The 110,208-nt window shown below is 69.6% G+C and carries 118 protein-coding genes, 1 tRNA gene and 1 riboswitch (2 of these 120 only partly in view); of the genes, 52 read left to right on the top strand and 67 right to left on the bottom strand.

From position 1 onward, the window contains the following. On the top strand, nucleotides 1-525 hold the 3' portion of the coding sequence (locus tag ACFWH5_RS13655; protein WP_378835429.1) for an aminopeptidase P family protein. The gene continues 897 nt to the left of window position 1, outside the view; only the last 525 of its 1,422 coding nucleotides appear in the window; its start codon lies off the left edge, out of view; its stop codon occupies nucleotides 523-525. Then, complete coding sequence (locus ACFWH5_RS13650) at nucleotides 525-1,412, top strand: aminoglycoside phosphotransferase family protein (protein WP_378835427.1); 888 nt, start codon at nucleotides 525-527, stop codon at nucleotides 1,410-1,412. The genes ACFWH5_RS13655 and ACFWH5_RS13650 overlap by 1 nt, the downstream gene beginning before the upstream one ends. Here ACFWH5_RS13650 and ACFWH5_RS13645 read toward each other — a convergent pair. Next, entirely contained in the window at nucleotides 1,394-1,996 is a 603-nt protein-coding gene (locus ACFWH5_RS13645) for an HAD family hydrolase (RefSeq protein WP_378835424.1), read from the bottom strand. The genes ACFWH5_RS13650 and ACFWH5_RS13645 overlap by 19 nt on opposite strands. Nucleotides 1,997-2,008: 12 nt before the next feature. Beyond that, complete coding sequence (locus ACFWH5_RS13640; protein WP_378835422.1) at nucleotides 2,009-2,239, bottom strand: hypothetical protein; 231 nt, start codon at nucleotides 2,237-2,239, stop codon at nucleotides 2,009-2,011. A 388-nt stretch (nucleotides 2,240-2,627) separates the two neighbouring features. Between ACFWH5_RS13640 and ACFWH5_RS13635 the strand changes: the two genes are divergently transcribed. Continuing rightward, nucleotides 2,628-4,118, top strand: a complete 1,491-nt coding sequence (locus ACFWH5_RS13635; RefSeq protein WP_378835420.1) for a DUF222 domain-containing protein — start codon at nucleotides 2,628-2,630, stop codon at nucleotides 4,116-4,118. A 32-nt stretch (nucleotides 4,119-4,150) separates the two neighbouring features. Here the strand turns inward: ACFWH5_RS13635 and ACFWH5_RS13630 are convergent, their stop codons facing one another. Both ACFWH5_RS13630 and ACFWH5_RS13625 read right to left on the bottom strand, forming a co-directional pair. Next, nucleotides 4,151-4,603, bottom strand: coding sequence for an AAA family ATPase (locus ACFWH5_RS13630; protein WP_378835417.1), 453 nt, complete (start codon nucleotides 4,601-4,603; stop codon nucleotides 4,151-4,153). After that, nucleotides 4,600-4,779: a hypothetical protein gene (locus ACFWH5_RS13625; protein WP_378835414.1), complete on the bottom strand. Its 180-nt coding sequence runs from the start codon at nucleotides 4,777-4,779 to the stop codon at nucleotides 4,600-4,602. The genes ACFWH5_RS13630 and ACFWH5_RS13625 overlap by 4 nt, the downstream gene beginning before the upstream one ends. A 160-nt stretch (nucleotides 4,780-4,939) precedes the next feature. Here ACFWH5_RS13625 and ACFWH5_RS13620 point away from each other — a divergent pair, with 160 nt between their 5' ends. Next, the gene (locus ACFWH5_RS13620) at nucleotides 4,940-5,827 is read left to right on the top strand and encodes an alpha/beta fold hydrolase (protein ID WP_378835412.1); all 888 of its coding nucleotides are present in this window, start codon (nucleotides 4,940-4,942) and stop codon (nucleotides 5,825-5,827) included. A 43-nt stretch (nucleotides 5,828-5,870) separates the two neighbouring features. On the opposite strand, the gene ACFWH5_RS13615 is transcribed toward ACFWH5_RS13620, so the two are convergent. The 3 genes from ACFWH5_RS13615 to ACFWH5_RS13605 are packed head-to-tail and all read right to left on the bottom strand — an operon-like array spanning nucleotide 5,871 to nucleotide 7,779. After that, complete coding sequence (locus ACFWH5_RS13615) at nucleotides 5,871-6,596, bottom strand: alpha/beta family hydrolase (RefSeq protein ID WP_378835801.1); 726 nt, start codon at nucleotides 6,594-6,596, stop codon at nucleotides 5,871-5,873. After that, nucleotides 6,596-7,006 carry a DUF4870 domain-containing protein gene (locus ACFWH5_RS13610; RefSeq protein ID WP_378835410.1) on the bottom strand — a complete coding sequence of 137 codons (411 nt, stop codon included), beginning with the start codon at nucleotides 7,004-7,006 and terminating at the stop codon, nucleotides 6,596-6,598. Before ACFWH5_RS13610 ends, ACFWH5_RS13615 begins: the two co-directional genes overlap by 1 nt. Beyond that, entirely contained in the window at nucleotides 7,003-7,779 is a 777-nt protein-coding gene (locus ACFWH5_RS13605; RefSeq protein WP_378835408.1) for a general stress protein, read from the bottom strand. Before ACFWH5_RS13605 ends, ACFWH5_RS13610 begins: the two co-directional genes overlap by 4 nt. Before the next feature lie 87 nt (nucleotides 7,780-7,866). On the opposite strand from ACFWH5_RS13605, the gene ACFWH5_RS13600 reads away from it, so the two are divergent. Genes ACFWH5_RS13600 through ACFWH5_RS13590 form a run of 3 tightly spaced genes read left to right on the top strand, consistent with a single transcriptional unit; the run spans nucleotide 7,867 to nucleotide 10,798 of the window. Next, nucleotides 7,867-9,129, top strand: a complete 1,263-nt coding sequence (locus ACFWH5_RS13600) for a magnesium transporter (protein WP_378835405.1) — start codon at nucleotides 7,867-7,869, stop codon at nucleotides 9,127-9,129. Next, nucleotides 9,129-9,662, top strand: coding sequence for a DUF1003 domain-containing protein (locus ACFWH5_RS13595; RefSeq protein WP_378835404.1), 534 nt, complete (start codon nucleotides 9,129-9,131; stop codon nucleotides 9,660-9,662). The genes ACFWH5_RS13600 and ACFWH5_RS13595 overlap by 1 nt, the downstream gene beginning before the upstream one ends. Continuing rightward, the gene (locus tag ACFWH5_RS13590; RefSeq protein ID WP_378835402.1) at nucleotides 9,659-10,798 is read left to right on the top strand and encodes an Mrp/NBP35 family ATP-binding protein; all 1,140 of its coding nucleotides are present in this window, start codon (nucleotides 9,659-9,661) and stop codon (nucleotides 10,796-10,798) included. Before ACFWH5_RS13595 ends, ACFWH5_RS13590 begins: the two co-directional genes overlap by 4 nt. A gap of 46 nt (nucleotides 10,799-10,844) precedes the next feature. Here ACFWH5_RS13590 and ACFWH5_RS13585 read toward each other — a convergent pair whose 3' ends face one another. Beyond that, nucleotides 10,845-11,249 (bottom strand): twin-arginine translocase TatA/TatE family subunit, encoded by a 405-nt coding sequence (locus tag ACFWH5_RS13585; protein ID WP_378835399.1) that lies wholly within the window; start codon nucleotides 11,247-11,249, stop codon nucleotides 10,845-10,847. Nucleotides 11,250-11,334: 85 nt separating this feature from the next. Here ACFWH5_RS13585 and ACFWH5_RS13580 point away from each other — a divergent pair, with 85 nt between their 5' ends. After that, the gene (locus tag ACFWH5_RS13580) at nucleotides 11,335-11,967 is read left to right on the top strand and encodes an O-methyltransferase (protein WP_378835397.1); all 633 of its coding nucleotides are present in this window, start codon (nucleotides 11,335-11,337) and stop codon (nucleotides 11,965-11,967) included. Nucleotides 11,968-12,042: 75 nt separating this feature from the next. On the opposite strand, the gene ACFWH5_RS13575 is transcribed toward ACFWH5_RS13580, so the two are convergent. From ACFWH5_RS13575 to dapE, 3 genes are all read right to left on the bottom strand, one after another. Further along, entirely contained in the window at nucleotides 12,043-12,213 is a 171-nt protein-coding gene (locus tag ACFWH5_RS13575; protein ID WP_071644972.1) for a DUF3117 domain-containing protein, read from the bottom strand. 70 nt (nucleotides 12,214-12,283) lie between these two features. Beyond that, nucleotides 12,284-13,495, bottom strand: coding sequence for a hypothetical protein (locus ACFWH5_RS13570; protein WP_378835394.1), 1,212 nt, complete (start codon nucleotides 13,493-13,495; stop codon nucleotides 12,284-12,286). Then, nucleotides 13,477-14,550, bottom strand: coding sequence for a succinyl-diaminopimelate desuccinylase (gene dapE, locus ACFWH5_RS13565; protein ID WP_378835392.1), 1,074 nt, complete (start codon nucleotides 14,548-14,550; stop codon nucleotides 13,477-13,479). Before dapE ends, ACFWH5_RS13570 begins: the two co-directional genes overlap by 19 nt. A 68-nt stretch (nucleotides 14,551-14,618) precedes the next feature. On the opposite strand from dapE, the gene dapD reads away from it, so the two are divergent. Together dapD and ACFWH5_RS13555 are read left to right on the top strand one after the other, a co-directional pair. Further along, the gene (gene dapD / locus ACFWH5_RS13560; protein WP_378835389.1) at nucleotides 14,619-15,572 is read left to right on the top strand and encodes a 2,3,4,5-tetrahydropyridine-2,6-dicarboxylate N-succinyltransferase; all 954 of its coding nucleotides are present in this window, start codon (nucleotides 14,619-14,621) and stop codon (nucleotides 15,570-15,572) included. Between the two features lie 455 nt (nucleotides 15,573-16,027). Beyond that, complete coding sequence (locus tag ACFWH5_RS13555) at nucleotides 16,028-17,557, top strand: DEAD/DEAH box helicase (protein ID WP_378835386.1); 1,530 nt, start codon at nucleotides 16,028-16,030, stop codon at nucleotides 17,555-17,557. 150 nt (nucleotides 17,558-17,707) lie between these two features. Here ACFWH5_RS13555 and ACFWH5_RS13550 read toward each other — a convergent pair whose 3' ends face one another. The 6 genes from ACFWH5_RS13550 to ACFWH5_RS13525 form a co-directional block, all read right to left on the bottom strand. Next, complete coding sequence (locus ACFWH5_RS13550; protein WP_378835384.1) at nucleotides 17,708-18,997, bottom strand: citrate synthase; 1,290 nt, start codon at nucleotides 18,995-18,997, stop codon at nucleotides 17,708-17,710. Between the two features lie 156 nt (nucleotides 18,998-19,153). After that, nucleotides 19,154-20,263: a succinyldiaminopimelate transaminase gene (gene dapC / locus ACFWH5_RS13545; RefSeq protein WP_378835381.1), complete on the bottom strand. Its 1,110-nt coding sequence runs from the start codon at nucleotides 20,261-20,263 to the stop codon at nucleotides 19,154-19,156. Continuing rightward, nucleotides 20,260-20,583: a ferredoxin gene (fdxA, locus tag ACFWH5_RS13540; protein WP_378835378.1), complete on the bottom strand. Its 324-nt coding sequence runs from the start codon at nucleotides 20,581-20,583 to the stop codon at nucleotides 20,260-20,262. The genes dapC and fdxA overlap by 4 nt, the downstream gene beginning before the upstream one ends. A gap of 19 nt (nucleotides 20,584-20,602) precedes the next feature. Beyond that, entirely contained in the window at nucleotides 20,603-20,998 is a 396-nt protein-coding gene (locus tag ACFWH5_RS13535) for a histidinol dehydrogenase (RefSeq protein ID WP_378835375.1), read from the bottom strand. Nucleotides 20,999-21,075: 77 nt separating this feature from the next. Beyond that, a complete protein-coding gene (locus ACFWH5_RS13530) occupies nucleotides 21,076-21,390 on the bottom strand; it encodes an AzlD domain-containing protein (RefSeq protein WP_378835373.1) in 315 nt (104 codons plus the stop codon). Continuing rightward, entirely contained in the window at nucleotides 21,387-22,124 is a 738-nt protein-coding gene (locus tag ACFWH5_RS13525; protein WP_378835370.1) for an AzlC family ABC transporter permease, read from the bottom strand. Before ACFWH5_RS13525 ends, ACFWH5_RS13530 begins: the two co-directional genes overlap by 4 nt. Before the next feature lie 66 nt (nucleotides 22,125-22,190). On the opposite strand from ACFWH5_RS13525, the gene ACFWH5_RS13520 reads away from it, so the two are divergent. Together ACFWH5_RS13520 and ACFWH5_RS13515 are read left to right on the top strand one after the other, a co-directional pair. Beyond that, nucleotides 22,191-22,739: a helix-turn-helix domain-containing protein gene (locus tag ACFWH5_RS13520; RefSeq protein ID WP_378835368.1), complete on the top strand. Its 549-nt coding sequence runs from the start codon at nucleotides 22,191-22,193 to the stop codon at nucleotides 22,737-22,739. Between the two features lie 104 nt (nucleotides 22,740-22,843). After that, nucleotides 22,844-23,323, top strand: coding sequence for an AAA family ATPase (locus tag ACFWH5_RS13515; protein ID WP_378835366.1), 480 nt, complete (start codon nucleotides 22,844-22,846; stop codon nucleotides 23,321-23,323). On the opposite strand, the gene ACFWH5_RS13510 is transcribed toward ACFWH5_RS13515, so the two are convergent. The 4 genes from ACFWH5_RS13510 to typA form a co-directional block, all read right to left on the bottom strand. After that, nucleotides 23,320-23,652 carry a transposase gene (locus tag ACFWH5_RS13510; protein ID WP_378835364.1) on the bottom strand — a complete coding sequence of 111 codons (333 nt, stop codon included), beginning with the start codon at nucleotides 23,650-23,652 and terminating at the stop codon, nucleotides 23,320-23,322. The two genes, ACFWH5_RS13515 and ACFWH5_RS13510, sit on opposite strands and share 4 nt — an antisense overlap. Next, complete coding sequence (locus ACFWH5_RS13505; protein WP_378835362.1) at nucleotides 23,637-23,771, bottom strand: transposase; 135 nt, start codon at nucleotides 23,769-23,771, stop codon at nucleotides 23,637-23,639. The genes ACFWH5_RS13510 and ACFWH5_RS13505 overlap by 16 nt, the downstream gene beginning before the upstream one ends. A 157-nt stretch (nucleotides 23,772-23,928) precedes the next feature. Beyond that, nucleotides 23,929-24,804, bottom strand: a complete 876-nt coding sequence (locus tag ACFWH5_RS13500; protein WP_378835360.1) for a phospholipase — start codon at nucleotides 24,802-24,804, stop codon at nucleotides 23,929-23,931. A 275-nt stretch (nucleotides 24,805-25,079) separates the two neighbouring features. Then, complete coding sequence (typA, locus tag ACFWH5_RS13495; RefSeq protein WP_378835357.1) at nucleotides 25,080-26,993, bottom strand: translational GTPase TypA; 1,914 nt, start codon at nucleotides 26,991-26,993, stop codon at nucleotides 25,080-25,082. Between the two features lie 106 nt (nucleotides 26,994-27,099). Here typA and ACFWH5_RS13490 point away from each other — a divergent pair, with 106 nt between their 5' ends. Next, entirely contained in the window at nucleotides 27,100-27,879 is a 780-nt protein-coding gene (locus ACFWH5_RS13490; RefSeq protein WP_378835355.1) for a CPBP family intramembrane glutamic endopeptidase, read from the top strand. A 21-nt stretch (nucleotides 27,880-27,900) separates the two neighbouring features. Here ACFWH5_RS13490 and ACFWH5_RS13485 read toward each other — a convergent pair whose 3' ends face one another. From ACFWH5_RS13485 to gcvT, 9 genes are all read right to left on the bottom strand, one after another. Then, complete coding sequence (locus ACFWH5_RS13485; RefSeq protein WP_378835799.1) at nucleotides 27,901-28,206, bottom strand: zf-TFIIB domain-containing protein; 306 nt, start codon at nucleotides 28,204-28,206, stop codon at nucleotides 27,901-27,903. 42 nt (nucleotides 28,207-28,248) lie between these two features. Further along, on the bottom strand, nucleotides 28,249-28,842 hold the full coding sequence (locus ACFWH5_RS13480) for a PH domain-containing protein (RefSeq protein WP_378835352.1): 594 nt from the start codon (nucleotides 28,840-28,842) through the stop codon (nucleotides 28,249-28,251). 17 nt (nucleotides 28,843-28,859) lie between these two features. Next, the gene (locus tag ACFWH5_RS13475; protein ID WP_378835351.1) at nucleotides 28,860-30,506 is read right to left on the bottom strand and encodes a dipeptide ABC transporter ATP-binding protein; all 1,647 of its coding nucleotides are present in this window, start codon (nucleotides 30,504-30,506) and stop codon (nucleotides 28,860-28,862) included. Further along, nucleotides 30,503-31,447 (bottom strand): ABC transporter permease, encoded by a 945-nt coding sequence (locus tag ACFWH5_RS13470; RefSeq protein WP_378835348.1) that lies wholly within the window; start codon nucleotides 31,445-31,447, stop codon nucleotides 30,503-30,505. The genes ACFWH5_RS13475 and ACFWH5_RS13470 overlap by 4 nt, the downstream gene beginning before the upstream one ends. Further along, the gene (locus ACFWH5_RS13465; RefSeq protein ID WP_378835345.1) at nucleotides 31,434-32,366 is read right to left on the bottom strand and encodes an ABC transporter permease; all 933 of its coding nucleotides are present in this window, start codon (nucleotides 32,364-32,366) and stop codon (nucleotides 31,434-31,436) included. Before ACFWH5_RS13465 ends, ACFWH5_RS13470 begins: the two co-directional genes overlap by 14 nt. Nucleotides 32,367-32,526: 160 nt before the next feature. Next, complete coding sequence (locus ACFWH5_RS13460; protein ID WP_378835342.1) at nucleotides 32,527-34,161, bottom strand: ABC transporter substrate-binding protein; 1,635 nt, start codon at nucleotides 34,159-34,161, stop codon at nucleotides 32,527-32,529. Nucleotides 34,162-34,331: 170 nt separating this feature from the next. Then, nucleotides 34,332-37,157: an aminomethyl-transferring glycine dehydrogenase gene (gene gcvP, locus ACFWH5_RS13455; RefSeq protein ID WP_378835797.1), complete on the bottom strand. Its 2,826-nt coding sequence runs from the start codon at nucleotides 37,155-37,157 to the stop codon at nucleotides 34,332-34,334. Between the two features lie 56 nt (nucleotides 37,158-37,213). Then, a complete protein-coding gene (gene gcvH, locus ACFWH5_RS13450) occupies nucleotides 37,214-37,591 on the bottom strand; it encodes a glycine cleavage system protein GcvH (protein ID WP_378835340.1) in 378 nt (125 codons plus the stop codon). Beyond that, complete coding sequence (gene gcvT / locus ACFWH5_RS13445) at nucleotides 37,588-38,736, bottom strand: glycine cleavage system aminomethyltransferase GcvT (protein WP_378835338.1); 1,149 nt, start codon at nucleotides 38,734-38,736, stop codon at nucleotides 37,588-37,590. The genes gcvH and gcvT overlap by 4 nt, the downstream gene beginning before the upstream one ends. A 159-nt stretch (nucleotides 38,737-38,895) precedes the next feature. Continuing rightward, nucleotides 38,896-38,989: riboswitch (glycine riboswitch) on the bottom strand. Between the two features lie 107 nt (nucleotides 38,990-39,096). Between gcvT and ACFWH5_RS13440 the strand changes: the two genes are divergently transcribed. From ACFWH5_RS13440 to ACFWH5_RS13420, 5 genes are all read left to right on the top strand, one after another. After that, nucleotides 39,097-39,762, top strand: a complete 666-nt coding sequence (locus ACFWH5_RS13440) for an NUDIX domain-containing protein (RefSeq protein ID WP_378835336.1) — start codon at nucleotides 39,097-39,099, stop codon at nucleotides 39,760-39,762. A gap of 153 nt (nucleotides 39,763-39,915) precedes the next feature. Then, complete coding sequence (gene nadA / locus ACFWH5_RS13435) at nucleotides 39,916-41,226, top strand: quinolinate synthase NadA (RefSeq protein WP_378835333.1); 1,311 nt, start codon at nucleotides 39,916-39,918, stop codon at nucleotides 41,224-41,226. Then, nucleotides 41,223-42,722, top strand: coding sequence for an L-aspartate oxidase (gene nadB, locus ACFWH5_RS13430; RefSeq protein ID WP_378835331.1), 1,500 nt, complete (start codon nucleotides 41,223-41,225; stop codon nucleotides 42,720-42,722). The genes nadA and nadB overlap by 4 nt, the downstream gene beginning before the upstream one ends. Then, a complete protein-coding gene (nadC, locus tag ACFWH5_RS13425; RefSeq protein ID WP_378835329.1) occupies nucleotides 42,719-43,570 on the top strand; it encodes a carboxylating nicotinate-nucleotide diphosphorylase in 852 nt (283 codons plus the stop codon). Before nadB ends, nadC begins: the two co-directional genes overlap by 4 nt. A gap of 5 nt (nucleotides 43,571-43,575) precedes the next feature. Beyond that, nucleotides 43,576-44,718: a cysteine desulfurase family protein gene (locus ACFWH5_RS13420; protein ID WP_378835326.1), complete on the top strand. Its 1,143-nt coding sequence runs from the start codon at nucleotides 43,576-43,578 to the stop codon at nucleotides 44,716-44,718. A gap of 70 nt (nucleotides 44,719-44,788) precedes the next feature. On the opposite strand, the gene ACFWH5_RS13415 is transcribed toward ACFWH5_RS13420, so the two are convergent. Then, complete coding sequence (locus tag ACFWH5_RS13415; RefSeq protein ID WP_378835324.1) at nucleotides 44,789-45,775, bottom strand: squalene cyclase; 987 nt, start codon at nucleotides 45,773-45,775, stop codon at nucleotides 44,789-44,791. 87 nt (nucleotides 45,776-45,862) lie between these two features. On the opposite strand from ACFWH5_RS13415, the gene ACFWH5_RS13410 reads away from it, so the two are divergent. Next, nucleotides 45,863-46,801: a glycosyltransferase family 2 protein gene (locus ACFWH5_RS13410; protein WP_378835322.1), complete on the top strand. Its 939-nt coding sequence runs from the start codon at nucleotides 45,863-45,865 to the stop codon at nucleotides 46,799-46,801. A gap of 4 nt (nucleotides 46,802-46,805) precedes the next feature. Further along, nucleotides 46,806-47,579 (top strand): SDR family NAD(P)-dependent oxidoreductase, encoded by a 774-nt coding sequence (locus ACFWH5_RS13405; RefSeq protein ID WP_378835319.1) that lies wholly within the window; start codon nucleotides 46,806-46,808, stop codon nucleotides 47,577-47,579. 77 nt (nucleotides 47,580-47,656) lie between these two features. Here ACFWH5_RS13405 and ACFWH5_RS13400 read toward each other — a convergent pair whose 3' ends face one another. After that, nucleotides 47,657-49,534: an ABC transporter ATP-binding protein gene (locus tag ACFWH5_RS13400; protein WP_378835795.1), complete on the bottom strand. Its 1,878-nt coding sequence runs from the start codon at nucleotides 49,532-49,534 to the stop codon at nucleotides 47,657-47,659. A gap of 141 nt (nucleotides 49,535-49,675) precedes the next feature. Between ACFWH5_RS13400 and ACFWH5_RS13395 the strand changes: the two genes are divergently transcribed. Further along, entirely contained in the window at nucleotides 49,676-51,151 is a 1,476-nt protein-coding gene (locus tag ACFWH5_RS13395) for an MDR family MFS transporter (RefSeq protein ID WP_378835317.1), read from the top strand. A gap of 53 nt (nucleotides 51,152-51,204) precedes the next feature. Here ACFWH5_RS13395 and ACFWH5_RS13390 read toward each other — a convergent pair whose 3' ends face one another. Further along, complete coding sequence (locus ACFWH5_RS13390) at nucleotides 51,205-51,357, bottom strand: hypothetical protein (protein WP_378835315.1); 153 nt, start codon at nucleotides 51,355-51,357, stop codon at nucleotides 51,205-51,207. Nucleotides 51,358-51,472: 115 nt separating this feature from the next. On the opposite strand from ACFWH5_RS13390, the gene ACFWH5_RS13385 reads away from it, so the two are divergent. After that, the gene (locus ACFWH5_RS13385; protein ID WP_378835312.1) at nucleotides 51,473-51,985 is read left to right on the top strand and encodes a DUF6328 family protein; all 513 of its coding nucleotides are present in this window, start codon (nucleotides 51,473-51,475) and stop codon (nucleotides 51,983-51,985) included. 126 nt (nucleotides 51,986-52,111) lie between these two features. Then, nucleotides 52,112-52,402: a Fe-S cluster assembly protein HesB gene (locus tag ACFWH5_RS13380; protein ID WP_378835310.1), complete on the top strand. Its 291-nt coding sequence runs from the start codon at nucleotides 52,112-52,114 to the stop codon at nucleotides 52,400-52,402. Between the two features lie 96 nt (nucleotides 52,403-52,498). Here ACFWH5_RS13380 and ACFWH5_RS13375 read toward each other — a convergent pair whose 3' ends face one another. From ACFWH5_RS13375 to ACFWH5_RS13365, 3 genes are all read right to left on the bottom strand, one after another. After that, the gene (locus ACFWH5_RS13375; protein ID WP_378835307.1) at nucleotides 52,499-53,041 is read right to left on the bottom strand and encodes a hypothetical protein; all 543 of its coding nucleotides are present in this window, start codon (nucleotides 53,039-53,041) and stop codon (nucleotides 52,499-52,501) included. An 83-nt stretch (nucleotides 53,042-53,124) separates the two neighbouring features. Continuing rightward, nucleotides 53,125-53,856: an anti-sigma factor family protein gene (locus ACFWH5_RS13370; protein WP_378835305.1), complete on the bottom strand. Its 732-nt coding sequence runs from the start codon at nucleotides 53,854-53,856 to the stop codon at nucleotides 53,125-53,127. Further along, the gene (locus ACFWH5_RS13365) at nucleotides 53,853-54,359 is read right to left on the bottom strand and encodes a sigma-70 family RNA polymerase sigma factor (RefSeq protein WP_378835302.1); all 507 of its coding nucleotides are present in this window, start codon (nucleotides 54,357-54,359) and stop codon (nucleotides 53,853-53,855) included. The genes ACFWH5_RS13370 and ACFWH5_RS13365 overlap by 4 nt, the downstream gene beginning before the upstream one ends. 82 nt (nucleotides 54,360-54,441) lie before the next feature. On the opposite strand from ACFWH5_RS13365, the gene ACFWH5_RS13360 reads away from it, so the two are divergent. Next, nucleotides 54,442-54,912: a DUF2231 domain-containing protein gene (locus ACFWH5_RS13360; RefSeq protein ID WP_378835300.1), complete on the top strand. Its 471-nt coding sequence runs from the start codon at nucleotides 54,442-54,444 to the stop codon at nucleotides 54,910-54,912. 138 nt (nucleotides 54,913-55,050) lie between these two features. Here the strand turns inward: ACFWH5_RS13360 and ACFWH5_RS13355 are convergent, their stop codons facing one another. Then, nucleotides 55,051-55,602, bottom strand: a complete 552-nt coding sequence (locus ACFWH5_RS13355) for a Dps family protein (RefSeq protein WP_378835297.1) — start codon at nucleotides 55,600-55,602, stop codon at nucleotides 55,051-55,053. 212 nt (nucleotides 55,603-55,814) lie between these two features. Between ACFWH5_RS13355 and ACFWH5_RS13350 the strand changes: the two genes are divergently transcribed. Together ACFWH5_RS13350 and ACFWH5_RS13345 are read left to right on the top strand one after the other, a co-directional pair. Then, nucleotides 55,815-57,179, top strand: a complete 1,365-nt coding sequence (locus ACFWH5_RS13350; protein ID WP_378835295.1) for a protein kinase — start codon at nucleotides 55,815-55,817, stop codon at nucleotides 57,177-57,179. 14 nt (nucleotides 57,180-57,193) lie between these two features. Then, nucleotides 57,194-57,673, top strand: coding sequence for a GNAT family N-acetyltransferase (locus tag ACFWH5_RS13345; RefSeq protein ID WP_378835293.1), 480 nt, complete (start codon nucleotides 57,194-57,196; stop codon nucleotides 57,671-57,673). Nucleotides 57,674-57,710: 37 nt separating this feature from the next. Here ACFWH5_RS13345 and ACFWH5_RS13340 read toward each other — a convergent pair whose 3' ends face one another. The 3 genes from ACFWH5_RS13340 to ACFWH5_RS13330 all read right to left on the bottom strand — a co-directional run bounded on the left by ACFWH5_RS13340 (nucleotide 57,711) and on the right by ACFWH5_RS13330 (nucleotide 59,781). Further along, a complete protein-coding gene (locus ACFWH5_RS13340) occupies nucleotides 57,711-58,274 on the bottom strand; it encodes an alpha/beta fold hydrolase (RefSeq protein WP_378835290.1) in 564 nt (187 codons plus the stop codon). Between the two features lie 136 nt (nucleotides 58,275-58,410). Next, nucleotides 58,411-59,277 carry a GyrI-like domain-containing protein gene (locus ACFWH5_RS13335; protein WP_378835288.1) on the bottom strand — a complete coding sequence of 289 codons (867 nt, stop codon included), beginning with the start codon at nucleotides 59,275-59,277 and terminating at the stop codon, nucleotides 58,411-58,413. Nucleotides 59,278-59,391: 114 nt separating this feature from the next. Beyond that, nucleotides 59,392-59,781, bottom strand: coding sequence for a DoxX family protein (locus ACFWH5_RS13330; protein ID WP_378835287.1), 390 nt, complete (start codon nucleotides 59,779-59,781; stop codon nucleotides 59,392-59,394). An 80-nt stretch (nucleotides 59,782-59,861) separates the two neighbouring features. Here ACFWH5_RS13330 and ACFWH5_RS13325 point away from each other — a divergent pair, with 80 nt between their 5' ends. Together ACFWH5_RS13325 and ACFWH5_RS13320 are read left to right on the top strand one after the other, a co-directional pair. After that, complete coding sequence (locus ACFWH5_RS13325; RefSeq protein ID WP_378835284.1) at nucleotides 59,862-60,731, top strand: sigma-70 family RNA polymerase sigma factor; 870 nt, start codon at nucleotides 59,862-59,864, stop codon at nucleotides 60,729-60,731. 252 nt (nucleotides 60,732-60,983) lie between these two features. Next, nucleotides 60,984-61,610: a class I SAM-dependent methyltransferase gene (locus tag ACFWH5_RS13320; RefSeq protein WP_378835281.1), complete on the top strand. Its 627-nt coding sequence runs from the start codon at nucleotides 60,984-60,986 to the stop codon at nucleotides 61,608-61,610. Between the two features lie 52 nt (nucleotides 61,611-61,662). On the opposite strand, the gene ACFWH5_RS13315 is transcribed toward ACFWH5_RS13320, so the two are convergent. From ACFWH5_RS13315 to ACFWH5_RS13300, 4 genes are all read right to left on the bottom strand, one after another. Beyond that, the gene (locus ACFWH5_RS13315; protein ID WP_378835279.1) at nucleotides 61,663-62,475 is read right to left on the bottom strand and encodes a hypothetical protein; all 813 of its coding nucleotides are present in this window, start codon (nucleotides 62,473-62,475) and stop codon (nucleotides 61,663-61,665) included. 129 nt (nucleotides 62,476-62,604) lie between these two features. Then, on the bottom strand, nucleotides 62,605-64,335 hold the full coding sequence (locus ACFWH5_RS13310) for a DUF262 domain-containing protein (protein ID WP_378835277.1): 1,731 nt from the start codon (nucleotides 64,333-64,335) through the stop codon (nucleotides 62,605-62,607). 251 nt (nucleotides 64,336-64,586) lie between these two features. Continuing rightward, the gene (ychF, locus tag ACFWH5_RS13305; protein ID WP_378835274.1) at nucleotides 64,587-65,657 is read right to left on the bottom strand and encodes a redox-regulated ATPase YchF; all 1,071 of its coding nucleotides are present in this window, start codon (nucleotides 65,655-65,657) and stop codon (nucleotides 64,587-64,589) included. A gap of 24 nt (nucleotides 65,658-65,681) precedes the next feature. Next, on the bottom strand, nucleotides 65,682-66,341 hold the full coding sequence (locus ACFWH5_RS13300; RefSeq protein ID WP_378835271.1) for a Type 1 glutamine amidotransferase-like domain-containing protein: 660 nt from the start codon (nucleotides 66,339-66,341) through the stop codon (nucleotides 65,682-65,684). Between the two features lie 104 nt (nucleotides 66,342-66,445). Between ACFWH5_RS13300 and ACFWH5_RS13295 the strand changes: the two genes are divergently transcribed. The 4 genes from ACFWH5_RS13295 (at nucleotide 66,446) to ACFWH5_RS13280 (ending at nucleotide 69,613) form a co-directional block, all read left to right on the top strand. Next, entirely contained in the window at nucleotides 66,446-66,982 is a 537-nt protein-coding gene (locus ACFWH5_RS13295; RefSeq protein ID WP_378835269.1) for a hypothetical protein, read from the top strand. 71 nt (nucleotides 66,983-67,053) lie between these two features. Further along, entirely contained in the window at nucleotides 67,054-67,281 is a 228-nt protein-coding gene (locus ACFWH5_RS13290; RefSeq protein WP_378835266.1) for a hypothetical protein, read from the top strand. Beyond that, on the top strand, nucleotides 67,278-69,062 hold the full coding sequence (locus ACFWH5_RS13285; protein WP_378835264.1) for an alpha/beta hydrolase: 1,785 nt from the start codon (nucleotides 67,278-67,280) through the stop codon (nucleotides 69,060-69,062). The genes ACFWH5_RS13290 and ACFWH5_RS13285 overlap by 4 nt, the downstream gene beginning before the upstream one ends. Nucleotides 69,063-69,088: 26 nt before the next feature. Then, complete coding sequence (locus ACFWH5_RS13280) at nucleotides 69,089-69,613, top strand: hypothetical protein (protein WP_378835261.1); 525 nt, start codon at nucleotides 69,089-69,091, stop codon at nucleotides 69,611-69,613. Nucleotides 69,614-69,618: 5 nt separating this feature from the next. On the opposite strand, the gene ACFWH5_RS13275 is transcribed toward ACFWH5_RS13280, so the two are convergent. Beyond that, nucleotides 69,619-70,362: a class I SAM-dependent methyltransferase gene (locus ACFWH5_RS13275; RefSeq protein ID WP_378835259.1), complete on the bottom strand. Its 744-nt coding sequence runs from the start codon at nucleotides 70,360-70,362 to the stop codon at nucleotides 69,619-69,621. 59 nt (nucleotides 70,363-70,421) lie between these two features. On the opposite strand from ACFWH5_RS13275, the gene ACFWH5_RS13270 reads away from it, so the two are divergent. Then, nucleotides 70,422-71,015 (top strand): 3'-5' exonuclease, encoded by a 594-nt coding sequence (locus tag ACFWH5_RS13270; protein WP_378835257.1) that lies wholly within the window; start codon nucleotides 70,422-70,424, stop codon nucleotides 71,013-71,015. A 41-nt stretch (nucleotides 71,016-71,056) separates the two neighbouring features. Here ACFWH5_RS13270 and ACFWH5_RS13265 read toward each other — a convergent pair whose 3' ends face one another. Beyond that, on the bottom strand, nucleotides 71,057-71,359 hold the full coding sequence (locus ACFWH5_RS13265) for a hypothetical protein (protein WP_378835254.1): 303 nt from the start codon (nucleotides 71,357-71,359) through the stop codon (nucleotides 71,057-71,059). A 138-nt stretch (nucleotides 71,360-71,497) separates the two neighbouring features. After that, on the bottom strand, nucleotides 71,498-72,484 hold the full coding sequence (glpX, locus tag ACFWH5_RS13260; protein ID WP_378835252.1) for a class II fructose-bisphosphatase: 987 nt from the start codon (nucleotides 72,482-72,484) through the stop codon (nucleotides 71,498-71,500). A gap of 184 nt (nucleotides 72,485-72,668) precedes the next feature. On the opposite strand from glpX, the gene fbaA reads away from it, so the two are divergent. Continuing rightward, entirely contained in the window at nucleotides 72,669-73,697 is a 1,029-nt protein-coding gene (gene fbaA / locus ACFWH5_RS13255) for a class II fructose-bisphosphate aldolase (protein ID WP_378835249.1), read from the top strand. 75 nt (nucleotides 73,698-73,772) lie between these two features. Here fbaA and ACFWH5_RS13250 read toward each other — a convergent pair whose 3' ends face one another. Beyond that, nucleotides 73,773-74,477: a GntR family transcriptional regulator gene (locus ACFWH5_RS13250; protein WP_378835247.1), complete on the bottom strand. Its 705-nt coding sequence runs from the start codon at nucleotides 74,475-74,477 to the stop codon at nucleotides 73,773-73,775. A 304-nt stretch (nucleotides 74,478-74,781) separates the two neighbouring features. Here ACFWH5_RS13250 and ACFWH5_RS13245 point away from each other — a divergent pair, with 304 nt between their 5' ends. Genes ACFWH5_RS13245 through ehuA form a run of 4 tightly spaced genes read left to right on the top strand, consistent with a single transcriptional unit; the run spans nucleotide 74,782 to nucleotide 77,875 of the window. Then, the gene (locus tag ACFWH5_RS13245) at nucleotides 74,782-75,678 is read left to right on the top strand and encodes a transporter substrate-binding domain-containing protein (protein ID WP_378835244.1); all 897 of its coding nucleotides are present in this window, start codon (nucleotides 74,782-74,784) and stop codon (nucleotides 75,676-75,678) included. A 13-nt stretch (nucleotides 75,679-75,691) separates the two neighbouring features. Beyond that, nucleotides 75,692-76,420 carry an ectoine/hydroxyectoine ABC transporter permease subunit EhuC gene (gene ehuC / locus ACFWH5_RS13240; protein WP_378835243.1) on the top strand — a complete coding sequence of 243 codons (729 nt, stop codon included), beginning with the start codon at nucleotides 75,692-75,694 and terminating at the stop codon, nucleotides 76,418-76,420. Then, on the top strand, nucleotides 76,417-77,076 hold the full coding sequence (ehuD, locus tag ACFWH5_RS13235; protein ID WP_378835240.1) for an ectoine/hydroxyectoine ABC transporter permease subunit EhuD: 660 nt from the start codon (nucleotides 76,417-76,419) through the stop codon (nucleotides 77,074-77,076). Before ehuC ends, ehuD begins: the two co-directional genes overlap by 4 nt. Then, nucleotides 77,060-77,875 (top strand): ectoine/hydroxyectoine ABC transporter ATP-binding protein EhuA, encoded by an 816-nt coding sequence (gene ehuA / locus ACFWH5_RS13230; RefSeq protein ID WP_378835238.1) that lies wholly within the window; start codon nucleotides 77,060-77,062, stop codon nucleotides 77,873-77,875. Before ehuD ends, ehuA begins: the two co-directional genes overlap by 17 nt. Before the next feature lie 24 nt (nucleotides 77,876-77,899). Here the strand turns inward: ehuA and ACFWH5_RS13225 are convergent, their stop codons facing one another. Both ACFWH5_RS13225 and ACFWH5_RS13220 read right to left on the bottom strand, forming a co-directional pair. Then, nucleotides 77,900-79,177, bottom strand: a complete 1,278-nt coding sequence (locus ACFWH5_RS13225; protein ID WP_378835235.1) for a hypothetical protein — start codon at nucleotides 79,175-79,177, stop codon at nucleotides 77,900-77,902. 9 nt (nucleotides 79,178-79,186) lie between these two features. Then, nucleotides 79,187-79,696, bottom strand: coding sequence for a DUF6264 family protein (locus ACFWH5_RS13220; protein ID WP_378835234.1), 510 nt, complete (start codon nucleotides 79,694-79,696; stop codon nucleotides 79,187-79,189). A 209-nt stretch (nucleotides 79,697-79,905) separates the two neighbouring features. Here ACFWH5_RS13220 and ACFWH5_RS13215 point away from each other — a divergent pair, with 209 nt between their 5' ends. Continuing rightward, nucleotides 79,906-80,382 (top strand): DUF6463 family protein, encoded by a 477-nt coding sequence (locus ACFWH5_RS13215; RefSeq protein ID WP_378835233.1) that lies wholly within the window; start codon nucleotides 79,906-79,908, stop codon nucleotides 80,380-80,382. Between the two features lie 58 nt (nucleotides 80,383-80,440). Here ACFWH5_RS13215 and ACFWH5_RS13210 read toward each other — a convergent pair whose 3' ends face one another. After that, nucleotides 80,441-81,481, bottom strand: coding sequence for a 4-hydroxy-3-methylbut-2-enyl diphosphate reductase (locus ACFWH5_RS13210; protein ID WP_378835792.1), 1,041 nt, complete (start codon nucleotides 81,479-81,481; stop codon nucleotides 80,441-80,443). Nucleotides 81,482-81,617: 136 nt separating this feature from the next. Between ACFWH5_RS13210 and xseA the strand changes: the two genes are divergently transcribed. The 6 genes from xseA (at nucleotide 81,618) to ACFWH5_RS13180 (ending at nucleotide 88,498) form a co-directional block, all read left to right on the top strand. Continuing rightward, nucleotides 81,618-82,895, top strand: coding sequence for an exodeoxyribonuclease VII large subunit (xseA, locus tag ACFWH5_RS13205; protein ID WP_378835232.1), 1,278 nt, complete (start codon nucleotides 81,618-81,620; stop codon nucleotides 82,893-82,895). A 105-nt stretch (nucleotides 82,896-83,000) separates the two neighbouring features. Further along, the gene (locus ACFWH5_RS13200) at nucleotides 83,001-83,231 is read left to right on the top strand and encodes an exodeoxyribonuclease VII small subunit (protein WP_378835230.1); all 231 of its coding nucleotides are present in this window, start codon (nucleotides 83,001-83,003) and stop codon (nucleotides 83,229-83,231) included. Next, entirely contained in the window at nucleotides 83,228-83,869 is a 642-nt protein-coding gene (locus ACFWH5_RS13195; RefSeq protein ID WP_378835229.1) for a DUF4245 family protein, read from the top strand. The genes ACFWH5_RS13200 and ACFWH5_RS13195 overlap by 4 nt, the downstream gene beginning before the upstream one ends. Then, nucleotides 83,866-84,543: a carbonic anhydrase gene (locus ACFWH5_RS13190; protein WP_378835228.1), complete on the top strand. Its 678-nt coding sequence runs from the start codon at nucleotides 83,866-83,868 to the stop codon at nucleotides 84,541-84,543. Before ACFWH5_RS13195 ends, ACFWH5_RS13190 begins: the two co-directional genes overlap by 4 nt. Next, on the top strand, nucleotides 84,540-85,961 hold the full coding sequence (locus ACFWH5_RS13185; RefSeq protein ID WP_378835225.1) for a class II fumarate hydratase: 1,422 nt from the start codon (nucleotides 84,540-84,542) through the stop codon (nucleotides 85,959-85,961). Before ACFWH5_RS13190 ends, ACFWH5_RS13185 begins: the two co-directional genes overlap by 4 nt. Before the next feature lie 230 nt (nucleotides 85,962-86,191). Continuing rightward, nucleotides 86,192-88,498, top strand: coding sequence for a PhoX family protein (locus ACFWH5_RS13180; RefSeq protein WP_378835790.1), 2,307 nt, complete (start codon nucleotides 86,192-86,194; stop codon nucleotides 88,496-88,498). Between the two features lie 58 nt (nucleotides 88,499-88,556). On the opposite strand, the gene ACFWH5_RS13175 is transcribed toward ACFWH5_RS13180, so the two are convergent. After that, complete coding sequence (locus tag ACFWH5_RS13175) at nucleotides 88,557-89,921, bottom strand: PhoH family protein (RefSeq protein WP_378835224.1); 1,365 nt, start codon at nucleotides 89,919-89,921, stop codon at nucleotides 88,557-88,559. A gap of 232 nt (nucleotides 89,922-90,153) precedes the next feature. Next, nucleotides 90,154-90,936, bottom strand: a complete 783-nt coding sequence (locus ACFWH5_RS13170; RefSeq protein WP_378835222.1) for an isoprenyl transferase — start codon at nucleotides 90,934-90,936, stop codon at nucleotides 90,154-90,156. A gap of 92 nt (nucleotides 90,937-91,028) precedes the next feature. Between ACFWH5_RS13170 and ACFWH5_RS13165 the strand changes: the two genes are divergently transcribed. Both ACFWH5_RS13165 and ACFWH5_RS13160 read left to right on the top strand, forming a co-directional pair. Next, nucleotides 91,029-91,763, top strand: coding sequence for a hemolysin III family protein (locus ACFWH5_RS13165; RefSeq protein ID WP_378835221.1), 735 nt, complete (start codon nucleotides 91,029-91,031; stop codon nucleotides 91,761-91,763). 121 nt (nucleotides 91,764-91,884) lie between these two features. Continuing rightward, the gene (locus tag ACFWH5_RS13160; RefSeq protein WP_378835219.1) at nucleotides 91,885-92,358 is read left to right on the top strand and encodes an S-ribosylhomocysteine lyase; all 474 of its coding nucleotides are present in this window, start codon (nucleotides 91,885-91,887) and stop codon (nucleotides 92,356-92,358) included. 35 nt (nucleotides 92,359-92,393) lie between these two features. On the opposite strand, the gene ACFWH5_RS13155 is transcribed toward ACFWH5_RS13160, so the two are convergent. Further along, on the bottom strand, nucleotides 92,394-92,645 hold the full coding sequence (locus ACFWH5_RS13155) for a hypothetical protein (protein WP_378835218.1): 252 nt from the start codon (nucleotides 92,643-92,645) through the stop codon (nucleotides 92,394-92,396). 74 nt (nucleotides 92,646-92,719) lie between these two features. Here ACFWH5_RS13155 and ACFWH5_RS13150 point away from each other — a divergent pair, with 74 nt between their 5' ends. Both ACFWH5_RS13150 and greA read left to right on the top strand, forming a co-directional pair. Then, nucleotides 92,720-93,106: a DUF4307 domain-containing protein gene (locus tag ACFWH5_RS13150; protein WP_378835217.1), complete on the top strand. Its 387-nt coding sequence runs from the start codon at nucleotides 92,720-92,722 to the stop codon at nucleotides 93,104-93,106. Between the two features lie 119 nt (nucleotides 93,107-93,225). Beyond that, on the top strand, nucleotides 93,226-93,714 hold the full coding sequence (gene greA / locus ACFWH5_RS13145; RefSeq protein ID WP_378835215.1) for a transcription elongation factor GreA: 489 nt from the start codon (nucleotides 93,226-93,228) through the stop codon (nucleotides 93,712-93,714). Between the two features lie 194 nt (nucleotides 93,715-93,908). On the opposite strand, the gene ilvA is transcribed toward greA, so the two are convergent. Beyond that, entirely contained in the window at nucleotides 93,909-95,138 is a 1,230-nt protein-coding gene (ilvA, locus tag ACFWH5_RS13140) for a threonine ammonia-lyase (RefSeq protein ID WP_378835214.1), read from the bottom strand. Next, entirely contained in the window at nucleotides 95,135-96,331 is a 1,197-nt protein-coding gene (locus ACFWH5_RS13135; RefSeq protein WP_378835212.1) for an AI-2E family transporter, read from the bottom strand. The genes ilvA and ACFWH5_RS13135 overlap by 4 nt, the downstream gene beginning before the upstream one ends. Nucleotides 96,332-96,399: 68 nt before the next feature. Between ACFWH5_RS13135 and ACFWH5_RS13130 the strand changes: the two genes are divergently transcribed. Beyond that, a complete protein-coding gene (locus tag ACFWH5_RS13130; RefSeq protein WP_378835211.1) occupies nucleotides 96,400-97,692 on the top strand; it encodes a winged helix-turn-helix domain-containing protein in 1,293 nt (430 codons plus the stop codon). Nucleotides 97,693-97,770: 78 nt separating this feature from the next. Here ACFWH5_RS13130 and ACFWH5_RS13125 read toward each other — a convergent pair whose 3' ends face one another. The 3 genes from ACFWH5_RS13125 to ACFWH5_RS13115 form a co-directional block, all read right to left on the bottom strand. After that, entirely contained in the window at nucleotides 97,771-98,337 is a 567-nt protein-coding gene (locus ACFWH5_RS13125) for a LemA family protein (RefSeq protein WP_378835210.1), read from the bottom strand. Between the two features lie 69 nt (nucleotides 98,338-98,406). Further along, nucleotides 98,407-99,720 (bottom strand): D-arabinono-1,4-lactone oxidase, encoded by a 1,314-nt coding sequence (locus ACFWH5_RS13120; protein ID WP_378835208.1) that lies wholly within the window; start codon nucleotides 99,718-99,720, stop codon nucleotides 98,407-98,409. After that, nucleotides 99,717-100,952 carry an amino acid deaminase/aldolase gene (locus tag ACFWH5_RS13115; RefSeq protein WP_378835206.1) on the bottom strand — a complete coding sequence of 412 codons (1,236 nt, stop codon included), beginning with the start codon at nucleotides 100,950-100,952 and terminating at the stop codon, nucleotides 99,717-99,719. Before ACFWH5_RS13115 ends, ACFWH5_RS13120 begins: the two co-directional genes overlap by 4 nt. A 96-nt stretch (nucleotides 100,953-101,048) precedes the next feature. Between ACFWH5_RS13115 and ACFWH5_RS13110 the strand changes: the two genes are divergently transcribed. Then, a tRNA-Leu gene (locus tag ACFWH5_RS13110) sits at nucleotides 101,049-101,124 on the top strand. 220 nt (nucleotides 101,125-101,344) lie between these two features. Here ACFWH5_RS13110 and ACFWH5_RS13105 read toward each other — a convergent pair. From ACFWH5_RS13105 to ACFWH5_RS13070, 8 genes are all read right to left on the bottom strand, one after another. After that, on the bottom strand, nucleotides 101,345-102,865 hold the full coding sequence (locus tag ACFWH5_RS13105; protein ID WP_378835205.1) for an NAD(P)/FAD-dependent oxidoreductase: 1,521 nt from the start codon (nucleotides 102,863-102,865) through the stop codon (nucleotides 101,345-101,347). Nucleotides 102,866-102,903: 38 nt separating this feature from the next. Further along, nucleotides 102,904-104,256, bottom strand: a complete 1,353-nt coding sequence (locus ACFWH5_RS13100) for a S8 family serine peptidase (RefSeq protein WP_378835203.1) — start codon at nucleotides 104,254-104,256, stop codon at nucleotides 102,904-102,906. Nucleotides 104,257-104,267: 11 nt separating this feature from the next. Continuing rightward, nucleotides 104,268-104,798 carry a DUF501 domain-containing protein gene (locus tag ACFWH5_RS13095; protein WP_378835202.1) on the bottom strand — a complete coding sequence of 177 codons (531 nt, stop codon included), beginning with the start codon at nucleotides 104,796-104,798 and terminating at the stop codon, nucleotides 104,268-104,270. 35 nt (nucleotides 104,799-104,833) lie between these two features. After that, a complete protein-coding gene (locus ACFWH5_RS13090) occupies nucleotides 104,834-105,388 on the bottom strand; it encodes a septum formation initiator family protein (RefSeq protein ID WP_378835201.1) in 555 nt (184 codons plus the stop codon). A 57-nt stretch (nucleotides 105,389-105,445) separates the two neighbouring features. After that, nucleotides 105,446-106,726, bottom strand: coding sequence for a phosphopyruvate hydratase (gene eno, locus ACFWH5_RS13085; RefSeq protein ID WP_378835199.1), 1,281 nt, complete (start codon nucleotides 106,724-106,726; stop codon nucleotides 105,446-105,448). A gap of 100 nt (nucleotides 106,727-106,826) precedes the next feature. Next, nucleotides 106,827-107,489, bottom strand: a complete 663-nt coding sequence (locus ACFWH5_RS13080) for an O-methyltransferase (RefSeq protein ID WP_378835198.1) — start codon at nucleotides 107,487-107,489, stop codon at nucleotides 106,827-106,829. 92 nt (nucleotides 107,490-107,581) lie between these two features. Then, a complete protein-coding gene (locus ACFWH5_RS13075; protein WP_378835197.1) occupies nucleotides 107,582-108,613 on the bottom strand; it encodes a DUF1648 domain-containing protein in 1,032 nt (343 codons plus the stop codon). Further along, entirely contained in the window at nucleotides 108,610-108,960 is a 351-nt protein-coding gene (locus ACFWH5_RS13070; protein WP_378835195.1) for a GntR family transcriptional regulator, read from the bottom strand. The genes ACFWH5_RS13075 and ACFWH5_RS13070 overlap by 4 nt, the downstream gene beginning before the upstream one ends. Nucleotides 108,961-109,100: 140 nt before the next feature. Between ACFWH5_RS13070 and ACFWH5_RS13065 the strand changes: the two genes are divergently transcribed. Next, nucleotides 109,101-110,208: the 5' portion of an APC family permease gene (locus tag ACFWH5_RS13065; protein ID WP_378835194.1), read on the top strand. Its footprint extends 125 nt past the window's final position; only the first 1,108 of its 1,233 coding nucleotides appear in the window; the start codon lies at nucleotides 109,101-109,103; its stop codon lies beyond the right edge, outside the window.

The following is a 110,208-nucleotide window of genomic DNA, read 5'->3' as shown; positions in this document are numbered from 1 at the left end:
ATCACCCGCACCCTTCCGGTGAACGGCACCTTCTCCGATGTGCAGCGCCGGGTGTACGAGACTGTCCTCGAGGCCGCGGATGCCGCCTTCGCCGCCGCGAAGCCCGGTGTGCGCTTCCGCACCGTCCACGAGGCCGCGATGGACGTGATCGCCCGTCGCACCGCCGAATGGGGGCTGCTGCCCGTCACCGCCGACGAGGCGCTCGACGCCGACCAGGGCGGTCAGCACCGCCGCTACATGGTGCACGGCACGAGCCACCACCTGGGCATGGACGTGCACGACTGCGCGCAGGCGCGGCGGGAGATGTACTACGACGGCATCCTCGAGGCCGGCATGGTGTTCACCATCGAGCCCGGGCTGTACTTCCAGATCGACGATCTCACCGTGCCCGAGGAGCTGCGCGGCATCGGCGTGCGCATCGAGGACGACATCCTGATGACGGAGGACGGCCCGGTGAACCTGTCGTCCGACATCCCGCGCACGGTCGCCGAGGTCGAGGCGTGGATGGCCCGGCTGAAGGGCTGATGCACGACGGGCAGCTGGACGTCGACGACGCGCACGCGCAGCGGCTGATCGCACGCGAGTTCCCGCATCTGGCGGATGCCGCGCTGTCGCGGGTCCGCGGAGCGGGCACCGTGAACGCGGTCTTCCGGGTCGGTGAAGAGGTGTCGGCGCGCTTTCCGCTCGATCGGACGGATGCCGCCGTGCTGGAGAACGAGGCGAGCGCGCTGAGCGCGTTCGCCGCGGCGTCCACGGTCGCGGCGCCGCGTCCGGTCGGCGTCGGAACGGGCGACGCGGCGTACCCGTGGGCCTGGTCCCTGCAGACCTGGATACCCGGAGAGGTCGCCGACCCGTTCCGCTTCGCAGCATCCGCCGAGCTCGCCGACGATCTGGCCGAGCTGATTCGCGCCCTTCGCCGTGCGCAGGTCGGCGAGCGCGTGTTCGACGGTCGCGGGCGCGGCGGCGAGCTGAGCGACCACGACGACTGGATGGCGCACTGCCTGTCGCAGAGCACCGGCATCGTCGACACCGACCGGGTGGCTACGCTGTGGGGCCGGCTGCGCGCTGTGCCCTCTGCCGGTCCGCACGTGATGAGCCATCGGGATCTCACCCCGGCGAACCTGCTGGTGTCGGACGGCAGGCTGGCCGGAGTTCTCGACGGCGGAGGGTTCGGCCCCGCCGACCGCGCGCTCGACCTCGTCGCCGCGTGGCACCTGTTCGACGCGCCCGCGCGCGCTCGGCTGCGTGAGGCTGTGGGTGCGTCGGATGCCGAGTGGCACCGCGGTGCGGCATGGGCGCTGCAGCAGGCGATGGGTCTGGTCTGGTACTACGAGACCTCGAACCCGACGATGGCGCAGCTGGGGCGCAGCACCGTCTCGCGGCTGCTGGGCGATCAGGAGATCACGGGCTGAGGAACGCCCGCGTCGCGCAGAGCGGTGCGCACCGCATCGATGCCGGTGAAATGGTGCGTGAACATCCCGAGCTCGATCGCGCCCGTGAGCTTGGCCGCGGAGTCGTCGGTGAAGAAGGCCTCACGAGGCTCCACGGCGAGCGCCTCGAGAACATGTCGGAAAGCGCGCGGATCGGGCTTGGCGTAGCCGATCTCCGCGGAGTTGAACACGGCGTCGACGCGGGTGTCGATGCCGAGGCCGCGGAGTTCGGCGGGGATCGTGTCCGTGCCGTTGGTGAGGATGGCGGTGCGGATGCCGCAGGAGCGCAGATCGTCGCTGAGGGCGAGCATCTCCTCGTCCGGCGTCGACGGATGCCGGCCCCAGGCGTCCGCCGCCTGCGGGCTCCCGAGCTGCTCCCCCACGCTGCGCACCCAGTCGGCGCGACTGATCCGGCCCGTCGTCACGGCTTCGAGCCGCGGTGCGGCGAAGGCGGCGCCGTGGATACTGCCGGCCGGCAGCCCGTGATCAGCCTCGATCCGAGCGACGTGTGTCGGATCGAAGTGCCGCAGCACCCCGTCCAGATCGAAGACGACCGCGCGAATCATGGATCCATCATGTCAGGGACCGTTGAGCTGTCCAGCGTGCGGGTCGCGCTGCGGCCGATTCACTGCCGTCCCATGCTCGGCAATCAGGAACGCCCCGGCGAGAATCGCTGTGCCGATGATCGCCGCCGCTCCGACCAAGCCGCCGAAGACGGACTGCCGCATCTGCGCACCCTCGCAGAGGACGGTGTCGACGACATCCCCGCTGCAGACCGCATTCGTCTGCACCAGGCCGATCAACGCCATGAAACCGAGTGCAACAACGAGAGCACCCAAGATGAGCAGGCTGAGAGTCTTTCCTCGTCGCACGTATAGGCTCCGTTCGGCTTGCAGGCGTTGAGCGTTTCGCTCGTCTTGTTCGGTTTCTTGACGTTGTTGCTGTGGTCCGTGATGTATCGGTGAGTTCGCACGACCTGATACGTCTTCTTCGACGCCTGAGCGTACAGGACGGCCGCGGTGCACGAGTTGAGCTTCTCGTTCCGGACCTCGTAGGTCGAGATGACGCCTATTCCGAGGAGTTACGCCGTCGTAGCTCACTCACGATACGTTTTCGTTATGTGGTCGTTATCAGTTCGGTCCCCCGAGACGATCGAACGGCCATTCGAATGTCGGAGGCCCTCACCATACTGGGTGCATGGCCCTCTTCACCGAGATCGAGCACCAGGTCGCCGTCCTGCGCGATCTGCTCGGTGCGGATACCGGGGCCAACGACCTGGTGTCGAGCATGTCCGCGCTCGACGGGGATGCACTGCTCCAGGGGCTGCAGGCCGCGGCGACTCTCGCCCGCTGCGCCGAGCGGATCAGCATCGCCGGCGCGGGCGTCGCCGCAGAGCGTTCCACCCGCGAAGCCGGGCAGGACGGTCTCGCGCAATCGCGCGGTCATCGCAGTTCCGCGGCGATGATTCAAGACATCGCGGGCGTCGGGCGCGCCGAAGCGCAGCGGCAGGTGCGTCTCGGCACCTCGCTCATGGAGGGCTCGCTGCCCGTGGACGGCGCATCGAGTGCAGCGCAGGACGAGTCGCCGACGGCCACCGATGAATCAGCGACTTCCGATGCGGCCGCAGCGCCTCCGTCGTGGCATGCGCCGCTCTCCGCTGCACTGCTGCAGGGTCGGATCTCCGCCGCACAGCACGATGCGCTCCTGCGCGGCCTCGGCGCACCGCCCGACGAATCGTCTGAGACGCGCGAGGCGTGGAGCGCGGCCGCCGAACAGCTGATCGCTGAGGCAGCGGAACGCACCGTCGATGAGTTGCGCACGACGGCGCGTACTGTTCGTGACGGTCTGGATCCGCAGGGCGCGGAGCGCCGGTTCGCCGAGCGGTATGAGCGTCGCTCGTTCCGGATGTGGACCGATCAGGATGGCGTCGAGCACGGGCACTTCACCTTCGATGACGAGGGCGCAGCATGGATGCGCACGATCCGCGACTCGGCGCTGCGTCCGCGACGCGGGGGACCCCGGTTCATCGACGAGGCGGAGCGTGAACGCGCCGAGGAGTTGACCGCCGACACCCGCACCAACGATCAGCTCGGCTACGACCTGTTCATCGATGTGCTGCGTGCCGGGGCATTGGCCGACGCCGACTCCGTCTTCGGCACCCGGCAGGCGGGCGTGCGCGTGATCCAGATCGTCGACCAGGCCACCGGGAACCCGGTGTCCGGATACACCGAGGACTATGGGCGATCGCTTCCGCCTCAGTCGGTCGCGCAGCGCATGTGCGACACCGGGGCCGTCTCGGTCACCGTCGATTCCTGCGGAAACCCGCTCGATGTCGGCCGAGAGCACCGACTGTTCACCCCGAAGCAGCGCATCGCCCTGGCAGGCCGCGACGGCGGATGCCTCTGGAAGGGCTGTGACCGACCCTCTTCCTACTGCGAAGCACATCACATCGACGAGTGGCAAGCCGACAAAGGCCGCACCGATATCGACCGCGGCGTCCTGCTGTGCCGACATCATCACATGCAGCTCCACCACGGGGGCTGGCGAATAACACGCGTCGGCAAAGGCGACTTCGTGCTGCACCCGCCCGGTGATGAGCCGTCGATCCCGCTGCGGCGACGATTGGGGCTGACGCTCGCCATCTCAGCGATCGATCCACCGTTAAGACGGTTCCGTCCCGTCGCCTGACGTGTGTGCCTCAACGCGCTGCCGCCTACCGGTCAGCCGTTCGGACGAAGCATCCGCTCCACAGCGTCGGCGAGCCATGCGACAGGCTCTGTGCCGCTGAGTTCGATCGACGCGCCTGCACGCAGCAATGGTTCCACCTCCACGACGTGTCGCCGGATCAGATCCCGCTGCTCCGGCGTGCTCCCGTAAGGGTTGTCGGTGCGCGCACGTACCCGCTCGAGAAGGACCTCGACCGGCGCGCTCAGCAGCACGACCGCCGCGAACCGGTCATAAAAGCGCCCTTGGTTCTCGGCCGTACCCGAGACAACGAGGTCTCCTTCTGCAGACAGCAGCCGCGTCATCCTCTGTTCATCCCAGCGCCCGGTCGCCTCATCTGTCCACCCGTCGACGTCAGTGTCCACAGTGAGGACCCCGCGTTGAGCCAGCTCTCGCAGCAGTGTCGACTTGCCGGCGCCCGACATGCCGGTGATGAGGATCCGGGTCATGCGACCGCCCCTTCGAACACGATGCCTTGGGACCGCCGTTCGGCGACACGCTTCGAGATCTCCGCGACCTGCGCCGCGTCCAGCGCGCGGGTTTCGCCGAACTCCTGAGCCCACACGCGAGAGGCGGCGGACTGATCGACGAGAGTCCCGTCGAGGTCGAAGAGAGCGAGGGACATGCGCATCACCCTAGCGGCGCCGCACGAGCCGACCCGTTCTCTGTGCCAGACGACTCGCCAGAGGAGTCCCCGCGCGCCGACCGGCCTGACGGACAGCAGCCGCACCCGAAGATGTACAAGGCGGCTTCTCGGCGTACGCGCTTGCCCATAGGATGCCGCCGTGGCATCCCTTCTCGAGATCGACGGCACCCGCGTCTTCGTGGATCAGCGCGGACCCGACGACGGGCATCCGCTCCTGTTCATCCACGGCGGCCCCGGGAACTCCTGCTGGGACTTCATGGCGGCCGTGGGCGACCGCCTCGCCGAGCAGGGCGTCCGCGTCATCGGCGTCGACCAGCGCGGCGTGCTGAGGTCAGACCCCCTCCCCGCGCACCCGCCGCTGACGGTCGACCTGCTCATCGACGACTTCGAGCAGACCCGCGAGCAGCTCGGCATCGACCGCTGGACGATCATCGGGCACTCCTCCGGCGGCGCGTGCGCGCTCGACTACGCCCTGCGGCATCCGGAGCACATCAGCGGACTCGTCCTGGACTGCCCCGCACTCGACACCGACGCCACCGACCGGTACCGGCTCCCGCGGGCCGCGGCACTGCTCGAAGAGGAAGGGCTCATCGACGCCGCTGCAGCGTGCCGGCGGTTCGCGGCGCTGGAACGCCGCCTCACCGGAGACGACCGCACCTGGGAGTCGATGCAGCCGCTCGGCAGCCGATATCTGGACCTGTTCCTCTACGACACCGAGACTCGCGCGCGGTACGAGCGGCTGATGGACACCGCGCCGACGGAGCTCGACTGGTCCAAGGCGCTGTCGCACCTTCCGCTGCTGACGGAGATGTACCACGACCGGCGGCCTTCGCTGAGGTCGCTGACGGTGCCGTCGATGCTGATCCTCGGTGAGGCGGACATGGTCGCGCCGCCGACCGTCCTCGACGCATACCGCACCGCGACGGGTGGAGAGATCGTCGCGATCCCGGATGCCGGGCACTTCGCGTTCGTCGAGCAGCCGGAGGCGTACGTCGAAGAGATCGTGAGATTCCTCCGCGCCGAGTGACTCGTCGGGGAACCCCGTGGCCGCGCGGCGGGACGTCTGTGGCCTACGGGGTGCGTGAGGGTGAGCTGTCGTCGTCGCGGACAGCCGGCTCGAGCATCGCGGAGTTGGTGGTGGCACCGACCGCCGTGATGAACTCCCCCACGAGCGGCGCCAGCGACGCCCCCACCTCATCGGCCGGACGTCGGCGCCCCTTCACCTCGAACGAATGACCCCCGCCCTCGATCCACTCGATGCGGGCGTCCTGACACGTCGCCACCGCGTCTTCGAGCTGCGAGAGCGGCTGCACGAACGGGTCGTTCGTGCCCTCGATGAACAGCTGCGGCGGGCGCACAGCCGGAAGATGCTCGACCCGAGGCTTCTCCGGCTTGCCCGGCGGATGCAGCGGGTACCCGAGGTACACGAGACCGTCCACCTCGAGCCCCTCGGCGACCGCCATCGACGCCATCCGGCCGCCGTACGACTTGCCGCACGCCCAGACGCGAGCATCCGGCGCCTGCGACCGGACCCACGCCACCACCGCGTTCCAGGTGAGGACCGCGTGCGCCGCGGGTCCCGGCATCCGCCTGCCCGCTTCGACGTAAGGGAACTGGAACCGCAGGGTCGCGAATCCCTGCTCGCGCAGCGCTTCGGCGAAACCGAGCAGAAACGGATGCCGCATGCCGGCGCCCGCACCGTGGGCGATCACCACGACGTCGCTCACCGGCCCGTCGGGCAGTTCCCAGTCCGCCGAGACCGACACCTCCCCGGTGGGGAGGGTGACGGGCACCATCATGACTCACTCCGCAGGAACGGCAGGCGCACCCGCTCGCCGCGGCGGGCGCGCACGGTCGCGACGATGACGACCACCAGATGCACCAGGCACACCACGGCGTAGATCGTGATCGGCAGACCCTGCGGGAAGAAGCCGGATGCCGCGGCCGAAGGCTGTGAGAGCCGGATCAGCCCGAGCACGAGCTGCAGCACGAGAAGCCCGGTCGTGACGATGAGGAAGACCACGCCCCAGCGCCGCGCGGCCGCCGCATTGGCCTTCGCCAGAGGCCCCTGGCGGGAGAGCGAACCGTACGCGGCGACCATGGCGCCGCCCGCGGCGAGCGGACCCAGCAGCGGAATCGGCAGCAGCACGAGCAGCCCGAGCGCCCATGCGGAGACGCCGGTCGCCTCACGGGCCGTGCCGGTCATCGCCCGGCGGACTGCTCGCCGTCGGGGCGCTCACCGGCCGCCGGCGCCGCGTCCGAGCCCGGCACGCCGTCAGCATCCGGCGCCGCGTCCGCATCCGGCCGCCCGTCGGCATCGGCACCCGCGTCAGAATCGGCACCAGCGTCAGAATCGGCTCCTCCGGCCGCATCGACTCCGCCGGCCGCATCCGGGGTCGACGGAGGAACGGGGGCGGCGACCGCGCCGCCGCCACCCTGAGCGGCACCGGGCGTGATCCGCTCGCCGTACCGCGGCGGCTCGCTGAGATCGACGGTGGGTCGCGGCGCCGCGGCGCGCTCGGTTCCGAGCACCTGGCGCGCCTTGGCGAGCGAGCCGGACTGCACGCGCACCTCGTAGTGGTCCGCGGCCATCTGCGTGATGCTCGCGAAATCGCGGCGTCGGCGCACGATCGCATAGGTCACCAGGCTCATGATCATGCCCAGCGCGACGCCGACGAACACGAAACCGAGAAACAGCGACAGCGGGGCGTCGGGGGTGCCGAAGAGCATGACGGCCGAGAGGAGCAGGCCGATGAGCACGCCGTTGATCGCGCCGGAACGCGCGGCGGCCGCGTAGCCGAGCCGGCCCGTGACCCGCTCGATCGTGCGCACACCCTGACCGACGATCACGATGTTCCGCGCGGGCACCTCACCGGCGATCAGCTTCGAGACCGTCCGCTGCGCGGCTTCGTACTCACGGGACGACGCCACCGTCTCGCCCAGGTCTGCGCCGTTCGCCGGCCGGTTCAGCATGCTCATCCGACCATTCTTCCACGCCCTCCCCCGCATCGACCTGGGTTCGACGCGCTCGGCTGTTCGCCGCACGCCGCGGACTACGCTGGACGGGTGAGCACACAACGGGTTTTCGTCGCGCGCCTGGCCGGGTGCGCCGTCTTCGACCCCGTGGGCGACCGGCTCGGCAAGGTCCGGGACGTCGTCATCGTGTACCGAAGTACCGCCGCTCCGCGCGTCATCGGCCTCGTGGTCGAGATCCCCGGTCGCCGGCACGTCTTCCTCTCGATCGGCCGCGTCACATCGATCCGCGCCGGTCAGGTGATCACCACGGGTCTCATCAACGTGCGCCGATTCCAGCCGCGTCCGGGCGAGGTGCGCGTACTCGCCGAGTTCCTCGGGCGCCGGGTGCGCCTCACCGACGGCAGCGGCACCGCGGTCATCGAGGACGTCGCGATCGAACAGGACCGCCACGGCGAGTGGGCGATCAACCAGCTGTTCCTCCGCAAGGCGAAGACCACCGCGTCGCCGTTCGCCAAGGGCCCTACGGCGTTCGCCCGCTGGCACGACGTGGCCGAGCTCCGCAAGCCCGGCGAGGCGCAGTCCGCCGAGCAGCTGGTCGCCACATACTCCGATCTGCACGCCGCCGACCTCGCCACGACCCTGCTGGATCTTCCCGAGAAGCGCCTGATCGAGGTCGCCGAGGAGCTGCCGGACGAGCGCCTCGCCGACGCGCTCGAGGAGATGCCCGAGGACGACCAGGTCGGCATCCTGGACCGTCTCGGCGATGAGCGCGCCGCCGACATCCTCGACGAGATGGAGCCCGACGACGCCGCCGACCTTCTCGCCCAGCTGCCCCCGGACCGGCTCGAACAGCTCCTCGCACTGATGGAGCCGGAAGAGGCCGCAGACGTCCGCCTGCTGCTCAGCTACGGGCCCGACACCGCGGGTGGCCTGATGACCACCGAGCCGATCGTCCTCTCGGCCGACGCCACCGTCGCCGAGGCGCTCGCTCTCATCCGCCGGCACGAGCTGCATCCTGCCCTGGCCGCGGCCGTCTTCGTCACACTGCCGCCGTTCGAGACGCCCACCGGGCGTCTGCTCGGGGTGGTGCACTTCCAGCGGATGCTGCGGTACCCGCCGCACGAGCGGCTCGGCGCCATCCTCGACGACAGCCTGGAGCCCCTGTCGGTCACCGCCTCCGCCGCGGAGGTCGCCCGCATGCTCGCCAGCTACGACCTGGTGTCGCTGCCCGTCATCGACGCGGCGCACCGTCTGGTCGGTGCGATCAGCGTCGACGACGTGCTCGACTACCTGCTGCCGGACGACTGGCGCACCCATGACGTCGACGAGGCCGGGCCGGGAGCGAAGCGATGATGGCCCGCGCTCCTCGCCTCGACACGCCCGGACGCGGCGCCTCGGCCCGCACGTCGGGCCCGTCGCGCGACCGGTTCGGCAGGTTCACGGAATGGGTGGCGAGGGCGATGGGAACGCCCGCGTTCCTCGTACTGCTGACGCTGTTCTGCGCGGCGTGGATCGCGTGGAACACACTCATGCCGCGACATCTGCGTTTCGACGACGCCACCCTGGGCTTCACGGCGCTGACCCTGATGCTCTCGTTGCAGGCGTCGTACGCGGCCCCTCTCATCCTGCTCGCGCAGAACCGTCAGGACGACCGCGACCGCGTGCAGATCGAGCAGGATCGCCAGCGCGCGGAGCGGAACCTCGCCGACACCGAGTATCTGGCGCGGGAGATCGTCGCGCTGCGCCTCGCGCTCGAGGAGCGCTCGTCGCAAACCGTGACCCGTGATGTGCTGCGCCAGGAGCTGAAGTCGCTCCTCGCCGACCTCGAGAACGAACCGAGCCACCCGGCGTCTGAGACGGAGACCGAGACCGGGCCAGGGCGATGACTCTCACTGATCGGGTGCGCGCCGCCGTCGCGGCCGTCACCGACCCCGAGCTTCGGCGCCCGATCGGCGACCTCGACATGGTGCGCGAGGTCTCGGTGGCCGACGGAACCGCTCAGGTGGGGATCGTGCTGACCATCGTCGGATGCCCAGCCGCGCAGCGCATCGAGCAGGACGTGCGCGACGCCGCGGCATCCGTCCCCGGCATCGCGGACGTGGTCGTCGACGTGGGCGTGATGACCCCCGACGAGCGGCGTGCGCTCACCGAGAAGCTGCGCGACGGACGCCCCGCCCGCCAGATGCCGTTCGGGCCGGACTCGCTCACCCGCGTCATCCTCGTCTCCAGCGGAAAGGGAGGCGTCGGCAAGTCCACCATCACCGCCAACCTCGCCGTCGCACTGGCGCAGCAGGGGCTGCGGGTGGGCCTGGTGGATGCCGACGTGCACGGCTTCTCGATCCCCGGCCTGCTCGGCATCGCCCCCGGCACCCAGCCCACGCGCATCGACGACCTGATGCTGCCGCCCGTCGCCCACGACGTGAAGACGGTGTCGATCGGCATGTTCCTGCGCGACGGGGAGGCGGTCGTCGCCTGGCGCGGCCCGATGCTGCACCGCACCGTGCAGCAGTTCCTCACCGACGTGTTCTTCGGAGACCTCGACGTGCTGCTCATCGACATGCCCCCGGGCACGGGCGACATCGCGATCTCGATCGGCCAGCTGCTGCCGCACGCCGAGGTGCTCGTGGTCACCACCCCGCAGCCCGCCGCCGCGGATGTGGCGATCCGCAGCGGTCTCGTCGCACGTCAGACCGGCCAGCGCGTGATCGGCGTCATCGAGAACATGGCCGCCTTCGCCCTTCCCGACGGCACCGTGCTCGATCTGTTCGGCTCGGGGGGCGGCGCGGAGGTTGCGCGCGCGCTCAGCGAGCCGGATGCGCACGGCGAAGGGGCCGGAAAGGTGCCGCTGCTGGCATCCGTTCCGCTCAGCCCTGCGCTGCGCCAGGGCGGCGACGCCGGGGCGCCCGTGGTTCTCGCACAGCCGGATGACGCCGCCGCGCGGGCCATCTCCGCCCTCGCCGACGCGATCGCCCACCGCGGCCGCGGCCTTGCGGGCCGATCGCTGCCGCTGCGCATGCCCTGAGGGCGGGAAGGGCTCAAGCCCGACCGCCGATCCGCCCAGCCTGCGGTCAGGTGGCCTCGACGTCGTACGGCGGAGGCGTGCTGCGCGAGAACGCGGTGCGGGTCCAGGCCGGACGGGAGGCGGCGCCGACGGGCTCCGTCGACACCGGAGCGACGACCTCGGCGGGCTTGGCGGCGACCGGTGCGTCGAAGGAGGGCTCTTCGAACAGCGCGTCCCGGATGATGCGGCGCGGGTCGTACTGGCGGGGATCGAGCTTGCGCCAGTCGACCTCGTCGATGTCGGGGCCGAGCTCTTCACGCATCTTGCTCTTCGTGTCGCGCAGGTATTCACCCGCGCGGCGCACGAACCGAGCGAACGCCTCCGCCGCCTTCGGCAGACGCTCGGGACCGACGATGAGCACCGCGACGATGCCGATCAACAGCAGCTTGTCGAAGGTCAGGCCCAGTTCCATGCTCTTAGGCTACCCGCCGCGCCTCCCCCGGCGATGCGTCTCGGCGACTTACTCTGTCAGTAACCCGGCTTTTCAGGAGACCTCCATGAGCGAACACGACGCGAACGCCCGATTCGTCCGCGAGACCATCGTGGAGCCGGCGCCCATCGCACGGGCCCGCGCACACGCGATCGAGCTCGGAGCATCGCCGCTGAGCGCCGCCCTCGGCGCCCAGTGCGCCGTTCTGGCGGCCGCATCGGGAGCCCGATCCATCGTCGAGATCGGCACCGGAGCCGGAGTGTCGGGTCTGTGGCTGCTGCGGGGCGCCCCGCAGGCCGTGCTCACCACCATCGACAACGAACCGGAGCATCTCGCCGCGGCCCGTCAGGCGTTCGTCGACGCGAAGATCCCCGCCGCGCGCTCGCGGTTCATCACCGGCCGCGCGGCCGACGTGCTGCCGCGCATGAACGAGGGCTCATACGACATCGTCCTCATCGATGCCGACCCCGAGAACGTCATCGAGTACGTCGAGCACGGCCTGCGCCTGGTGCGCACGGGCGGCCTGGTGCTCGTCCCCCGCGTGCTGGCCGGCGGCAGGGTGGCCGATCCCGTGCAGCGGGATGCGGTGACCTCCGCCTACCGCTCGCTGGTGCAGGAGACACAGGAGTCCGACGCGGTCATCGCCGCGCTCTCCAGCGTCGGCGAGGGCCTGCTGCAGCTCGCCCGCATCGCGGCCTGACACCGCCCCTGCGTCGGAGCGGATACACGAAGGGCGGCGGATGCCGAAGCATCCGCCGCCCTTCGTGTGCTGTTCTCAGGCGCTGACAACGGCTCCCAGCACGTCATGAAGCTCCTTCGCCTCGGCGTCGTTGACGGAGACGACCAGCCTGCCGCCGCCTTCGAGCGGAACCCGCACGATGATGAGTCGCCCCTCCTTCACGGCCTCCATCGGTCCGTCGCCGGTCCTCGGCTTCATCGCTGCCATCGTGGCTCCCTTTCCTCGGTGGTATGCCACAAGTTTATCGGTACCCCCGACAGCACCGGACGCCACGATGTCACGGCACCTGCCAGAACGTCTGGCTGAGCCCGTAGACCGAGTGGATCCAGAGCCATTGCGCGAGCAGGCACGCGCTCAGCATCGCCCACCGCCACCCCCGCGACCGGGGAACGGCGGCACCCCACAGCGGTGACAGCGGGATCAGCAGGCGCAGCGTGCTCGACTGCGGGAAGAACACCGCCAGCAGGTACAGCAGGTAGCTCGCGCTCCACAGCCGCAGGTCGGCGCCCAGCCGACGCACGGGCGCGGAGCGCAGCAGCAGCCAGGCGGCGCCGACGACGAGAAGTGCCAGCGCGACCACGCCCACCCTGCCGGGCATCCCCCAATGCCGGAACCAGAACTGCGCCCCGAGCACGAAGCCGTCGAACGGGACGAACACCGGGGACGCATCCTGGATCCAGTTGCGCCGCCAGGCGAGCTCGGTGCGCAGATACGCGGACGGGTCTGCGGTCACGACCGCCGCGATCAGCTGCCACGAGAAGCCCACGATGGCCGAAAGCAGCCCGAGCGCCACGATGTGCACCACATGCGCCGCCGGGAGCGGATCGTCGTGCCGCCGCACCCAGCGCGCGATGCCGTGCAGGGCGAGGAACAACGAGAAGGCGAGCACGCCCGGACGGGTGAAGCCCATCACCGGGATGAGCAGGTACAGCGCTGCGTACCGGTAACGCGAGGCCAGATCGAGGCTCACCAGCAGCAGCAGCATGAACAGCGCCTCGGCGTAGCCGACCTGGAACAGCGCCGCCAACGGCCCGGACGAGAAGAACGCGACCGCCCACATCGCCGCCGACGCGCCGATGCGGTCGCGCAGCAGACGGTGCAGCGCGAAGCAGGCCAGCAGTCCCGCGACCAGTGAGACAAGCAGCGCGCCGGTGCCCCAGTCGCCGAAGCCGACCGCCCTGGCCAGGAAGGCGTACACCGGCATGAACGCCCAGGCGTTCTCGGCGACGTCGCCCGAGTCGGTGCGCGGCAGCTCGACCGGATAGCCGTTCTCGGAGACCCACCAGTACCACTGTGCATCCCAGCCGAGCACGTAGTCGCGCACCGTCGCGTCGGCGCCGAACCGCGAGAGCGGCGACGACTGCGACGCGGCCAGCGCCAGGAAGGCCGTGGTGATCAGCCGGGAGACGAGATAGACGATCGCGATCCGCCCCGCCACCGGCGTCCGCAGCCACCGGCGCAGGGCGGGGGTCAGGAGGCGGTCAGCCACGCGCGCAGCCCGCGTTCCACGTCGTCGATCTGCGCGAGCGGCACGCGCTCTTCGTCGTGGTGCGCGAGGTGCGGGTCACCGGGGCCGTAGTTGACGGCCGGAACGCCGAGGGCCGAGAACCGCGCCACATCCGTCCAGCCGTACTTCGCATGCGCCTCGCCCCCGACCGCGGCGAGGAACTGCTGCGCGATGGGAGCGTCGAGCCCGGGGCGCGCGCCGGGTGCGACGTCGACGATCTCCACCTCGAAACCCTCGAAAGCAGCACGCACGTGCGCCTCGGCATCCTCGACGCTCTTGCTGGGCGCGAAACGATAGTTGACGTCGACCTCGCACAGGTCAGGGATCACGTTGCCCGCGACGCCGCCGCGGATGGCGACCGCGTTCAGGCCCTCGCGGTACGCCAGGCCCTCGACGACGATCTCACGGGCCCGGTACTCGGCGAGCCTGCTGAGGATGGGAGCGACCCGGTGGATGGCGTTCTCGCCCACCCACGATCGGGCGCTGTGCGCCCGCACGCCACGCGTGCGCACCACGGCCCGCAGGGTGCCGTTGCACCCGCCCTCGACGCGCCCGTCACTCGGCTCGCCGAGGATCGCGAAGTCGGCGTCGAACAGATCCGGCCTGGTCTCGGCGAGGAGCTTCAGTCCGTTGCGCGACGCCTCGACCTCCTCGTTGTCGTACCACATCCAGGTGATGTCGACCACGGGATCGGCGAGCTCGGCGGCGAGCTTCAGCTGCACCGCGACGCCCGCCTTCATGTCGACGGTGCCCCGCCCCCAGAGGAACGGAGTGCCGTCGATGTCGATGTCACGGGTCGGGACGTTGTCGTTGATCGGCACGGTGTCGATGTGCCCCGCAATCACCACACGCTGTGCACGCCCGAGATCGGTGCGGGCGACGACCGTGTTGCCGTGCCGGATCACCTCGAGGTGAGCGCAGGCGGAGACCGCGTTCTCGATCTCGTCGGCGAGCTGCTTCTCGTCGCCGGACACGCTGGGAAGGTCGCAGATCGCACGGGTGAGGGCAGCGGAGGACGCTGTGAGATCGAGCACCATGGCCACCAGCCTAATCCGGGGCGTCATACGATGAGCGACCGGATGACGCGGCGCGCTACCGTTGTGACATGAGCAGTGAGCGCACGGTATGGGGCATCGGCCTGAGCACGATCGCATCGGACGGCACAGTGCTGGACGCTTGGTTCCCGGAGCTGGGCTTCGGCGCGCAGGAGCCCGATGACACCGAGGCCGCGATCGCGACATGGGGCGCCTACGCCGATCGCGACGACCGGCGAGATGTGACCGTGCAGCTCGTGCAGCTCAGCGTCGACCTGGATGCCGCCGTCGCATCGACGCCGGACGCGTATCTGCGTCTGCACGCGCTCTCGCACCTGCTCGTGCGCCCGAACGAACTGAGCCTGGACGGCATCTTCGCCCATCTGCCGAACGTGGCGTGGACGAGCGCCGGGCCGATGCGCCCCGCGGACGCCGCACGCCTGCGTCCGCTGCTGCAGCGGCACGGCATCCAGGTGCAGAGCCTCGACAAGTTCCCCCGACTCACCGACTACGTGCAGCCCGAGGGCGTGCGCATCGCCGATGCGTCGCGGGTGCGCCTCGGCGCGCACCTCTCCCCCGGCACGACGGTCATGCACGAGGGCTTCGTGAACTTCAACGCCGGAACCCTCGGCGCCTCGATGGTCGAGGGCCGCATCTCGCAGGGTGTCGTGGTCGGTGACGGCAGCGACATCGGCGGCGGAGCATCCATCATGGGCACCCTCTCGGGCGGCGGGGCGCACCGGGTCTCGATCGGCGCGCGGACGCTGCTCGGCGCCAACGCCGGCATCGGCATCTCGCTGGGCGACGACTGCATCGTCGAGGCCGGCCTGTATGTCACGGCGGGCACCAAGGTGACGGTGGCGGATGCCGCTCCGGCACCCGAGGGCGGGCGCCCCACGGTGAAGGCCGCAGAGCTGTCGGGGCGCAGCGGACTGCTGTTCCGGCGCAACTCGCTCACCGGCGTCGTCGAGGTCGTGCAGCGCTCCGGCCACGGGGTGACGCTGAACGAGGCGCTGCACGCCTGATCCCCTGCAAGCCCCCGCCCGGACACCCCACCGCCGGTCGGCCACAACCGGGACACCCACCGCCGGTCGGCCCACACGCCGGACACCCCACCGCCGGTCGGCCGACACCCCGGACACCCGACCTCCGGTCGGCCCACGACCGGACACCTCACCGCCGGTCGGCCACAACCGGGACACTTTTCAGCGACTGTCACACATATCGACGTGACACTCGCAGAAAAGTGTGACAATCGGGCGGGTGCGGGCGAAGTGCCCCGCATCCAGGCAGAGCACGGATGCGACTGCTAGGCTGAACCCGGCGCCCCTCGCAACCGCGAGACGTCTGCGTCGTCGATACATGTTCCGCGCCGGTCCCCGGCTGCGATCCTCTCGAGCGGCGAAACGATGCGCGATCCCGCGCCGTCGCCCACTTTCCGCAGCATCCCCCGCTGCGCCTTCCTCCCGGAGCTTTCTCTATGCCTTCCTTCCTCGACCTCGGCGTGCCCGCCGCCTTCGCGTCCGTTCTGGCCGCCGACGGCAAGACCGAGGCGTTCGCCATCCAGCGCGACACCCTCCCCGACTCCCTTGCCGGCCGTGACCTGCTCGGTCGTGGCCGCACCGGCAGTGGCAAGACCATCGCGTTCGCCCTGCCGCTCGTGGCGCGTCTGTCGGCATCGTCGTCCAAGACCCGAGCGGGTCACCCACGGGGGCTGGTGCTCGCACCGACCCGCGAGCTCGCCACTCAGATCGCCGCGACCATCGCACCGCTGGCCGCCGCCGTGGGGCTGCGCGTCACGACGGTGTTCGGCGGCGTGAGCCAGCGCCCGCAGGAGCAGGCGCTGCGTTCCGGCGTCGACATCGTCGTCGCCTGCCCCGGTCGCCTCGAAGACCTCATGAAGCAGCGCATCGTGTCGCTGGATGCGGTCGAGATCGCCGTGCTCGACGAGGCCGACCACATGGCCGACCTCGGCTTCCTGCCTGGGGTCACCCGCATCCTCGCCGCGACTCCCGCGCGCGGACAGCGCCTGCTGTTCAGCGCCACCCTCGATCGCGGCATCGACGCCTTGGCGAAGCGCTTCCTGCACGACGCCGTCAGCCATGAGGTCGATGAGGCCAGCGTGCCCACCGGCGAGATGACGCACCGCGTGCTCGTCGCCGCCGACGCCGACGCGAAGAAGCAGCTCGTGCAGGATCTCGCGTCGGGTCTCGGACGCCGCATCCTGTTCACCCGCACCAAGCACCAGGCGAAGAAGCTCGCCAAGCAGCTCACCTCCGCCGGCATCCCCTCGGTCGATCTGCACGGCAACCTCGGTCAGAACGCCCGCGAGCGCAACCTCGCCGCCTTCGGCGCCGACCCGGCCAAGGGCGGCGTGCGCGTGCTCGTCGCCACCGACGTCGCCGCCCGCGGCGTGCACGTCGACGACGTCGAGCTCGTGGTGCACGTCGACCCGCCCGTCGAGCACAAGGCCTACCTGCACCGCTCCGGTCGCACCGCGCGCGCCGGCGCTGCCGGCACCGTGGTCACGTTGATGCTGCCGGAGCAGCGTCGCGACGTGCAGGATCTGCTGCGCAAAGCCGCGATCGCGGTCTCCCCTGAGCCGGCCACCGACGCCGCAATCGACGCGCTGGTCGGCGATCGTGCGGCCAAGGTGAAGCCGTCACCTGTGACTCCGCAGCCGCAGACCCAGCCGAAGGCCAATCGAGGCGGGCAGAGCCGTTCCGGTCAGTCGCGCCCCGCGGCATCCTCGAGTTCGTCCGGCTCTCGCCACTCGCGCGGGCGTGGTCGCGGCGCCGGCGTGCAGGGCCAGCAGGATCAGGCGCGCCAGCACGGGGCGCAGTCGCAGCCGCGCCGGGCGGCGCAGGCCCACGGCGCACACGGTCACGGCACGCAGAGCAACGGCGCGCAGGGTCACGGCGCGCCGGCCAGCGCTCACAACAGCACCCACGCGTCCGGCAAGGGTCGCCCTGCGGGCTCCCGCCGCGCCACCCGCCCGCAGGGTCGCTGACCCGCTCCGGGCACCGTCCACCGCCGACGGATGCCGTCCGGCATCCGTGCACGTCCTGACGGATGCCGCGCGGCATCCGTCAGGGATGCCGACGATCGACGCAGAACGCCCCGTCACGTGTGTGACGGGGCGTTCGTGTCAGGATGCGGCTCAGCGAACGGGGAAGGCCCGCTCCGGCGATCCGGTGTAGAGCTGCTGCGGGCGCCCGATCTTCGTCTGCGGGTCGAGCTGCAGCTCGCGCCACTGCGCCAGCCAGCCGGGCAGGCGACCGATCGCGAACAGCACGGTGAACATGCGGGTCGGGAAGCCCATCGCCTTGTAGATCACGCCGGTGTAGAAGTCGACGTTCGGGTAGAGGCGGCGCTCCTTGAAGTAGTCGTCGGCGAGCGCGATCTCCTCGAGTTCCTTCGCCAGGTCGAGAAGCGGATCGGTCACGCCGAGTTCGGCGAGCACCTCGTCGGCCGCCTCCTTGACGAGCTTGGCACGCGGGTCGTAGTTCTTGTAGACCCGGTGGCCGAAGCCCATGAGCTTGACGCCCTCTTCCTTGTTCTTCACGCGCTCGACGAAGCGCTGCACGCTCTGACCCGACTCGCGGATCTGCCCGAGCATGGTGAGCACGGCCTCGTTCGCCCCGCCGTGCAGCGGTCCGGACAGCGCCTGGATGCCGGCCGAGATCGACGCGAACTGGTTCGCCCCCGTGGAGCCGACCAGTCGCACGGTCGAGGTGGAGGCGTTCTGCTCGTGGTCCTCATGCAGGATCAGCAGCAGCTCGAGCGCCTTCGACATCACCGGGTTGACCTCGTACGGCTCGCTGAGCACGCCGAAATTGAGCTTGAGGAAGTTGTCGACGAAGCTCAGCGAGTTGTCGGGGTACAGGAACGCCTGTCCGACGCTCTTCTTGTGCGCGTACGCGGCGATCACCGGAAGCTTCGCGAGCATGCGCACCATGTTCAGCTCGACGTGCTCGGGGTTGTGCGGATCGGTCTGACCCTCGTAGTAGGTCGAGAGCGCCGCGACGGCCGACGACAGCACCGACATGGGGTGCGCGGTGTGCGGCAGTGCCGAGAAGAATCGCTTGAGATCCTCGTGCAGCAAGGTGTGCCGACGGATGCGCTCGTCGAAGTCGGCGAGCTCGTCGGCGGTGGGCAGCTCGCCGTAGATGAGCAGCCAGGCGACCTCGAGGTAGCTGCAGTTCTTCGCGACCTGCTCGATCGGATAGCCGCGGTAGCGCAGGATGCCCTTGTCGCCGTCGATGAACGTGATGTCGGACTTGGTGGATGCCGTGTTCACGAAGCCGTAGTCGAGGCCGGTGTAGCCGGTCTGGCGGGTCAGCGTGGAGAAGTCGATGCTCGGGTTCCCGCTGGTGGCGCTCAGCACGGGGAATTCTGCGGTCGTCCCGCCGATCGAGAGTGTCGCCTTCTCGGGCTGATCTGCGCTCACGCGAACCTCCTGTTGGGTGTGTGCGTCGTGGACGATGGGCGGCGCCGTGCGCCGGCTCGGATGCCGACCGCATCGCTCGTACAGCCTAGCCGGGTCATAGGCCTACTGTGACATCCGCCAAGACATGACGGAAACGAGAAGACGACTCCTACAAACTCAGGCGAGGGCCGTCAGCCGCGCCGCAGCCTGCTCGACCCGCTCCAGCGGCGCCGTGAGCGAAAGGCGCACGTGGTCGGTCGAGTGGTCGCCGTAGAAGTGCCCAGGGCCGGCGAGGATGCCGAGCCCGGCGAGGCGATCCATCGACTCCCAGGCGTCACGGCCCTCGGTCGCCCACAGGTACAGGCCGGCCTCGGAGCCGTCGATGCGGAACCCGGCTGTCTCGAGCGCGGGCTTGAGAAGATCGCGCCTGGCGCGATAGAGACTCTTCTGCACGGCGACGTGCTCGTCATCGCCGAGGGCCACGGCCATGGCATGCTGCACCGGCGCGGGCGGCATCAGGCCCAGGTGCTTGCGCGCGGTCAGCAGATCGCCCACGATCCGCGCGCATCCGGCCACGAGGGCCGCACGATAGCCGGCGAGATTGGACTGCTTGCTGAGCGAGTACACGCTGAGCAGACCGGATCGAGAGCCGCCGGTGACCCGCGGGTCGAGCACCGACGGGATTGGCTCGCTCGCCCACGGCCCTTCCCAGCCGAGTTCCGCGTAGCACTCGTCACCGGCGAGCACGGCTCCCAGTTCGCGGGCACGGCGCACCGCCGCCGCCAGCTCCTCGACCGTCCAGGTGCGGCCGTCGGGGTTTCCGGGGCTGTTGATCCAAATCAGCTTCGCGCCCTCGGGCCAGTCGGCGGGATCGTCTGCGGCGACCGGCGTCGCGCCCGCGACGATCGCACCCACCGCGTAGGTGGGGTACGCCACGGTTGGGTGCACGACGATGTCACCCTCGCGAAGACCCAGCAGGGTCGGCAGCAGCGCCACGAGCTCCTTGGAGCCGATCGTCGGAAGCACGTTCGCGACGGTCAGGTCGTCGACGCCGCGTCGCCGCGCGTACCAGGCGACGATCGCCTCACGCAGCCGCGGGGTGCCGACGGTCTGCGGGTATCCGTGCGCGTCGGTCGCCTCCGCGAGGGCCCGGCGGATGATCTCGGGGGTCGGGTCGACGGGCGAGCCGATGGAGAGGTCGACGAGACCGTCCGGATGCTCCGCCGCACGCGTGCGGTACGGCGCGACGGCGTCCCACGGATAGTCGGCGAGGTCGAGGACGCTCACTCATTCCCCTGCGGGGGAAGCGCGGCGATGATCGGGTGATCGTGATGGATCACGCCGACCTTGGCGGCGCCGCCGGGCGAGCCGACCTCGTCGAAGAACTCGACGTTGGCCTTGTAGTAGTCGGCCCATTCCTCGGGGAGGTCGTCTTCGTAGTAGATCGCCTCGACGGGGCACACCGGCTCGCAGGCACCGCAGTCCACGCACTCGTCGGGGTGGATGTACAGCGACCGTTCGCCCTCGTAGATGCAGTCGACGGGGCACTCGTCGATGCAGGCACGATCCTTCACATCGACGCAGGGAAGAGCGATCACGTACGTCACGCCTTCAGTCTACGGCCCCTCACGCACCGCGGCGGCGCGGATCGGATGCCGCCGGCGGGCGCAGCTTCGACATGTCGGGCCAGGCGACGACGAACAAGGTGATGCCGGCGGCGACGTACATCCAGATGTTGCCGAGCGGTGTGTCGGGGACGACGATCGAGCCGCCAGGGCCGCGCTGCGAGATCACCAGGATGAGCACGAGCATGCCGAGGCCTGCGGCCAGCGCCGCCCAGCGGTCTCCGGTCAGGGCGCGCAGCGCGAACAGCAGCGCTCCACAGGCGACCGCGCCGACGATCAGCCCGAGCGGGATCGGCCCCCATACGAAACTGTGGGCGATGGTCGCGGCCACCCCGTACACCGCGCCGACGACGGCGGCGGCGAGCCAGGACAGGCCTCGGGAGATCACGCTTCGCACCGGCTCAGCCTATCCCCGCTGGGCGGGGTCGCAGGACCCGTTGCGCACGGCAGTCGACCGTGCCGAGCGTCCGGATGTCACGTCGCCCAGCCGGCGAGCCGCAGCAGCGCCGCGACGACGGCCGCACCGATCACGACGACGAGGAACGACTGTCGCATCCACAGCAGGCATCCGGCGACCAGCACGGCCGGCACGCGCGCGTCGACGACGATCGCCTGGCCCGCGCCCAAGGTCTGTACGGCGACGAGCGCGGCGAGCAGCGCGACGGTGAGCAGATCGGAGATGCGCGCGGGCCGAGGGGCCTCCATGACCGACGCGGGAACCAGGTAACCGAACGCCTTCAGCGCCACGCAGACGCAGGCCGCGAGCAGCACGGCGTTCCAGACGGTCATGATGAGCTCCTCGTCGGCCGCTCTGGCCCGTCGAACCAGTTGAACCACCCGACGACGATCGCGACCACCGCCGCAACGAGCACCGGCAGTCCCGGCATCAGAACCGGCGTGAGAGTCGCCGCGACCACCGCGGCCGCGACGCCGACGACGATCGCCTGGCGCTTCTTCAACCGCGGCCAGAGCAGAGCGAGGAAGGCGGCTGCGGCCGCCGCATCCAATCCCCACGCGCGCGGTCCGCCGATCTGATCGAGGACGTCGCCGAGCAGCGCACCGGTGAGGGTGGTGAGGTTCCAGCCGAGGAAGATGCCGACACCGGTGACCCAGAAACCGAGACGTGCCAGGCGCGGGTCGTCCTGCGAGACGGCCACGGCGGTGGACTCGTCGATCGTGAAGTGCGCGGCGGCGGCCCGCCGGCGAAATCCGCGCCCGATGATCGGCGACATGCGCATGCCGTACGCGAGGTTCCGCACCCCGAGCAGTCCGGCCGACGCCACGGCGGAGGGCAGCGCCGCGACGCCACCGGCCGCGAACACGCCGACGAAGGCGAACTGCGATCCGCCCGTGAACATGAGCAGACTCAGCACGCAGGTCTGCCACACGTCGAGCCCCGAGGCGACGGCGAGCGCACCGAAGGAGATCCCGTAGGCGCTGGTCGCGATCGCGACGCCGAGCGCTTCGCGCCAAACCTCGCTGGCCGCCGCCTGCACGGCGGCCGTTTGATTCTCTGAACGCACGACTACTATTCTGAACAGACCCACCTCGGCCGTCAAGTCGAACGATCGTTTGGAATATTGAACAGCATGGATGACCTCCGCGAACGCATCGCCCGCTCGCTGCGCCGTGAGCGCGAGGCCAACGGCCTCTCGGTTTCGGAGCTCGCCCGAAGGGCGGGCGTCTCGAAGGCCACGGTCTCGCAGTTGGAGAGCGGCGGAGTCGGCCCCAGCGTCGAGACGCTCTGGGCGCTCGGCGATGCGCTCGGCATCCCGTTCGCGACCCTCGTCGAAGAGCACATGACGGCGCCGCGTCTCATCCGGGCCGACGCGCACGCCGGTGTCCCGTCGGCGGCGGCGCCGTATGTCGCGACGCTGCTGTCCGCCAGCCCTCCCGGTGCGCGGCGCGACATCTACCTCATCCAGGCGGAACCCGGCGAACCGCGCCGGTCACTGCCGCACCATCGCGGCACGACGGAGCATGTCGTGCTCGTGAGCGGCGAGGCACTGCTCGGACCGGCGGATGCCCCCGAGCGGATGCATCCGGGCGACTATCTCTCCTACCCGGGCGACGCTCCCCACGTCTTCGAGGCGCTGTCGACCGGCACGAGCGCGGTGCTGATCAGCGAATTGCGCTGAGCGACGGCGCTAGGGCGTGTTGATCAAGTCCGTTCTGATCCAGATCAGCGATGAGCGGAGCGTTGCAAGCCTCAACGTCAGTGGCGGAGCGTAATCTCGGCCCGGTGGCAGTGAACAGGACTCTAGGATCTCGCGTCGTGATGATGTGCGGGCCAGCTGGTGCAGGAAAGACCACCTGCGCCAAGCGGCTGGAGCGCGAGGGCTGGACGCGTTTGTCGTTCGAGGTGGAGTTCTGGGATCGCGGAATCACCACGATGCCCTCCGCCGAAGCGGTCGCCGAGGTGGCAGCAGACCTGAAGGCGCGCTTGCTGCGCCATGTCGCGGCGGGGAACGATGTCGTGCTCGACTTCGGATTCTGGTTTCGGCGACAACGCGATGAGTTCCGCGCACTGCTCGCACCTCAGGGCATCGTGCCGGAGACTGTCTACATCGCGACGAGTCTTGAGACCATCCTGAGCCGGGTCGGTGACCGACACGGCAGGTGGGCGGACGATTGGCCGCTCACCGAGCAGACGGCGGCTGAATACTTTGAGAGGTTCGAGCCGCCGACGCCCGAGGAGGGACCGCTCGAGGTGGTCCGCTAGGCCGCGTGAGTCAAGCTTGTTGGAGCACCGCTCGACGACGTTGAGTCCTTGTAGCGCTCCTTTTGGTCGTCACCGACCTCGATCGGTCTGCCCGGCTTCTTTCGGCGGTGCCCGATCTGGTCATTGCGTTCGGGGATCGTCGCGGCGATCTTCCGCTCCCGCGGCCAAGCCCGGTGCTTCCTCGACTGGTAGCCCTTGTCCGCGATCACACGATCGGGACGCTGACTCGGCCGGCCAACCGGACGCGGCACCCGGATCTGATCGAGCGTGGCAGCCATCATCGTCGTGTCGCTGATGTTCCGGCGAAGCGCCTTTAGATCGAATTCCACTTCCCGAACCGCTCCGGCACATCCCGCCAGGTCGCACCCGAGCGGTACTTCCAGGCCATTCGCTCGACCGCGAGACGATGATCCGTCCACGGTCGCGAACGCCCCACCGGCACCGGCATCAACGGCTCCAGAGCGGCCCAAACCTCATCTGAGATCTCCTGACGCGTCACACCATCGAGACTCGCCGACCACGAGCGCAGACTTCTTGATCAACACGCCCTAGGCGCTCAGCCCCCGCCGGCCGGAGCCGAGCGGGGGCCTGTGCGCGCGTGGAGATCAGTACCAGTTGACCGCCTGCGAGTGGCCCCAGGCGCTGCACGGCGAGCCGTACGCGCGGGCGATGTAGTCGAGGCCCCAGGAGATCTGGGTGGCGGCGTTCGTGCGCCAGTCGCTGCCGGCCGTCGCCATCTTGCTGCCCGGCAGCGCCTGCGGGATGCCGGTGGCGCCGCTGGAGGCGTTGTACGCCTGATAGTTCCAGCTGGACTCCTTCTGCCACAGCGACGACAGGCACGAGAACTCGCCGTCGCCCCAGCCGTAGCGGCTGGCAGCCATGTCGCGCGCGGTCGCCTTGGCGCCCTCGACGGTGTTCGCCGCGGCCAGCGCGGCTGCTGCGGCCTTCTTCTCGGCCTCGATCCGGGCCGCCTCCTCCGCCGCCTTGCGGGCCTTCTCGGCGGCGATGCGCGCCGCCTCGGCTTCGCGGGCGTCGGTCAGCGCGTTCTGCAGCGAGTCGGTGCCGGCGCGCACCTCGCGGATGCCGGTCGCGGCGCGGGTCGTCAGCGCGGCGAGCTCGTCGGCGGTGCGGTCGTCGACGTCGGCCAGCGCCTTGGCATCCGCCTTCAGCTCTGCGAAGTCGACGGAGGTCTCCTTCGCCTCGAGATCGAGATCGGATGCGGCGACCACGTTGTTCAGCGCCTGTGCGTTGGTGAGAGCGATGCCGGCATCATGCGCGACTTCGGCGCTCTCGCGGACCTCCGCGTCGGACGGCGCCGACCAGGCGGCGATCGCCGCGGGCGCCTGGAAAACGGCGGCGATCAGGGCCGCGGCGAGCACGACGGCGATCGCGGCGATGCCGGCCAGGCGGCGGGAGGGGGTCGGGATGGATGCCGCCGTGGCGGCACGTCTGGACGCACGGGTGAGAGGGGTATCGGGCATTCGGGGTTTCGACTTTCGGGTCGTCGTCGGCCCGGACCCTCGCGGGGGCAGCTCATCGGGAGCCGCTTCCCGGGCACGAGGATCGAGTCTGCCCTCTCGATCTGAACGGGACCCGTCCCCCACCTGGGTATTCCGTGGCCGCTTCCGGGGAATGGCCCGTTCGCGCTCTCGGGAAAGTATGTTATGGGTTCGTTATCTTCCGGTCCGTGGACGAAGGCGCGGAGAGACGACGAAGGCCCCGGCGTGAGCCAGGGCCTTCGTCGCGAAACGGCCGATCAGGCGTTCGCGTCCTGACGCTTGAGGCGCGAGGCCTCGCGTCCGCGGATCGTCTGGTCGAGGATGACCTTGCGGATGCGCACGGCCTCGGGCGTGACCTCGACGCACTCGTCCTCGCGGGCGAACTCGAGCGACTCCTCCAACGACAGGATCCGCGGCGGCGTCATCGACTCGAACGAGTCGGCGGTCGCGGAGCGCATGTTGGTGAGCTTCTTCTCCTTGGTGATGTTCACATCCATGTCGTCGGCGCGCGAGTTCTCTCCCACGACCATGCCCTCGTAGACCTCTTCGGTCGGCTTCACGAAGAACGACATGCGCTCCTGCAGGGCGATCATGGCGAACGGGGTCACGACACCGGCGCGGTCGGCGACGATCGAGCCGTTCTGGCGGGCGACGATGGAACCGGCCCAGGCGTCATAGCCGTGCGAGATCGCGTTGGCGATGCCGGTGCCGCGGGTGATCGAGAGGAACTCGGTGCGGAAGCCGATCAGGCCGCGCGACGGCACGATGAACTCCATGCGGATCCAGCCCGTGCCGTGGTTGATCATGTTGTCCATGCGTCCACGACGGTTGGCCATGAGCTGGGTCACGGCACCGAGGTGCTCCTCAGGGACATCGATCGTGAGGTGCTCGTAGGGCTCCTGCACCTTGCCGTCCTCGCCCTTGCGGGTGACGACCTGCGGCTTGCCGACGGTGAGCTCGAAGCCCTCACGCCGCATGTTCTCGACGAGGATCGCGAGCTGCAGCTCGCCGCGCCCCTGCACCTCCCAGGCGTCGGGGCGACCGATGTCGTTCACGCGGATCGACACGTTTCCGATCAGCTCGCGGTCGAGGCGATCCTTCACCATGCGGGCGGTGAGCTTGTGGCCCTTGACCTTGCCGACCAGCGGCGAGGTGTTGGTGCCGATCGTCATCGAGATCGACGGCTCGTCGACCGTGATCTGCGGCAGCGGACGCACGTCCACCGGATCGGCGATGGTCTCGCCGATCATGATGTCGGCGAAACCGGCGATCACGGCGATGTCACCGGGGCCGGCGGACTCGGCCGGGTAGCGGTCGAGCGCCTTCGTCATCAGCAGCTCGGTGATTCGCGCGTTCTGGGTGGTGCCGTCCTGGCGCACCCACGCGACGGTCTGACCCTTCTTCAGCGTGCCGTTGAAGACGCGCAGCAGGGCGAGACGGCCGAGGAACGACGAGGAGTCGAGGTTCGTCACCCATGCCTGCAGCGGCGCCTCGTCGTCGTACGACGGTGCCGGCACGTGCTCGAGGATGGCCTCGAACAGCGGCTCGAGGTCGTCGTTGTCGGGCAGTTTGCCGTTCGCGGGGCGGTGGGCGGATGCTGCGCCGGCGCGGCCGGAGGCGTAGACCACGGGTACGTCGAGCAGCGCGTCGACATCGAGGTCGGGCACGTCGTCGACCAGGTCGGACGCGAGGCCGAGCAGCAGGTCGTGCGCCTCCTCCTCGACCTCCGCGATGCGGGCGTCGGGGCGGTCGGTCTTGTTCACCAGCAGGATCACGGGCAGCTTCGCCTCGAGCGCCTTGCGCAGCACGAAGCGGGTCTGCGGCAGCGGACCCTCGCTCGCATCCACCAGCAGCACCACGCCGTCGACCATCGACAGGGCACGCTCCACCTCGCCGCCGAAGTCGGCGTGGCCGGGGGTGTCGACGACGTTGATCGTGATGGGCCGGTCGGTGTGCTCGCCGTTGTAGGTGATCGCCGTGTTCTTGGCGAGGATCGTGATGCCCTTCTCACGCTCCAGGTCGTTGGAGTCCATCGCACGCTCCTCGACATGAGCGTGTTCGCCGAACGAGCCGGTCTGACGGAGCATCGCGTCGACGAGGGTGGTCTTGCCGTGGTCGACGTGAGCGACGATCGCGACGTTACGGAGGTCAGAGCGGAGGGCGTGCGCCATTCAGATGTCCTAAGAGGATGTGTGGGATGCGCCGGGATGCCGACGTTTCAGGATAACGTATGCCCGCTGACCGGCCCCTGAGCGGCATCACCCGTACGATCGGGCTGTGTCCTCCCCCGCATCCGCGCCGACCCGCTCCCGCCTGTGGTGGGAGATCGCCATCGTGCTCGCCCTCGGCCTCGGCCAGTCGGCGGTGTACGCGATCGTGCAGCTCGCGTACCGGCTGACCGATTCCACTCCGCTGGCTCAGCAGACGACGACGCTGAACCCCTCGCGCAGCGACCGCGAGATCTTCGACCTCGTCTACCAGCTCCTCTCCATCGGCTTCTCGGTCGTGCCCGTGCTGCTGGTGTGCTTCCTGCTCTGGCAGCGCTCACGCCCGCACCTCGGCGCTCTCGGCCTGCGCGGTGACAAGCCCGTGCGGGATGTCGGCGCCGGCGTGCTGCTGGTGCTCGCGATCGGCGTGCCCGGACTCGCGCTGTACCTCGCCGGGCGGGCCCTCGGGCTGTTCGTGGCGGTGAACCCGGCGGGGCTCGATGCGCACTGGTGGACGGTGCCGATCCTGCTGCTGTCGGCCGCGCGCGCGTCGATCCAGGAGGAGTTCGTCGTGCTCGGCTACCTGTTCGCCCGGCTGCGGCAGCTGGGCTGGGGACCGTGGCCGATCATCCTCGCGACCAGCATCCTCAGGGCCTGCTACCACCTGTACCAGGGGCCGGGGGCCTTCATCGGCAACCTCGCCATGGGGCTGCTGTTCGGCTGGCTGTTCCTGCGCACAGGTCGGCTGCTGCCCTTCCTCGTGGCACACTTCCTGATCGACGCGGCCGCGTTCGTCGGCTATCCCTGGGCGGCTGCCCTGTGGCCGGCGCTGTTCGGCCTGCCCGGCTGAGCCGGATGGGTCGAATCCCGCTCAGTCGAAGAGCTCGCTCAGCCAGCTCTCACGCTTGCGGCGATGCGGGCGCTGACCGCGGTCGTCGTGCCGCGATCGGTCGTCGTAACGCGGCTGCGCGTCGTAGCGCGACTGCTCGTACGCGGGCGGAGCGAAGCGATCGGGCGCCGACGCCGCCTGCGGCTGCGGAGCCGACACCGAGCGCTCGATGATCTTGTCGAGCTCTCCGCGATCGAGCCACACGCCACGGCACTGCGGGCAGTAGTCGATCTCGATGCCGCTGCGCTCGCTCATGACCAGGGTGGAACCATCTGCAGGACACTTCATGGTCTCAGCCAATCAGCCGAGCCTATGAAGGTTCCGTGGACATCATCCATAGGCGACGATCACTGCGGCGGCAGCCCAGCCGGCCAGGGCCAGCAACGCCAGGATCGCAGCCAGATCCCAGGAGCGTCGTACCGGCGCATCTGCGCTCTCCGTCGCCCCCGCACGCCCCGACGCGCCCGCCTCGGCCTTCGCGCGGCGGATCGCGGCGACGATGTCATCCGCTGCGCCGCCTGCGTCCTCGCGCGTGCGGCCTGGGCCGAGTCGCTGCGGCCGGCGGCGCACCGGACCGCCGAGGCTGGTCAGGACGCTGCCGTCGTCGAGCCGGAACTCGACCTGCCACCGCATGTCGATCCGCACCACGTGATGCCAGGGCACGAACGTGCGCCGCAGCAGATTCTGCACCAGCACGCCGTCGGGACGCATCCGGATGCGCGTGGCCACCCCGAACACGTACACCGCCCACAGCACCAGCAGCAGCCAGGGGGCCAGCAGCAGCACCCTGCCGATGCCGGCGCGCGCGACGGCATCCACGAGCATCACCACCGCCAGCACGGCGCAGACGACCAGCAGCGCCACCCCGCCCCGGTTCGGGGATGCGGTGGTGGCCGTGCCGGTCGCAGGCGAATGCTCTGCCATGCCGGAAGCCTACGCGTTCACAGGCCGGCGCCGCCGATCGGCAGCGTCGCACCCGGGATCGCGTCCAGCAGTCGCCGGGTGTACTCCTCCTGCGGGTTCGCGAAGATGTCGTCCACGGTGCCCTGCTCGACGATGCGGCCCTTCTCCATGACGCAGACCATGTCGGCGGCCACGCGCACGACGGCGAGGTCGTGGGTGATGAAGAGGTACGTCAGACCGAGCTCGTCCTGCAGATCCGACAGCAGTTGCAGGATCTGGTCCTGCACCAGCACGTCGAGCGCCGAGACCGCCTCGTCGAGCACCACGATGTCGGGCTTGAGAGCGAGCGCGCGCGCGATGGCGACACGCTGACGCTGCCCACCGGACAGTTCGTTCGGATACCGCGACGCCAGCTCGCGCGGCAGCGCCACCTGATCGAGCAGCTCGAGCGACCGTTTGTGCTGTTCCTCACGGGTGCCGATGCCATGCACGTGCAGCGGCTCGGAGATGAGACTCCCGATGCTGCGCAGCGGGTCGAGCGATCCGTAGGGGTCCTGGAACACCGGCTGCATGCGGCGGCGCAGCCGGAACACGTCGGCCCGCGACATCGTGCTCGTCGCCGCGCCGTCGACGAGGATCTCACCATCCGTCGGCTTCTCCAGCTGCAGCAGCATCTTCGCCACGGTCGACTTGCCCGAACCGGACTCCCCGACCAGGGCGAGCGTCTTGCCGCGCGGGATCGAGAACGACACGCCGTCCACCGCGAGGAACCTCTCGTGACTCAGCCCGCCGGTGCGGATCGTGTACTCCTTGGTCAGATCACGCACCTCGACCACGGCCGGCGCGCCGCCGGCATCCGCACCACTGTGCGCGCCTGCGCCGATGCGCTTCGAGGCGAGGCTGGGTGCCGCGGCGACCAGTCGCTGCGTGTAGGGATGCCGAGGATTGGAGAGGATCTCGGCACTCGGACCGGCCTCCACGATCTCGCCCCGATTCATCACGATGATCCGGTCGGCGCGCTCGCCGGCGAGACCGAGGTCGTGGGTGATCAGCAGCACCGACGTGCCGCGCTCGCTGGTGAGCGATGCCAGATGATCGAGGATCACCCGCTGCACCGTCACGTCGAGCGCGCTGGTCGGCTCGTCGGCGATGAGCAGCTTCGGATCGGCGGCCAGCCCGATACCGATGAGAGCGCGCTGGCGCATGCCGCCGGAGAACTGGTGCGGGAACTGATGCATCCGGCGCGCGGCATCCTGCAGTCCGGCCTGCTGGAGCACCTCCACCGCGCGCTCATGCACCTCACGTCGTCCCTGCGCGAGCCCGTTCGCGCGGACGGCCTCCTTCACCTGGAAGCCGATCGACCACACCGGGTTGAGGTTCGACATCGGGTCCTGCGGAACGTAGCCGATCTCGCGACCACGGATGCGCTCCATATCGACGCGGCTCGCGGTCACCAGGTTCTTGCCGTCGAGGAGGATGCTGCCGTCGGTCACCGTCCCGGTGCCGGGCAGCAGATCGATGATCGCCGCGACCGTGGTCGACTTGCCCGAGCCGGACTCGCCGACGATGGCCACCGTCTCTCCCGCGTTCACGTCGAAGCTCACGCCGTGCAGAACTTCGCGGTTCTTCTTGTCGCTGCGGAATGCGACCCTCAGGTCGCGGACACTCAGGAGCGGCTCGCTCATCGCTGTGCTCTCGCCTTCGGATCGACGGCGTCGCGGAGCAGTTCACCGAGCGTGACGAACGCCAGCACGGTGACGGTGAGGGCCAGCGACGGCCAGAACAGCGCCATCGGCGCCGTGCGGATGTTGGTCTGAGCCTGACTGATGTCATTGCCCCACGACATGGTGCCGCTGCCCAGGCCGACGCCGAGGAACGACAGCGTCGCCTCGGCGACGATCGCTGCGGCGAGGGCGAGCGTCGCGACCACGATCACGGGAGCCATCGCGTTCGGCAGCACGTGTACGAGCAGGGTCTTGAAGCGTGACATGCCCACGGCCTCGGCGCCCATGACGAAGTCCGCCTGTTTCACCCGCAGCACCTCGGCGCGCATGATGCGCGCCGTCGACGCCCAGGCGAATCCGCCGATCGCGAAGGCGAGCACGAGCTCGTTGCGCTCCGGCAGCACCGACATGACCACGATGCCGGCGATGATGTAGGGGATCGTGAAGAAGATGTCGCCGACGCGCGACAGCACCGAGTCGAGCCAGCCGCCGTAGAACCCGGCCAGTGCGCCCATCACCACGCCGATGATCGTGCTGATCAGGGTGGCGAGAACGCCGACGATGAGTGACGTGCGGGTACCCCACACCACCCGCGAGTAAACGTCGCACCCCTGGCGGGTGAACCCGAGCGGATGGCCGGCCTTCGGACCGCCGTTGCTGTCCGCGAGCTGACACCCGTTGTTCGGCGGCACGTAGGCGAACAGCCAGGGAACAAGAGCCACGATGATCACGAGCAGAACGAAGGCCGCCGAGATCCAGAACATCGGGCGACGGCGCAGGTCGCGCCAGGCGTCCAGCCAGAGGTTGCTGCGTTTGGCATCGATGCGAACCACGTCCACGGGCACCGAGGTGGTGTCGGCCGGAGCGACGTAGTGCTCCGCGTTGAGATCAGGTCGAGACATAGCGGATCCTCGGATCGAGCAGGCCGTAGATCAGGTCCACGACGATGTTGATGAGCACGTACACGACGACGAACACCGTCACGAACGACACCACCGTCGGGTTCTCCCCACGGATGATCGCCTGGTAGAGGGTGTTGCCGACGCCCGGCACGTTGAAGATGCCCTCGGTGACCGTCGCGCCGACCATGAGGATGCCGAAGACGGTGCCGAGGTCGGTGACCATCGGGATGAGCGAGTTGCGCAGCACGTGCACCGGGATGACCCGACTGCGCGACAGTCCCTTGCTGTAGGCCGTGCGCACCCAGTCCTGCCCGAGGGTCTCGATCGTCGAGGCGCGGGTGAGGCGCATGCTCGTGGCGTACACGCTGAATCCGAGCACCCACGCCGGAAGCCACAGATCCCCCCAGTCGTTGCGCCCGCCGACCGTCGGCCGGAACCAGCCCAGCTGCACGGCGAGGAAGTACTGCGCGAGGAAGGCGAGCACGAAGATCGGAACGGCGATGAAGATCAACGCCACCACGAGCATCGAGTTGTCGAAGAGGCCGCCCTTTCCCAGCGCGGAGAAAAGGCCGATGATGATCGCGAGCACGAAGGCGATGCCCACCGCCATCACGGCCAGGCGCAGCGTGACCGGGAACGTCCGGGCGAGGATGTCGATCACGGGCTGACCGGAGAAGCTCGTGCCGAAGTCGAGCCGGAAGATGCCGGCGATGTAGTGGAAGTACTGCGCGATGAACGGCTCATCGAGGTGGTACTCCGCGCGGAGCCGCGCGAGCAGAGCAGGGTTCGGCTGACGATCGCCGAACAGCGCCGCAATGGGGTCTCCCGGCATCGCGAAGACCATGAAGTAGATCAGCAGGGTGGCGCCGAGGAACACCGGGATCGCCTGCAGGATCCGTCTGAGGATGTAAAAGGCCACCCTCGACCTCCCTTCGGGTGCGAGTGCGCGCAGAACGCGCCTCGAGGGCAGACAGAGAGCCGCAGCATTCCGTTTCGCCGAAGAGAACGGCGACGCACGGGTGCGGCGACGACGGACGACGAGGCGGTGGTGGAGACCACCACCGCCTCGTCTCGAAGGGTTACTCCGCCTTCTTCTCGATCTGCTCGAACAGCGGCACCGAGTTCCAGCCGAACTCGACGTTGTCGACCGTCTCGGCGTAGCCGCCGACGACGTTCGCGTACCACAGCGGGATGGCCGGCAGATCCTGCAGCAGGACCTCCTGCGCGTCCTGGAACAGCGCGTTGGCCGCCTCGGGGTCGGTCTCGGCGATGCCCTCCGCGAGCAGCCGGTCGAACTCCTCGCTCGAGTAGTCGCCGTCGTTGGATCCGGCGTTGGTCGCGTACAGCGGTCCCAGGAAGTTGTACAGACCCGGGTAGTCCGCCTGCCAGCCGGTGCGGAAGGCCGTCTGGATCGAGCGGTCGGTGACCTCGGCGCGGACCTCGGCGAACGTCGGGTACGGTGCGCCCGACGCCTCGATGCCCAGCGTGTTCTTGATGGAGTTCACCGCGGCGTCGACCCAGGCCTGGTGGCCGCCGTCGGCGTTGTACGCGATCTGGAACTCACCGCTCCACGGGCTGATCTCGTCGGCCTGAGCCCACAGCGCCTTGGCCTCCTCGGCGTTGTAGGCCAGCACCTCCGCGCCCTCGAGGCTGTCGCTCCAGCCGTCGATCACCGGCGAGGTGAAGTCGCTCGCGGGCGTGCGGGTGCCCTGGAAGATCACATCGGTGATCTCTTCGCGGTTGATCGCCATCGACAGCGCCTGACGGCGCAGCTTGCCCTCCTCGCCGCCGAAGTGCTCGAGGCGCTCCGGGATGGTGAACGACTGGAACACCGCCGCCGGCTGGTTGACCGCGCGGTCACCGAGGTCGGACTCGAAGTTGCCGAACGCGGAGTCCGGGATCGCATCGAGCACATCGAGCTCGCCGCCCAGCAGATCCGCGTACGCCGAGTCCTGAGATGCGTAGAACACGATGTTCAGGCCGCCGTTGGCGGGCGTGCGCGGGCCATCGTAGTCGGGGTTGGCGACGAGGTCGATGCTCACGTCGTGCTGCCATGCACCCTCACCGTCGAGCATGTACGGGCCGTTGCCGATCGGGTTCTCACCGAACGCCTCCATGTCCTCGAAGGCGACGTCGGGCAGCGGGTAGTACGCCGAGTAGCCGAGGCGCTGGGCGAAGTCCGAGGCCGGCTTGCTCAGTGCGATGGTGAAGGTGTGCTCGTCGACCTGCTCGAGTCCGGTGAGCTCGGAGTCCTCGTCGTAGCTGAAGCCCTCGATGTCTTCGAAGAAGTAGCTCGACAGCTGCTCGTTCGAGGCCAGCGCGCCGTAGTTCCACGCCTTGATGAAGTTGTCGGCGGTGACCTCTTCGCCGTTGGTGAACGTCAGGCCCTTGCGCAGCTTCACGGTGAGGTGCTGCGGGTCGTCGACCGTGATCTCCTCGGCGACGTCGTTGAACACCGACCCGTCGGCCGCGTAGCCGATGAGGCCGGCGAACATGGCGTCGAGGATCTTGCCGCCGCCCACCTCGTTGGTGTTCGTCGGGATCAGCGGATTCTGCGGCTCCGTGCCGTTCACCTTGATGATGGCGCTCGCATCCGCACCGGACGATCCCTCGCCCGAATCGGGGTTGTCGCCGCCTCCCGCGCATCCGGAGAGTGCCAGGGCACCCGCCGCGAGCAGCGCGAGGCCCGCGAGTGTGATCTTGTTGCGCTTCACTGTGTCCTCCTGTGGACCGGTACAAGCACGCGCTCGTCGTCGAGCACGCTCATGGTCCGATCCTAGATCGACCCGGGGCAACAACGTCGACAGTGACGCAACTGTTATTGACCCTTAACCGAAATACCCCCGTCGCCGGGTCGGCGACGGGGGTGCTTCGGGCACGGATGTCAGGCGAAAGCCTCCACCGGCGGGCAGGCGCAGACGAGGTTGCGATCGCCGTAGGCCTGATCGATGCGACGCACCGGCGGCCAGTACTTCGTCGCCACCAGCGCGGTCACCGGGTAGGCGGCCTCCTCGCGGGTGTACGCGTGGTTCCACTCCCCCGAGATCAGAGACGCCGCGGTGTGCGGGGCATGCACCAGCGGGTTGTCATCCGCCGGCCAGCGGCCGGCCGCCACGGCATCCGCCTCGGCCTTGATGCTGATCATCGCCTCGACGAAGCGATCGATCTCGCCCAGGTCCTCCGACTCCGTCGGCTCGACCATGAGCGTGCCCGCGACCGGGAACGACATGGTCGGCGCGTGGAAGCCGTAGTCGATGAGGCGCTTGGCGACGTCGTCGACGGTGATGCCGGTGGCCTCCCTGAGCGGGCGCAGGTCGAGGATGCACTCGTGCGCGACGCGACCCTGCTCGCCGGTGTACAGCACCGGGTAGTGATCGGCCAGGCGCGCGGCGATGTAGTTCGCCGAGAGCACCGCGGCGGCCGTGGCGTGGCGCAGCCCCTCGGCCCCCATCATCCGCACGTACGCCCACGAGATGGGCAGCACGCCCGCCGAGCCGTACGGCGCCCCCGAGACCGGACCGCCCTCGAACACGTGACCGCCGGCGTGCTCGCGCTTCTGCGCCTGCGGGTGACCGGGCAGGTGGGGCGCGAGGTGCGCCTTGGCCGCCACCGGTCCGATGCCGGGGCCGCCGCCGCCGTGCGGGATGGCGAAGGTCTTGTGCAGGTTGAGGTGCGAGACGTCTCCGCCCAGATCGCCGAAGCGCGCGTAGCCGAGCAGCGCGTTCAGGTTCGCCCCGTCGACGTACACCTGCCCGCCGGCATCGTGCACGGCGGCGGTGATCGCGGTCACCTGCTCCTCGTACACGCCGTGCGTGGACGGATACGTGATCATCAGGGCCGACAGCGCGTCCGCGTGCTGGGCGATCTTGGCATGCAGGTCGTCGAGGTCGACGTTGCCGAGATCGTCGGTCGCGACGACGACGACCTTCATCCCGGCCAGCACGGCGGATGCGGCATTGGTGCCGTGCGCCGAAGACGGGATGAGGCACACATCACGGTGGACGTCGCCGTTGGCGTGGTGGTAGCCACGAATGGCGAGCAGACCGGCCAGCTCGCCCTGCGAGCCCGCGTTCGGTTGCAGGGAGACCGCGTCGTACCCGGTGACCTCGGCGAGCCAAGCCTCCAGCTGGTCGATCATCGCGAGCGAGCCCTCGACATCGGATGCCGGAGCGAACGGATGCAGCTGCGCGAACTCCGGCCAGGTGATCGCCGCCATCTCGGTCGCGGCGTTGAGCTTCATCGTGCACGAGCCCAGCGGGATCATGCCGCGGTCGAGCGCGTAGTCGCGGTCGGCGAGCTGCTTGAGGTAGCGCATCATGGCGGTCTCGGAGCGGTGCACGTGGAAGACCGGATGCGTGAGGTACTCGTCGTCACGCAGCAGTGCCTCCGGCAGGGCACCGGTGGAACCCGCGCCGAAGAAGCCGAACACCCGCTCCTCCTTGCCGCCGAACAGCACGGCCACGCGGTGCAGGTCGGTGAAGGTGGTGGTCTCGTCCACGGCGATGCCCACGGTGTCGGCGTCGACCAGGCGCAGCAGGATGCCATCGGCGTGCGCCCTCGCGACGAGCGCCTCGGCACCCCCCGGGACCCGCACGTTCAGGGTGTCGAAGAAGGCGTCGTGCACGATCTCGGCACCGGCCTCGGCGAGCCAGTCGCGCAGCAGCGCGGCCCTGCCCGCCACCTCGGCGGCGATCGCGCGCAGTCCGTCCGGGCCGTGGTAGACCGCGTACATCGAGGCCATCACGGCCAGCAGCACCTGGGCGGTGCAGATGTTCGACGTCGCCTTCTCGCGGCGGATGTGCTGCTCGCGGGTCTGCAGCGAGAGCCGGTAGGCGGGGTAGCCGACCGCGTCGACCGAGACGCCGACGAGGCGGCCGGGCAGCTGACGCTCGAGACCGGCGCGCACGGCCATGTAGCCGGCGTGCGGACCGCCGAAGCCCATCGGCACGCCGAAACGCTGGGTGGTGCCCACCGCGACGTCGGCGCCGAGGGAGCCCGGGGAGCGCAGCAGGGTGAGCGCCAGCAGGTCCGCGGCGACGACGGCGATGCCGTTCGCCACGTGGGCGGCGTCGATCACTGCCGTCGGATCCCACACACGGCCGGATGCGGCCGGGTACTGCACGAACACGCCGAACAGCTCCTCCGGCAGCGTCTCACCGGCGGCGAGATCGCGCTCCACGAGCTCGATGCCGACGGCCTCGGCGCGAGTGCGCAGCAGCGCCTTGGTCTGCGGCAGCGCATCCGCGTCGACGACGAACACGGTTGACTTCGCCTTGGATGCGCGCCGCGCGAGCAGCATCCCCTCGGCGACGGCCGTCGACTCGTCGAGCATCGACGCGTTCGCGGTCGAGAGCCCGGTCAGATCGGAGACCATCGTCTGGAAGTTGATCAGCGCCTCGAGCCGGCCCTGCGAGATCTCCGGCTGGTACGGCGTGTACGCGGTGTACCAGGACGGGTTCTCGAGCACGTTGCGCTGGATGACCGACGGGGTGAACGTGCCGTAGTAGCCCAGCCCGATCATCGGGCGGTTCACCGTGTTGCGCGCCGCGAGGGCACGCAGTTCGGCGAGCGCCTCGGCCTCGCTGGCGGCACGCGGGATGCCGGACTCACCGGCATCCGTGAAGATGGACGCGGGCACGGCCTGGCGCATCAGCGCCTCGACCGGGCTCCAGTCCTCGAGGTCGGAGGCCACGCCGAGCGCGTCGAGCATGTGCCGCTGCGCCTCGGCGGTGGTTCCGATGTGACGATCGGCGAACGAGGCCACTCTCAGCCCTCCGTGAGTGCGAGGTACGCGTCGCGGTCGAGCAGGCCGTCGGTGGCGTCGTCGGCGACGGTGACCTTGATCAGCCAGGCGTCCTCGAACGGCGAGGAGTTCAGCAGCGACGGGTCGTCGACGACGGCCTGGTTGACCTCGGCGACGGTGCCGGCGACGGGAGCGTAGAGCTCGGAGACCGACTTGGTCGATTCGGCCTCGCCGAACACATCGCCGCGGCTGAGTTCGGTGCCGACGTCGGGCAGCTCCACGAACACGATGTCACCGAGGGCGTCAGCGGCGTAGTCGGTGATGCCGACCGTCGCGGTCGCGCCGTCGGCGGCGACCCACTCGTGCTCTTCGCTGTACTTCAGGGCGGTCAGATCGGTCATTTCTTCCTCCGGTAGAAAGGCAGGGCGGTCACGGTCGCGGGGATCTTCGTTCCGCGCACATCCAGGAATACGGCGGTGCCCTCCTCGGCAGAGGAGGGATCGACGAACGCCATCGCGATCGGATGGCCGAGCGTGGGGCTCAGCGCCCCGCTCGTGATCTCACCGAGGACGGCGCCGTCCTCGGTGACCACGGCGTAGCCGGCACGGCCCGCACGGCGCCCCTCGGCGGCGAGGCCGACGAGCACGCGTGCGTCGGATGCCGGGATCACCGCATCCTTGCCGACGAAGCGCTCCTTGTCGGTCACCACGACACGGCCGAGGCCCGCCTGCGCGGGCTTGGTCTCGCGGGAGAGCTCATGGCCGTACAGCGGCATTCCCGCCTCGAGCCGCAGGGTGTCTCGAGCGGCGAGACCCGCGGGCACGAGCCCCTCGCCCTCGCCGGCCGCCAGCACGGCGTCCCACAGCGTCTCGGCGTCCTCCGCGGCGACGAGCAGCTCGAAGCCGTCCTCGCCGGTGTACCCGGTGCGCGCCAGCAGCAGCGGCTTGCCGGCGAAGGTCGCGCTCGCCCAGGCGTAGTACTTCTGCTCGGACCAGGGGATGCTGATGTCGGCGATGCCGGCGACCCCGGTGAGGATCTGCTCGGCGGCGGGGCCCTGCACGGCGATCAGCGCGTACGCGTCCGAGACGTCGGAGACCCCGACCCCACGACGTTCTTCGGCGTCGTCGGCAGACTCCAGATCGCGCATGAACGGCCGGACCCGGTCGGAGAGCGCGCTGGACACGGCATCCCGGTTGCCGGCGTTCGAGATGATCAGGAACTCGTCGTCAGCCAGACGGTAGACGATGACGTCGTCGATGATTCCGCCGTCCTCGGCGAGCAGCAGCGAGTACTTGGCCTTGCCGACCGCCATCGCCGACAGGCGCCCGGCGAGGGCGTAGTCGAGGTATCCCGCGGCATCCGGGCCTTCGACCGTGAACTCCGCCATGTGCGAGATGTCGAACATGCCGGCGGCCTCGCGCACGGCGTGGTGCTCGGCGAGATCCGACGTGTAGCGCACCGGCATCTGCCAGCCGCCGAAGTCGGTGAAGGAGGCGCCCAGCGCCTCGTGTCGCGCGCGGAGCGGGGTGTAGCGGGGTTCGGTCACGGAGTTCTCCCGGTGTGGGTCGGGCAGGACGGCGTCATCGTCATCCTCGGAACTCCCCCTCTGTCATCGGGCCTGAGAGTTTCGCCCGGCCTCGTGAGGAGTGGGGCTTTCACCGTCGGCGGATTCCCCGCGGCGCGCGGAATCGCTTTTCAGAGTGGCCGGACCGGCACGGTAGGGGTACCTGAGAGATTGGCGGGGAGGCTTGCTCCTTCGGTGCCCGGCTGCGATCACCGGGCTCTCCCGCACAGGTCGTACGGCCTGTGTTCAGTTAGGCCTCCAGCATAGCGGCCGACGGTGCGGCGCGCGCCGTCATGCCGGCTGCTCGCGGCCGGGGGGCGCCGACCCTCTAGGCTCGTCGATGTGACAGGCACGACGGGCGAGAACGACGCGATCCGCATCGCCGTGTCGACGGTCATCTTCTCACTGCGCACCGCCCCCGACGGTGATCGCCTGATGCTGCCGCTGGTGCGCCGCACCCGCGAGCCGTACCGCGGCGCCTGGGCGCTTCCCGGGGGATGGCTGGACCCCGCCGAGGATCTCGACAGCGCGGCATCCCGCACACTCGCCGACACCACCGCCCTCAAGCCGAGCTACCTCGAGCAGCTGTACTCGTTCGGCGACGTGGACCGCGCACCCACGCGGGTGATCTCCATCGTCTACTGGGCGCTGCTGCGGTCCGACCTCGTCGACGCGCAGCGCGCCGCGGTGGGCGCACCCGAGAACGTCGAGTGGTTCGACGTCGACGCGCTGCCGCCGCTCGCATTCGACCACAACCGCATCGCGGACTATGCCCTCGACCGGCTGCGGAACAAGGTGGCGTACAGCCGCATCGCCGCCGGACTGCTCCCCGACGAGTTCACCCTCACCGAATTGAGAGAGGTCTACGAGGCCGTTCTGGGCCGCCGGCTGGATCCGTCGAACTTCCGCCGGCTGCTGGAGGGCTCGGACGAGCTGGTGCCGACGGAGTCGTTCCGCACCGGCAAGCACCGCCCCGCCCGGTTGTACCGGTACGTCGCCGACGCCTGAGACCGTACGTCACCCGGCCGCACCCCGGTACGGACGCCGGGAGATCGGACGCCTGCACGGCGACGCGGCCGGCCGGCGGATTGCACTTCTGGTCAGATCGACATAATCTGTTCGGGCAGAGTAAGTGTCGAAATGACCAGAAGGCGGCGCGCGATGTCCATCCCCACGATCCCCGTCCGACCGATCGACCCCTCGGTCGACCACGCGCTTCAGGCGATCGTCGGCGGCGCGTCCACCGAATCGGCCTGCAGCACCGATCTCGCAGCGGGTCCCTGGGACTTCGACGCGCGCCCCGGGTACGGCCCCGGTTCGTCGATGGGCGACGTCATCCCCACCGGCGCACCGCGGCAGGGCGAACTCCCCGTCGAGTACCGCGAGGCGAGCGAGGACGAGCTCGACGCGCGCATCCGCGCCGCGAAGCAGGCACTCGGCGACCGGGTCGTCGTGCTCGGGCACTTCTACCAGCGCGAGGAGGTCGTGCGCCACGCCGACTACGTCGGCGACTCCTTCCAGCTCGCGAACGCGGCGCTGGAGCATCCGGATGCCGAGGCGATCGTGTTCTGCGGTGTGCACTTCATGGCCGAGACGGCCGACCTGCTCTCCTCACCCGACCAGGCGGTGATCCTGCCCAACCTCGCCGCCGGGTGTTCCATGGCCGACATGGCCGACATCGACCAGGTCGAGGACTGCTGGGAACAGCTCGCGGAGGTGCTCGGCCCGCTCGACGAGACGGATGCCGACGGGATGCTGCCGGTCATCCCCGTGACCTACATGAACTCCTCCGCCGCGATCAAGGGCTTCGTCGGGCGGCACGGCGGCATCGTGTGCACCTCGTCGAACGCGCGCACCGTGCTGGAGTGGGCGTTCGCCCGCGGACGGCGCGTGCTGTTCTTCCCCGACCAGCACCTCGGCCGCAACACCGCGAAGGCGATGGGCGTGCCGCTCGACCGGATGCCGATGTGGAACCCCCGTCGTCCGCTGGGCGGCTCCTCGGCCGCCGAGCTCGCCGACGCACAGGTCGTCCTATGGCACGGCTTCTGCTCAGTGCACCGGCGGTTCACGGTCGACCAGATCGACAGGGCGCGGGCCGAGCAGCCCGGCGTGCGCGTGATCGTGCACCCGGAGTGCCCGATGGAGGTCGTCGACGCCGCCGATGAGGCCGGATCCACCGACTACATCCGCAAGGCGATCGATGCGGCCACCGAGCCGGGCGCCTTCGCCATCGGCACCGAGATCAATCTCGTGCGCCGACTGGCCGCGCAGTATCCGCAGCACGAGATCCTCTGCCTCGACCCGGTCGTCTGCCCGTGCTCGACGATGTACCGCATCCATCCCGGCTATCTCGCCTGGGTGCTCGAGGAGCTGGTGGCAGGGCGCACCCCGAACCGCATCCGCGTGTCGGACGACGTCGCGCAGCCGGCGCGGGTGGCGCTCGAGCGGATGCTGGCGGCGAGGCCGCGATGAAGGTGCTCGTCGTCGGCGCCGGTGTCGCCGGTCTCACCACAGCGCTGCGCGCCGATGCGCTCGGGCATACCGTCGAGGTCGTCGTCAAGGGCTCACTGGGCGACGGATGCACCGCGCATGCGCAGGGAGGCATCGCGGGCGCGTACGGCCCCGGCGACTCACCCGCCCTGCACGCGCTCGACACGATTCACGCCGGCGACGGACACGGCGACCCGGTCGCGATCGCGGCGCTGGTCGACGGTGCGACGGCGGCGCTCGCCGCTCTCGTCGACGCAGGGGTCGTGTTCGATCGCGATGCCGACGGTGCGGTCGCGCGCGGGCTCGAAGCCGCGCACAGTGTTCCGCGCGTCGCCCACGCGGGCGGCGACGCGACCGGGCGGGTGATCTCCGACGCGCTGGTCGCCCGAATGGGCGCGAGCGGCATCCGGGTGCGCGAGAGCGCCTTCGCCGCCGAGCTGCTGCTCGGTCGGGGCCGCGTGCGCGGCATCCGGCTGCTCGGCGGGGCCGAGATCGCGGCGGATGCCGTCGTGCTCGCCACCGGCGGAGCGGGCAGGCTCTACGCCTGCACCACGAACCCGGCCGGCACCACGGGCGACGGTATCGCGATGGCGCTGCGCGCCGGCGCCGCGGTCGCCGATCTGGAGTTCGTGCAGTTCCACCCGACGGTGCTGGCCGCGGGCGAGCCGTTCCTGATCTCCGAGGCCGTGCGCGGGGCGGGCGCCGTGCTGCGAGATGCCGACGGACGCCGCTTCGCCTTCGACGCCCACCCCGACGGTGAACTCGCCCCGCGGGACGTCGTGGCACGCGCGGTGGTCCGTCAGGCACTCGCTCAGGACTCGCCCGTGCTGCTCGACGCCACGATGCTGGGCGGCGACACGCTGCGCACCCGCTTTCCCACCATCGATGCCGAGCTGCACCGCCGGGGCATCGACTGGAGCCGCACCCCGGTTCCCGTCGCCACCGCCGCGCACTACCTGATGGGCGGCGTGGTGACCGACGTCGACGGCCGCACCACGATCCCCGGCCTGTGGGCGGTCGGCGAGACGGCCCGCACCGGCGTGCAGGGGGCGAATCGACTCGCGTCGAACTCCCTGCTCGAAGGAGCGGTCTTCGGCGCCCGTCTCGCCGAAGCGCTCGACGCGCCGTTCGCCGCCAACGCCGCCGACCGACCGCTCCCGTCGCAGAGAGTGTCGGTTTCCGGGCGCGAAAGCGACACTCTTCCCGATGGGAACGGTGCTGAACCCTTCTCGCGCTCCGCGCTGCAGCGGCTGATGTGGGACCAGGTCGGGCTGCTGCGTGACGACGCCGGTCTCGAACGCGCCGTGCGCGTGCTCGACGTATGGCGCGCTCCTCAGCCGCAGACGGCAGCGGAGCAGGAGGACGCCAACCTCCTCGACGTCGCCCGCGCCGTCGCATCCGCCGCCCTCGCACGCACCACATCGCTCGGCGCGCACTTCCGTCTCGCGCCGCAGCCCACCCTGATCGGAGCCGCATGATCACGCTCGCCACCCTGCACCGCACGGTGCGCGCCGCACTCGAGGAGGACGCCCCCTGGGGTGACCTCACGAGCACGGCGCTGCTGCCCGCCGACGCGCGGGCGACCGCGGATCTCGTCGCCCGCGAGCCCGGCGTGTTCAGCGGCGGCGACGTCCTCTCGACCGCGTTCACGGTGACCGATGCCGGCATCGAGATCGACCTGCACGTCGCGGACGGCGACCGATTCAAGGCCGGTGACGTGCTCGCGTCGGTGCGGGGGCCGGCGCGCGCGATCCTCACCGCGGAGCGCGTGGCGCTGAACTTCACGCAGCGGATGAGCGGCATCGCCACGCTCACCGCCGCCTACGTCGACGCCGTCGAGGGCACCGGAGTGCGCATCGCCGACACGCGCAAGACCACACCGGGACTGCGTGAGTTCGAACGCCACGCGGTGGTGTCGGGTGGCGGCAGCAACCACCGGCGGTCGCTGTCGGATGCGGTGATGGCGAAGGACAACCACCTCGCGGTGCTGCGGCAGAGCGGTCAGGACCTGGCCCCCGCGCTGCGGGAGGCGCTCTCGCGCCTGCCGCACACCACGCACGTGGTGGTGGAAGTCGACCGGCTCGATCAGATCCCCGCGGTGCTCGACGGCGGTGCCGACACGGTGCTGCTCGACAATTTCTCGCTGGACGAGCTGCGGGCGGGCGTCGCGCTGATCGACGGAAGAGCGACCGCCGAGGCGTCCGGCGGAGTGGGCCTCGACACCGTGCGCGCCATCGCCGAGACCGGGGTGCAGGTGATCTCGGTGGGTGCGCTGACCCACTCCGCGCGCGCCCTCGACCTCGGCCTGGACGTGCGGATCGGCTGACGGGCGTGCTGTATCTCGATCACGCCGCGACGTCGCCCGTGCGCCCGGAGGTGCTCGAGGCGATGCGGCCCTATCTGTCCGACGTGTTCGGCAACCCGTCGAGTCATCATTCGGTGGGCGAAGCGGCGGCCGACGCGCTGGAGTGGGCTCGAGCGCGGGTCGCCGGAGCGCTCGGGATGCGCCCTGGCGATGTGATCTTCACGTCGGGCGGCACCGAGGCGAACAACCTCGCGGTGAAGGGCATCGTGCTCGGCGGTGACCGGCGTCACCTGATCACCACTCCGATCGAGCATGAGTCGGTCTTGGAGTCGGCCGACTACCTGCGGCGGCTGCATGCCACCGAGGTCACGCTGCTGCCCGTCGACGCGCAGGGCCGGGTCGGCCCCGATGATCTCGCGGCCGCGCTGCGCGACGACACCGCGCTGGTGAGCTTCGCGCACGCGAACAATGAGGTCGGCACCGTGCAGGATGCCGCCGCCCTCATCGCCGTCGCGCACGAGCGGCACGTTCCCGTGCACGTCGACGCGGTGCAGTCGGCCGGATGGGAGGATCTGCGCCCGCTCGGGAGGGACGCCGGGGTCGACGCGATCTCGGTCGCCGGCCACAAGCTCGGCGCGCCGAAGGGCACCGGCGCTCTCGCGGTGCGATCGCGCGTCGCCCTCGAGCCGCTGCTGCACGGCGGAGGGCAGGAGCGCGGCCGACGCAGCGGCACCGAGAACGTCGCCGGGGCCGTGGCTTTGGCCACCGCCGTCGACCTCGCCGAGGCCGAACGCGCGAAGGACGCCGCTGCGATCGCGGCGACCACGGCCGGTTTCATCACCGCCGTTCTGGCCGCCGTTCCCTCCGCCGCGCTCACCGGGTCGCCCGACCACCGGCTGCCGAACCTGGCGAGCTTCACATTCGCCGGCACCAGCGGCGAGGCGGTGCTGCTCGAACTGGAGCGTCGCGGCATTGTGTCGTCCAGCGGGTCGGCCTGCGCCGCCGGCAGCGACGAACCCTCGCCCGTGCTCCTGGCGCTGGGTGTCCCCGCCGAGGTCGCCCAGACGGCGGTGCGCTTCACGTTCGGCCGCACGGTGCTGCCCGAGAGCGCAGCCGGGCGCCTCGCCGCTCTCGTCGCGGACGCCGTCGCCGCCGTCGGAACGTCCTGACCGAGGGCACGGTCCGGTAAGGATCCCCGGACGGCGCCGCATCCCTCCGGAGCGATCGGGCGAAGGGCGGTCAGGCCCCGGGCGAGGTGTCCCACCAGTCGAGCACGCGCGTGCCGATCAGCGTGAGCCACTTGGAGGGTTCGCCTGGTGGAACGTCGATCTCGACCCAGACCGCTCCGCCGTGCGCGTCGCCCTGCAGCCAGGTGCCGTCGTCGCGCCGCGCGGCACGCACCGCACCGACCGCCTCGGCGAGCCGTGGATCGGGCGGCGTGCGCTCGAACAGCGCCACCTCCCGGAAGTGATCGAGTGCCGCGAGCGCGCTGTACTGCCAGCGGCGAGGAGCGATGAAGTCGGTCACCCAGGGGCCCACAGTCTCGCCGGTGGACAGCCGGCGCATCAGTCGGCGCTCGAGCAGGTACTCCTCGCCACCGTGGCGAGTGTCGCGCAGCGATTCGTCGCCGGTGAGCCGCTCGTAGGCCAGCATGCCCACCACGGCGTTGAGCGTCGAGTGGAACGAGGATCGCACCGAGTTTCCCTCCTCCGCCTCGCAGTTCCACCCGCCGTCCGCCAGACGGTGCGCCGGGAACCACGCCGCGATCGCGGAGACGTCGGCGCCCAGCCACGCGCCGGTCGCGAGGGTGAGGGCGTTGATGCAGACGTCGATCTCCCCGCCCCAGTACGGCAGGTCGTCATACTCCCAGCGGCTGTTCTCGGCGAGCTTCTCGGCGGTGCCGGCGAGGACCGACGGATCGAGCCCGAGATCGCGCAGATCCTTCAAGGCCCACGTCGTCGCGACCCACGGCTGCTGGTCTGGCTGACGGGCGATCACTCCGTCCCCCGCGAACTCCTGCGACGGGAAGTACGCGCCGCCTGCCCACTGCCCGTCGTCCTGCTGATGAGCGAGGATCGCCGCACCGAAGCCCTCGGTCGCCACCCGGGCGCGGGTCGCCTGCCAGCGCTCGGGCTCCGCCTGCAGCAGGTCGCGCTCGACCTGCCAGCGCAGCGCGGGATCGGAATCGAGCAGCCAGTCGAGTGCAGTGGAAGACAGCGATGACATGCCTGGCAGAGTACCCCGCCACCGTGCTCTCCGTAACCTGCGGTCCGCGGCAGATCCACGGTGTGTGCGGCGGAATAGACTCGGGGCGTGGACGCGCTCGTGACGATGATCGTGCCAGGGCGCGATGTCGCCGGATACGCCCCCGCGGCGATCGCCTCCCTGCAGGCGCAGACCGAGCAGCGCTGGCGGGCGATCCTCATCGACGACGGATCCATCGACGACACCGAAGCGGTCTTCGCGGATGCCGCCGCATCCGATCCGCGATTCACCGTGCTGCATCACCACGAGGCTCGGGGCCTCGGGGCCGCCCGGAACATCGGCATCCAGTTCGTCGACACGCCCTTCGTCGGATTCCTCGACGCCGATGACGAGCTGACGGCGGGTGCACTGCGCCTCTGGCTCGACACCCTCGACGAATCCGGCAGCGATTTCGTCGCCGGCGCCTATGTGCGCAGCCGGCTGGCCGACGGTGTCTACCGACCCGGTCGCGTGCAGCCGTGGGTCGCGAGGGCGACGTCGCCGCGGCGGCTCGGGGTCACTCTCACCGAGCACCCGGACGCGTCGGCGAACATCGTGGCGTGGTCGAAGCTCAGCCGCACCGAGCTGTGGGCGGACCTGCGCTTTCCCGAGAACGTCGCCTATGAGGATCAGATCGTCGCCCAGCGCATGTACACGAACGCCCGGTCGTTCGACGTGATCCCCGATGTCGTCGTGCAGTGGAGAGTCCGTCCCGACGGCACCTCCATCACCCAGGGCAAGGATCGGCTGCCCGTGCTGCACGACTACACCACGGCGCTGCTGGGCGGCATCGGCGTGTTGCGAGCGGCGGGGAACTCGGCGGCGGTGCGATCCCGGCTCGCGCTGATCCTCGCGATGGATCTTCCCCCACTGCGCCGCATCGCCGCGGAGCATCCCGACCCGGCCTACGCCATCGCACTCGACGCCTTCGAAGAGGCGCTGCGTGCGCTTCCCGAGTTCGCGCACGCTGCGCCCGACCCGTCGCTCACGGCGGCCCTGACCTGGTGATCATGTGAACGCATACCTGGATTCGCTCTTCTCGCTGCAGGGCCGCACCGCGGTCGTCACCGGCGGGTCATCCGGCATCGGCCGCGCCATCGCCACCGCACTCGCCAAGGCGGGAGCCGCGACCGTCATCGTCGCGCGCGGCGCCGACCGCATCGACGAGACCGTGCGCGCCCTGACGGACGCGGGATGCCGCGCCGCAGGCGTGCCCGGCGACCTGAGGACCCGCGACGGCATCCGCGCAGTCGCCGACGGGGTGGTCGAGCCGTTCGGCGAGCCGGACATCCTCGTGAACTCGGCGGGGATCAACATCCGGCCCCCGATGGCAGAGATCACCGAGGAGGACTGGGACGCGACGCTCACCGTCAACTCTCTCGCGCCCTTCCTGCTCGGGCAGCGCTTCGCCCCGAAGATGGTCGAGCGCGGGTACGGACGGCTGATCCACATCAGCTCGCAGCAGGCGCACCGCGCGTTCGTGTCGAGCGGCATCTACGGCGTCTCCAAGGGCGCGGTCGAATCCCTCATGCGCAGCGAGGCAGAGGCGTGGGGCGGTACCGGGGTGACGAGCAACACGCTCGTCCCGGGCTTCGTCCTCACCCCGCTGAACGCGCGTCTGCAGGAAGACAAGGCCACGATCGCCGAGCTCGCGGCGCGCACGATGATCGGCCGCAACGGGCTGCCCGAGGACTTCGCCGCCGCCGCCGTCTTCCTCGCCGGCCCCGGATCCGCGTACGTCACAGGGCATTCGCTCTTCGTCGACGGCGGGCTGTCCGTGCACTGATCCCCACGCCCCCTCACGACGGCGCTGCGCGCCGCCGCTCCTGCCCGGCACGCGCATCGGCATGATGCCGGGTCCGATCAGCCGGACGCCTCCTCGATCGCACGGCCGGCCGCCAGCTGCTCGGCGGCGAGCGCCGCGTAGAGTCCGTCGGCGGCGAGCAGCTCGGCATGCGTGCCCGACTCGACGATCCGCCCCGCATCGACGACGTGAATGACGTCAGCCCCGACGATGGTCGACAGTCGGTGAGCCACGGACAGCGTGGTCCGGCCCCGCGCCGCCGCATCGAGCGCGCCCTGCACCACCCGCTCCGACACCGTGTCGAGTGCCGAGGTCGCCTCGTCGAGCAGCAGCACCGGCGGATCCTTCAGGAGCACGCGCGCGATCGCGATCCGCTGCTTCTCACCACCGGAGAGCCGGTAGCCGCGCTCCCCGACGACCGTGTCGTATCCACGCTCGAAACCGGCGATGACATGGTGGATGTTCGCCGCTCGGCAGGCCGCCTCGAGCTCGGCATCCGTCGCATCGGGCTTGGCGTAGCGCAGGTTGTCGCGGATCGTCGCGTGGAACAGGTACGTCTCCTGTGACACGATCCCGATGTCGTCGATGATGGATTCCTGAGTCAGCGTGCGCACATCGGCGCCCGCGAACAGCACCCGTCCGCCACTGGCCTCGTGCAACCGCGGGGCGAGATACAGGATCGTCGTCTTACCTGCACCGGATGGCCCGACGAACGCGACGTGACTGCCCGGTTCAGCGATGAACGAGACGCCGTCGAGCGTCGGCCGCGTGCCTGCCGCGGCATCCGGATACCGGAACACCACGTCCTGGAACTCGACTGCGCCACGGGGACCAGGCGCCTCGGAGACCCGTATCGCGTCGGGGGCGTCGCCGATCTGCGGCACCAGGTCGAGGTACTCGAAGATGCGGGCGAACAGCGCGCGCGAGGTCTGCAGGTCGAGCGCCACGCGCATCAGCCCCATCAGCGGCATCAGCAGTCGCGCCTGCACCGTCGTGAACGCCACGACCGCGCCGGCCGTGATCGTCTCCGTGCCGCCGGTGATGAACAGACCCGCGACCAGGTAGATCACCGCGGGAACACTCGACATCAGCACCTGCACGACGGCGAAGAAGCCCTGACCGCTCATCGCCCTGCGCACCTGAAGGCGCACCTGATTGCGGTTCTCCCCCTGATACCGCACCGACTCGGTGCGCTGCCTGTTGAACGACTTCGACAGCAGGATGCCCGACACGCTCAGCGTCTCCTGCGTGATGCTGGTCAGTTCCGAGAGCGACTCCTGCGTCTCGCCGGCGATCCGCGCTCGCACCTGCCCGACCCTGCGCTGGATCAGCACCAGGATCGGCATCATGATCACCGCGATCAGCGTGAGGCGCACGTCGATGAGCACCATCGCCACGAGCGACGCGATCACGGTGACGGTGTTGCCCAGGATGCTGGTGACCGTGTTCGTCAGCACACCGGAGACGCCACCGACGTCGTTCTGCAGCCGCGACTGGATCACCCCGGTCTTGGTGCGGGTGAAGAAGCCGAGCTCCATCGCCTGCAGGTGCTCGAACAGCCGGACCCGCAGATCGCCGGTCACCTCGTTGCCCACCGTGGAGGTGAGCCAGGTCTGCACGACGCCCAGCACGGCCGAGAGCAGGAAGAGGCCGATCATCACGCTGACCAGCATCGTCAACAGGCCCAGGTCCGGCGCGGCGCCATCGAGCGGGAAGAGGGCGTGGTCGAAGATGCGCTGCACGAGCAACGGCGGAATCACCGCGAGGCCGGCGCCGAGCACCACGAGCAGCGCCGTCACGACGAGCCGGCCGCGATAGGGGGTGAAGAGCGCGACGACGCGCCGTCCCAGCCCGGCGACCTCCGGCGCCTCGGCGTTGAGACGCCGCTGAGCCTGCTCATCGACGCCGCGGAACCCGCCGCGTCCTCCGCCACCCATGCTCATCCCCTCAGGCTAATGCGCTCCGCCGACAGCAGAACCGCACGAAAAAAGGCAACCAAGTGTCGACGGCACCGGTTACGCTGTAACGCTGTTCTGTCGCACTCGCGAGACATCCCGCACGAACCTTCGAGGAGAACCATGTCTGCCGTCCACACCGGCCCCTCCCCCGTGCAGAACGTCGCTTCCGGCGACATCCCGCGCAAGGACATGGCCGTCATCTGGGTGCTGCTGACCGCCGCCTTCGTCGCGATCCTCAACGAGACGACGATGGGCATGGCGATCCCGCACCTGATCACCGACCTCGGCATCACGCCGATCGCGGCGCAATGGGTCACCAGCGCCTTCATGCTCACCATGGCCGTCGTCATCCCCACCACGGGATTCCTTCTGCGTCGCTTCACGACGCGGCAGATGTTCCTCGGTGCGCTCACGCTGTTCTCCGCCGGCACCGTCGTGGCCGCGGTCGCCACGGGATTCCCGATGCTGCTGGTCGCGCGCATCGTGCAGGCCTCCGGCACGGCCATCATGATGCCGCTGCTCATGACGACGCTGATGAACGTCGTCCCGCCCGCCTCCCGCGGCCGGATGATGGGCCGGGTCAGCGTCGTGATGTCGCTCGCCCCTGCCATCGGGCCGACCATGTCCGGCTTCCTGCTCGACACCTTCGGGTGGCGATCGATCTTCGTCGTCGTGCTGCCCATCGCACTGGTGGCGATGTTCATCGGCTGGCGCTGGCTCACGAACGTCGGCGAGACCACCCGCGCTCCGATCGACGTGCTGTCCGTCATCCTGTCGGCGTTCGGCTTCGGTGGCCTGGTCTTCGGCCTCAGCCAGATCGGCGGCCTCGGCAAGGGGCAGAGCTGGGCGCCGCTCGCCATCGCGCTCGCGGTCGGCGTCGTCGGGCTCGTGGTCTTCCTGTGGCGTCAGGTCGCGCTGCAGAAGAAGGATGACGCGCTGCTGGACCTGCGCATCTTCAAGTCGAAGGGCTTCTCGCTGTCGATGACGCAGATGTTCCTGCTGTCGCTTGCCTTCTTCGGCAGCATCACGGTCATCCCGCTGTTCCTGCAGGACGCGCTGCTGCTGCCGACGATGAACGCCGGTCTCGTCGTGCTGCCCGGCGCGCTGGCGATGGGCCTGCTGGGCCCGGTGATCGGCCGCATCTACGACAAGCACGGCACCAGGGTGCTGCTCATCCCCGGTTCGATCCTCGCCGCAGCGATGCTGTGGATGTACACGACGCTGACCGTCGGCACCTCGGTGTGGCTGGTGCTCGTGATGCAGACGCTGCTCTCGATCGGCCTCGCGTTGTCGTTCACTCCGTTGTTCACCGCGTCCCTGGCGTCGCTCACGCCGCGGTTCTACTCCTACGGCAGCGCCATGATCGGCACCATTCAGCAGGTCGCCGGTGCGGCGGGCATCGCCGTGATGATGGCGGCGTTCACGGCGGTCGCCGCGGCGGGCGGCGGCACGGAAGAGCCGACCGCCGTCGCGGCTGCCACGCGGACGGCCGTGGCGATCGGCGCGGTCATCGCGACGATCACGATCGCCGGCGCGTTCGTGATCCGCAAGCCCGAGGACGACAGTGAGCAAGCGCCGGCGCACGCCGGCCACTGATCGCGACGATGCGCGAGGGCGCCTCCCGCTCCGGGGAGGGCGCCCTCGTCGTCTCAGTCCGTCTTCTCGGCGGGGACCGCCGGCGGGCTCGGCAGCACGCAGACGCCGTCGACGCACAGCCCGGCGTCGGAGTCCGTGCCGATCAGCTGCAACCCCGGCGCGGAGGCGAGCGCCCCGTCACCGTGCGACATCCGTGAATCGGTCATCCCTCGATGCTACGCCTCCCCTCGGGAGGAGGCGCCGGCCCTTCCGGTGCGCACGGCGAGTGGAGTACCGTCCGGTCATGATCATGGTTGCAACGATGACTGGGAGGAGCCGGTGATGGTCCGAGATGCGCAGGCCGACGGCCGCGACGAGACTCCGTCGGAGCGGGCGGACCGCAATTGGGACGATCTGATGCAGGAGCTCCGGGTGATGCAGACCGGCACGCAGATTCTCACCGGCTTCCTGCTGGCCGTGGCCTTCCAGCCGTTGTTCACCGATCTCGACGGCATGCAGCGCACGCTGTACGTCGCGCTCGTGCTTCTCGCCGCGGTCGCCACGGTGCTGGCACTCGCCCCCGTCGGCCTGCACCGCTTCCTGTTCGCACGCCGAATGAAGCCCGAGCTCGTGCAGATGGCCGATCGGCTCGTGAAGGTGAACCTCCTCGTGATCGGCGCGGTGACGGTGGGCGTGACCACGTTCATTCTCGACATCGCGGTGAGCCGCACCGCCGCCCTGATCGCAGGCGGCGCCATCCTCGTCTTCGTGCTCGTGCTGTGGCTGACATTGCCGCTCCGGCTGATGCGGCGGGCCCGTCGCTCCGCGTCTGCAGAGCGTGGAAGCGGCCCGTGAGCGCCGCGAACGTGTGAAAGGCCTCCGAGTACCCGCCGTCAGGTTGAATGCGCGCGGCAGGTGAGGAATCGTGGCCCGGACATCGCGCCGTCCGGTGCGGTGTCCGCTAACCGGAAGGAGAGCGACATGCTCACCCTGACCGAGAACGCAAACACGATCGCGGCGACCATCGTCGCCCAGCAGAGCACCGAGCCCGACGCCGGCCTGCGCATCCATTCCTCGGGCACCGCCGATGAGCCACGCTTCGCGGTGACCGTCGCGCCGATGCCGGAGCCGGGCGATGCGATCGTCGGAGACGAGGCGCTGCACGTCTTCCTCGAGGAGGCGGCTGCCGAAGCGCTGTCGGACAAGACGCTCGATGCCGCCGTCGACGAGCAGGGCGCGGTGTCGTTCACGCTGCTCCCCCAGGTGGCCTGACCTTTCCAGCTGTCGACGAGGCCGTCGCGCTCCGCACGGAGCGCGACGGCCTCTGTCGTCGGCGGCGTCGGCACGGCGTTGTCGTCGGCGTTCGGCCTACTCCGCCATCCGCTCGCCCGCGGGTGACAGCACCCACCAGACGTCGTTCACGCCCTGGCCGTTCACGTCTCCCGGCGCGGCGTCGCCGGCGAAGTAGTACAGCGGCCACCCGTTCAGCGTCATCTGGGTCTCGCCGGCGACCCCGGTGATGGTGCCGACCTCCCCTGTCACACCGTCGAGCTCCGCGGTGCCGTCCGCGATCACGGCCGGCCAGTTCTCGGCGCACTGCCCCTCGCAGGTGCTCTCGCCCGCGTTCTGGGTGTCGCTGTCGAACATGTACACGGTCATACCCTCGCCGTCCACGACGATCTCGCCCATCGATGTGTCGGCCGTCATCAACGCGGCCGACCCACCGCCGGAGGGCGTCGTCTCCTCCGGCTCGGACGGCGTCGTCTCCTCCGGCTCGGACGGTGTGCCGTAGCCTGAGTCCGCAGGCGGGGCCTCCGATCCTCCGACGCCTGACGGCGACGAGCAGCCCGCAAGCCCGAGCGCGACGACGAACACCGCGGCGGTGAGAGCGGGGATGATCCTGGTCTTCATGTCGTCTCTCCAGTTCCGGGACGCACGTCCCGTCAGCGAGAACACGAGACACGCCTCAGCGAGGTTCACCTCGCCGAAACCGGCTACGGCGCATCATCCGTCGTCTCCGCTGCGGTGCTCAGCAGCACTGTTCCGGTGCGCACCGAGCGCACCTCGACGGCGGCGATGTCGGCGGCGCGGAGAGCGGTGCCCGCGACGATCTCGGCTGTTCGGTCGGGGAAGGCCCGCCAGGTCGACAGCCGTGATTCCGCGCCGTCGGCGCTGACGACGACGAGTTCGTACTCCCACCCGCCGGGCGGCGCGTCGACCGCCCCGTCGTAGCGGCAGGTCATGGTGAGGCGGGTGCCCCACGCGACGTCGTCGATTCGCACGGATGCCGTGACGGGCACGTCGACGACCGTCTCCAGTGCGACCACCGGTGCCTCGTCCGGCGCCAGCCACATCGGCACGAGAACGACGACCGCGGCCACCGCGGCAGCCGCCGCGGCCGCGCCGATCCACCGCAGCCGGCGCGTACGCCGCGATCGGGCCTCGGCGATGCCGATGATCTCCGCGCGCCGCGCCGGATCCGGCTCAGCCGGGATCGTCCCGCCCCCGGGCTCGTCCGGTTCACCGGCACGATCCAACAGCGACGCCGCTCGCTCCCGCGGCACGCGCGAGAGCAGACCCGGAAGCGGTGCCAGCTCCGCGACGGCCGCGTCGCACAGGGCGCAATCGGCGAGGTGCGCTTCGTAACGCTCGCGGTCGGCGGCGCTGAGCGTGCCGAGGATGTACGCGGCGTCCCAGTCGGCGAAACGATCGTGCTCGGCGGTCATCGCGTCACTCCCTTCTCCTGCAGCGCCAGACGCAGCGCGCGCAGCCCGTAGTGCAGCCGCGATTTGACCGTGCCTTCGGGAACGGTCAGGTCGGCGGCGATCTCGGCGACCGAAAGACCCAGGTAGTAGGCGCGCACGACGACGTCGCGATGCGCATCACTGAGCGCGGCGAGCGCATCCTCGATGAGGATGGCATCGAAGAGGGCGTCCGTCGCGTCGCGCACCGCCCTCTCGGGGGTTTCCGGGACAGGGATCTCGCGGCGGCGACGGGCGCTGCGCGCTTCGTCGACGACGAGATGGCGCGCGACGGTGTACATCCAGGCGCGGGTCGCCGACGGATCCTCGGCGAGGATGCTCGGCGTGCGCCACGCCCGCAGCAGCGTCTCCTGCACGACGTCGTCGGCCGCCATACGGTCACCCGTCAGGTGCACGACGTAGCGCCACACCGACGTCGCGTGCGCGTCGTACAGCGCGCCCAGCCTCGCCGCGTCGTCGCCCGGCATCCGCCACCTCCCTCAGGAAACACGAGATCGCCCGCCGCGCGGTTCAGATGAACCCGCGACGGTGCGCCGCCGTGTTCTGAGTATGGACCTGCCAGACATCGCCGGGCTTCCCCTGCATCCGCTGATCGTGCACGCCGTCGTCGTGTTGCTGCCCCTGACCGCCCTCGCCCTGGTTCTCGGCACCCTCATCCCGGCCGCGCGCCGGCGGCTCGGTGTCGTGACTCCGCTGGCCGCACTGTTCGTCCTCGCGCTGGTGCCGGTCACCATCCTCGCCGGCGAGGATCTCAAGGAGGTCGCCGGCCCGCTGCCCGCTGTCGAGCATCACGAGATGCTGGCACGCATGCTGCCCCCGTGGGCCATCGCGCTGTTCGTCGTCGCCGCCGCGCAGTGGGCGTGGTTCCGGTTCCGGCCGGCGCCCTCCGACGGACGCCGGCCGCGGTCGCACGCCGTCGTGACCGTCATCCTGGCCGCGGCCGGGGTGGTCGTGGCGATCGGGAGCACCGTGATGATCGTGCTGATCGGCGAGGCGGGTTCGCGCGCGGTCTGGGGGTGAGTGCGGCGCTCGGCGCTCGCCGAGAGCGCGCGAGGTGGCCGAGAGCGCGCGAGGTGGCCGACAGCGCCGAGTCCGTCCCGCGATGGGGATGCGGCGGGCCCTTCGGACCCCGCATCCCGATCGCGGGACGAAGGTCTGTCAGCCGCGGGCGGGCGTGCGGTTCTCGGCGCTCACCATCCAGGCGAACTGTTCGAGCTTCTCGATGATCTGGTGAAGCACGTCCGCCGAGGTCGGATCCTCCTCATCGACCTTGTCGTGCACCCCTCGCATGGTCGCCACCGTGCCGTCGAGTCGCTCGGTGATCAGCCCGACGGTCTCCTCGGTCGACACTTCCCCGGACGGGAAGGGCGGAAGGGTCGTCGTCTCGGCGATGGTGTCGCTGCGTCCGTCCGGCACGGCATGCAGCGCCCGCATCCGCTCGGCGACGGTGTCGCTGAACGCGCGAGCGGCGGCGATGATCTCATCGAGCTGTCGATGCAGGTCGCGGAAGTTGCGTCCGACGACATTCCAGTGCGCCTGCTTGCCCTGCAGCGAGAGCTCGAGCAGGTCGATCAGCACGGCCTGCAAGCTGGCGGTCAACGTCGAGGACGCGGTGAAACCCTTCTCGGCGTTCTGCCGGCGCGTCGTCTTCGCCGCGGATGCGGACGAGGTCGTCGACTTCTTCGATGCGGTCTTCTTCGCTTCAGCCATGCTCTCTCCTCTGATTCCTCGCCGTACCACGGCGGTTCAACACGGCTGCGACGGTACCGGTCGCCGTCCCGACGCCTGGAGGGGCTTGACATCGCGCGGCGCGGCGGCGAGTGCGCTGAACGTCGGTTCGTCAAGCCCCCCGACAGCGAACGCCCGCCGCCGTAGCCTCGCAGACATCGCCGGCCCGAACCGGACCGCCGGCGGAGGACCAGATGTCGACCCTTGATGACACGCCCACCGAAGAACTCCTCGACGGCCGATACCGCCTCGGCGAATGCGTCGGACGCGGCGGCGCGGCCATGGTGTACCGCGCAGAGGATGTGAAACTCGAGCGCACGGTCGCGGTGAAGATCATGCTCGCCGGAACTGACGGGCCCGACGCCGGCGCGCGCACCCGCCGCGAGGTGGCGGCGCTGGCCGCCATCGACCATGCGTGCCTGGTGACACTGCTCGACGCGAAGATCGTCCCCGGAGGCCCGGAGTACCTGGTGATGGAGTTCGTCGACGGCCGCAGTCTGCGCGAGCGGCTCGACGAAGGCCCCCTCACGGGATCGGAAGTCGTCGATCTGGCATCCGATCTCGCGGAGGCTCTGCGGGCGGTGCACGGCGCGGGCGTCGTGCACCGCGACATCAAGCCCTCCAACGTGCTGCTCGCGCAAACCGGCATCGCGGCGCGGCCGGTCCGCGCGAAGCTCGCCGACTTCGGCATCGCGCAACTGCTCGATAACACCCGTCTGACGTCGCCGGGGATGGTGCTCGGCACTCCCGCGTACGTCGCACCCGAACAGGCCCGCGGGGCCGCTCCGGCACCAACTGCCGACATCTTCGCGCTCGGCGTGGTGCTGATCGAGGCGCTCACCGGGCGTCGTCCGTACGCCGACATGACGCCCGCCGAGGCGGTGGCGGCCCGTCAGGCTGTGCCGCCACCGGTGCCGGAGCGGCTGGATGCGGGGTGGGCGCAGCTCCTCCGCCGGATGACCGATCTCGCGCCGCCCGCCCGCCCGACCGCAGCGGAGGTCGCGACGATCGTGCAGCGGTTGGGCCCGCCGTGGCCGGTCGCGGGCGATGACCAGGCGACGCCAGGAGCTTCCGCACCGGCGTCGACGCGGGCGCTCTCGGCGCCCGCCGACGCGTCGGGCGACCGAGCCCCGCGGAAGCGAGGTGCGCCGAGAGTCGCCGAGCTCGGTGCCTGCGCACTCGCCGCTCTTCTCGCGGTGGCGGCGGTCTGGGCGGCCGGGATCGCTCGGCCGCTCGAACCGGTCAGCGGGGCGCCGGCGGTCGTCGAGATCTCGACGCCGGCCACCCCAGGGCGGCCGGGCGGTGGGTCCGGGCCGACGGCCGAGGACGCCGGCGCGGCTCGCGAGGATGCCGTCACGTCTGCCGCGCAGCCGGAGCCGGAGCCGGATGACGGCCGACGCGGTTCCGGTGTCGGGCCGCAGGAGGCCGACCCTGCGTCGCAGCGGGCGGAACAGGCCTGGCACCGGGCGGAGAACGCACAGCAGACGGGCGCGCAACAGCGCGCGAAGAACGCGAGCGATCAAGGCAGGTCGTCGTCGCAGAACGGACGGTCGCAGTGAATCCGGACGGCACGGTGACCGACAGGGCGGGTGCGCGCATCGTCATCGCACCGATCAGCGTGGAGGATGCTGGAGAGGTGCTGACGCTGCAGAGGGCCGCGTTCGTGTCGGAGGCCCAGATCTACGGCAGCGCCGACATGCCGCCGCTGACCCAGACGCTGGAACAGGTCGAGGAGGAGCTGCGCTCCTGCTTCGGATTCACGGCGCGGATGGGCCCGCGCCTCGTCGGGGCGCTGCGGGGGCGCGTGGACGGTGACCTGCTGCTCATCGGCCGCATCGCCATCGCTCCCGACGTGCAGGGTGAGGGCATCGGGCGGATGCTGCTGGAGGCCGCCGAGAGTTCAACGGATGCCACGGAGTCTGAGCTGTTCACCGGCAGCCTGAGCGAGGCCAACCTGCGGCTGTATCAGCGGTGCGGGTATCGGGAGACCGAGCGGATCGCGCAGGGCGACGGCACCGATCAGGTGTTCCTGCGTAAGACGCTGAGAACGTGAGGTTCGGCGGCGGTGCGATCACCACCGCCGACCCTGCTCAGTCCCAGTCGAGGTACTCCTCGATCGTGACCGCCGTGTCCATGAGGTGCGTCACCGGGAACCGGTGATCCGCTCCCGCGATGGTCTTGACGCTCGTTCTCTCGGGCGCGGTCGCTCGCAGCCGCTCGCCGTTCTCCGGCGGCAGGGCGGCGTCGTCCGAGCCCTGGATGACCAGCACCGGGATCATCGGGGCGAGCGACGTGCCGTCCTCCTCGACGCCCAGCAGCAGCAGTCCGTTCGCCCGCTCGGGATGCGTACCGGTGAGCGTCCGGGCGATAGTCCCCCCGGACCCGTAGCCGCCGATCCAGGCGTCGGCGAAACCGAGGTGATCCATCACCGCCAGAGCATCGGAAGCCCGCTCCTCCCGGTCGCCGGACGTGGTGTCTGCGCCGATCCGCACGACGTGGAAGCCCGCTTCCTCGGCCAGGTAGTGCGCGACGACGCCGAGCGGGTCGGTGTCGAGAGCGGCTGCGGCGATCAGCACCAGACCGATGGGACCCTCGCCCTCGACGATGTACGGAACGGCACGGCCTTCATGGTTGAAGATGCTCTGCTGCGTCACGATGCGACTGTCCTCCTGGGTGATCCCGGTCGCCTCGGGCGCCGAGCGGCGACGACCAAGCCTAGCAAGGCCGCCCGGGCTCGCAGCCGAGAGCGGTGGAGGTCGAACCGGTTCGACCTCCGCCGCCCGCATGTCATCAGCTGCGTTCGATCGGCATCCACAACTCGCATGTGGCGGTGCGGAAATCCGGCGAGCGCTCCAGCACGGCGACGATGGACGGGCCGGGTCGCAGGCGCCACGGGTTCGACGGGAACCACTCGGTCGCCGTCGCCGCCCACGCGGACTGCAGCGAAGACGGATACTCCCCGGAGGTGCGGAACACCGCCCATGCACCGGCGTCGACGTCGATCCCGTCGAGGTCGTCCGGCGTCGCGGCGCTCGCGTCGACGGCCACCCCGTGCAGGTACGTGAGCTCACTCCCCTCGGTGTAGTCCGGATCGACATCGGCGGTGACCTGCAACAGGCCGGCCGGTTCGGCGCCGCTCAGCTGCTTGAGCCTTTCGTGCTCGGCGGCCGGCAGCGAGGCGATGTGCTGCTGAATGTGCGGGTTGACGCCTTCATGGATCAGCGGCACCCGGGTGGCGTGGCCGATCAGGCGGAAGGCGTCGCGTTCGACGATTCGGGCATGCATGGGTGAACTCCCTTCGACGGTCAGGCGGAACCTGAGCTGTGGTTGACTGCGGAGGGGGCCGCCGCGCCGTCGCACATCACCATGGCTCGCTCCGTGCACCGCACGGAACGCACGACCGAACGCCTCTGTCGACCCGTACCCGTAGCGCACCGCGATCGACAGCAGATCCTCGTCGCCGATCACGTCGGATGCGGCGATCGTCATGCGCCGTCGGCGCACGTACTCCGACACGGGCATGCCGGCGAGCGACGAGAACATCCGACGGGCGTGATACCCGGTGGTGCCCATGCGCGCGGCGAGCGCGTCGATGTCCGGCTCGTCGCCGAGATGCTCCTCGATCTCGTCGACGAGCCGGTTGAGTATGTCGATCACGGCTGCTCCCTTCGAATCCACTCTCGCCCGATGGCCCGCGTCTGGACCCGACCTTCGCGGTCCGATGCGATCGGATGCATGGAGCGATCGTGGCACGGCTGGTGCGGCTTCGCCTCACATCCCGGGGAACGGTGCCAGCAAGAACCTGCCCCAGGCGACGAATGCGAACGCCAGCAGGTAGCCGATGTCACCGGCCATGAGAGCCCACTCGCTGCGGCGGAATCTCGTGGTCGCGGCGCCGGACATGAGCAGCATCAGCCCACAGGCGGCGATCGGCGAGAGTGCCGGCGCGATCCCCACCAGCGGCGGCACGATCAGGCCGGTGACACCGATGAGCTTGATCGTGCCGATCGCCTTGATGTGCCCGGCACTGAAGTCGTCGACCCAATGCTGGCTGGTCGCCAGCGCGCGGTAGCGTTCCTTGGTGAGCAGTATCTGGCTGGCACCCCCGGTGCCGAAGGCGACGGCGAGCGCACCGGTGATGATCCACAGTGCCACGTTCATGATTGGTCCTTTCCTTGTTACCTTCACCCGTTCGGGCTCGTCACCCTGATGACGGATCGCCGAGACGGAAGGTAACGACGATGGACTCACAGGATCTCTCCGCAGCGTTCGAGGAGCATCGGGCCCGCCTCGTCGCGGTGGCCGTCCGCGCGCTCGGCTCGCGCGCGGACGCCGAGGATGCGGTGCAGGAGGCGTGGCTGCGGCTGGAGCGGCACGCCCATGACGACATCGACAATCTGGGTGGCTGGCTCACTCGCGTCGTCGGGCGCATCTGCATCGATGTGCTGCGCAGCCGGGCCTCGCGCGCCGAGTCGGCGCTCGAGGAATGGACCTCCGATCCCGTGGTGACCGAGGACGTCGACGGTCCCGAGGATGCCGCGGTGGCGGCGGAGTCCGTCGGACTCGCGATGCTGGTCGTCCTCGAGTCGCTGCGCCCCGAAGAGCGCCTCGCGTTCGTGCTGCACGACGTCTTCGCCGTCCCGTTCAGTGAGATCGGACAGATCGTGGGGCGCTCGACCGATGCGGCGAAGATGCTGGCGAGTCGCGCGAGGCAGAAGGTCCAGGACCAGCCGCTGCCGACCGAGGAACGACGCCAGCGACGCGAGGTGGTCGACGCGTTCCTCGCGGCCGCACGCGACGGCGACTTCGATGCTCTGTTGAAGGTGCTCGACCCCGACGTCGCCTGGTACCGCCACACCGCGCACGGTCACACCGTGCGGATGGGAGCGAACGAGCTGCTCGCGGCGGTGCGCCGAGGCGACCCAGGACGGGTCGAGGCGCGCCGGGTGAGCGTGAACGGCCGGCCCGGCATCCTGGCATGGGCGGCGGCCTCCGGCCGACCCATCGCCCTCATGTCGTGCACCGTCGCCGACGGCAGGCTCGTGCAGATCGACTCGATCGTCGATGCGGCCCGTCTCGCCCGCATGGACCTGCCGCCGCGCCACCTCTGAACGGTCAGCGGCCGCACGGCCGCTGGTGGTTCACACGGTGAAGCGGAACTCCACCGCGTTTCGTCAGCACGAGCGGGGTAACCGCTCCCTCGACCTGAGGACGCGTGCCCTCGCCTCCGATGCCGGTCATTGCGTCGAGACATCGACGAACTCCGGACAACAGGGTCACGCAGAGCACGGCGTGCAACACTGACGTCCATGCAGGTGAGGAAAAATCTGCGCACCGGGGTCGGCGCCCGAGCCGCCACCGCGATGCGCGCCCTGAACGCTCGGCACCCTTGGAGTCACAACGACGCCTTTCATTCGTGGATCGCGACTCGACTGCCTGCGGGGCGTGACGAGGCACTGGACGTCGGTTGCGGTCGCGGCGAGCTCCTCGCGCTGCTCGGAGAGCACTTCGCCGCCGCGCATGGCATCGACATCGACCACGGCATGCGGCAAGCGAGCGCTGCGCGGTGCGCAGGTCTTCCGAATGTCACCGTGGGGTCCACACCGCTGGAACAAGTGCCCGAGGGCAAGGACGTCGTCACGATGATCGCCGTGCTCCACCACCTCGACCTCACGCCGGCGCTTCGGCAGGTCGACAGGGTTCTGAAGCCTGGCGGGCGCTTCCTCTGCGTCGGCCTGGCCCGACCGGTCTCCGCAGTGGATCAGGTCTGGGATGTGGCCTCCATGCTCACGAACCCGGTCATCGGATTCGTGAAGCACCCATGGGTGGCGCCGCCGGGCAGGGCGGATCCGCCGTTCCCCGTCAAGGACCCTGGGTACACCCTCGCCGAAATCCGCAGCGCAGTGCGGCAGACGATGCCTGGAGCGGTGATACGCCGGCGACTCGGCTTCCGTCACACGATCGAGTGGACGAAGCCGACGGTGCCGTGAGCAACGGCGTCACACGTTGAAGCGGAACTCCACCAAGTCGCCGTCCCGCCGGTCACTCGGCGATGTACAGAGGGTAGGCGAGGATGTCGGACACGCGGAGTTGAGCCCCGTTGTGTGGGTAGGACTGCTCGTCCGTCATGTACTCGATCTTGTAAACGGCGTCGACAATCCTAGACCGCCCCACTACTCCACCGATCCCCCGAAGTCGCTCTACGGGGTGATCGCCCTGCCACCTTCCGAAACGATCGGGCGAGGCAGCGAGTTGGTGCAGCGAGTCGTATGACATCGTGTCAGGTCGCGGATCCGTAAGAACCTCGGCAACGATGCGCAGTGCGGAGATTCCGGACAAGAACCAGCCGATAGGCCACCGGAACTCGCCGAGCTCCTCCACGATGAAAACGAAGCTCGTTGAGAAGTCCCACTCGTCACGAGGCATGACTGGTTCCGGCGGATCTGCGACCCAGACCGTAAGAGCATCAGGGCCAGTCACCGCATCGGGTAACCGGTCCTTGAGCGGCAGGACAACAGGTGTAGCCAGAACCCGCTCGTAGACGTACCAGCCATCATGTTCGCCACGCCAGAACTCCTCCGGGGTATCCGGCCTGTTGATGCGCAGCTGACCAGATTCTCGGAGAGCCGTCACGATTTCAGGCACGAGTCGCGGGTCATCCGACGACATCCCCGCATCGCTCCGAGTCTGCTTAACCTTGCCTGCGACAACCTTCGCGATCCCGATCTCAGACTCAGTGCTGACGGATACATCAAGAGGAATGTCAAGAGCACGAGCCAGCGACTGCACCAGCCTGCGGTTGATTACCCTGATGGACGAAGGTGGATTGCTACCGGGCGAAGGCTTCCGCGTCATGGTCTATTACTACCAGCCGTAAACCGGGGTCCCAGGCAAGTCGCAGATACCTTACTGTGGCGGAACTCCACCACGTCGCCGTCCTGCGCCGCAATGGCCTTCGGCGTCGAAGCCAAGAGACGTCCCGTCCTAGAGATTCCAGACGCTATCGACTGCCTCTGCGGCCAAGGTCGAGGCCCTCTGCGCGAGTTGGTCGTCGGAGGGCACCAGCACGCCACTGCCCGACCACGACTCCAGATTAGCGTCGAAGTAGGCGCTGCCCTTCTTCAATGACTTCATCTTCGTTTGCAGGTCGGCGTTGCCCAGTTCACTATTCAACGCCTCCGTCAGGAGAGTGAGGTTCCCGATCGAGTAAGTCGGATCCTTTGGGTCGTCCGCTGCTAAAGATTGCGGCTTGATGTGCTCGATCGACCATGACGAGAGGCTCTGGCCGGGAGGCAATAGGCGCTTCCATTTCGCAAACGACATGAGGACGTACGAGATGAAGATCTTTCTTCCTCGTATTTTTTGCGCCTGCGTCAGTCGGAGATTAGGCGCATAGAACAGTTGCTCGAATGCCCTCATCGCCGCTTCCCGCGCGGGCAGACTCGCACGCAACTTATCCGCGAAGTCCTTGATGGCGTCGACGACTTCGGCCTTCGTGGACGCCTTCTCAAGCCGAACCGCGAAGCGGTTGTAGCGACCCCGCGTACCGCCGGTTGATCCACCGTTGGTGAGGGAGGTGAATTGGAAATGGAAACTTTCGACAAGCCGCATCACATCCACGAGCTGGGCTTCGCTTACGAGCTTCGTCTCCTGATACTTACGAGCAATCGCTATGGCCGTCGAGTTCGCTACGGACACGTTGAAGATGGCCAGCGCACGGACGCTATCCACGTACTGCGCAACTGCCATTGCATTGCGAACGCCGGACACTTTCGCTTGAACACGTACGTCGTCGTCTTCGAGGTACTGATAGATGAGCGAGTCCGTCTCGAGTTCCTCTAAATACTCGATGTGTTTCACTGGATCCGAGCCGACGAGCCTTCCGATCTCCTTGAAGAGTTCGGGGGCCTTCACAGCGTCTCGCCTTGAGTTCCAGGACTGCCAGATGAAGCGGTCGACCACATCCGAGTCAAGCCGCCCATTCTGAACTCGATCTACTATCCGGTCCCAGCGCACCGCGATCGCATCGCGGTCTGGGAGTGCAGTCGCCGCACCCCGGATCAGCAGATTCTTGGCGAGATCCGCGAGCCTCAAATCGGCCCCGCGAGTATTGAGGGTTTCGAAAATGAGGAATCCGTCCTCCTCCGACGCCAGTTCTACCTGGATGACACGGGCCTTCAGCACGTTGGCGCGAATGGCCTTCAATCGTTCCAGCTGCTGGTCATGGCCACCGCTGGACAGTTCTGCGAGAACACGCGTTTCGAAGAAGACTCGCGCCGCACCGATTCGTTCAGCGCTACCATTCCACTTGTGGCCGGACGGGATGGCGTTCGGGTTCTGAATTTGCTCGTAGAACATGGCTTCTGAGCGAGTCAGGACCGGGTAGGCCTTGCCATCATCGTCTGTGGTGATGAGGTACTTCTGAGTGGCGTCAGCTTGGCTCTTCGCCGCCTGCGCAACGTCGGGGCTCACCTCAGACGCATCCGAAGCAATCTTCGTGAAGGCATCGCGGACCACTGAGAGAAAGATCGCGCTCGTCGTCAGTCGTTGCTGACCATCGATGATCGAGTAGGTGTCGTTGAACAAGTCTCTGACCGAGCTCACCCACGTGACCGTGGACCCGAAGAAGAAATCGCCATGCGCCAGAACGACATCGCTCCAGAAATCCTCGAGCTGCTCGGTGTCCCAGCTGTAGGGTCGCTGAAAATTCGGCACTTCGTACAAACACTGCTGGAAGCATGTCTGAATCGTCCGCGTCTGACTCTTGATCGGAATGAGATCTGGGGTTGCCGTTGCCTCAGCGATCGCTCAGTCCTCCTGGTCGTAGGTCGTTCCGCCAGAATAGTATCGGTGCCGACGCGCCGTGATCGATTCGGCGCGGGGGTTTCTGAGTCGCACAGCGCTGGGGTGCGTTGCTCCTAACTCAGCCACCGATGCGAGACGCGGATCGAGCGCTTGTGAGATACCTAACTGTGACGGAACTCCACGACGTCGCCGTCCTGCATGACGTAGTCCTTGCCTTCGAGACGCGCCTTGCCCTTGGCGCGTGCCTCCGCTACCGACCCGGTCGCGACCAGGTCGTCGAACGAGATGACCTCGGCCTTGATGAAGCCCTTCTCGAAGTCGGTGTGGATCACGCCCGCCGCCTGCGGGGCCTTCCAGCCCTTGCCGATCGTCCAGGCGCGTGCCTCCTTGGGCCCGGCGGTCAGATAGGTCTGCAGGCCAAGGGTGTCGAAGCCGATACGGGCGAGCTGGTCGAGCCCCGACTCCTCCTGACCCGTCGACGCCAGCAGCTCGGCGGCGTCCTCCGGGTCGAGATCGATCAGCTCAGATTCGATCTTCGCGTCGAGGAAGATCGCCTTAGCCGGTGCGACGAGCGCTTCCAGCTCGGCCTTGCGGGCCGCATCCGTCAACACGCTCTCGTCGACGTTGAACACGAAGATGACCGGCTTCGAAGTGAGCAGGCCGAGCTCCTTGATCGGTGCCAGATCGATGCCGCTGGTCGAGAGCAGCTGCCCGCGCTCGAGAGCATCCTGCGCCGCCTTCGCCGCCTCGAGCACCGAAGGGTCGGTCTTCTTGCCGCGCACCTCCTTCTCGATGCGCACGATGGCCTTCTCGAGGGTCTGCAGGTCGGCGAGCATCAGCTCGGCGTTGATCGTCTCGAGGTCGCCCTGCGGGTTGATCTCGCCTTCGACGTGCACCACGTCGTCGTCGGCGAAGCCGCGCACGACCTGCGCGATCGCGTCCGCCTCGCGGATGTTGGCCAGGAACTGGTTGCCCAGCCCCTCCCCCTCGCTCGCCCCGCGCACGATGCCGGCGATGTCGACGAAGGAGACGGTCGCCGGAAGGATGCGCTCGCTGCTGAAGATTCCGGCGAGCACGTCCAGGCGCGCATCGGGCAGGTTCACCACGCCCACGTTCGGCTCGATCGTCGCGAACGGGTAGTTCGCCGCGAGCACGTCGTTCTTGGTCAGCGCGTTGAAGAGGGTCGACTTGCCGACATTCGGCAGTCCCACGATTCCGATGGTTAGGGCCACGGGGGTCGAGTCTACCGGCGGCCGCTACTCCAGCCGCTTCCAGTGCCCCTCCGAGATCAGGTCCACGTCCTCACCGACGACGCGGATGGCCGTCTGGTCGTCGATCGCGTACGCGGGTCCGTCGATGTGCTCCGCCCACCTCTCGGCGTGGGCGAGCGTGTTCTCGGGAAACGTCGGATAGTCGAGGTGCGGGAAGATCGAGAAGTCCACGAGACCAAGGGTGCCCTCGCCCGGCGACGGCGGCGTCCACTGCTCGAACTCCTCGCCGATGCGCGGCGTCATCACCATGCTGCCGGCGCTGACTCCGACCCAGACCGTTCGCTCGAGCCGCGGAAACAGACTCTGCAGCCCCGACCGGCGGATCCAGTGCGCGAGATACGTCGCGTCACCCCCGTCGACGAGCAGCGCGTCAGCCGCCTGGACCCACGGAATCCACCGCTCCCCCTGCATCGACGGCAGCGCGGTGAGTTCGAACAGTCCGACCGACTTCCAGCCGAGGGCCGTCATGGACTGCGGCCCTGCCGTCGCCCGCAGGGTGACGTCCGGCGTGCACATCGGATGCCCGTACTGGGCCGTAGGGATGTACAGGGCCGTCGCCGCCTCGATCGGCTTGCCCAGAAGCTCGACCAACGCCGACCGGATGCTGGGGTTCGTCACGCCGCCCGAGGTCAGCAGTAGTTTCATGCCGTCAGACTACGTCCGCGCCGCGCCCGGATGGGGAGTTGTGCCCCTCCGTATCGACGCTGAGCATCCCTAGCATCGGAGGTGTCTGAGCAGAGGAGCGCACCGTGTCAGATGATGTCAACGACGGTCGGACTCTCGACCCGTTCTGGTCGGCGGTGCGACGCCGCCACCCCGACCTCGACATCGTGATCCTTCCGCCCGAGCCGCCACGTCGGGCCTCATCGGGGCAGCCGGGCCGGGCACCGGAGCCGTTCGCCCGGATGCAGCAGGAGGACATGGACGAGCTGTGGGCGATCCTCGTCCGTCACGGGATGCCCCGGCGGGATGTGCGCTGGATCCCAGGGCCCACTTCGGACTCGGTCCGGCACACGGTGACCCTCACGCTCGACGAGGTGAGTACGACCGCCGGCCTCGGTCACCTGCGTGAAGCGGTCCCGCTGCTGAAGAAAGACGGGTGGAAGGTGTTCTCGCCGCCGACCGGGATGCCGCGCATCATGGCCGACCGGCCTGGCGAGCTCGGCGACGAGAGCCTGCTGTTCGGCTACGTCCCCGAGCAGCGCCGCCTGTTCGCCCGACTCACTTCCACAGGCCTTCCCGTCGGCGGCCGGCGGGCGCTGGACCTGATCGGGGATGCGGCGTGACGGGCGGGGTGTCCTACAACCCCGTGATGCCTCACGACCTGGAACGGCGGTGGAACACGCAGGCAGGTCATATGAGCGCCCTGAGGAAGGCGCTCTTCTCCGCGTCGACGGCTGGTCTTCCGCCCGCCGCACGCGGCGCCGCGCAGGCCTTTCTCGACTCATGGGAGAGCATCGCGCTGAAGGCGGGGACCGCCTCCGAGGTCTACGCCGACGAGCTCAAGGCCGCTGGCACCTCGTACGAGAACCTCGATGCCGAGGTCGCCCGCCGCATGGCTGCGCTCGGAGGCGAGGCGAGGTGACGACGACCATCAACATTTCGGCTCCGATCGAGCGGGTCGATCGCCCCGACGGCGATCCGGGTGGCGCCGAGTCCTTGGCGACCTCGCTGCTGAACGGTGCCGTTCGTCTGGCGGAGTTCTCTGAAGAGGCCGACATGCTTGCGCAGTCGAGATGGTACTGGCAGGGGAAGGCGGCGGATGCTTATGGCGAGCATGCCAAGCGCTTCGCCGAAGCCCACCTGCCTATGAGTGACACGCTCAAGCGTGTCGCTCGCGGCGTCGACGTCTTCGCCGATCAGCTGCGCACGCTGCAGAGCGAGCACGCGGACATCGCCGGAGATATCTCGGTGTACTCCAGGGACCGCGCCGATCTGATCTGGGACGTGAACGCCGCGCGCGACGCCACGGAGTCGGAGATCGCGGTGCTCCAGGAACGGGCCCGCACCCTGTCGATGCGTCGCACGGCGATCACCGGCGACATCGCCGACCTCGTCGCGCGCACGGCGGAGAACGAGGAGTTCCTGGTAGAGCTCTTCACCGGGGCGGACACGGCGTCTGAGGCGCAGTCCGCTGCCGGCGGTGCGAGTGCACTGGCGCTCAGCGCCATCGGGGGCAAGCCCTCGGCTTCCGCCGGCCCGGAGGCCATGAACGCATGGTGGAGAGGACTCTCCGACGCCGAGCAGGATGCGCTGATCGCCGCCTATCCGGAGCGGCTCGGCAGCGCGGACGGCCTCCCCGCGTCGGCCCGCGACGACGCGAACCGGCTTCTGCTCGAGTCCGACCTCGCCGACCTGGAGATGAAGGAGCGCGAGGGCACGCTCGCACCTGAGGAGACGCAGCTGCTGGCCAACGCGCGCGCCACACAGACGGCGCTGAGGGCCGCCCACGACTACGTGATGCCTGGAACCGAGGACATGCCCGGTGCCCAGCTCTGGCTCTACGACCCAGGGGCTTTCGATGGCGACGGGCGTGTGGCTATTGCCGTCGGCGATCTCGACACCGCCGACGACGTGTCCATTCAGATCCCCGGTATTCGCACGGAGATGGTGGGCGCGCCTGGCGGCGTCGACGACGCTGCTCGGCTATACGAGAGCGCGAGGTACAACGGCGACGGATCCAGCGTTGCGACGATGTTCTGGCTTGGCTACAACACGCCAGCCGGCGATCTGATCGAGTGGGGTCACGTTCCGTCGGAGAACCGTGCAGCCGATGGCGGGGAGCGCCTCGCCGCCGCTGTCGACGGACTGCGGGCATCCCGCGCTGACGACCCCGCACATATGACAGCGATCGGCCACAGCTACGGCTCCACGACGACCTCCTACGCGGCGACAGAACACGACCTTGCGGTCGACGACGTCGCCCTGATCGGCAGTCCCGGCGCCGGACCTGCCGACCACGCATCCGACTTCAATGTCGGGGCCGATCATGTCTACGACGGACGCAACAGCCGCGACTTCGTCGCGCTTCTCGGCGACGAAGGCTGGGCTCGCAAGGACCAGTTCTTCGATCTCGGGCTCGGCATCGACCCGTCCTCGGAGGACTTCGGCGCGCAGCGTTTCGAGGCTGAGTCCACGGACCGCGGGTCGGGCTCCAACCTTGACGACCACGTGCGCTACTACGACCGGGACAGCGAATCGCTGTACAACCTGGGCCGAATCGTCGACGGGCACGGTAAGGACATCAATGGCGCCTCGCTCACGTATGATCCGTGGTGGTGGGATCCCCTCGACACTGAATGGGATCGCGACCCTACTGAGAACGTGCCCAGTCGCTCCGACACGGGCCGAGGAGACCACGAGTGATGAGGAAATCGGTCACCATTGCATCCGTGGGTCTTCTTGCATTCCTGCTCGCCGCGTGCTCGCCTGTGCCGACGAACCCCCGTGCGGCGCTCGAGCAGAAGGCCGCGACAATCGACGAGGCCGCCCAGGATCTTCTCGCGGCGCTCGACGCCGCGGGACTGACCGACGCATCCGGGCACGGTGCCGTCGATGTCTGCCAGAGCGAGCCCGCGCCCGGTGTCGCCTACCGGGCGGGGATCACTGTGAAGGTCGGAGACGACCTCGCCGCCGGCTTCGACGCTCTCGTCTCGCAACTCGACTCCACAGGCTGGCGGGACACCAACGCTTACCGCGGGGTTGACATCGACCCGGCGAAACCCATGGGCCGCTACTCGCGAGACGACATCACCCTCGATGTGAAGACCGGTGGGTTCAGCATGGGCGAGGAGCAATACGGTGCCGACGAGATGGACCTCGGCATCACCATCGAAGACGACTGCGTGCGCGTGCCCGACGGCAGCTACATCAGCGAGGTCGAGGATCTGGCCAAGGACATCCCTCCTCTCGGTTGATGCCCTCAGTCTCGGCGGATGGCCCGGTACGCCGTGGTGACGTACGGCAGGTCGATCGTGCCGTCGTCGAGTCCGATCTCGTCGAACAGCGAATCCATGTCGCGTGCGATCTGTGCGCGCTCCTCCTCGGGCGCGCTGATCAGGTAGCTCCGCGAGAACGCCATCGTGTGCAGCTGAGCACGCGACATCGGTCGCGCCCACTCCCAGCTTCTGCGCTGCACGCGCTCGAACGGCGCCTCGATGCGCGGGCCGGTCGGCCCGTTCACCATGTTCTCGGCCGGGCTGCTGTGCATGATGGCGGTCAGTGCGCGCACCCATTCCTCGCGTTCGTCGCGAATATTCCAGATCAGCCCCAGGGTTCCTCCAGGACGCACCACCCGACCGATCTCGGCGGATGCCGCCGGCGGGTCGACCCAGTGCCAGGCCTGACCCATCACGACCGCGTCGACCGAACTGCTCGGCAGCGGAAGCGACTCGGCGGTGCCGACGAACGTCGGCACGGCGGGCATGGTCCCCGCCAGCGCGGTGAGCATCCGCGCATCCGGGTCGATCGCGACGACCTCCGCGGGGCCGGTCGCGAGCACGGCGCGCGAGAGCTTGCCGGTGCCGGCGCCGACGTCCGCGATCCGTCGTGAACCGCTCGGCAGCCGCTCGAGCATCCACGCCACGGCCTCGGCCGGATACTCTGGGCGGCCGGCCTCATATGCGCTCGCCTGCGATCCGAACGACGTCGCTCTGTCATCGGTCATATCGCCACCCTACGGCGCGCCTCGGGCGCAGGTACGGACAACGCCGCGAAAGTGGACTCGTGCCCCTGGACTTCACCGCGATCGACTTCGAGACCGCGAACTCCAGCCCCGCCTCGGCCTGCTCCGTCGGACTCGTCCGCGTGCGCGACGGGGAGGTCGTGGCCCAGGCCGGCTGGCTGATCCGGCCGCCCGCCGGACACGACGACTTCAACGAGTGGAACACCCGCATCCACGGCATCCGCGCCCACGACGTCGTCGCGGCAGCCACCTGGACGCAGCAACTCGACCGGCTGTGCGGCTTCGCCGGCGCCGACGTCCTCGTCGCCCACAACGCCGGGTTCGATCTGAACGTACTGCGCCGGGCCTGCGAGGCCACCGGAAGCGAGGCGCCGCCCTACCGCTCGCTGTGCTCTCTCGCCGTCGCCCGCAAGACGTACGACCTCGACTCCTATCGGCTGCCGAAGGCCGCCGAGGCCGCTGGTTTCGGCGTCTTCCCGCACCATGACGCGCTGGCAGACGCGCGGGCGTGCGCGCAGATCATCATCGACGCGGCCCGCAGGTCGGGGGCCGACGACATCGATTCACTCGGCAGCGCGCTCGGCGTGATGATCACCGCACCGCGCGTGACGACCGTGGAGCGCGCCGTCGCCTGATCGAGCGCGGCGCCGCCGGCCCGCGGCATCCTCGTCCTGGATCAGGCTCCGCCCGGCACCCAGGACAGCAGGGCGATGACGACGCCCGATGTGACGACGAAGGCGCCGATCATCCACCAGGAACTGATCTCGTGCCCTTCGTCGCGACGTACGCGGAAGAGCACATCGGTGCGGCGCGCGGGGTCGGGGTGAACGCTGGCGGTCGCCGCTGCCGATCGCGCTGCGGCGATCTGCTCGTCGGTCACGCGCAGAATCCGACCGGTCTTGGTGGTGACGTGCTGTGCCCGGCTCGGCTTCTCGGTCTTCTCGTCGGACGCCATCGAGAGCTCTCCTGTGGGGGACATGCCGGCGCCTGAGGAGCGCCTGCTCCTCTCCATTGTGCCAGGCGTCGCTGAGAATGCCGCCGAGGCGGCACCGGTGCCGTGCCGTGCGGGTCGGGACAGCAGCACAAGCGCGCACGCGTCAGCGTGAGCGGCGCCGGTTCACAACCACTTCGAGACCAGGTGCTCCGAGGCGATCCGGCGCAGGGTTCCCGATGCGCTGCGCAGCACGACGCTCTCGGTGTACAGGTACTCCCCCTCACGCCGCACGCCCGCGACCAGCTGGCCATCGGTGACACCCGTGGCGACGAAGATCGTGTTGTTGCCGCTGACGAGGTCGTCGGCCTCGTAGACCTTGTCGATGTCGAGCCCGGCATCGATGCCTCGCTGGCGCTCCTCATCGTCACGCGGCCACAGCTTGCCCTGGATGTGTCCGCCCAGCGCCTTGATGGCGCACGCGGTCACGATGCCCTCCGGGCTGCCGCCGATGCCGACGCACATGTCGGTGCGTGCACCGTGTCGCGCCGCGTTGATGCCGCCGGCGACGTCGCCGTCGCTCATCAGCCTGGTGCCGGCGCCGGCCTCACGGATCTCCTCGATGAGCTTCTCGTGCCGCGGACGGTTCAGCACCGACACGACGAGCTCGCCCACGGGCTTGCCGAGCGCGGCGGCGAGCCGGCGGATGTTCTCGCCGATCGGCATGCGGATGTCCACCACGCCCACGCCGGCCGGGCCGGTGACGAGCTTGTCCATGTAGAAGACGCTGGATGCGTCGAGCATCGAACCGCGGTCGGACACGGCGAGAACCGAGAGCGCGTTCTGGCGGCCGGCCGCGGTGAGCGAGGTGCCGTCGATCGGGTCCACCGCGATGTCGCACTCGGGGCCTCGCCCTGTGCCGACGAGCTCGCCGTTGAACAGCATCGGCGCGTTGTCCTTCTCGCCCTCGCCGATCACGACCCTCCCCTGGAAGTCGACGGTGCCCAGGAAGGCGCGCATGGCGTCGACCGCCGCGCCGTCTGCGGCCTCCTTCGCACCACGACCGACGAACGGTGTGGCGCGGATGGCCGCCGCCTCCGTCGCGCGCACCAGCTCGAGTGCGAGGTTGCGGTCGGGACGCAGGGGGCTGAGATCGGCTGTAAGGCTCACCATGCCGTCAGCGTAGCGATCGCAGGCATCGGAAACGGCGACTTTTCCCGGTTTCCGCGTGAAGGAATGCCGCTTCTTCACACCATCTCAAGAACCGTCCCGCGGCCCAGCGCAACGCCTGCGAAGAACCGGCATCCGCGCGGCTAAAGTGAGCACTGACCCCCGCACATCGATCGCAGGAGAATCCATGCCCGTCGCCACCCCGGATCAGTACGCCGACATGCTCGACCGCGCGAAGGCCGGCGGCTTCGCGTACCCGGCTTTCAACGTGTCGAGCTCGCAGACCATCAATGCCGTCCTCCAGGGCCTCACCGACGCCGGATCCGACGGCATCATCCAGGTGACGACGGGCGGGGCGGATTACTTCGCCGGGCACACCGTGAAGGCCCGGGCCACCGGTGCGCTCGCCTTCGCCCGCTACGCGACCGAGGTCGCCAAGAACTACCCCGTGACCGTCGCGCTGCACACCGACCACTGCCCGAAGGATGCGCTCGCCGGATTCGTCGAGCCGCTCATCGCCGCGAGCGAGGACGAGGTCAAGGCCGGTCGCAACCCGATCTTCCAGTCGCATATGTGGGACGGGTCCGCCGTGCCGCTCGACGAGAACATCGAGATCGCGAAGGAACTGCTTCCTCGCATGAAGAACATCAACGCGATCCTCGAGGTGGAGATCGGCGTCGTCGGCGGCGAGGAGGACGGTGTCGCCCACGAGGGCTCGAACGAGGCACTGTACACGACTTTCGCCGACGTCGACCAGGCCGTGCAGGCGCTGGGTCTGGGCGAGCAGGGCCGCTACATCGCCGCGCTCACCTTCGGCAACGTGCACGGCGTGTACAAGCCCGGTGGCGTGAAGCTGCGCCCTGAGCTGCTCGGCGAGATCCAGGCCGAGGTCGCCGCGAAGTACAGCACCGGCCCGAAGCCGCTCGACCTCGTCTTCCACGGCGGATCCGGTTCGACCGACGACGAGATCGCCCTCGCCGTCGCCAACGGCGTGATCAAGATGAACATCGACACCGACACGCAGTACGCGTACACGCGTGCCATCGCCGACTACATGTTCAAGAACTACGACGGCGTGCTGAAGGTCGACGGCGAGGTGGGCAACAAGAAGCAGTACGACCCGCGCGCGTGGGGCAAGATCGCCGAGTCGGCCATGGCCGCCCGAGTGGTCGAGTCGACCCGTCAGCTCGGCTCGTACGGGCAGTCCAAGAGCTGACCACCCGTCTTCGGATGTGAATGCCCCGGCTGGTCGGCCGGGGCATTCCTCTGTCGCTCCCGCGACCGGCGCGTCTCATTCCCCTCCGACGGGTGAGATCGGCTCGAACGCGATCGGTTCGCCATCGTCCTCCGGTTCGACGAGGTCGACCGACGGGCCACGGCCACGCAGGCGTGCCACGGCCTCGTCGAACTGCGTTGCGAGCGCCGACGCGGCCGCCGCATCGTCGCCGGCTCGCAGCGCGTCGAGCAGCATCCGGTACGTGGGCGAGACGGACCGCCGCACGCTGTACCCGTCGGGGGCGCTGAAGCTCGCGATGCGGGTCTGCATCACGAGGGTCGCCATGAACCGGGTCAGCCGCTCACTGCCGGCGGCATCCACCAGCATCTGGTGGAACTCCAGATCGGCATCGCCGATGGCCCTCGCGTCATCGCCCTCACTGGCGACGATCAGTTCGCGCAGCTGAGCCTCGAGCCGATTCAGCACGGCGGCGTCTCCGTGCAGCGCGACCTGACGAGCGGCCTGCGTTTCGATGGCGAGACGAGCCTGATAGACGTCGTCGACCTGCTCGCCCTCCAGCACGGCCACGCTCATCCCTCGGCCCGGCACGGCGATGAGCAGGCCCTCCTGAACGAGGCGCTGCGCCCCCTCACGGAACGGGCTGCGGCTGACGCCCAGCTGCGTGGCGATCTCCACCTCGCCGAGGGGTGCGCCCACCGGCAGCGCACCGGAGAAGATCGCCTTGCGCAACTCGATCGCGATGAGATCGACCGTCGACATCCGCGGGACGCGGGGCACTGAGGCCCTTCCCACCGAGCGGGGCATGTCACGAGCCATTGCGCCTCTTCCTGTGATCCTGACGCGCTGCGCGTCCTCACCATTCTCGCCGTACAGCGCCGCGCGTGCGGCACACGGAACGCACGGCGCACGAACCGATCATCCTGCAACAGTTGTGTCACATTGTCGACAATCTGCGTATCTGATTGTACTTGGAAAGACACCTTCCGTATCGTGAAGGCGGTCATCGCACGCGCCCGGCCGAGGCCCGGGCACGGACGAGAACGACGAGACGGAAGAGGACACGATGACGCAGCGACGCATGCTCAGCCGATACACCATCGCACTGACCGGAGTGCTCGCACTCGGACTGGCGGGATGCGCCTCCAGCGGAGGCGGAGCGGGTGGCGACACCGCCGGCAGCACACTCGAGAAGGCGCAGGAGGAGGGTACGATCACCCTCGCGGTGGCCTCCGAACGACCCTATTCCTGGGTCGATGAATCCGGCGAGCCCACCGGCGCGACGATCGCCATCCACGAGGAGATCTTCAGCGCACTCGGCATCGACGACATCAAGGTCGAAGAAGTCGCGTGGGACAACCTCATCCCAGGCCTCAACGCCGGACGATGGGACGTCGTCAGCGCGGGGATGTCGATCCTCCCCGACCGGTGTGCCGAGGCCGCTTTCAGCGACCCTGAGATCATGTACACCACGACCCTCGCCGTGCCGGCGGGCAACCCGAACGGCCTCAGCGACCTCGACTCCGTGGCCGAGGCCGGCGATGTGACGCTCGCCGTGCAGTCGGGCGCCATCGAGGACGGGTACGCATCCGATCTGGGCATTGAGGGCGTCGTGGAGGTCGACACCGCCACGGCCGGTCTCGAAGCGGTGCAGAGCGGTCGCGCCGACGCGTTCGCCCTGACCGCGGTCTCACTGAACTGGATGACCGAAGACATGGACGACCTCGACACCACCGAGGCGTTCGTGCAGGTCATCGACGGCGTCGAGCAGGTCGGTGCCGGTGCGACGGTGTTCCGCAAGGCCGACACCGAGCTGCTGGATGCCTACAACGAGGAGCTGGCGAAGATCACCGGCGACGAGCAGAGCTACCTCGACCTCGTCGAGCCTTTCGGCTTCACCGCCGAGAACCTGCCGCCGGCAGATCTGACGACCGAGCAGCTCTGCTCGGGCGACCTCAGCTGAGGCCGCACCGCACGTGATCGAGAATCTCGAAGCGCTCCAGCGGGCGCTGCCGCGGATGCTCGAGGGGATGCTGATCACCCTCGAGCTCACCGTGGGCGGCGCCCTGCTGGCGTTCGTCGTCGCCGTAGCCCTCGGCCTGCTCGCCCGCGCGCGTCACCTCGTGCCGCGCGGGTTCGCCCGCATCGTGATCGAGCTGTTCCGCGGCACCTCGCTGCTGGTGCAGCTCTTCTTCCTGTTCTTCGTGCTGCCGCTTCCGCCGTTCAACATCGAGCTGCCGCCCGTCGTGGTCGGCGTGGTGGGACTCGGATTGAATTACGGCGCGTATGGCGCGGAGGTGGTGCGCGGCTCGATCAACGCCGTGCCCGCCGGGCAATGGGAAGCCACCACCGCACTGAGCATGACGCGTTCTCAGCGCATGACCCGGGTGATCTTCCCACAGGCGTGGGCCCTGATGATCCCCTCGCTCAACAATCTGCTGATCCAGCTGCTGAAGGGCACCGCCGTGGTGTACCTGATCACGATCGTCGACCTCACGGCAGAGCTGAACAAGCTCCGGGTCGACACCGACGTGTTCTTCGCGTACACCCTCGGGTTGATCGTGTACTTCGTCATCGCGTACGCGCTGACCCTCGTCATGAACGGCATCGAATCACGGGCGAAGCATCGTCTCGGCCAGGGCACCCGGCTGCGTGAGTCCATCGCCGCGCCGACTCCGGATGCGGGAAGGGCGGGCACGGCATGAACGACGCCATCATCTGGAACTGGGACCACGTGTGGGCTTCCCTGCCCGACATGATCATGTCGTTCCTCACGGTGACTCTCCTGGTCACCGTGCTCGGCAGCGCCATCGCCGCCGTGCTCGGGCTGATCATCGCGATGATCCGGCGCCTGGCGCCTCGTCCTGTCGCGGCAGCGGTGACCTTCGTGATGAACTTCATCCGCATGACGCCGATCGTCGTGCAGCTGCTGTTCGTCTACTACGCGTTCACGAGCATCCCGCCCCTGCCGCTCGGCATCGCCGTCTTCGGCGTGCACTACGCCACCTTCATGGCCGAGGTCTACCGCGCAGGCATCGAGGCGGTCCCCCGCGGCCAGTGGGAGGCGTCCACGGCCCTGTCGATGTCACGCGGACGCACCTGGACCGCTGTCGTCATCCCCCAAGCCGTTCGCTCCACACTTCCCGCGCTCGGCAACTACGTCATCTCGATGTTCAAGGACACGCCGTTCCTCGCGGTGATCACCGTGACCGACATGGTGCGCGCGGCGCAGCTCTACGGCGGCGAGCACTTCCGCTACATCGAGGCGATCACCCTGGCCGGCCTCATCTTCCTGCTGGCCAGCTACCCGACATCCGTCCTCATCGGACGATTGGAGAAGCGCTTTGCCCACGCAACCTGACACCCACACCGGAGCCATCACCCTCAGCGACGGAGACGTGCCCGCCATCCGGTTCGACGCCGTCGGGAAGCACTTCGGCGAGCACGTCGTGCTGCAGGATCTCGACTTCACGGTGCGCAAGGGCGACCGGGTCACCCTGATCGGCCCGAGCGGCTCGGGCAAGACCACGATCCTGCGGCTGGTGATGACCCTCGAGGAGGCCGACGACGGATACATCCTCATCGACGGCCGGCCGCTCACGCACGAGCAGCGCGACGGTCGGCGCGTCGCCCTGAAGGAGAAGCACCGCAACGAGATGCGCAAGCGCATCGGCATGGTCTTCCAGCAGTTCAACCTGTTCCCGAACATGACCGTGCTCGAGAACATCATCGAGGCGCCGGTGCACGTGTTGAAGCTGCCGAAGGAACAGGCGATCGAACGCGCCCGCGCGCTGCTCGACAAGGTGGGCCTGCCCGACAAGGCCGACGCGCACCCCACCCAGCTCTCCGGCGGTCAGCAGCAGCGGGTCGCGATCGCCAGGGCGCTGGCCATGGAGCCCGAGATCCTGCTGCTCGACGAGGTCACCAGCGCGCTCGACCCCGAGGTGGTCGGCGAGGTGTTGAACATCCTGCGCGACGTGGCGCGCGAGACCGACGTCACGATGCTGATCGTGACGCACGAGATGCAGTTCGCCAGAGACGTCTCGAACCGCGTGCTGATGTTCGACGGAGGACGCATCGTCGAAGAGGGCACGCCGGAGCGGATCTTCTCCGCCCCGCAGGAGCAGCGCACCAAGGACTTCCTCTCGGCTGTCCTGTGACGTACGGATGCGGCGGCGCGCCGGTCAGCGCCGCCGCATCCGCACGACCCAGATCACCAGGTCGGCGACGGCGTCGATGATCGCCAGCACACCGAGCAGGCGGCCGAGGCGTGAGCGGCTGCGGCTCAGCGCGAGGCCGGCGGTCAGCTCTGCGGTGCTCAGCGCGGCACCGAGCAGCGGGCGCTCACGCAGCGTCCGCGCGATCCGCGGCAGCGCACGGTCCCGGCGGGTGAGCGGAGTCATCTCCGACATGCCACCGAGCAGCACGTCGCCGATCACCGGCATCCACCCCCGCGGCGCGAAGTGACGCGCGTCCGCACCGCCGTCGTCGTCGGCGAAGCCGCGCGAGATCAGTTCCGCCGGCACACCGAACGCCGCCACGAAAGAGCGAAGACGTTCGTCCTCCCCCGTGACGCCACCGACCGACTCGGGCATGCAGGCGCGGTGCGCGGCGTCCACGTCGACGCTCGCGCCGGCCGACAGGTCCTGCAGCTCGTCACGCGTGCCGTCCAGCTCGGCGAGCATCCGCCGGTAGACCTCCGCCGTCCCCGGCTGGGCGATGGCATCGATGTCGAGCACCGGAATGGTCAGCCGCTCGGCGTTCGGCCAGAAGATGCCGGTGCGGCCTCGCGGGGTGGTGACCTCCACCCAGGCGTCGCCCGCAGACGGGAGGTTCACCTCGACGACCAGGCCGTCAGCCCGCCCGCCGGTGATCACCATGTGCGGCTGATCGGTGTCGTACCGGTACAGCGACCAGGATCCCTCCTCGACGTAGGCGACTCCCGTCCCGAGTAGCTGCGCGGTGACCCGAGCCGCCCACGGCCCTCGTCGTGAGAACTCCGCCACGCGCACCGGCTCGACGGCGAACAGGTCGTCCGGCAGGTCGTCGCCGTCGCCCGGCATCCCGAACCCGGCGGGGTCGTCCGTACGGGCGGTGCCGTCGAGCACATCATCGTCGAGATCCTCGAAGGCTTCGCCGAACTCCTCGTCCAGCTCGGCGTCGAGTTCGTCGAGGCCGTCCGGGTGATCCAGCCAGAGCGTCAGCCCCTCAGCGGCGAACAGCTCGCGCAGTCGCGCGGCGGTGAGGTCGAAGCGCAGCGCGCCGTCCGCATCCGTCGCGACGATCGCACCGTCCTCCGTGACCGGGATGAGCAGGACGGCCTCCTCGCCGGAGCCGTCGCGCACGGCGGCGAGCACCCGTTCGGCGCGGAGGATGCGCTCGGCCGCCGGCAGCGGATCGCCGCCGCCCTGCGTGTCGACGGAGGCGTGCTGGATGTGGAAGGCGATCTGCTCGGCGGTCACGTCTCGAGGCTACCCGGCGGGCGGTGTGAGCCCCTGAGTGAACGCGGGATCACCGAACATCGGGACGGCGATGCACGCCGAGACGAGCGCCATGGTGATGACGAACCCGACGAGCGGCACCCACCAGGCCAGGCGTGCCGTGCGGACGCGTCGGACTGCGAGCCACACGGTCGCCGCATACCCCGCGATCATCACCACCGTGGCGATCGCACCCCACACTTTCGCGATCGAGAAGCTGGTGAACTCGCCGTCGAGCCCCAGAATCTGCAGCGTACGATTCATCGTCATCGCCAGGTCCAGGAACCCGGGCACCGAGGTGAGCACGTTCACCAGACCGAAGCCGAGCAGGGCGGCGGTGATGAGGCGATCCACGCGATGCGGGGATCTCGCGTTCCGCTGAGCCTGCGGCGCGGCGAGCGCGGGAGCCGGCTGTTCGGGCAGCGCCGGCGGCAGTCCCGCGGCGGCCCGCTGCTGCTCGGGAGTCGCGTATTCGCCGTACTGCGGCCGATCGTCCGTCATCCGTCCAGGCTAGCCAGTCGGGCGATGGGGAACTTCCAGAATCAGCACTTGACGGAGACGGCGGCGACCCTGGGAGCATCCCGCTCCGCCGCCCCGTCGCGGCCCGCATCCCGATATGCATCGGCGGCGGCCCGGCTCACCCGCGCGAGCGAGGACGTTCACCCCGTGAGGGGATCCGACGTGCGCGCTGCCGGCAGACGATGGGGAGCATGACGATCCCCAACCCCACCACCTCCAGCTCCGCCCCTCACCGAACCGACGACTCCCCGCGCGAGGCGGGACATGCCGAGCCGGATCGATACACGGTCGCCGCGGCCATCGCCCTCCTCGTGATCAGCGTGCTCCACACCGCGGTCTTCGCGCTGCATCCGTGGTGGGGACCGTGGCTCGCCGGCCCCTTCCGCACGGCACAGCCGCCGCTGGATGCCACCGTGCAGTTCTGGGGGCTGCCCGGTGGGTTCGTGGTTCCAGGCGTGCTGCTCGCGCTTCTTCTCTGGCGGACGGGACGCCGCGGCGAGACCGTGCCGACCTACGTCGGCGTCGTCCTGGGCGCATGGGCCATCCTGTGCGTGTGGATCGTCGGTCCGAGCGGGTTCCTGCTGCTGCTCGTTCCCGCGGGCCTGCTGATCGCCGCGAACATCCGGGCGCGGCGACACTCGCGGCCTGGGCGCTCTGCGCGGGGATGACGCGTCGGCCCCTGCTGCATCCTTCGGATGGAGCGAGCCGGTGGCGGAAGGTGCGTGCTCAGCGGGCGGCGCGACCGCCGAGCGCCCGGCCGTCGCGCTGCCCGTTCGCGTCCTGGCGAAGCTCCTTGGGCAGCGAGAACATCAGGTCCTCTTCGGCGGTGCGCACTTCGTCGACGTCGCCGTATCCCGCTTCGGACAGCGCCTCGAGCACCTCGTCGACGAGCACCTCGGGAACGGACGCTCCGCTGGTGACGCCCACGGTGCGCACCCCGTCGAGCCACTCCTGCCGGATCTCGTCGGCATAGTCGACGCGATACGCCGCCTTCGCGCCGTACTCCAGGGCGACCTCCACCAGGCGAACGCTGTTCGACGAGTTGGCCGAGCCGACGACGATCACCAGGTCGGCATCGGTGGCGACCTTCTTGATCGCCACCTGGCGATTCTGGGTGGCATAGCAGATGTCGTCCGACGGCGGGTTGTGCAGCTCCGGGAAGCGCGTGCGCAGCCGGTTGACCGTCTCCATGGTCTCGTCGACGGAGAGCGTGGTCTGCGACAGCCAGACGACCTTCGACGGATCCTTCACCTGCACGGTGTCGGCCTCGTCGGGCGAGTTCACGACGGTGACGTGCTCGGGCGCCTCTCCCGCGGTGCCCTCGACCTCTTCGTGACCGTCGTGACCGATCAGAAGGATCTCGAAGTCGTCGCGGGCGAAGCGCACGGCCTCGCGATGCACCTTGGTGACGAGCGGGCAGGTCGCGTCGATCGCGTGGAGCCCGCGTTCGGATGCCGCATTCACGACGGCCGGCGAGACGCCGTGTGCGCTGAAGACCACGTGCGCGCCCTCCGGCACCTCATCGACCTCTTCGACGAAGATCGCGCCCTTCGCCTCGAGCTCGGTGACGACGTGGATGTTGTGCACGATCTGCTTGCGCACGTAGACCGGTGCGCCGTAGCGCTCCAGCGCCTTCTCGACGGCCACCACAGCCCGATCGACACCGGCGCAGTATCCGCGCGGGGCCGCCAGCAGCACCCGCTTGGTCCCGCTGACGGGACGGTTCTCCAGGCGCGCACGCTCGACGGCGCGACGGCGCGACGGCACCTGCGGAACGGGAAGCGAGACGGCGGTTGAACTCACCCTTCGAGTCTACCGAGGGGCACCTGGTGAAGGGCCGGGAGCGGCCGCCTCCGGCAGCGCCGCCGCGGTCACGTCGGCCGCACGCGCGACAATGGATGACATGACCGTCTTCGAAGCAGCCGCGGTTCCCGGCGAACCGCCGCCCGCGGATTCCGTCGCGCCTCGCGACTCCCGCCCGGATGCCCCCACCTCGGTGGCGCGGCTGAACGGCACCATCCGCGACTTCATCGCCCGGTGGAACACGGTCTGGGTCGAGGGCGAGATCACCTCGTGGAACGTGCGGGCCGGCAACGTCTTCGCGCGCCTGAAAGACACCCGATCCGATGCGCAGATCTCCATCCGGGTGTGGTCGAGCGTGCGCCCGCGTATTCCGAACGATCTCGCCGTGGGAGACCATGTGGTGGTCGCGGTCAAGGCGGACTATTTCGTCAAGGGCGGCGACTTCAGCTTCGTCGTCTCGGCGATGAAGCACGTCGGCCTGGGCGATCAGCTCGAGCGTCTCGAGAAGCTGCGCGCCCAGCTGCGCCAGGAGGGTCTGTTCGACCCGGCCCGCAAGAAGGCGCTGCCCTTCCTGCCCCACTGCATCGGCCTGATCACGGGCGAGAGGTCCGATGCCGAGAAGGACGTGCACAGAAACGCCGAGCTGCGCTGGCCGCAGGTGCACTTCCGCACCGAGTACGCGGCGGTCCAGGGCGACCGGTGCGTGCCCGAGACCCTGGCCGCGCTCCGACGCCTGGACGACGACCCCGAGGTCGACGTCATCATCATCGCGCGCGGCGGCGGCGACCCTCAGACGCTGCTGGGCTTCAGCGACGAGCGGCTGCTGCGCGCCGTCGCCGCCTGCTCCACTCCGGTGATCAGCGCCATCGGGCATGAGAACGACCACCCGCTGCTCGACGATGTCGCGGATCTGCGCGCGTCAACGCCGACGGACGCCGCCAAGCGGGTCGTCCCCGATGTGGGCGAGCAGCGCGCCGTGATCGCGCAGCTGCGATCGCGGGCGACGGGCCGGCTGACGCAGCGCCTCTCGCACGACATCGCCCAGCTCGAGCAGCTGCGCTCACGACCCGTGCTGCGCTCACCCGATCCGATCATCGACGACCGAGCGCAGGAGGTCTGGCTGCTGGCATCCCGCGGTCGTGACACGGTGCACCGGCGCCTCGACACCGCGCAGCGTGCCACCGCCGAGCTGCGCGCCTCGCTGCGCGCACTCTCACCCGCGGCCACGCTGTCGCGGGGATACGCCATCGCGCACCTCGACGACGGCCGCATCCTGCGCGACGCCGCCGATGCGCCCGCCGGTGCCGGCCTCACCGTGACCGTCGACCGCGGCTCCGTGCGGGCGCGCTCCGAAGGCGAGATCGCCGAGGACGCGTGACCTCCCGCTTCCCGCCGCCGCCACCCCCGTCGCTCTGCCGCCTGTCGCTCTGCGGCGCCAGTCGTCCGGCGAGGAGGCGCACGAGACGCCGGTAGGATGGATGCCGTGACCGCACCGAACGACGTCCCCGTCGAGTCGCTGTCGTTCGAGGCCGCCCGCGACGAGCTCGTGCGCGTCGTCGCCGAACTCGAACAGGGCGCTCCGACGCTCGAGCACTCCCTCGCACTGTGGGAGCGCGGCGAGGCGCTCGCGGCCCGCTGCGAGGAATGGCTGCTCGGCGCGAAGCGCCGGCTGGACGCCGCCCGGGGCGGAGAATCCGCCGAGGACGCGGGATGAGCAGGGAACCGCGGATCGTCGCGGGGCTCGGTCGTCCCGAGACGCCGCAGGAGACCGCGGATCGCAAGGCGGAGTCGAGCCGGGTGTACCGCTCCAGCCAGACGTTCCGCAACCTCATCGCGGCGCTCATCGCGACCGTCGCCGTCGTCGCGGTCATCATCTTCGCGGTTCCGCGCGGCGAGCCCGCCGCGCGACCTCCGATCGACGTGGCCGCCGTCGCCGCCGACGTCGAGACGACGATCGATCGGCCCGTCGTCGTTCCCGAGATCGACGGGTTCTGGCGCGTGAACGCCGCAGGCCTGGAGAACAGCGCCCCTGCGGTGTGGAACGTCACCCTCGCTCCGGCCGCCGAACGCGAACGCGGATTCATCCGCCTCGCCCAGGCCTTCGGCGCCGACGTGACCTGGGCGCCGCAGCTGCTCGGCGGCATGGCGCCGAACGGCACCGAGACGATCGACGGGCTCGAGTGGGACGTGTACGACCTCGGCGAGCGCGGCACCGCCAACGTGTCGTACGCGCTGGGCATCCAGGCCGGCTCCGACTACGTGCTGCTGTACGGCTCGCGGTCACCGGAGTCGACCGCGGAGCTCGCCGCGTCGCTGACCACGCAGATCGAAGAGCTGAAGGAGGCCGAATGAGCGAAGAGCAGCTGCCCACGCCGGACGAGGCGTGGCGACGGATGCAGGAGGGCAATCGACGCTTCGTCGCGTCGACGCCGCAGCATCCGCATCAGGATGTCGATCGCCGCGCCGATCTCACCTCCGGCCAGCGTCCGGTCGCCGCCCTGCTCGGATGCTCCGATTCCCGTCTGGCCGCGGAGATCATCTTCGACCTCGGACTCGGCGACCTGTTCGCGATCCGCAACGCGGGCCAGATGGCGACCGACTCTGCGGTGGCGAGCATCGAATACGCCGTCGCACTGCTCGAGGTGCCGCTGCTGATCGTGCTCGCCCATGACTCCTGCGGCGCGGTGCGGGCCGCGGTCGACAGCACCGCCCTCGACGCCGACCCCCTTCCCCCGCACATCTGGAAGCTCATCGCGCCGATCGTGCCCGCGGCGCGACGCGTGCTGCGTGCGAACGGCGGCACGTCCGTCGCCGACATCGACGCCGAGCTCGTGGGCGTGGAGCACCTGCATGGCACGATCGCCGAGCTGCTGGAGTCGTCCGAGATCATCAACGAGGCCGTCACCTCCGGTCGCCTCGGCATCATCGGCGCCAAGTACCGCCTCGCTGACGGCGTGGCCATCCCGATCGTCCAGGTGGGTCTGTCCGACCCCGACGTCCCGACCCTCGCAAAGGAGCAGCAATGACCGACATCGACCAGCGCAGCGGCGACAACGAGCCGGCGTACCGCATCGAGCACGACACCATGGGCGAGGTGCGCGTGCCCGTGAACGCGCTGTACAGCGCGCAGACGCAGCGCGCGGTGGAGAACTTCCCGATCTCGGGCAAGGGACTGGAGTCGACGCAGATCGCCGCCCTGGCCCGCATCAAGAAGGCAGCCGCGCTGGCGAACAAGGAGCTCGGCACGCTCGACGGCGGCATCGCCGACGCGATCGCGCAGGCCGCGGACGAGGTCGCCTCCGGAAAGCATGACGGTGAGTTCCCGGTCGACACCTACCAGACCGGCTCCGGCACCTCGTCGAACATGAACATGAACGAGGTTCTCGCGAACCTCGCCACCGGCATCCTCGGGTCGAGCGTGCACCCGAACGACCACGTCAACGCCTCGCAGTCGTCGAATGACGTCTTCCCGACGTCGGTGCACATCGCGGTCACGCAGGCGCTGATCGACACCCTCATCCCCTCGCTGGACCACCTCGCCGTGGCGCTGGAGGCCAAGGCGGAGCTGTGGAAGGACGTCGTCAAGTCCGGGCGCACGCATCTGATGGATGCCACGCCGGTGACGCTGGGCCAGGAGTTCGGCGGGTACGCGCGCCAGCTGCGGCTCGGCATCGAGCGCGTGCAGGCGGCACTCCCCCGCGTCGCCGAGGTGCCGCTGGGCGGCACCGCCGTCGGCACCGGCATCAACACCCCGCTCGGCTTCCCGCAGAAGGTCATCGCCCTGCTCGCGGCCGAGACCGAACTGCCGATCACCGAGGCGAAGGACCACTTCGAGGCCCAGGCGAACCGCGACGGCCTCGTCGAGGCGTCCGGCGCGCTGCGCACCATCGCCGTCTCGCTGACGAAGATCAACAACGATCTGCGCTGGATGGGCTCCGGCCCGAACACCGGCCTCGGCGAGCTGCACATTCCCGACCTGCAGCCCGGGTCGTCGATCATGCCGGGCAAGGTCAACCCGGTCATCCCCGAGGCCGTGCTCATGGTCTGCGCCCGCGTGATCGGCAACGACGCGACGGTCGCCTGGGCCGGAGCATCCGGCTCGTTCGAACTGAACGTCGCCATCCCGGTGATGGGCACGGCGCTGCTCGAGTCGATCCGCCTGCTCTCGAACGCGGTGCGCGTGCTGGCCGACAAGACCGTCGACGGCCTCGAGGCGAACGTCGAGCGGGCCGCCGCCTTCGCCGGCATGAGCCCCTCGATCGTCACCCCGCTGAACAAGGTGATCGGCTACGAGGCCGCGGCCAAGATCGCCAAGCACGCGGTCGCCGAGGGCATCACGGTGCGCGACGCCGTGATCGACCTCGGCTACGTCGAGCGCGGCGAGATCACCCTCGAGCAGCTGGATGAGAAGCTCGACCTGCTGTCGATGACGCATCCGGGCTGAGTTTCCCGGCTCCCTCACGTCCCGGTCCGCCGACCGCCCCCCGGGCGTTCGGCGGGCCGGGACGCTTGGTCTGCGGCCACGGTCGCTGTCACGACCGGGGCACGCGACGTTCGCTTCGGATTCACTTCGCCGACACTTCGACTTGCTCTGCTGGGTGACGAGCGCTCTGCTCTCCAACACCCCGTCGAGGAGTCTCTGTGGTCCTGAACATCGGTCGAACGCAACTGCCCATGGCGAGCCACGTGCGCGGCAAGCGCAGCGCCGTCACCTGCCACCTGAAGTGCGCGAACGCGTGCGCGGACGGTGTCTGCAACACGTCGACGAACGGTTACCTGCGCGACATCATCGACGCCCAGCTGTCGCGCCGGTCGATGCTCGGATTCAGCGCCGCCGCGATCGCGGGCGTCGTGCTCGCGCCGGCCCTGTCCGGCGGACAGTCCGCAGCGGCCGCCTCCGGCGTTCCGATGGCTCCCTTGGGCGCCACCGGCGCCTTCGGCTTCACGCCCATCGACCCCGTCGCCTACACGGTCGACAGCGTGGCCGTCCCGCAGGGCTACGACTGGTCGCCGATGATCCGATGGGGCGACCCCCTGTTCGCGGACTCTCCCGCCTTCGACGTCAGGAACCAGACCGCCGAGGCGCAGTCGCGTCAGTTCGGCTACAACGTCGATTACACCGACGTCATCCGGACGTCGCCGACCACGGCGATCCTGTTCGTCAATCACGAGTACACCAACGAGGGCATCATGTTCCCCGCCGAGCAGCTCGCCGGGGACGTCGACCGCGTGCGGCGGGTGGGCCTCAAGGCGCACGGCCTGAGCGTGGTCGACCTGGTCCGCACCGACGAGGCCGCACCCTGGGTGCCCGTCGTCGGCGGTGCCCACAACCGCCGCTTCCTCGACGACACCCCGTACGCGTTCACCGGTCCGGCGGCGGGCTCGCCCCTGCTGCAGACCTCGGCGGATCCCGCCGGCACCACCGCACTCGGCACCTTCGGCAACTGCGCCGGCGGAACGACCCCGTGGGGAACGATCCTCAGCGGTGAGGAGAACTTCAACGGCTACTTCCGTGCATCCGGCACGTCGGCCGCCGATCGGCGATACGGCATGAAGGATGCCGAGACGGCACGCGGTTGGGAGTACGTCGACCCGCGGTTCGACACACGCACGGCGGGCTTCGAGAACGAGGCCAACCGGTTCGGCTGGGTCGTCGAGATCGACCCCTCCGACCCGACATCCGTCCCCCGCAAGCACACCTCCCTCGGCCGGCTCAAGCACGAGGGAGCCAATGTCATCATCGCCTCGAACGGCAAGGCGGTGGCCTACATGGGAGACGACGAGCGCTTCGACTACCTCTACAAGTTCGTCTCGCGGGACGCGCATGTCGAGGGCGACCGTGCGCACAACATGACGCTGCTCGAGAACGGCGACCTGTACGTCGCCCGCTTCACCGGCGACTCCCCCGCCGGCGAGATCGACGGCTCCGGCGCCGTGCCCGCCGACGGAGGCTTCGGCGGCAGCGGGGAATGGCTGCCGCTGGTCGTCGGCGGCGCCTCGGCGGTGGACGGGATGTCGGTCGCCGAGGTGCTCGTCTACACCCGTCTCGCGGCCGACCGGGTCGGCGCCACGAAGATGGACCGTCCCGAGGACGTCGAGCCCAATCCGGTCACTGGTCGGGTCTACGTCGCCTGCACCAACAACACCGATCGCGGCATCGCCGGCAAGACCGGGACCGACGAGGCCAATCCCCGTACGGAGAACCGCGATGGTCACGTCATCGAGATCACCGAGGCCGGAGGGGATCAGACGGCGACGACCTTCGCCTGGACCCTGCTCCTCGTGGCCGGCGACCCGTCGAAGAACTCCTCGACGTACTTCTCCGGGTTCCCGGTGGACCAGGTGTCGCCGATCTCCTGCCCGGACAACCTCGCCTTCGACAGCGCCGGGAACCTCTGGATCTCGACCGACGGCGCTCCCAGCGTCATCGGTTACAACGACGGCCTGTTCCGCGTGACGCTCGAGGGCGCCGAGCGCGGGAAGGTCGAGCAGTTCCTCTCCGTGCCGCGCGAAGCCGAGACCTGCGGTCCGGTGATCCACGACGACGAGCGGCGCGTGTTCGTCTCGGTGCAGCACCCGGGTGAGGACGGCAGCTTCGAGCAGCCGACCTCGTTGTTCCCCGACGCGATGCGTCCCGCTCCGCTGGCGGGCGCCGGCGGAGGGAATCTCGACATCCCGCGTCCGTCCGTCATCCAGGTCTTCCCGGTCGCCGCGCCCGAGCCCACTCCGACTCCGACTCCCACTCCGGTGCCGACCCCCGACCCGACCGGCAGTCCGACGCCTCCCGTCGAGTCCACTCCTCCCGCCGGGGGCATTGGGAGTTCCCCGGGCGGGACCGGATCGTCCGGTGAGCTCGCCACGACCGGCGGCGGCGGCGCGATCGGCGGCCTCCTCGCGGGGGCCGGCCTGCTCGCCGCGGCAGGCGTCGCGCTGTTCCGTCGTCGCACGTCCGGCGAGGGCGTCACCGACATCGAGAGCTGAGCGAGAGGCGAATGCCGCGCGGAACACGTCCGCGCGGCATCCGCCTTTCATTCCCGGGTCAGCTGAGCTCGCCGCCCTCCAGCAGCTCGGTGACCAGGGCGGCAATCGCCGAGCGCTCCGAGCGCGTCAGCGTGACGTGGCCGAACAGCTCGTGCCCCTTCAAGGTCTCGATCACGCTGGCGATGCCGTCGTGCCGGCCCACCCTCAGGTTGTCGCGCTGGCCGACGTCGTGGGTGAGCACGACCCGGGAGTTCTGGCCCATCCGGCTCAGCACCGTGAGCAGCACGTTCCGCTCCAGCGACTGCGCCTCGTCGACGATCACGAACGCGTCGTGCAGCGACCGGCCGCGGATGTGCGTGAGCGGCAGCACCTCCAGCATCCCCCGCTCGAGGACCTCTTCGAGCACGTTCGCCGACACCACCGAGCCCAGCGTGTCGAACACCGCCTGACCCCAGGGGTTCATCTTCTCGCCCTGATCGCCGGGCAGGTAGCCGAGCTCCTGCCCGCCGACGGCGAACAGCGGTCGGAAGACGATGATCTTCTTCTGCTGCTGACGTTCCAGCACCGCTTCGAGCCCCGCGCACAGCGCGAGCGCCGACTTCCCGGTGCCGGCGCGACCGCCGAGTGAGACGATGCCGACGTCGGGATCGAGCAGGAGGTCGATGGCGATGCGCTGCTCGGCGGAACGCCCGTGCAGGCCGAATACCTCACGGTCGCCCCGCACCAGACGGAACTCGCCGTCGCCGGTCACGCGCCCCAAGGCCGAGCCACGCTCGGAGTGGATGATGAGGCCGGTGTTCACCGGGACCCCCCGCACCTCTTCGCTGAGGCCGATCTCGCTGTCGTAGAGGTCGCTCATCTCGTCGCCGGAGAGGTCGAGCGTGGAGATGCCCGTCCAGCCGGAGTCGACCGCCTGTTCGGCGAGGTACTCCTCGGCGGTGAGCCCGAGCGACGCCGCCTTGACGCGCATCGGGAGGTCCTTCGACACGATCGTGACGTCCTGCCCGTCCTGCGCGAGATGCGCGGCCGTGGCGAGAATGCGGGTGTCGTTGTCGCTGAGCCGGATGCCGGCGGGAAGGATCGAGGTGTCGGTGTTGCCGAGCTCGACGCGCAGCGTTCCGCCGTCGCCGACCTCCACGGGGAAGTCCAGACGGCCGTGCTCGATGCGCAGCTCGTCGAGGTGACGCAGCGCCCGGCGGGCGAAGTACCCCAGCTCGGGATCATGTCGCTTCGCCTCCAGCTCGGAGATGACGACGATCGGCAGCACGATGGAATGCTCCGCGAAGCGGAACAGCGCCTGCGGGTCGCTGAGCAGCACCGATGTGTCGAGGACGTAGGTGCGAAGCGCGGTCTCCTCGTTCGTCTCGGCCTGCCGCAAGGCGGCCTGACGGGTGGATGACTGCTGCGCTGTACGTGTGGTCACGATCCACTCCCACCCGGGATGATCCCGGCTCTGCTGCGAGTCGACCTGGGGCCACGAGTCGCTGCCTGCTGGGTCGACCCGATCGGGCACGGTGCCCGATGCCTTGAAGGTACGGCCGCGCGCGCGAAGTGCCGGGAGAGACACGCGGGCGTGTCGCCTTAATTCGAGATGACCTCTCGATGCCGGATGCCGTCGTATCGGCGCCGCGCGCCATGCGGCGCCGGGCAGGACCTCAGCGGCCGAACCGTCGGTCGCGATCGGCGTAGTCGCGGATCGCGCGGAGGAAGTCGACACGGCGCAGGTCGGGCCCGAGAGCCTCGACGAAGTAGAACTCGCTGTGCGCGCTCTGCCACAGCAGGAAATCGCTCAGCCGCTGCTCGCCGCTGGTGCGGATGACGAGGTCGGGGTCCGGCTGCCCGCCGGTGTACAGGTGCTCCCCGATCATCTCCGGCGTGAGCTGCGTGGCGAGGTCCTCGAGCGTGCCGCCCGAGGCGTTGTGCTTCGCGATGATGCTGCGCACGGCGTCGACGATCTCGTTGCGTCCGCCGTAGCCCACGGCGAGGTTGACGTGCAGCCCGTCGTGACCGGCGGTGCGTCCCTGCGCCTCGTCGAGCACCCGCAGCAGCTCGGCGGGCAGGATGTCGGAGCGCCCGACGTGCTGCACCCGCCAGCTGCCGTGCTGCGAGAGCGTGTCGGCGAGCTCGGCGATGATCTCGATGAGGTCGCCGATCTCCTTCGAATCGCGTTTGAGCAGGTTGTCGCTGGAGAGCAGGTACAGCGAGACCACGCGCACGCCGAGCTCGTCGCACCAGTCCAGGAATTCGCGCATCTTGGCGGCGCCCGCCCTATGCCCGTCGGCCGCGGAGTCGTAGCCGAGCTGGCGCGCCCAGCGTCGGTTGCCGTCGATCATCATGGCGACGTGATGCGGCACGGACGCCGGGTCGATCCGCCGGCGCAGCCGGTTGCCATAGAGCCGATAGAGGGGCCCCCGCCCCGAGCTCTCGCGTGCACTCACGTGCCTACGCTACCGCCACGCCCCGTGCTCGCATCCGAGCAGGCACAGGATTTCCACTGTTCGTCGCATGCGGACGGGCCTAGAGTGGCCACGTGAGCACCCGAGCCTCAGGCGATCCCGAAGTTCCCCAGCTCCCCCTGCTCGACGCGGCGGCGACCGACGCGGCCATCGAGATCAGGCCGAGCTGGCGAGGATGGATCCACGCAGGCACATTCCCGGTGGCGATCGTCGCCGGCGTCGTGCTCATCGTGCTCGCCCAGGGTGCGCCGGCGAAATGGGCGGCGGCCGTCTTCATGGCCACGTCGCTGCTGCTGTTCGGGAACTCCGCGCTCTATCACCGGTTCGACTGGAGCCCGAAGGTAAAGGTCGTCCTCAAGCGGATCGACCACGCCAACATCCTGCTGCTGATCGCCGGCACCTACACCCCGATCGCGACCCTCGCGCTCGAACCGCAGAAGGGCACGCTGCTGCTCTGCCTGGTGTGGGGCGGTGCGGTCCTCGGCATCCTGTTCCGCGTGTTCTGGATCGACGCGCCGCGCTGGCTGTATGTCGCTCTGTACCTCGTGCTCGGCTGGGCCGCGGTGATGTACATGGGCGATCTCCTCGTCGCGAGCGTCGAGATGATGGTGCTGGTGTGCGTCGGGGGCCTGCTGTACACGGTGGGCGCGGTCATCTACGCCATGAAGCGACCCAACCCGTGGCCGGGGCACTTCGGCTTCCATGAGATCTTCCACGTCTGCACGGTGCTGGCCTTCCTGTGCCACTGGACCGCCTGCCTGCTGATCTCGCTCGCGCCGCATGCGCCGTCGCTGGGCGTCGCCGGCTGATCGCGGCGACACCGGCTGATCGCTGCGTGCTCGCGGCGTCGCCCGGGGTAGCACAGCGTCATCCCGGCGCAGGCATCGCCGCGTCCGTGGCATCCTGACAGGAGGAGATCTGGAGGTTCCCATGGCCGATGTCGAAAGCTTCACCCTCGACCACACCGCCGTCACCGCGCCCTACGTGCGCCTGATCGCCGTCGAGCACGGTCCGAGGGGCGACGCCATCTCGAACTTCGATGTGCGCTTCGTGCAGCCCAACGCGGGCGAGATCCCCACCGCGGGGCTGCACACCATCGAGCACACGCTCGCCAGCGCCCTGCGCGACCGGATCGACGGCGTGATCGACATCTCGCCGTTCGGCTGCCGCACCGGATTCCACCTGATCATGTGGGGCGAACCCTCCGTCGCCGACGTCGCCGACGCCATCCGCGGCGGCCTCGAGTTCATCGCCGGTCCCGCGGAGTGGAGCGACGTGCCCGGCGTCTCGGCCGTCGAATGCGGGAACTACCGCGACCACAGCCTGCACAGCGCGAAGGAGTGGTCACAGCGGATCCTGGAGCAGGGCCTCAGCCTCGACGCATTCCAGCGCGTCGGGGTCTGACCGATCCCGTCGAAGGCGCCGGTGCCGGAGCGGTGTCAGTCCTTGGCGTCCGCGTCGGGCTCGGGAGTCTCTCCCCGCGCGGCCGCCTCTTCGGCGTCCAGCTCCTCGCGCACCTCGGCCCGGTAGCGCACTCGACGGATGCGGCGGTTCATGTCCCAGATCAGAAGCGCGACGACGATCACGATCAGCGCGATCATCGCGAAGCCGGCGAAGCCGGGCGTCACGGACTCCGGATCCACCGTCATCGACGGCGTGGGAACCGGGGTGTTCTCGCCGAGCAGGAGCATGCGTCCGCCTTTCCTCCGCAGGCCGGATAACCTGGGAACACCAGCCTATCCGCCGTCCGCAGAGCAGGAGACCCGTGACCACCGCACGCGAGCTCGACGAGCGCTACGGTCGCACCGCGAAGCGCCGGCTGCCCTGGATCGTCGCCGGCGCCCTGGCGGTCGCCGCGATCATCGCGCTCGGATGGGTGACGGTCGCGACCTCGATGAACGCCGTGGATGCCGATGACCTCGGCTTCGAGATCGTCGACGAGCACAGCGTGACGCTGCACTTCCAGTTCACCGCGCCACGCGGCGCGGACGTCGTCTGCGCGGTGGAGGCGCAGGACGAGGAGTTCGGGGTCGTCGGGTGGAAGATCGTCGAGATCCCGGGAAGCGAGGAGCACTCGCAGGCGCTCAGCGTGCGCATCCCGACGGTCGCGCTGGCGACCACGGGTTTGGTGAAGACCTGCTGGGTCGCTTAGACTCATCGGCAAGAGACCTGCGCCCCGGCCCGAGCCGGGGCGTTTGGCATATCGCCAGGGCGCACATCGCGCCCGATCCTCACAAGCCCCTGAAGGGGCCGCTACGTAAGGAGCACGCTGTGACCACAGACGCTCAGGTACCTTTCCTCACGCAGGAGGCCTACGACCGGCTCGCCGAAGAGCTCGAACACCTCTCGACCGTCGGTCGGGAGGAGATCGCGGCGCGCATCGAAGCGGCGCGCGAGGAGGGTGACCTCAAGGAGAACGGCGGCTATCACGCCGCGAAGGACGAGCAGGGTAAGCAGGAGGCACGCATCCGCACCCTGCAGCAGCTGCTGAAGACGGCGAAGGTCGGCGAGGCGCCGACCAGCCGCGGCATCGTCGAGCCCGGCACGGTGGTCACCGCGATCGTCGCCGGCGACGAGGAGGTCTTCCTGCTCGGCAGCCGCGAGATCGCAGCCAGCGGCGACCTCGACGTGTACAGCGAGGCGAGCCCGCTGGGCAAGGCCATCCTCGGTCTGAAGATCGGCGAGAAGACCACATACGAGGCCCCGAACGGCCGGGCGATCCCCGTCGAGATCACCGGCGTCGAGACCTACACCGGCTGATTCCCGCGACCTACTCCGGTGAGCCCGCCGCGCGGTGTGGCTCGGGCGCCGGACCGGTCGACGCAGAAGGCGGGATGCTCCCCTGAGGAGCATCCCGCCTTCGTCGGTCCGGGCGAAGGAGGCGGCAGTGCCATGGGGCCACGCGCGCGGAGGCTGCGCGCAGCGGAAGCGATGCGTGGAGCGGGCGCCGAGATTCAGTCCGGTACGACGACCGGCTCGTAACCGGCGGCGCGCAGCGTGTCGAGGGTGAGCTCGGTGTGCTCGGGCCCGCGCGTCTCGATCGACAGCTGCAGGATCATGTCGCTGATCTGCAGCCCGTGCCCGTGCCTGGTGTGCAGCACCTCCAGCACGTTCGCACCGGCGTGTGCGACGAGCTCCGACACCCTCGCCAGCTGGCCGGGGCGGTCGGGAAGCGGGATGCGCACGGTGGCGTAGCGACCGGATGCGGCGAGTCCATGCGCGACGACCCGCTGCAGCAGCATCGGGTCGATGTTGCCGCCCGAGAGGATCGACACCGTCTTGCCCGTGTCCTGCACTTTGCCGGCGAGGATCGCGGCGACGCCGACGGCGCCGGCCGGCTCGACGACCACCTTGGCGTGCTCGAGCAGCACCAGCAGCGCGCGGGCGATGTCGTCCTCGGAGACGGTGACGACCTCGTCCACGAACTCGCGGACGATCTCGAAGGGCACATCGCCGGGGCGTGCCACCAGGATGCCGTCGGCGATCGTCGGGTGCGTCTGGATCTCGACGGGGCGTCCGGCATCGAGCGAGAGCGGCATCGCGGCGGCGTTCTCCGCCTGCACGCCGATCACCCGCACGGTGCGCCCGGCCGCGGCGGCGGCCTGCTTGAGGGCCGCCGCCACGCCCGCGATGAGTCCGCCGCCGCCGATGCCCATGATGACCGTGTCGACGTCGGGCACGTCGTCGAAGATCTCGAGCCCGAGCGTGCCCTGCCCGATCACCACGTCGCGGTGATCGAACGGGTGGATCATGACCGCTCCGGTGCGCTCGGCGAACTCCGCCGCCAGCCGGAGGGATGTGGCCACCGTCTCGCCCTCCAGCACCACCTCGGCGCCGTAGCCCCGGGTGGCGAGCAGCTTCGGCACGGGGACGCCCAGCGGCATGAAGATCGTGGCCGGGATGCCCAGCGCCTGGGCGGCCAGCGCGACGCCCTGGGCGTGATTGCCCGCCGACGCGGCGACGACGCCTCGGGTACGCTCCTCGGCGGTCAGCTGCGCGAGCCGGTACGCGGCGCCCCGGATCTTGAACGATCCGGTGCGCTGCAGGTTCTCCAGCTTGAGCACCACGGGCGATCCCAGCACGTCGCCGAGCGCGCGGGAGAGCTCGGCCGGCGTGTGCGAGATCACTCCGTCGAGGCTCTCCGCGGCGGCGGTGAACTCGGCCAGGCTGGGGACTGCGGTCATCGATTCCTCCTCTGCCGCGGACGCGGCACCGTGCTCCAGATGAGATCCGCGCGGGGCTCTTCACCGGTGCGCCACGCGCCGGTGCTGATGGTCACCGCCGCGACGTTGACGAAAGCCGCCAGAGGCACCGCGAACAGCGCGCCGGGGATGCCGGCGATCATCGCACCGCCTGCCACGACCAGCACCACGGCGAGCGGGTGCACCTTGACGGCGGAGCCCATCAGGATCGGCTGCAGGATGTGCCCCTCGAGCTGCTGCACCAGCAGCACGACGCCGAGCATCGCCACGCCGATCCAGACACCGTTGTAGACCAGCGCCAGGAAGACGGCGACCGCACCGGTGATCACCGCTCCGACGATCGGGATGAAGGAGCCGAGGAACACCAGCACCGCGACCGGTATCGCCATGGGAACGCCCAGCAGGGCCGCGCCGACCCCGATGCCGACGGCGTCGATGCCGGCGACGAACAGCTGGGTGCGGGCGTAGTCGATCACGGTCGCCCAGCCGTTGCGGGCCGCGGCGTCGACGGCGGGTCGGGAACGGCGCGGGAACAGCTTCACGGTCCAGCGCCAGATGCCCGCACCGTCGGCGAGCAGCGAGATCAGGATGAAGAGGGCGAGAAGCGTCCCGGTGACGATGTGCGCCGCGGTGCCGGTCACGGCACCGGCGGCGTTCCACAGCAGCGAGGCCTGCTCGCCGATCAGATCGATGCCCTGCTGGATGTACCCGTCTATCTGCGCGGCGGTGAGATGCAGCGGTCCTTCCAGAAGGAACTCGCGCAGCTGCCCGATCGCGTCCTGCGTCTTGGCCTGCACATCCGGCAGCTGCGCTCGCACCTGCCAGACGACCAGCCACACCAGGCCGGTCACGACGCCGAGCGTGCCGATCACGGTGGCGGTGATCGCGAGCCAGCGCGGGAAGTGTGCGCGCAGCATCAGCTGGAACACCGGCCACAGCAGCGCGGTGACGAGGATGCCGACCAGCAGCGGGATGACCAGCAGCTTGAGCAGCATCACCAGCCAGATGAACAGCGCGATCACGGCGGCGATCACCAGCAGACGCCAGGAGAACGCGGCTGTCACCCTGAGAGGCATCGGCACCGCCTCGTCGGCGTCGCTCGTCACCGTACGGTGCGTGGACGGCGGATCGTAGCGGAACGGATTCCGGAACCTCGGTCGTCGCTCGTCGCTCATTGTGCCATGATACGGGCGTCTTCCCGGCGGCCCGGTCACATGTCGGGGGTCACGGATACGCTGTCCGCGTGGCCCGCATCCGATCGACCTCCGCCGTCCCCACGCTCAGCGCCGCCGAGGCGCGTCGCATGACGCTCGCCAGCCAGGGGTTCTCGCGCCGGCTGCCGGATGCGGTCGTCTCCCGGCACCTGCACCGCGCGATGGAGCGGCTCGGCGTGCTGCAGATCGATTCGGTCAACGTCTTCGCCCGATCGCACTACATGCCGATGTTCTCGCGTCTGGGCGTCTACGACCCTGCCCTGCTGGACCGGCTGTTCCTCTCACGCACCACCCACTACGTGGAGTACCTCGCGCACGAGGCCGCGTTCATGCCGGTGGCGGATTGGGCGCTGTGGCGCTTCCGCATGGACGACTGGCGGCGGCGCGCCGCGGATCCGTCCCGGTGGATGCACGCGCACACGCGCACGCTCGACTGGGTACGGGCCGAGCTGCGCGATCGCGGGCCGCTGCGTCCCGCCGACCTGCGCGACGACGCGCCCCGCGAGCGCGGCTCGTGGTGGGACTGGGATGAGGCGAAGCTCGCCCTGGAGCATCTCTGGCGCTGCGGGGAGGTGGCGATCGCTGGCCGGGTGGGGTTCGAGCGCCGGTACGGTCTCGCCGAGCAGATCGTGCCGGCTGACGTGCGGGAGCAGCGCATCGAACGCGCCGATGCCGTGCGCGAACTGGTGCGCAGAGCCGCGCGCTCCTACGGCGTCGCGACCGCATCCGATCTCAACGACTACTACCGACTGCGCGACCTCGCCGCCGTACGTTCGGCCGTGGACGATCTCGTCGACGCCGGAGAGCTCGAGCCGGTGACGGTGCGCGGCTGGGAGCGCGGCGGACGGCCGGTGGCGGCGTGGCGCCACACGGCGGCGTCTCTGCCCCGGCGCATCGATCGTGCGGCCCTGCTGACGCCCTTCGACCCGGTGGTGTGGTTCCGCGATCGCGCCCTCCGGGTGTTCGACCTCGACTACCGCATCGAGATCTACGTGCCTGCGGAGAAGCGCCGCTACGGCTATTACTCGCTGCCCGTGCTCGTCGGCGATCGGATCGTCGCACGTGTCGACCTGAAGGCCGACCGCGCCGGGTCGGTGCTGCGCGTGCAGTCGGCCTGGTGGGAGCCGCAGGCACGACCGGGCGATGCGGAGGCCGTCGCCGGAGAACTCGCTCGCGCGGCCGCCTGGCAGGGCCTGGAGCGCATCAGCGTGTCGGGCTGGGGCGATGCGGCGGAGGCCGTCGCCCGGGCGGCGCAGAGTCGGCACGACGGCGTGGAACGCCACCGGCATCCGCGGGAGACACCCCTGGCCACCGCCCGCTGAGCGCACGCCGCCCGGTACCGGGAGCTGCCCGCGCCTGCGGCGGCGCCTCCCGCGTGGGCGGCGGTGTTCCCGGCGGCGTCAGAACTGCACGCGCGGCGGCTCGGAGATCGCGCCGTCGTCGGCGACCTCGAAGAACTCCCGCTCCGTGAAGCCCAGACCTCGGGCGAAGAGGTTGTTCGGGAACACCTTGATCTTGGTGTTCATCTCGCGGACGCCGCCGTTGTAGAACCGGCGCGCGGCCTGGATCTTGTCCTCGGTGTCGACCAGCGAATGCTGCAGCTGCAGGAAGTTCTGGCTGGCCTGCAGCTGCGGGTAAGCCTCGGCGACGGCGAACAGACTGCGCAGCGCCTGCTGCAGGTGTCCCTCGGCGACACCGGCCTCGGCGGGTCCCGTTGCCGAAAGGGTCTCCGCGCGTGCACGCGTGACACCCTCGAAGACCGCCTTCTCATGGGAAGCGTAGCCGCGCACCGTCTCGATGAGGTTGGGGATCAGATCGGCTCTGCGCTTGAGCTGCACGGTGATTCCGCTCCACGCCTCATCGACGCGGACGTTCAGCTGCACCAGCGAGTTGTAGGTCGCCCAAAGGTAGATACCGGCGATCACGAGCACACCGACGACGATCAGTACCGGCCAGAGCCATTCCATTCGTGCCCCCTCTTGAATCGGAACCCATCCTACGTCGCGCACACTGCGCAACCGCTGGACGACGACCGCTCATGCGCCCAGGACGCGCTCCAGATAGCGGTTGCCGAAGAGGCGCCCTGGGTCGAGACGATCCCTCAGCGAGACGAAGTCGTGGAACCGCGGGTACCGGTCGCGCAGCTGCGCGTCGTCGAGGGAGTGCAGCTTTCCCCAGTGCGGCCGCCCGCCGGCGTCGAGCAGGATCTGCTCGACCGCGTCGAAGTACGCTCGCGGATCGACCCGCCAGTACCGGTGCACGGCGATGTACGCGCTGTCCCGCCCCGAGGCCGTCGAGAGCCACAGGTCGTCGGCGGCGGCGAAGCGCACCTCGATCGGGAACTCGATGCGCCAGCGGCGTTCCTCGATGAGGCGGCGGATCGCCTGGAAGGCGGGCACGACGTTCGCGGCCGGGATGGCGTACTCCATCTCGCGGAACCGCACCGCGCGGTCGTGGATGAGCACCCGGTGGGAGCGGTCGGTGTACTCGGCGTCGCCGGTGAGCCTCACCGCGAGGCGGTTGAACGGCGGGATCATCGCCGGCGCGAAGCGGCTGGTCGCGCAGAAGATCCCGAACACGCCGTTGGCGAGCAGCGTCTCGTCGACCCATCGCCGCAGCGGAGGACGCGGATGCCGCCGGGCGGACTCCGGGAGCCGGGTCTGCGTCTTCATCAGAGCCACGTCGGTGTGCGGATGCCAGTAGAACTCGAGGTGGTCGGCCTCGGCCGCGCGGTCGTGCAGCGTCTCCAGCGCGTCGTCCAGCGGCACGGGAGCGTCGACGGCGTGCAGCTGGAAGGCCGGCACGCACTGCAGCGTGACGTCGACGATGATGCCGAGGGCGCCGAGGCCGACGATCGCCCCGGGAAGCATCTCGGCATTGTGCTCGGCGTCGATGCGCAGGAACTCGCCGTCCGCCGTCACCAGCGTGAGACCGCGCACCTGCGTGGCGATGACGCCGAACCGCGCCCCGGTGCCATGGGTGCCGGTCGACACCGCGCCGGCGATCGACTGTCTGTCGATGTCGCCGAGGTTCTGCATGGCGAGGCCGTAGGGCGCGAGCAGCTTGGGGATGCGATGCAGCCGGGTGCCGCCGAGCAGCGTGACCAGTCCGCTGGCGGCATCCGCCGAGACGAGGCCCTGCAGATCGTCGAGTTCGAGGAGAACACCCGGTGCGACGGCGATGCCCGTGAAACTGTGGCTGCCGCCGACGGCCTTGATCGTGAGGCCCTGAGCGAGGGCGGCCTTGACGGCGCGCTGAACGCCCTCGGGTGATCGAGGGCGCTCGACGCGCACCGGGCGCACGGAGGCCGAGCGTCCCCAGTTCTGCCAGGCCTCCCCCGGTCGTGTCATAGGAACGCCTTCCCCTCGCCGCGGTAGGTGGGCAGCTCGTCGACGACCGTTCCGTCGACGATCAGATGGTAGCTCTCGACGCGCTCGGCCGGCTCGCCGCTCTTCGCGTGACGGAACCACACCCGATCCCCGATCCGCAGGTCGCGTGCCGCGCGGCCCTGCAGCGGCGTCTGCACTTCGCCTGCCGCCTCCCGCGGCAGAGTGCGCAGTCCCTGCGGCCAGGCCGGACTCGGCTGACGTGACGCCACGGGAGGACCAGAGGCGATCCAGCCGCCGCCCAGCACCGTGGCGATGTCGTCGGCCGGACGACGGACGACGTCGAAGGCGAACGCCGACGCGGGTGCGGGCCGGAAGGCACGGTACCCGTCGAACAGGTGCCCGGCGAGCAGGCCGCTGCCCGCCGTCGCCTCGGTGACCGACTGATCGCTGCCGGTGAACTCGAGCGATCCGGTGCCGCCGCCGTTGATGAACTCGAGCGGTGCGACGTCGAGCATCGCCTCGGCGATCTGCGCACGACGGACCCGCAGCTCGTCGCGCGATCGCGCCTGCACCATGCGGATCAGGGGCGCATCGACGCCCGCGGCGTCTCCCTGACCGGCGATCTGCGCCTCGTAGAGCTGCAGCCCCGTCAATCGGAAGCCGGGCCGGGCGACGACCTGCCGTGCGAATCCGGCGACGTCGGATGCGGTGAAAAGCGGCGAGCGTCGCACGCCGATGTGACCGAGCGTTGCCGAGCGCAGTGAGGCGTCGACGTCGATCGCCACGCGCACCTCGGGTCGCGTGCGCGGCGCGGCGAGGCTGTCGATGAGGTCGAGATGGGCGACGTCGTCGATCATCAGCGTGATGCGCGAGGCGAGTTCCTCGTCGGCGAGCATCCGCTCGAGTCCGGCGCGATCCACCGTGGGGTAGCCGAGCACGATGTCGTCGTGGTCCTCGGCGAGCCAGAGCGCCTCGGCGAGGGTGAAGGCGAGGATGCCGCGGAAGCCCGGTATCGCCAGCACGGCGTCGAGCACGCCGCGCACGCGGATCGACTTGGTCGCGACGCGGATCGGCACGCCGCCGGAGCGCACCAGCAGGTCGAGCGCGTTGTGCCGCAGGGCGTCGCGTTGGATCACCGCGACGGGAGCGGGCAGGTGCGCGGTGGCCTCGGTGAGCGAACGCCACCAGGAGCGAGGCTCGCACCACGGCTCACGCGCTGCGGCGGGGCTCAGGTCGGCGGTGAGGTCGAGCACTCCCCCACCCTACGACCTCGGGGACGCGGATTCATCACCGGCGGAACCGCGTCGCAGCCCGGCGCTGGGCGCACGCCGCGGATAGGCTGACTGCGGGCCCCCATAGCCCAACGGCAGAGGCAGGCGTCTTAAACACGCCCAAGTGTCGGTTCGAATCCGACTGGGGGCACCAGACCGCAGCACGCTCGGGGCCACGCCGGCCGAGGCTCCGCGCGACGCGAAGCGGCGGGCGGAGAGCCGGTGGGGCGGGTTCGAATCCCGGTGGGGGCACACGAGGGGGCCACGCCGGCCGCAGTCCGACCTCGCGCCCGGTTCACGCGGGCACGGGCGACGGAACGGCAGAGGGCCCGTTCGAGAGCGGATCTCGAACGGGCCCTCGCTACGGCTCGCGGTCAGACGTCCGCCGTGACGGTCTCGGTCGCCGGCTCCTTCTTCGCCGCCGGCTTCTTGGCCGCCGGCTTCTTGGCGGGCGCCTTCTTCGCCGCGGCATCGGGCTTCGCCGCGGCCTCAGGCTTCGCTGTTTCCGCCTGGGTCGGCACCGGCGTCGATCCGACCTTGGCGGGTTCCGCGGGAGCCGTCGGGGCGGCCGCCGCCGGACGCGGCCGGGCGGCGAACTCCTCGAAGGTGTGGCGCGGGTGCTGCACGGCCTTGAGGTTCACGATGTCGCGGCCCAGCCACAGGTTGTTCCACCAGCCCCACAGCACGCGCCACTTGCGCTCCCACGACGGCATCGCCAGACCGTGATAGCCGCGGTGCGCGATCCAGGCGAGGAAGCCCTTGATGGCGATCCTGCCCGACTGGAAGACGCCGTTGTAGAGGCCGAGGCCGGCGACCGCGCCGAGGTTCTTGTGGAAGTAGTCCTTGGTGCCCTCACCGCGCAACACGGCCACGAGGTTCTTCGCGAGCAGCTTCGCCTGACGCACGGCGTGCTGGGCGTTCGGCACGCAGTACCCGCCGACGCCACCCCCGGACAGGTCCGGAACGGCGGAGACGTCACCGGCGGCCCAGGCGCCCTCGACCGGCTCCTCGGCGGTGCCGACACGCAGGTCTGCGCGGGTCTGGATGCGGCCGCGCTCCTCGATCGGCAGATCGCCGCCGCGGACGACGGTCGGGTTGGCCATGACACCCGCGGTCCAGATGATGAGATCGCTGGGCAGCACCTCGCCGGTCGACAGCTCGACGTTGCCGTCGATGGCGCCGGTCACCTGCGTGTCCAGGTGCACGTTCGCGCCGCGCTTGGCGAGATCCTTCAGCACCCACTCGCTGGTCTTCAGCGAGACCTCGGGCATGATCCGGCCCATGGCCTCGATCAGGTGGAAGTGGGTGTCCTCGAACGACAGCTGCGGGTACTTCGAGATCAGCGAAGAGGCGAACGAACGCAGTTCGGCGAAGACCTCGATACCCGCGAAACCGCCGCCGACGACGATTACGGTGAGCAGACGGTCGCGCTCGGGACCCGCGGGGATCGCCGCCGCCTTGTCGAAGTTGGACAGCAGCTTGTCGCGCACGGCGACGGCCTCTTCGATCGCCTTGAGGCCGATCGCGTTCTCGGCGATGCCGGGGATCGGGAACGTGCGCGAGACGGCGCCGGCGGTCACGACGATCTGGTCGTAGGCGAACTCGTACGGCTCGCCGATCGGAGGAGTGATCGTCGCCACCTTGTTGGCGTGATCGATGCCGGTGATCTTCGCGCTGATGACGTGGGTGCGCTTCAGGTGACGGCGGTGCGCGACGACCGCGTGACGCGGCTCGATCGAGCTGGCCGCGACCTCGGGCAGGAACGGCTGGTACGTCATGTACGGAAGCGGGTCCACCATGGTGACCTCGGCTTCACCCTTGCGAAGGTGCTTCTCGAGTTTCCAGGCCGTGTAGAAACCTGCGTAGCCGCCGCCGACGATCAGAATGCGGGGCACAGTGCTGTTCTGAGGCACAGGGGGACAACTCCTCGTCGTCATGGGGTGGGGGCGCGTCGACCGCGCTCCGTTCGGATGCGCCGGGCAGCTGCGGTGACGCCAAGCGCAACCAGGATACCAGGGACTGTGACGGCCAGGAGCGGCAGGGTACCGTACCGCAGCGATTCGGCCGTCGGGAGGAGGGGCGACCCGGGCTCGGTGGGAGGCTCCGCTGGCGGAAGCGGAGGAACGGCGACCGGCGTCGATGTGGGCACGGGATCAGGCTCATCGGGTGAGTCCGCGCGGCGATGGAGGCGGATCCACTCGGTGAGGTCGCCCATCGGGTTCTCCGTGACGAGCGGCACGGACGCGCTGACCGCGGCGTTCGCGTCGAGAAGGCCGTAGCCGTAGAGGGCGTCATGAGGCTTCTTCATCTCCGGCACCGGGACGGCCGTCTTGATGATCCTGTTGATGACGTTGGCCGCGTCGAGATCCGGATGCGCGGCACGCACCAGCGCTGCAGCGCCCGCCACGATCGGCGCCGCGCCGCTCGTGCCGTCCCACTGGCTCAGCTTCCCGTCCGCCGTCAGACCGATGAGCGCCTCGCTCGGAGCCGAGACGCCGATCGTGATGCCCTGCGTCGACGCGCCGACGCTCGCCACACCGGTCTGGTCGACACCGCCGACGGTGAGCACACCGGGGATGGTGGCCGGCGCTCCGACGATCGACGTTCCGCTGCCTCGATTGCCGGCGGCGACCACGACGACGACGTCGTGTTCATAGGCGTACAGGAACGCATCGTCCCAGCTCTCGTCCCAGTCGAGGGTGTTCGTCGTGAACGACAGGTTGATGATGTCGGCGCCGTGATCGACCGCCCACTTCATACCCTCGGCGACCTGCTCGGTGAACGGCACGGTCGCCGACGAGCCGGGGAAGCCGAGAGAGACCGACAGCACTTTCGCGCGCGGCGCGACGCCGATCATGCCCGTGCCGTCGGTCTTGCCCGGTGCTGCGGCCATCGACGCCACGAGCGTGCCGTGATCGCGACCGATGACGCCCACCGGCGTGCGGCCGTCGGACGCGCCGGCCCCGGAGACATCCGTGCCGCGCACCACGACATCGTCGAACGCGCCGGCCGCATCACCGACCCCGGTGTCGAGCACGGCGATCGTCACCCCCTCGCCGCGGGTGGTGTGCCAGGCGTCACGGATGTTCGCGCCGTCCAGCCAGTACTCCCGGGCCCGCACCGGGTCGGACGGATCGTCGGGGATCGCCAGCGGAGTCGGCGCGGGCGATTCCGTCGGGCTCTCCAGCTGCACGGGGGCGGGCGCGGCGATCGCGGTCGCCGCGGGGCACACCGCGAGCATCACGGATGCTGTCACCGTCGCGGCCGCGACGGCGCCGGGCAGCATCCGCCGCCTGATCATCCCGCCGAGCTCCCGCGGGCCGCTTCGGGCTCGCTGCATTCGCAGCGCTCCGGCGACCAGGACGAGCGGCGCAGAGCGGCGTCTCCGATCGGGTTCACTCCCGGGCCGGCGGCGAGCGCGTGGCCGGCCAGTGCGTGCAGGCACTTCACCCTGGTCGGCATCCCGCCGGCCGAGATGCCCGCGATCTCGGGCACGTCGCCGAACAGCGCGCGGTCCGCCAGGTACGCCTCGTGCGCCGCCCGGTAGGCGTCGGCGGTGGCCTCGTCCTCGAGCTGCGCGGCCAGGTCGGGCATCGCCTGATCAGCCTCGAGCGTCGACATCGCCGCGGTCGCGGCAGGATGCGTCAGGTAGTAGAACGTGGGAAACGGCGTGCCGTCGTCGAGACGCGGCGACGTGGCGACCACCGTGGGGTTGCCGCACGCGCATCGCGCTGCGATGCCGACCACGCCTCGTGCGGCGCGGCCGAGCTGGCTCGACACGACGGCGATCTCGGCGGCGGTGGGCGTCTCGAAGGGCGGTCTCGTCACCCCTCCAGCGTAGGCGAGCACAGCTGTGTGAAGACTCAGCGCGCGGGCGCTTCGACCGCCGTCTTCGCCAGGCCGGTGCCCGTGATGCTGCGCAGCAGCTGCGGCATCCAGTCCGCGGGCCGCTCTTCGATCTCGTCACTGACCTCGCGCTGCTCCGGGGGCAGGTCGGCCGGATCGAGATCGTTGTCGACGAGGTAGACGACCTCGCCCGGCTTGACGTAGTACAGGCGCTCCCTGGCCTGGGTGGTGATGTAGGCGGGGTCGTCCCATCGCACGCGCTCCTGCTCGAGCGCCGAGATCTGATCCTCAGTGACCTGCACCGCGTCCTGCAGCGCGGCGATCCGCTGGCGCTGATCGAGGTAGGTGCCGACGGTGGGCACCAGCACCCAGGTGCCGAGCACGACGAGGGAGAGCATGATCGCGGCGAAGCCGGAGAGGCGGATGCCGCTGGCCCACTCGCGCACGTCGACCGAGCGGGCGGTGCTGCGGGCGGCATCCCGCTGCCGGTGGCGCGCCTGTTTCGGCCGCGACCCGCCGTTCCGCTCCTCCTGCGCGGCAGACGAGGAGGGGAGAGCCGGACGTCTCGCCATGGCTCTCCCCTCTCCCGCACTCGGGCGGACTCGTCACTCCTGCGGCATGATCGCCGATCAGTCCTGGAAGCGCGGGAAGGCGGAGCGGCCGGCGAAGACCGCGGCGTCGCCCAGCTCCTCCTCGATGCGCAGAAGCTGATTGTACTTGGCGACGCGCTCGCTGCGAGCGGGCGCACCGGCCTTGATCTGACCCGAGTTGGTGGCGACGACGAGGTCGGCGATCGTGGTGTCCTCGGTCTCGCCGGAGCGGTGCGAGAGCATCGCGGTGTAACCGGAGCGGTGGGCGAGGCTGACCGCGTCGAACGTCTCGGTGAGCGTGCCGATCTGGTTCACCTTGACCAGCAGCGAGTTGCCGACACCGCGGCGGATGCCGTCGGCCAGGCGGGACGGGTTGGTCACGAACAGGTCGTCACCGACGAGCTGGACGGTGCTGCCGAGCGCGTCGGTGAGCGCCTTCCAGTTGTCCCAGTCGTCCTCGGCGAGCGCGTCCTCGATGGTCACGATCGGGTAGTCGTTCACGAGGCCCACGTAGTACTCGGTGAGGGCGGCGGCGTCCCAGTCCTTGTTGTCGAGGCGGTACACGCCGTCGGTGAAGAACTCGGTCGCGGCGACGTCCAAGCCGAGGGCGATGTCCGTTCCCGGCGTGAAACCGGCCTTCTCGATGGCCTTGACGAGGAAGTCCAGGCCCTCGCGGTTGCTGGGCAGGTCGGGGGCGAAGCCGCCCTCGTCGCCGAGGCCGGTCGCGTACCCTGCCGCCTTCAGCTCGGCCTTGAGCACGTGGTAGGTCTCCACGCCCCAGCGCAGCGACTCCGAGTAGGTCTCGGCGCCGATCGGCGCGAGGAAGAACTCCTGCATGTCGATGCCGTTGTCGGCGTGCTCGCCGCCGTTGATGACGTTGAACAGCGGAACGGGCAGCAGGTGCGCGTTCGGTCCGCCCAGGTAGCGGAACAGCGGCAGGTCGGCGGAGTCGGCCGCGGCCTTCGCCACGGCGAGGCTCACGCCGAGGATGGCGTTCGCACCCACGCGCTTCTTGTTGTCGGTGCCGTCGACCTCGATGAGGATCTCGTCGATGACGCGCTGCTCGCTCGCCTCGACACCCTCGATGGCCGGCCCCAGCTCGTCGATGACGGACTCGACCGCCTTGAGCACGCCCTTGCCGCCGTACCGGCTCTTGTCGCCGTCGCGCAGCTCGTACGCCTCGAAGGCGCCGGTGGACGCTCCGGACGGAACAGCGGCGCGCTGCACGATGCCGTCATCGAGGAGCACCTCCACCTCGACGGTCGGGTTTCCGCGCGAGTCGAGAATCTCGCGTGCGCCTACAGCCTCGATCAGTGCCACAGATGTGCTCCTTCGAAAGGGAGGAAAGGGGTGGTGGAGCGACGTCGATCCGTGGCCAGTCTAGCCCCGGGCTCGGAGGCGCCTCAGGTGATGACGGGATTCAGACGACCAGCGCGATCGCGAGGCCGTCCCAGCCTTTCAGCCCGACCGTCTGCAGCGCCGTGGCGTCGAACCGCGGGTCCTCCGCCAGCATCCGCAGACCCTCGCGGGTGCCGAGCACCTTCGTGTCGGTGCTGGCGTCGTTCACGATCTCGCCGTCGCGGCCGATGTTGTCGAGGATCACGACGGTGCCGGGATGGCCGAGCTTCGCCGCCCAGTCCAGGTAGACGGTGTTGGATTCCTTGTCGGCGTCGATGAACACCAGATCGAAGCCGCCCACGAGGGTGGGCAGCACGTCGGCGGCCCGTCCCACCCGGATGTCCACCCGCTCCCCGACGCCGGCCGCGTCGATGCTGTCGCGCGCGACGGCGGCGTTCACCGCCTCGGCCTCGATCGTGACGACCCGTCCGCCCTCTCCGACGGCCCTGGCCATCCAGATCGTCGAATAGCCGCCCAGGGTGCCGATCTCGAGCACCCGCCGTGCTCCGCTCATCCGCACCAGCAGGTTGAGCAGCTTGCCGGCGACGGGCGCGACCTCGATCTCGGGCATGTCGGCGTCGCGCTGCGCGGTCAGGGCCGCCTCCAGCGCGGCGTCGCGGCCGACGAGGAGTTCGGCGAGGTAGTCATCGGCGGCCTGCCAGTTCTGCGGATTCGAGTCGACCATGCTCACAGCCAACCGTCGTGTGCCGCTCGGGGTCAAGCGCCGTGGTTCATCGAGGCGGCCGTCGACGGGCCGACGCCGCCGCCTGTTCTGCGTCAGCGCGTCTCGCGGATGCGCAGGGTTTCCAGCACGGCTGCGGCGTCGCGGGCCCCGTCGACGGTGACGACGAAGATCCGATCGTCGCGCTGCGTCACCTGCAGCGCCTCGCCGGCGCGCAGCACGACGCCGCGCCGCCCGTCGACGGCGATGCGCCACCCCCACCCGCCGAACTCGGCCATCGGCACGATGTCGACGACCTCGACCGTGCGGATCCGATCCAGCGGGATGCGGATGCTCGGCCAGCCGCTCACGGAGCGCACGCGCAGCCCGTCGGCGTTCACACGCACCCGGAAGACCAGCATCGTGCACACCAGTCCGATCAGCACCACCGCGACGGCCGCCAGGATCCATCCGTTCGGGTCGCCGCCCGCGAGCGCGAACACGGTGGCGGCCGGCAGCACGCTCAGCAGCGCCCCCAGGGTGACGACTCCGGCGCGGGCCATGGCGGCGGTGCCGAACCAGGCCGCGCGCTGGGTCGCTGAGAGCGCGATGACGTCGGCGACGCCACCCGAACCCGCGGGGTGTTGCGGCGCCTGCGGTTGCAGCAGCCAGCCGACGGCTGTTCCGCCGGCGAGCAGGACGAGACCGAGCAGCACCCATCCCGAGATGTCCGGAGCCTGTCCGGCGTCGGTGAGTCCGCGCTGCACCGCGGACGTGACCAGCGAGACGAACGAGAGGAAGAGGGCCAGCCCGAGGTTCACACCGCCGAGGAAGCGCGCGGTCGACCCCCACGCCGGAAGCGCGGCTTTCGCGCTGCTCTGCGGCAGCCGGTGGGCGAGCAGCGACATCACAGCGAGCAGCGCGACGAGGCCGCCGCCGACGCCCAGCGGCAACGCGATCGCGATCCACCGCGGGCCGAAGCCGTCCACACCGTGCACTCCCCAGTGCGTGGCGACGGGATCGGGCAGCTCCGGCAGCCACGCGGCGATCACCGCCGTGGCGCCGACGATGATGGCCAGCGGCACGATCAGGCCCACCCACAGGAAGGCGGTGCGGGAGCGTGCGGCGTTCGGGGAACCGGTGTTCATGCGGGATGCTCCTTCACGAGGGCTGCGAGGGTGTCGGGCGTGAGTCCCATGGCGGCGGCGCGCACCACGAGAGCGGTGATGTCGGCGTGCAGCTCGGTCAGCGCACCGGCCGCGGGGGTGATGACGGCGCCCCTGCCCCGTCGCAGCTCGATCAGGCCCTCGTCCCGGAGATCCTGGAAGGCGCGCAGCACGGTGTGCAGGTTGATGCCGAGTCCGGCGGCGATCTCACGCGCGGGCGGCAGCCGGTCGCCGGAGGCGATGCGACCGGCCGCGATGGCCGTGCGCACGGAAGCGGCGACCTGCTCGAAGAGCGGCCGGCCGCCGTGCGGGTCGATTGTGAGAAGCATGCCCCTCATTCGGTTAGTTCTAGTTCAACTAGAACAGTTATAGCACCCCGGCGAAGAATGCGCGCCGCTCGCGACGCCGAGAAGCGAGTCACAGCGGCGCGCGTCGCCGGACGTCGACCTGCGGGTGGGACGATGAACGGGTGCCCCTCGCCCGCCGCCTCTCACTGACGGATGCCGTCGCCGTCGGGCTCGGGTCGATGATCGGCGCCGGCGTCTTCGCCGTCTGGGGTCCCGCTCTGGGCGTCGCCGGCTCCGGCATCCTCATCGCGCTCGCGGTCGCCGCGCTCGTGGCGTTCTGCAACGCCACCTCATCGGCGCAGCTCGCCGCGGTGCATCCGGTCGCGGGCGGCACCTACGCCTACGCCCGAGCGGAGATCGGTCCCTGGTCGGGGTTCATCGCCGGATGGTGCTTCGTGATCGGCAAGATCGCCAGCTGTGCGGCCATGGCCATGACCTTCGCCGCATACGCCGCGCCCGAGGCGTGGCGCATCCCGGTCGCCGTCGTCGCCGTCGCGGCGCTGGCGACGGTGAACTGCTTCGGCGTGACCCGCACCGCCCTGCTCACCCGCATCCTGGTCGCGGGTGCACTGCTCGGCCTTGCGATCGCGACGGCGGCCGGGTTCACCGCCGCGCCAGGTCTCGATCCCGCGCCGCTGGCGGACGCGACGGCGTACGGCGTGCTGCAGGGCGCGGGGTTGATCTTCTTCGCCTTCGCCGGCTACGCGCGGATCGCGACGATGGGTGAAGAGGTCGTCGACCCGGCACGGAGCATCCCGCGTGCGATCGTGATCGCCCTGGCCGGCGCCGTCGTCGTATACGCCCTCGTCGCCGTGGCCGTCATCCTGACGCTCGGATCGGCGGCCATCGGCAGCGCGCATCCCGTCGCCGACATCGTCGACGCCGCAGGCTGGCAGCCGCTCGGCCCGCTGGTGCGGGTGTCCGCCGCGGCGGCATCGCTCGGCGCCTTGCTGGCGCTGCTCATCGGCATCGGCCGCACGACCCTGGCGATGGCGCGCGAGGGTGACGTGCCGCGCTTCCTCGCCGCGATCGACGAACGATGGCAGGTGCCGCGGCGTGCCGAGATCGTCATCGCCCTCATCGTGATCGCCATCGTGCTCGTCGCCGACCTCCGCGGCGCGATCGGATTCTCGTCCTTCGGCGTGCTGCTGTACTACCTCATCGCGAACGCCGCCGCCTTCCGGCAGCGTTCCGACGTTCGCCGCTACCCGAGGGCGCTGCAGGTGATCG

Source organism: Microbacterium sp. NPDC058345 (assembly GCF_042723855.1).
Lineage (GTDB): Bacteria > Actinomycetota > Actinomycetes > Actinomycetales > Microbacteriaceae > Microbacterium.
This window is presented reverse-complemented; position numbering and strand designations above follow the sequence as displayed.

Coding starts and splice junctions, on each gene's coding strand:
- ACFWH5_RS13650 (WP_378835427.1), top strand. CDS start 525: ATGCACGACGGGCAGCTGGACGTCGACGACGCGCACGCGCAGCGGCTG.
- ACFWH5_RS13645 (WP_378835424.1), bottom strand. CDS start 1,996: ATGATTCGCGCGGTCGTCTTCGATCTGGACGGGGTGCTGCGGCACTTC.
- ACFWH5_RS13640 (WP_378835422.1), bottom strand. CDS start 2,239: ATGGCGTTGATCGGCCTGGTGCAGACGAATGCGGTCTGCAGCGGGGAT.
- ACFWH5_RS13635 (WP_378835420.1), top strand. CDS start 2,628: ATGGCCCTCTTCACCGAGATCGAGCACCAGGTCGCCGTCCTGCGCGAT.
- ACFWH5_RS13630 (WP_378835417.1), bottom strand. CDS start 4,603: ATGACCCGGATCCTCATCACCGGCATGTCGGGCGCCGGCAAGTCGACA.
- ACFWH5_RS13625 (WP_378835414.1), bottom strand. CDS start 4,779: ATGTCCCTCGCTCTCTTCGACCTCGACGGGACTCTCGTCGATCAGTCC.
- ACFWH5_RS13615 (WP_378835801.1), bottom strand. CDS start 6,596: ATGGTGCCCGTCACCCTCCCCACCGGGGAGGTGTCGGTCTCGGCGGAC.
- ACFWH5_RS13610 (WP_378835410.1), bottom strand. CDS start 7,006: ATGACCGGCACGGCCCGTGAGGCGACCGGCGTCTCCGCATGGGCGCTC.
- ACFWH5_RS13605 (WP_378835408.1), bottom strand. CDS start 7,779: ATGAGCATGCTGAACCGGCCGGCGAACGGCGCAGACCTGGGCGAGACG.
- ACFWH5_RS13595 (WP_378835404.1), top strand. CDS start 9,129: ATGGCCCGCGCTCCTCGCCTCGACACGCCCGGACGCGGCGCCTCGGCC.
- ACFWH5_RS13590 (WP_378835402.1), top strand. CDS start 9,659: ATGACTCTCACTGATCGGGTGCGCGCCGCCGTCGCGGCCGTCACCGAC.
- ACFWH5_RS13585 (WP_378835399.1), bottom strand. CDS start 11,249: ATGGAACTGGGCCTGACCTTCGACAAGCTGCTGTTGATCGGCATCGTC.
- ACFWH5_RS13580 (WP_378835397.1), top strand. CDS start 11,335: ATGAGCGAACACGACGCGAACGCCCGATTCGTCCGCGAGACCATCGTG.
- ACFWH5_RS13575 (WP_071644972.1), bottom strand. CDS start 12,213: ATGGCAGCGATGAAGCCGAGGACCGGCGACGGACCGATGGAGGCCGTG.
- dapE (WP_378835392.1), bottom strand. CDS start 14,550: ATGGTGCTCGATCTCACAGCGTCCTCCGCTGCCCTCACCCGTGCGATC.
- dapD (WP_378835389.1), top strand. CDS start 14,619: ATGAGCAGTGAGCGCACGGTATGGGGCATCGGCCTGAGCACGATCGCA.
- ACFWH5_RS13555 (WP_378835386.1), top strand. CDS start 16,028: ATGCCTTCCTTCCTCGACCTCGGCGTGCCCGCCGCCTTCGCGTCCGTT.
- ACFWH5_RS13530 (WP_378835373.1), bottom strand. CDS start 21,390: ATGACCGTCTGGAACGCCGTGCTGCTCGCGGCCTGCGTCTGCGTGGCG.
- ACFWH5_RS13520 (WP_378835368.1), top strand. CDS start 22,191: ATGGATGACCTCCGCGAACGCATCGCCCGCTCGCTGCGCCGTGAGCGC.
- ACFWH5_RS13505 (WP_378835362.1), bottom strand. CDS start 23,771: ATGCCGGTGCCGGTGGGGCGTTCGCGACCGTGGACGGATCATCGTCTC.
- ACFWH5_RS13500 (WP_378835360.1), bottom strand. CDS start 24,804: ATGCCCGATACCCCTCTCACCCGTGCGTCCAGACGTGCCGCCACGGCG.
- typA (WP_378835357.1), bottom strand. CDS start 26,993: ATGGCGCACGCCCTCCGCTCTGACCTCCGTAACGTCGCGATCGTCGCT.
- ACFWH5_RS13485 (WP_378835799.1), bottom strand. CDS start 28,206: ATGAAGTGTCCTGCAGATGGTTCCACCCTGGTCATGAGCGAGCGCAGC.
- ACFWH5_RS13480 (WP_378835352.1), bottom strand. CDS start 28,842: ATGGCAGAGCATTCGCCTGCGACCGGCACGGCCACCACCGCATCCCCG.
- ACFWH5_RS13475 (WP_378835351.1), bottom strand. CDS start 30,506: ATGAGCGAGCCGCTCCTGAGTGTCCGCGACCTGAGGGTCGCATTCCGC.
- ACFWH5_RS13470 (WP_378835348.1), bottom strand. CDS start 31,447: ATGTCTCGACCTGATCTCAACGCGGAGCACTACGTCGCTCCGGCCGAC.
- gcvP (WP_378835797.1), bottom strand. CDS start 37,157: ATGCTCGACGCGCTCGGCGTGGCCTCCGACCTCGAGGACTGGAGCCCG.
- gcvH (WP_378835340.1), bottom strand. CDS start 37,591: ATGACCGATCTGACCGCCCTGAAGTACAGCGAAGAGCACGAGTGGGTC.
- nadA (WP_378835333.1), top strand. CDS start 39,916: ATGTCCATCCCCACGATCCCCGTCCGACCGATCGACCCCTCGGTCGAC.
- nadB (WP_378835331.1), top strand. CDS start 41,223: ATGAAGGTGCTCGTCGTCGGCGCCGGTGTCGCCGGTCTCACCACAGCG.
- nadC (WP_378835329.1), top strand. CDS start 42,719: ATGATCACGCTCGCCACCCTGCACCGCACGGTGCGCGCCGCACTCGAG.
- ACFWH5_RS13415 (WP_378835324.1), bottom strand. CDS start 45,775: ATGTCATCGCTGTCTTCCACTGCACTCGACTGGCTGCTCGATTCCGAT.
- ACFWH5_RS13400 (WP_378835795.1), bottom strand. CDS start 49,534: ATGGGTGGCGGAGGACGCGGCGGGTTCCGCGGCGTCGATGAGCAGGCT.
- ACFWH5_RS13395 (WP_378835317.1), top strand. CDS start 49,676: ATGTCTGCCGTCCACACCGGCCCCTCCCCCGTGCAGAACGTCGCTTCC.
- ACFWH5_RS13390 (WP_378835315.1), bottom strand. CDS start 51,357: ATGACCGATTCACGGATGTCGCACGGTGACGGGGCGCTCGCCTCCGCG.
- ACFWH5_RS13385 (WP_378835312.1), top strand. CDS start 51,473: ATGGTCCGAGATGCGCAGGCCGACGGCCGCGACGAGACTCCGTCGGAG.
- ACFWH5_RS13380 (WP_378835310.1), top strand. CDS start 52,112: ATGCTCACCCTGACCGAGAACGCAAACACGATCGCGGCGACCATCGTC.
- ACFWH5_RS13375 (WP_378835307.1), bottom strand. CDS start 53,041: ATGAAGACCAGGATCATCCCCGCTCTCACCGCCGCGGTGTTCGTCGTC.
- ACFWH5_RS13370 (WP_378835305.1), bottom strand. CDS start 53,856: ATGACCGCCGAGCACGATCGTTTCGCCGACTGGGACGCCGCGTACATC.
- ACFWH5_RS13365 (WP_378835302.1), bottom strand. CDS start 54,359: ATGCCGGGCGACGACGCGGCGAGGCTGGGCGCGCTGTACGACGCGCAC.
- ACFWH5_RS13360 (WP_378835300.1), top strand. CDS start 54,442: ATGGACCTGCCAGACATCGCCGGGCTTCCCCTGCATCCGCTGATCGTG.
- ACFWH5_RS13355 (WP_378835297.1), bottom strand. CDS start 55,602: ATGGCTGAAGCGAAGAAGACCGCATCGAAGAAGTCGACGACCTCGTCC.
- ACFWH5_RS13350 (WP_378835295.1), top strand. CDS start 55,815: ATGTCGACCCTTGATGACACGCCCACCGAAGAACTCCTCGACGGCCGA.
- ACFWH5_RS13330 (WP_378835287.1), bottom strand. CDS start 59,781: ATGAACGTGGCACTGTGGATCATCACCGGTGCGCTCGCCGTCGCCTTC.
- ACFWH5_RS13325 (WP_378835284.1), top strand. CDS start 59,862: ATGGACTCACAGGATCTCTCCGCAGCGTTCGAGGAGCATCGGGCCCGC.
- ACFWH5_RS13320 (WP_378835281.1), top strand. CDS start 60,984: ATGCGCGCCCTGAACGCTCGGCACCCTTGGAGTCACAACGACGCCTTT.
- ACFWH5_RS13315 (WP_378835279.1), bottom strand. CDS start 62,475: ATGACGCGGAAGCCTTCGCCCGGTAGCAATCCACCTTCGTCCATCAGG.
- ACFWH5_RS13300 (WP_378835271.1), bottom strand. CDS start 66,341: ATGAAACTACTGCTGACCTCGGGCGGCGTGACGAACCCCAGCATCCGG.
- ACFWH5_RS13290 (WP_378835266.1), top strand. CDS start 67,054: ATGAGCGCCCTGAGGAAGGCGCTCTTCTCCGCGTCGACGGCTGGTCTT.
- ACFWH5_RS13275 (WP_378835259.1), bottom strand. CDS start 70,362: ATGACCGATGACAGAGCGACGTCGTTCGGATCGCAGGCGAGCGCATAT.
- ACFWH5_RS13265 (WP_378835254.1), bottom strand. CDS start 71,359: ATGTCCCCCACAGGAGAGCTCTCGATGGCGTCCGACGAGAAGACCGAG.
- glpX (WP_378835252.1), bottom strand. CDS start 72,484: ATGGTGAGCCTTACAGCCGATCTCAGCCCCCTGCGTCCCGACCGCAAC.
- fbaA (WP_378835249.1), top strand. CDS start 72,669: ATGCCCGTCGCCACCCCGGATCAGTACGCCGACATGCTCGACCGCGCG.
- ACFWH5_RS13250 (WP_378835247.1), bottom strand. CDS start 74,477: ATGTCGACGGTCGATCTCATCGCGATCGAGTTGCGCAAGGCGATCTTC.
- ACFWH5_RS13245 (WP_378835244.1), top strand. CDS start 74,782: ATGACGCAGCGACGCATGCTCAGCCGATACACCATCGCACTGACCGGA.
- ehuD (WP_378835240.1), top strand. CDS start 76,417: ATGAACGACGCCATCATCTGGAACTGGGACCACGTGTGGGCTTCCCTG.
- ACFWH5_RS13220 (WP_378835234.1), bottom strand. CDS start 79,696: ATGACGGACGATCGGCCGCAGTACGGCGAATACGCGACTCCCGAGCAG.
- ACFWH5_RS13215 (WP_378835233.1), top strand. CDS start 79,906: ATGACGATCCCCAACCCCACCACCTCCAGCTCCGCCCCTCACCGAACC.
- xseA (WP_378835232.1), top strand. CDS start 81,618: ATGACCGTCTTCGAAGCAGCCGCGGTTCCCGGCGAACCGCCGCCCGCG.
- ACFWH5_RS13195 (WP_378835229.1), top strand. CDS start 83,228: ATGAGCAGGGAACCGCGGATCGTCGCGGGGCTCGGTCGTCCCGAGACG.
- ACFWH5_RS13190 (WP_378835228.1), top strand. CDS start 83,866: ATGAGCGAAGAGCAGCTGCCCACGCCGGACGAGGCGTGGCGACGGATG.
- ACFWH5_RS13185 (WP_378835225.1), top strand. CDS start 84,540: ATGACCGACATCGACCAGCGCAGCGGCGACAACGAGCCGGCGTACCGC.
- ACFWH5_RS13180 (WP_378835790.1), top strand. CDS start 86,192: ATGGCGAGCCACGTGCGCGGCAAGCGCAGCGCCGTCACCTGCCACCTG.
- ACFWH5_RS13160 (WP_378835219.1), top strand. CDS start 91,885: ATGGCCGATGTCGAAAGCTTCACCCTCGACCACACCGCCGTCACCGCG.
- ACFWH5_RS13155 (WP_378835218.1), bottom strand. CDS start 92,645: ATGCTCCTGCTCGGCGAGAACACCCCGGTTCCCACGCCGTCGATGACG.
- ilvA (WP_378835214.1), bottom strand. CDS start 95,138: ATGACCGCAGTCCCCAGCCTGGCCGAGTTCACCGCCGCCGCGGAGAGC.
- ACFWH5_RS13135 (WP_378835212.1), bottom strand. CDS start 96,331: ATGAGCGACGAGCGACGACCGAGGTTCCGGAATCCGTTCCGCTACGAT.
- ACFWH5_RS13125 (WP_378835210.1), bottom strand. CDS start 98,337: ATGGAATGGCTCTGGCCGGTACTGATCGTCGTCGGTGTGCTCGTGATC.
- ACFWH5_RS13120 (WP_378835208.1), bottom strand. CDS start 99,720: ATGACACGACCGGGGGAGGCCTGGCAGAACTGGGGACGCTCGGCCTCC.
- ACFWH5_RS13100 (WP_378835203.1), bottom strand. CDS start 104,256: ATGCTGCCCGGCGCCGTCGCGGCCGCGACGGTGACAGCATCCGTGATG.
- ACFWH5_RS13090 (WP_378835201.1), bottom strand. CDS start 105,388: ATGGCGAGACGTCCGGCTCTCCCCTCCTCGTCTGCCGCGCAGGAGGAG.
- ACFWH5_RS13080 (WP_378835198.1), bottom strand. CDS start 107,489: ATGGTCGACTCGAATCCGCAGAACTGGCAGGCCGCCGATGACTACCTC.
- ACFWH5_RS13075 (WP_378835197.1), bottom strand. CDS start 108,613: ATGAACACCGGTTCCCCGAACGCCGCACGCTCCCGCACCGCCTTCCTG.
- ACFWH5_RS13070 (WP_378835195.1), bottom strand. CDS start 108,960: ATGCTTCTCACAATCGACCCGCACGGCGGCCGGCCGCTCTTCGAGCAG.